Genomic DNA, 112,403 nt, shown 5'->3' on the forward strand with positions numbered 1-112,403 from the left:
CAGTCCGGTCGTCAAACGGCCCGTCCGGCCCGTACTGCTCGAACTTGTGCTTGCGCCCGCTCATGCCGTGGCCTCCATGGCGACGCGCAGCGCCGCGATGCCCCGGGAGCCGTACGCCTTCACCGAGCCCAGCGATATGCCGAGCGTCTCGGCGACCTGCGCCTCGGTCATGTCGGCGAAGTACCGCAGCACCAGCACCTCGCGCTGGCGCCGCTGGAGCCCGCGCATGGCCTTGATCAGCGCGTCCCGCTCCAGCTGGTCGTACGCCCCCTCCTCGGCGCTCGCCATGTCGGGCATCGGCTTGGAGAGCAGCTTCAGCCCGAGGATGCGGCGGCGCAGCGCGGAGCGGGAGAGGTTGACCACGGTCTGGCGCAGATAGGCCAGGGTCTTCTCGGGGTCCCGGACGCGGTTGCGGGCGGAGTGGACGCGGATGAACGCCTCTTGGACCACGTCCTCGCAGGAGGCCGTGTCGTCCAGGAGCAGCGCGGCGAGACCCAGCAGCGACCGGTAGTGGGCGCGGTAGGTCTCGGTGAGGTGATCGACGGTCGTGCCGGCGGCCATGGCGTCGTCAGCGCCCTCGCGGGACGACGGGATGCGGGTGGTGCGGGCTGCGGGCATGGGCGCGATCACCGGCATGCCGCCGGCCGGGCGGGGTCTGCGGAGCGGACGCACTGTCGCGCCGCGAACCGGGAGCACCCCTGTGATGTCGAGAACCTCTGCCACGCCTGTTGGACACGCTTCCCCCCGTCAGGGTTGTACGCGCACGCCACCGTTTTTGACGGCGATCTGTATGCCCTCATGCGTACTCGCTCTTCCCCTGCCCCATTTTCGCGACGCCGCGCAGGCTGACCGCAAAGACGCTTCCCGCCCAACCACCGGTTGCAGAAAGGGGGAAAGCGAATAGTCGAACATGCTGACAGCCCAGTTCAAGTGGTCCGGACCAACGACTTGATCACACGGCCTTCACAGATCCTATAAAGGCCGCGGGCCGCGCCGCCCCGCGTTTCGCGGACCTGGACAGTCCAGACCTGGACAGTCCGGCCCTTCACGCACAGGAGCCCATGCCGCATGCCGGGCCGGGCCCGGCCGCCGTCACGCCGCGAGCTCGGCGGCGATCGCCTCGGCGAGCTGCGCGGAGTTCAGGGCGGCGCCCTTGCGGAGGTTGTCGCCGCAGACGAACAGCTCCAGCGCGCAGGGGTCGTCCGGGGCCCGTCGCACCCGCCCCACCCACACCGGGTCGGTCCCCACCATGTCGGCCGGCGTCGGGAAGTCGCCCGCCTCCGGCTTGTCGTAGAGGACGACTCCCGGCGAGGTCGCGAGGATCTCGTGCGCCCGCCGGACCGCGACCTCGCTCTCGAAGCGCGCGTGCACCGAGAGGGAGTGGGCCGTGACGACCGGTACGCGGACGAACGTCGCCGCCACCCGCAGCCCCGGCAGACCCAGGATCTTGCGCGTCTCGTCCCGCAGCCCCAGCTCCTCCGAGGACCAGCCGTCCTCGCGCAGCGCCCCGGACCACGGCACCACGTTGAGGGCCAGCGGCGCCGCGAAGGGGCCCAGGTCGTCGCCCACGGCACGGCGTACGTCTCCGGGTCCCGCTCCCAGCTCCGTGCCCGCGACCAGCGACAGCTGGGCGCGCAGCGCGGCGACGGCGTCCCGGCCCGCGCCGCTTGCCGCCAGGCACGCGGAGACGACCAGCTCGCGCAGGCCGAACTCGGCGTGCAGCGGGCCGACCACGGGGGCCAGGGCGAGCGTGGTGTCGTGGGGGCTGGCGACGATGCCGCGCGGGCGGACCCGCAGGGCGTGCGGATTGACCTCGGGGACGACCAGCGGGACGTCCGGGTCGAGGCGGAAGGCCGCCGAGTCGTCCACGACGGTCGCGCCCTGGGCGACGGCGATGGGCGCCCACCGCGCGGACACGTCGTCCGGCGTCAGGAAGAGCGCCACGTCCACGCCGCCGAGGGCTTCCTCGCTCAGCGCGACGACTTCGCACTCCTCGCCGCGCAGGGCCAGCTTGCGGCCGGCCGAGCGCGGCGAGGCGAGCAGACGGATGTCGCCCCAGACGTCGGCGTGCTGCGACAGGATCTGGAGCATCACCGTGCCGACGGCTCCGGTCGCTCCGACGACCGCGAGCGTCGGCTTGCGGGTCATCGCCCGGTGCCTCCGTAGACGACTGCCTCGTCGGAGTCGGAGTCGAGGCCGAAGGCGGTGTGCACGGCGCGCACGGCCTCGTTCACGTCGTCGGCGCGGGTGACCACCGAGATGCGGATCTCCGAGGTGGAGATCAGCTCGATGTTCACGCCCGCGTCGGAGAGCGCCTCGAAGAAGGAGGCGGTGACGCCCGGGTTGGTCTTCATGCCGGCGCCGACCAGGGAGATCTTGCCGATCTGGTCGTCGTAGCGGAGCGACTCGAAGCCGATCGCGTTCTTCGCCTTCTCCAGGGCGTCGATGGCCTTGCGGCCCTCGCTCTTGGGGAGGGTGAAGGAGATGTCCGTCAGCGCGGTGGTGGCCGCGGAGACGTTCTGCACGATCATGTCGATGTTGATCTCGGCTGCCGCGATGGCGCGGAAGATCGCGGCTGCCTCGCCCGGCTTGTCCGGGACCCCGACGACCGTGACCTTCGCCTCGGAGACGTCGTGGGCGACCCCGGAGATGATTGCCTGCTCCACCTGCTGGTCCCCTTGCGGCTCGTTGCTGACCCAGGTGCCGCGCAGTCCGGAGAAGGACGAGCGGACGTGGATCGGGATGTTGTATCGGCGTGCGTACTCGACGCAGCGGTGCAGCAGCACCTTGGAGCCGGAGGCGGCGAGCTCCAGCATGTCCTCGAACGAGATCCAGTCGATCTTGCGGGCCTTCGGCACGACCCGGGGGTCGGCGGTGAAGACGCCGTCGACGTCGGTGTAGATCTCGCAGACCTCGGCGTCCAGCGCGGCGGCGAGGGCGACGGCGGTGGTGTCGGACCCGCCGCGGCCGAGGGTGGTGATGTCCTTCTTGTCCTGGGACACACCCTGGAAGCCGGCGACGATGGCGATGTTGCCCTCGTCGAGCGCCGTACGGATCCGGCCCGGCGTCACATCGATGATGCGCGCTTTGTTGTGGACCGAGTCGGTGATGACGCCTGCCTGGCTGCCGGTGAACGACTGGGCCTCGTGGCCCAGGTTCTTGATCGCCATGGCCAGCAGGGCCATGGAGATCCGCTCTCCTGCGGTCAGCAGCATGTCGAATTCGCGTCCGGCAGGGATCGGGGATACCTGCTCGGCGAGATCGATCAGCTCGTCCGTCGTGTCGCCCATCGCTGATACCACGACGACCACCTGGTGGCCGTTCTTCTTGGCATCGACGATTCGCTTGGCGACGCGCTTGATGCCTTCGGCATCGGCAACGGAGGAGCCTCCGTACTTCTGCACGACAAGGCCCACGTGCGCTCCTCGCTCGGTTCATGGCGGCAGTCGTTACCGCGGTCGGCTCAGTCTAACGAGCGGGCCGGCTCCTCCCCGCTGGTATCACATCGTGAGATGTCCCGCTCACTCCGTGATCATGGGGAGGACCGTGCCCGCTCCAGAGCTGCACCTGCCCGCGCAGCCGAGGGGCACACGGAGGTGTGGGGCGCCTCACACGCCTCACACGCGCCCACACGCTCCACACGCGGTCCTCACAGGCGTCGGGACGCCCCTTCCGCCGCGGTCCAGGCCGTCAGGTGGCCGTGCGCAGACCCAGCGGGCCCGCGATCTCCTCCGCCATCACCTTGCCGGCCTCCTCCGCCAGGGCCTCCTCCGCCAGGTCCTCGTCCGTGTCCAGGCCGTCCAGCTCCTGGAGCGGCTGGTCGAGGCGGACGTGGGCGACCAGGGACTGCAGGGCGCGCAGCGTCGCGGAGGCGGTCGGCCCCCAGTTGGAGAAGTACGAGAACTGCCACCACCACAGCGCCTCGGAGACGCGGCCCGCGCGGTAGTGGGCCAGGCCGTGGCGCAGGTCGGTGACGATGTCGGCGAGGTTGTCGGAGATCCGGCAGGCGACCGGGGCCTTGCGCGGCTCGTACGGGTCGAAGACCTCGGAGAAGATGTCGATCGGGTCGAGGAGGGCCGCGAAGCGCTCGCGCAGGTCGTCCACGTCCAGGTCGGGGCCCGCGTCGGGTTCGTACCGCTCGTCGGGGACGATGTCCTCGTGCGCGCCCAGCCGGCCGCCTGTCAGCAGGAGTTGGGACACCTCCAGCAGCAGGAAGGGCACCGCGCTGTCGGGCTCGTCGCCCTTCGCGACTTCCGTGGTCGCGACGATGAAGGACTCGATCGAGTCGGCGATCTGGACCGCGAAGCTGTCGGGGTCCTGATCGGTGGCGTGGAGCATGGCGTCAGACATCGAGAAGTCGTCTCCCCTCGAAGGCACGCCCCAGCGTGACCTCGTCGGCGTATTCCAAGTCTCCCCCCACAGGCAGACCGCTGGCCAGCCGCGTGACCCTCAGACCCATCGGCTTGATCATGCGGGCCAGGTACGTGGCGGTGGCCTCGCCCTCCAGATTCGGGTCCGTGGCCAGGATCAGCTCGGTGATCGCGCCGTCCGCGAGGCGGCTCAGCAGCTCACGGATCCGCAGGTCGTCGGGGCCGACGCCCTCGATGGGGCTGATGGCCCCGCCGAGCACGTGGTACCGGCCCCGGAACTCCCGGGTCCGCTCGATGGCCACGACGTCCTTGGGCTCCTCCACCACGCAGATGACCGCCTGGTCCCTGCGGGGGTCACGGCAGATGTTGCACTGCTCCTGCTGGGCCACGTTGCCGCAGACCGCGCAGAAGCGGACCTTGTCCTTCACCTCGAGCAGCGCGTGCGCGAGGCGGCGGACGTCGGTCGGCTCGGCCTGGAGGATGTGGAAGGCGATCCGCTGCGCGCTCTTGGGACCGACGCCGGGCAGCCTGCCCAGTTCGTCGATGAGGTCCTGAACCACGCCTTCGTACAACGGAACGGCCTTTCCTGTGGCTGGTTTTGCTTGGTACGTACGGTAGTTGGTCGGGCTCCGGCTTAGAAGCCCAGGCCCGGCATCCCGCCCAGCCCCTGCGCGAGCGGGCCGAGCTTCTGCTGCTGAAGCTGCTGCGCGTTCTCGTTCGCCGCCTGGACTGCGGCGACGACCAGGTCGGCGAGGGTCTCGGTGTCGGCGGGGTCGACGGCCTTGGGGTCGATGACCAGGCTGCGGAGCTCTCCGGAGCCGGTCACGGTGGCCTTCACCAGGCCGCCGCCCGCCTGGCCCTCGACCGGGGTCTGCGCCAGCTCCTCCTGGGCCTGTGCGAGGTCCTGCTGCATCTTCTGGGCCTGCTGGAGGAGCTGCTGCATATTGGGCTGGCCACCACCGGGAATCACGGTCACTCCTGGCATTTCGACGACGAATGTTCGGTAAGCCGAGCCTACGTGGTCACCGCGTGCCCCGCCCCACCCTGCGCCGACCAACTCTTTCGAGTGAGAGGGCCGGGACTTCACTTACCTGATCAAGGCCCTCTTACGGGCGGAAATACCGGGATTTCGGGACCACAGCCCACCATTCGGCGGTAGGAAGGGCACGCGCACCAGGACGCACGCGCGCACCGTACGTCACGCATTGTCACGTCATGCAGCGGCTGTCCACGCAGCAGCTGTGTCGAGCGGCTGTACGACAGCCGCAATGCCAGCAAGCGCAGAGGAGTGCACCGGTGAGCCAGCCGGAGAGGCAGCCCGGGGGGCCGGCCCGGGAAGAGGGCGGCGAGGCGCGGCTCGGAGACTTGACCGACTTGACCGGGAGGCCGTTTCCGCTGGGCGACTGGGGGGAGCCGGCGGAGCGGCTGGACGAGCTGTACCGGTGGGTGGAGGCGGGTGCGCTGCGCACGACCGACTGGTACCTGGCCGACCGCGTCGCCAAGCGCCGCTGGGCGCGGATGCTGCGGGCGGGCACGGCGTCGGGTGTGCTGGCGGGCGCGGCGCTGCCCGTCCTCGATCTGGCGGGGGCGGTGGACGGGGCCGCGGGCTGGGGCTATCTGTCGCTGCTGGTGGGCGCGGCGTGCGTGGCCTGCGACCGGTACTTCGGGCTGACGTCGGGCTGGATGCGGAGCGTCGCGACGGCGCAGGCGGTGCAGCGGCGGCTGCAGGCGCTGCAGTTCGACTGGGCGTCGGAGAGCGTGCGCGAGGTGCTGGGCCCGACGGAGGGCACGGCGAGCGAGGCGGCGGAGCGGTGCCTGGGGGTGCTGCGGCGGTTCTCGGAGGACGTGTCGGAGCTGGTGCGGACGGAGACGGCGGACTGGATGGTCTCCTTCCGCACCGGCCCCTCCCCGCTGACGACGCAGCCCTTGGGCCCCGGCCCGCCCCGCGAGGGCGGCCCGGCGTCGCGGACGCTGCCCCCGGGGAGCCTGCCGCCGGGAGCGAGGCCGAACATGCCGCGCCAGCGCCCGCCGGAGACGCCGAGGTGACGCTGTCCCCCGTCACGGCCTTCGGCCGTGTCCTCGACCTCCCGGCGGGCGCGCGGGCCTAGATCTCCCGGCGGGCGCCCGGGCCTAGCCGCGGCGCGTCGAGGAGGTGAGCGCCCTCGTCAGGATCGGGGGGAGCAGGTCCTTCGCCAGCCGGCGGGCGCGGGACGGGCGGGGGCGGGGCGAGGGCGCGGCAGGAGCGGGCGCGGGCTCGGGGGCCGGCTCGAACACCGGCTCCGGCTCAGGATCGTGCCGGGAGGCGGGATGCGCGGGCGTGCCCGTGCCCTTCCCCGCCTTGATCCGGATCAGCGGGCGCCCCGCCACCTCCTCCACCCCGTGCCACAGATCCGTCCGCGCCTCCAGCCACGGCAGCAGCGCCTCCCGCACCTCGGTCGGGTCGCCCCACGTCCCGTACAGCTTGGTGCCGGTGATGCAGATCGGCTTCAGGCCGCTCGTCGCCACCGCGCCCCACACCGCCGCCGAGACCCCCGGGCAGTGCTCCGCGCGGAAGTCGTCGAAGGCCACGACGCCCTGCGGGAGCAGCACTTCCTTCGCCGCCTCGATGTCGCCGTGCACGTGCTCGTACAGATGCGAGGCGTCGACGTGCACGAAACGGCAGCTCCGCGCGCCCACCCGGGAGGTGATCACGGAGGTCGGGGCCTGCACGAGCGTGGGCAGTTCGTCGTGGAACGACAGGTAGTTCGCCTCGAACGCCCGTCGGGTCAGCGTCGCGTAGGAGCGGCCCATCTCCGCGCTGTTGGGGTCGTCCGGCGCCGGCGAGTCCCACAGGTCGCAGACCGTGAACTCCTCGCCCTCGCGCAGGTACTGCCCTGTGAAGATCGCGCTCTTGCCCAGATACGCGCCGAGTTCGAGCAGGTCCCCCTTCAGGTCCGTCTCCTGCTGGCGGGTCAGAAACCAGTCGAAGAGCAGCTGATCGGCCGGCCAGAACCAGCCTTTGACGTCCGCGAAGCTCGTCGGCCGCGGGAGCCGGTCCCCCGCGTCGGTCGCCGCGGGGGACTGTGCCGAGGTACTCGTCTGTGACATGCACCGGTCCTACAGCGCCGAGATGGCGCGCAGGCATGCCGTAGGTGAGCGGCAGATGTGCGGCGGATGAGCGGCAGGCATGGGCGAGCTGTACGGCGGCTGTTCACTGCCCAGGAGACGGCTGCGACCTGGGCGTATGCGACCGCGGGCGGCCGCCGCTCAGCTGAAGATGATCATCGAGCCCTGTCCCAGGCTCCTCGTCGCCGCCGCGTGCAGCCCCAGCCACACATGCCTCTCCCGCGCGAACGGGCTCTCGTCGTACGGAATCGGCCCCGCGGGCTCCTCCAGGGACGTCGGCCGCTCCGGCGGCTGCGGCGCCGCCGGCGGGTTGGCCGGGTCGATGCCGATCGACGGCGCCACGAACTCCAGCTCCCGCAGCAGCCCCTGCGTCGAGCCCAGGGGCCCGCCGCCCGACAGCAGCTCGTCGTTGGACAGCGGCGAGGCGAAGTCCACGGGGACGTACGCGCCGGCGTGGTCGTAGTGCCACACCAGGTGCGACTGCTGCGCCGTCGTCTCGAACATCTCCAGCAGCTGCTCGTAGTCGCCGCCCAGTTCGTCCACCGGCGTGACCGCGAGTCCGCACAGCTGCAGCAGATACGCCCGCCGCAGGAAGTGCAGCGCGTCGTAGTCGAAGCCGGCGACTGGGGCGACGTCGCCCGACAGGCCCGGCATGTAGGCGAAGACGGGGACCGTGGGCAGCCCGGCGTCCGTCAACGCCTTGTCGTAGGACGCGATCTCTTCGGCGAAGGGGTTGTCGGGGCTGTGACACAGCACGTCGACGAGGGGGACCAGCCACAGGTCACAGGCCAAGGGAAGGCTCGCTCTCCAACGGGTGAGTACCACGCGTATCGGGGTTCGATTGCGGTCGTGCGATGGTCGGGACAGCGTAGTGCCACGAGTACGTTCGGCGAAGGGCACCGGTCAGCCCTGTGTGCGCGGGGCTCCCACATCCCATACCCACACACCGCCCACTCGCTCCCCCGGCTCGCCCAGGAGGTCCTCCACCGTCTCCCGCAGCGCCGCGTCGTTGTACTGCGGCGGCAGCACCACCACGCCCGCGTTCCAGGCCGCGAGGTCCGCCTTGGCCTGGGCCTGCCAGCCGTCGCCGAGCACCGGGGCGCGGCCGCTGCCGCGGACGTCGTTGAGGAGGTTGGAGGTGTGGCGGGGGGTGGGGCCGTAGATGCCCATCCGCTCCGGGCCCCACGGGCCGTTGAAGTATCCGCCGGCGATGGAGAAGCCGAGGCCGGTGGCCGACTGCCAGTACAGGGCGTCCGCGCCGGCCGGGCTCGGCAGCGGGACCACGACCATCGACTCGCCCTCGGCGAGGTAGGAGCGGTACATGCCCTCAGTGACGAACTCCGGTATCTCCGCCCGCTCGCGCACCGGGTACGGCGTCGGCAGGACCGGCACGAGCGCCGCGGCCACCGCCGCGAGGCCGACGGCCTGCGTCGCCCGCTCCCGGGTGAGCGCGAGCCGGTCGACGGCGAGCGCGACCAGGACGCCCAGCGCCGGGGCGCAGACCATCGCCACGCGCGACTCGATGACCGACTCGAACAGCGGCTGGTGCGCCAGCGCCCGCCACGGGCCCGGCAGCACGACGTCGGTGAACGGGATGCGGAACCTCGGCCCCAGCGACAGCAGCGCCGCCCCGACCGCCGTGAACGCCAGCGCCTTGACCAGCGGCCGCCGCCACAGCCAGACGACGATCGCCACGGCCAGGGCGATCAGCGGCCAGCCGTAGAAGGCGTTCTGCTCGGTGCGGTTCATCGCGAGCGGGTCGGCGCTCTCGTCGGCGCCCAGCAGCGAGCGGCCCGCGAACTCGAGGAAGGCGAGCGGGCTGTTGCCCGCGTTGTCGCCGTGCAGCACGCTCGCATAGCTCTGCGGGCCGAAGAACTGCCAGCCCAGCGGGAAGGCGACCAGCGGCAGACAGACCGCGGCCGCGACGGCGAGCCCCTTCAGCAGCGGCCGCCAGGCCGCCCGCGCCGCCTCGCGGTCGGCGAGCGCGTAGGAGAGGGCGAACAGCAGCATCCCCACCGCGGCGAGCAGCAGCGGCTCCTCGCCGAGGAAGATCTGGTACGTCGCGAACAGGCCGAGCAGCAGCCCGTCGCGTACGACGTTGCGGCCTTCGCACAGCCGCAGCGCCCGGTCCACGATCACCGGAATCATGAACAGGACGAGGAAGTTGGGGTGCGCGTTGCCGTGCGAGATCATCGGCGGCGCGAAGGCGGCGAGCGCGCCGCCGAGGGCGGCGGCCCATCGGCCGGCGGTCAGCCGCCGGGCGATCAGCCAGTACCAGGCGGTCGCGGTCGCGGCGAGGCCGAGCGTGAGCACGAGCGCCCAGGTGACGGTCGGGCCGAGGAGCAGCGTGATGGGCGTGAGCGGGACGGAGAGCCCGAGCATGACGGTGTTCGCCATCAGGTTCACGCCCTCGGGATTGTTCTGGAGGGTCGTGAACAGCGGGTTGCGCAGGTGCGTCACATTGTCGGCGGTGACGGCGAAGAACCACTCCCACTGGTTCTGGTCCGAGCCGGCGTCGGCGAGATAGCCGCGGTCGAGGTCGGCCCAGAGCCCTTTGTAGAGCAGTACGGACGCGAGCAGGAACAGCCCCATGACGGCGAGGTCGACGCGGCGCACGGCGCGCGCCCGCAGCCGGACGAGCTCCAGCAGCACCCGGCCGTAGTCCAGCGGTCTGACCTTGGAGCCGTCCTGGTGCGACCAGCGCACCGGGACCTCCGTCACCGGCCAGCCCGAGCGGCGGAAGAAGCGCAGGATCTCGACGTCTATGCCCCAGCCGTCGAGCCGGGAGTCGGCGAAGGCGGCGCGCGCCTTGTCGCCGTCGAGGAGTTTGAAGCCGCACTGCGTGTCGTGGATCCCGGGCACGGCGACGGCGCGTATGAGCCGGTTGCCCATCCGGCCGAGCCACTCGCGCGAGCGGTGCTGGTGGATCTCGATCCGGGAGTCGGGGTGGGCGCGCGAGCCGATCGCGGCCGCGCTGTCCTCGGCGGCGAGCTGCTTGTCGAGGAGGTCAAGCTCCTCTATGGGGGTGGCGAGGTCCGCGTCGGTGATCAGGACGCGGCGGCCGTACGAGGCGAGGACGCCCATCCGCAGGGCGCTGCCCTTGCCGCGGTTGCCGTCGCCGGAGACGAGGTGGATGCGCGGCTCGTCGGCCGCGGCCTGCTGGGCGATCTTGGCGGTGGCGTCGGTGGAGCCGTCGTCGACGACTATCAGCTCCCAGACGCCCCAGCGGCCCGGCTCGGCCCGCAGATGCGCGCACACGGCGTCGAGGGTGGGCCGCAGCCGCGCCTCCTCGTTGTACGCCGGTATGACCACGCTCAGGTCCACGCCCGTCCCCATGCCCATGCCCCCGCCCCCGTTCACGCTCGCCCTCTCCGTCGCCGTCACGGCTCCAGCCGATCCGCCCACGCGAGCGCATGGTCGTTGTACCCGCGGATCACTCGGCCGACGGCCTCCGCGTCCCCCTGGGAGACGGCGCTCACCAGCTCCTGGTGTCCGCTCCACAGCCAGTGCGCCGGGTCCGCGTCGTCGCGCAGATACGGGACGGCGAACGCCCAGGCCTGTACGCGCAGCCGGTGCAGGAAGTCGGAGATGTAGCCGTTGGCGAGCAGGGAGCTGAGCTCGCGCCAGAAGCGCAGGTCGTAGCCGATGAGGATGTCCAGGTCGCCGCCGCGGGCGGCGCGGGCGGCCTCCTCGGCGCGGCGGCGCACGGACACCAGGGCCTGGCCCGTCACCCCGAGGGGGCCGCGCTCGGCGACATGGCGGAAGACGCCCTCCGTGATGAGCGAGCGCGCCTCGACCATGCCTCGGTAGTCCTCGACGGAGAACTGGTGGACCTTGAAGCCCCGGTGCTGGTCGGAGTCGAGCAGCCCCTGGGCGGAGAGGTCGACGAGGGCCTCCCTGACCGGGGTCGCGGAGACGCCGTACTGCTCGGCGATCTGCTTCACGGTGAATTCCTGCCCAGGCTGGAGCCGCCCGGCGAGCACCTCGTCGCGCAGCGCGTCGGCGATCTGCTGCCGCAGGGTGTTGCGGGTGACAGCAGTGCCGCTGCCGGTGCCGCGCATCGTGGCCTTCTCCTTCGCCGGGGTCCCGGACACGATAGGCCAGGGGGTTCTTCCTTGATGCGCCCGTATGCCCCGGAAGCGGGGGCCGGGGCACGCGCGCGGACCCTAGAGGGGCCGAACCGGGGCCGCGGCCGTTCGCCGCTGTGGGATCCGTCACGCTGCCAGGAGCGTACGGTGACGGATCTGCGGAGGGAGCGGCATGGGGGACGTGTTCGAGGCCGCCACGGGCGACGGGCCGCCGCCCGAGGATCCGGCGGCGCGGGCCGCTCAGGTGCGGTCGGCGTACGCGGGGATGCTCCAGATCCGCCGGGTGACGGGCGAGGCGCCGGCGGCCTGGGAGCTGAACCAGATGGTCAGGGCGGTCGCGCTCGCCCTGGAGGCGGCGGGCGTCCCGCCGTCCGCCGTGGACTCGTCGGGCACGAGGACGGCGACGGGCTACCGCGTCCAGGAGTCGGAGACCGCCCGCATGGTCCGCGTCGAGTGGGCGGGCCCGCACGGCAGCGGGGCGGCCCAGGAGGAGGAGACACGCCTGGCGCGGTGCGCGTCGACGCTGGCGGCGGCGGGTTGGGAGGCACTGCTCTACCGGGGCCCGCGCCGACGCCGCTTTTTGGAGGTCGAGCCGGCGCGGGGGTGAGGGGGGACTTGGGGGGGCGGGCTTGGGGGGCGCGGCGGGGTCATCGGATGCCAGCGGTCACTCGCTGCGGGGGACTTGAGGGCGGCGGGGGCTCGTCTCGGAGGCCAGCGGCCGCGGCTCGCTGTGGGGTGGTCGGGCGCTAGCGGGCGCTCGCCGCGGGGGGTGTCGGACGCTGGAGGCCGCTCGCCGCGGGGGGTGTCGGGCGCTAGCGGGCGCTCTCCGTGGGCTCCTGGGCGCGGAACGTCTGGCGGTACGCCGACGCGGGGGCACCCCGCTTGCCGCAGGCCCGCCGGACGCTAACGGCCGCTCGGCGCAGGCCCGTCGGACGCCAGCGGCCACTCGCCGCAGGCCCGTCGGACGCTAACGGCCGCCCGCCGCAATCTCGTCGGACGCCAGAGGCCGCCCGCCGTGGGGTGGTCGGGCGCTAGCGGGCGCTCGCCGCAGGGGGTGTCGGGCGCTAGCGGGCGCTCGCCGTGGGCTCTTGGGCGCGGAACGTCTGGCGGTATGCCGAGGGGGACACCCCGATCGTCGCCGCCATGTGCTGCCGCAGCGAGGCCGCCGTGCCGAAGCCCGCCTCCCCCGCGACCCGGTCCACCGGCCAGTCCGTCGTCTCCAGCAGCCTGCGGGCGTGCTCCACGCGCTGCTGGGTCAGCCACTGGACCGGCGTCAGCCCGACCTCGTCGCGAAAACGCCGGGAGAACGTCCGCACGCTCATCCGCGCGTGCGCGGCCAGCTCGGCGAGCGTGATCGGCCGGCCGAGCCTGCCGAGCGCCCAGGCGCGGGTCGCCGAGGTGGCGGCGGCCGTCGGCTCGGGGACGGGCCGCTCGATGAACTGCGCCTGGCCGCCGTCCCGCCACGGCGGGACCACGCACAGCCGGGCCACCCGGTTGGCGACCTCGCTGCCGTGGTCGCGCCGGACCAGATGCAGACAGAGGTCGACGCCGGCGGCGACTCCCGCCGCGGTGAGCACGTCGCCGTCGTCGACGAAGAGCACGCCCGGGTCGACCTTCACCTCGGGGAAGCTCCGCTGGAAGTGGGCGGCCTCGTTCCAGTGCGTGGTGGCGGGCCGGCCGTCGAGCAGCCCGGCGGAGGCGAGGACGTACGACGCGGTGCAGATCGACACGGTACGGACGCCCGGCCGCAGCGACGCGAACGCCTCGGCCAGCGGCCGCGGCAGCCACTCCCGCTCCTTGTCGGGGCCAGGGCCGCAGGAGAACGGCGGGATCACCAGGGTGTCTGCGGTGGCCAGCGCCTCGGCCCCGTGCTCGACGGTGACGGAGAAGTCGGCGCTGGTGCGGACGGCGCCGCTGCGGAGGCCGGCGGTGACCACCTCGTACAGCGGCTCGCCGGCCGGCCCCTCGGCCGTCGCGAAGATCCTTACGGGGATGCTCAGTTCGAAGGGATAGACGCCTTCGAGGGCGAGGACGACGACGCGATGCATGGCCAGATCCTTCCACACTGTGGCCATCTGGCCACTCGTGAGGCGTGATCAGCTCCGGCAGGGTGATGCGCAGACCACGAAACCGCAGCTCAACTGCATGGAGGACCGCATGCGCGCCATCGGCCAGGACGCCCTCGGGGGCCCGGAAGTTCTGAAGATCGTCGAGATCGACCGGCCCCAGCCGGGACCGTCAGAGGTCCTCGTGCGGGTCCACGCGGCCGGCGTCAACCCCACGGACTGGTGGCACCGTTCGACCGGCGGTCTGTTCGCCGAGATCGCGCCGCTCGGCTGGGACGTCTCCGGCGTGGTGGAGGAGGTCGGTCTCGGCGTGACCGTGTACCGCCCGGGGGACGAGGTCTACGGCATGCCCCGACTGCCCCAGCCGGCGGGCGCGTACGCGGAGTTCATGACCGCGCCGGCCCGCCACCTCGCCCGCAAGCCGGCGTCCCTGTCGCATGTGGAGGCGGCGGCGCTGCCGGTCGCCGCGCTGACGGCGTGGCAGACCCTGGTCGACACCGCGGACGTACGCCCCGGCCAGCGGGTGCTCGTCCACGCGGCGGGGGGCGGCGTGGGCCACCTCGCGGTCCAGATCGCCAAGGCGCGCGGCGCGTACGTCATCGGCACGGCGTCCGCGGCGAAGCACGATTTCGTCCGCGGGCTGGGGGCGGACGAGGTGATCGACTACCGAGAGGCCGACTTCGTCGCTCATGCACGTGACATCGACGTCGTCCTCGACACGATCGGCGGCGAGTACGGCCCCCGGTCCCTCAAGACCCTGCGCCCCGGCGGCCTCCTCGTCTCGATCGCCTCCCCCGAGGAGACGTACCTCGCGGAACTCGCCGAACAGCAGGGCCTGCGCGCCTGCTTCACCATCGTCGAGCCCGACAACGGCGGCCTGAAGGAGATCGCATCCCTGATCGAGTCGGGCAGCCTCCGCGTGGAGATCGACACGGTGCTGAAACTGGAGGAGGCGTCGAAGGCGCACGAACTGGGGGAGTTGGGGCGGACGAGGGGGAAGATTGTGCTGACGGTGGGGTAGGGGTGTGCGGGCCCTGTACGCCCTCCGGGCGTGTCCTCAAACGCCGGACGGGCTGAGTTTCCCCGGCGTTTGAGGCGCGGGGGCAGGGCCCCCAAATCAGCCTCGCCGGCGATTGAGGCGCGGGGTCCGGGGCAGCGCCCCGCGGGCCGCCCGCACAGGGCATCTCACCGTTGCCCCAGGGGGCTACGCCCCCATACGGCCTTCGGCCGTGTCCTCAATCGCCGGACGGGCTGGGTTTCCCGGGCTCGACCCGCACATCCAGTCGCGCCAGCGAAGCTGGGTTTCCCCGGCGTTTGAGGCGCGGGGTCCGGGGCAGCGCCCCGTTGGCCGCCCCCGGGCGTCAGGACGTGTGGTCGTCGGCGATCGAGAGCGCCGCGTCCAGCGCCGCCAGACCCTCCTTCGCCTCCGCCTCGGTGACATTGCACGGCGGCACCGCATGCGTGCGGTTCATGTTCACGAAGGGCCACAGGCCGTTCTTCTTGCAGGCCGCGGCGAAGGCGGCCATCGGGGCCGCCGCCTCGCCGGACGCGTTGTACGGCACCAGCGGCTCGCGCGTCTCGCGGTCCTTGACCAGGTCCAGCGCCCAGAACACGCCCGTGCCGCGCACCTCGCCGACGCTCGGGTGACGTTCGGCGAGCTCGCGCAGGCCGGGGCCGAGGACGGTCGCGCCGATGTGGGCCGCCTGCTCGACGACCTTCTCCTCGGCCATGACCTGGATCGTGGCGACGGCCGCCGCGCAGGCGAGCGGATGGCCCGAGTAGGTGAGCCCGCCGGGGTAGGGGCGAGTCTTAAAGGTCTCCGCGATGGCGCCGGAGATCGCCACGCCGCCCAGCGGCACATAACCGGAGTTGACGCCCTTGGCGAAGGTCAGCAGGTCGGGCACGACACCGTAGTGGTCGGCGGCGAACCACTCGCCGGTACGCCCGAAGCCGGCCATGACCTCGTCGAGGACCATGACGATGCCGTGCCGGTCGCAGATCTCGCGCACGCCCGCGAGGTAGCCCGGCGGCGGCGTCATGATCCCCGCGGTGCCGGGGATGGTCTCCAGAACGATCGCCGCGACGGTCCCAGGCCCCTCGAAGGCGATGGTGTCCTCGAGGTGCTGGAGCGCGCGGGCGCACTCCTGCTCCTCGGTCTCCGCGTAGAACGGCGAGCGGTAGAGGAACGGTCCCCAGAAGTGGACGACGCCCGCGCTGGCGCTGTCGGAGGCCCAGCGGCGGGGGTCGCCGGTGAGGTTGATCGCGGTCGCGGTGCCCCCGTGGTACGAGCGGTACGCGGAGAGGATCTTCGGGCGGCCCGTGTGCAGGCGGGCCATCCGCACGGCGTTCTCGACGGCCTCCGCGCCGCCGTTGGTGAAGAAGATCTTGTCGAGGTCGCCCGGGGTGCGCTCGGCTATGAGGCGTGCGGCCTCGGAGCGCGCCTCGACGGCGAAGGCGGGGGCGAAGGTGGCGAGCTTGCCGGCCTGCTCCTGGATCGCGGCGACGACCGTGGGGTGCTGGTACCCGATGTTGGTGTAGACGAGGCCGCTGGTGAAGTCGAGGTAGCGGTTCCCGTCGTAGTCCCAGAAGTACGAGCCCTCGGCGCCGGCGACGGCGAGCGGGTCGATCAGGCCCTGGGCGGACCAGGAGTGGAACACGTGCGCGCGGTCTGCGGCCTTCACGGCCGCGCCGGCCTGGGGATCGGCATGAGGGGTCATGGCCGACAGCCTAGGCAGGCCCGGACCGGGGCTGACATGGCCACCTTGTATGCCCTCGCCCGGTTCTCTGGGCATGTTGTCGGGTCCCTGGGGCCCGTTCCGAGGCCCCGCTCGCCCGCCCCGCTCGCCCTCGCCCCGCCTGACACCCGAGATCCCGCCCGGCATCCCCCGCACATGACCGTCATTGACAGCATGCTGTCCAAATGACAGACTACTGTCATCTTCAGTTGATGCGCCGAGGAGGCTGCCATGACCAGCAGGACCGTTCATCTCGCCGTGTACGACACCTTCGCCGACTGGGAGACCGGGCACACCACCGCTCACCTCACCCAGAACGGCTTCACCGTCAAGACCGTCGCGCTCACCGCCGACCCCGTGACCACCATGGGCGGCGTACGCGTCCAGCCCGATCTCGTACTCGCCGACCTGCGGCCCGAGGACAGCGAGCTGCTCGTCCTCACCGGCGCGAGCCTCTGGGACACCGGCGACGATCTCGCGCCCTTCGCCCACACGGCGCGCGCGTTCCTCGACGCCGGCGTGCCCGTCGCCGCGATCTGCGGCGCCACCGCCGGGCTCGCCCGCGAGGGCCTGCTCGACGACCGGGCGCACACGAGCGCCATCTCCTTCTACCTCGACGCCACCGAGTACAAGGGCGGCGAGCACTACCGCGAGGCCGACGCCGTCACCGACGGCGACCTGATCACCGCCGGGCCCACCGAGCCCGTCGCCTTCGCCCGGGAGGTCTTCGCCAGGCTCGGGGTGTACGAGGGCGAGAAGCTCGACGCCTGGTACCGGCTGTTCCACGACTCCGACCCCTCGGCGTACGAGATCCTCAGCGCATGAGGCCCGAGAACCACCCCCAGGAACTGCTCACCCGAACCGCCCTCGGCGTCTTCCGGCTGAACGGCCAGTTCCTCGCCGTCTCCGACGAGCTGGCGAGGGAGGCCGGGCTGACGGCGGCGCGGTGGCAGGTGCTCGGCGCGGTGGCGCGCGCGCCGCAGACCGTCGCCGGGATCGCCCGCGCCATGGGCATCACGCGCCAGAGCGTGCAGCGCATCGCCGACATCATGGTGGAGCAGGGGCTCGCGTCGTACGGCCCCAACCCCGCCCACCGCCGCGCCAAGCTGCTGCACGCGACCGAGGCCGGCCGCGCCGCCATCGCGAAGATCGACCCCGGTCACGCGTGGCTGGCGGGCCGTCTCGAATCGGTCCTCGGCCCCGAGCAGTTCGCCGAGACGGCGCGGATCCTGGAGCAGCTCTCCCGGGCCGTCGAGGAGATCAGCGAGTCCCCGGAGAGAAGTCCGCGCTCGTGACGTAGTCCATGGCCGCGGTGAAGACGGGGTCCCCCAGGCGCCTGACCGTCTCCTCCTCGCTCACGTCCTCGATGTGGGTCTGGATCCACCACAGGTTGCCGAAGGGGTCCCGCACCCGGCCCACCAGATCGCCGAAGAAGAGGTGCGTCACCTCGGTGACCGACTGGCCGCCGCACTCCACCGCCCGCCGGTGGACGGCCTCGGCGTCCTCGACGTACAGCCGCAGGAACGCGGGCGTCGGCGGCCAGTCGGCGCTCGGCGCGTCGAAGAGCATGACGACCGCGTCCCCGATCCGCACCTCCGCGTGCCCGATGCGCCCGTCCTCGCCGGTCATCCGGCCCAGCTCCACCGCCCCGAACGCGGCCTTCAGAAAGTCGATGACGCCGGCCGTGTCCTGCGAGATGATCCACGGCGTGACGGCGGTGTAGCCCTCGGGAACCGGCTTGACGGCCATGACAGTCTCCTCGCGTACGGGGTTCGTGTGCGTGAGTGCGACAGTAGGCGCCGTCTAGGCCAGATCCTGACCTAGAGGGCCGTGCGCTCATCACCTATAAGGCCGTGCGCTCGTCGCACTATCCTGCCTCCGTCGAAGAGACAGACACACGTGTCGGGTACGGGGGAGGACTCGTGGCGATGGAGCCGCTGGCGCCAGGGGATCCACAGCACATCGGCGAGTACCGGCTGCTCGCGCGGCTCGGCGCGGGAGGCATGGGGCAGGTCTTCCTCGCCCGCTCCGACCGCGGCCGCACCGTCGCCGTCAAGCTCGTCCGCGGCGAGCTCGCCGAGCAGGAGGAGTTCCGCGGCCGCTTCCGCCAGGAGGTCCGCGCGGCGCTGCGGGTCGGCGGCGAGTGGACCGCGCCCGTGCTCGACGCGGACACCGAGGCGCCCGTCCCCTGGGTCGCCACCGGCTATGTCGCCGGGCCCTCGCTCCACTCGGTCGTCTCCGGCGGCCACGGCCCGCTCCCCGAGCGCAGCGTCCGCGCCCTCGCCTGCGGCCTCGCGCACGCGCTGCGCAACATCCACGCGGCCGAGCTGATCCACCGCGACCTCAAGCCGTCGAACGTCCTGGTCACCATCGACGGCCCGCGCGTCATCGACTTCGGCATAGCCCGCGCGCTGGAGACGGTCGCCGACGGCGGGCTCACCCGCACCGGCGCGCTCATCGGCTCGCCCGGCTTCATGGCGCCCGAGCAGGTGCGCGGCGACCGTGTGACGCCCGCCTGCGACGTGTTCTGCCTCGGCGCGGTCCTCGCGTACGCGGCGACCGGCCGCTTCCCGTTCGGCTCGGCCGACAGCGGGGTGCACGCGCTGATGTTCCGCATCGCGCAGGAGGAGCCGGACCTCGAGGGGCTCCCGGAGGGGCTGCTCGGCCTCGTACGGGACTGTCTGGCCAAGGACGCCGGGGCCCGGCCGTCGCTGGAGCAGATTCTGGAGCGCGCGGCGTGGGACGCGGACGGCGAGCCGTGGCTGCCCGGGGCGCTGATCGCCCAACTCGGCCGCCAGGCGGTGCAGTTGCTGGAGGTCGAGCAGCCGGAGCAGCCGCCGGCGCCTGAGCCCGCGCCGCAGCCGCCCGTGCCCGGCCCGGTCCAGGGCGAGCACGCGCTCCCCACACTGATCGCCGCGCCCGCGCCCCCGATGGCGGCGCCGGGCCCCGCGTACGGCTACCCCCACGGGCACCCGCCCGCGCACCACCAGCCGTACCAGCACCAGCACTTCCCGCTCCCGGCCCCGGCCCCCGAGCCCGCGCGGCGCGGCTCGGGCGGCAGCACCATCGCCCTCGTCGCGGTGGCCCTGGTCGTCGCGGGCGTCGCGGGCGGCTCCGTCTACGCCTTCATGAACAAGGACGGCGACGCGAAGGCGGACGGCAAGCAGCAGCCGTCCGCGTCCGCGCCCGGCACGCCCGGCACGGACGACCCGACGGCGCCGACCACCCCGAACGTCTCGGGCCCCTCCGGAACGCCGTCGAGCACCCCCGCGACCGGCGGCGTTCCGGCGGAGTACGTCGGCACCTGGCGCGGCTCGTTCGAGACCGCGGACGGCACCAACACCCGTGTCATGACCATCACTCAGGGCGGGACCGGCGAGCAGGTCATGACGCTCGTCGGCGCCGGCCCGAACTACGACTGCCGCTGGTCGGCGACCCTGCGCGCGTCGGGCCCGCCCCTGGAGCTCGGGCCCACCCAGGTCACCCTCGGCGACCCGCAGTCCTGCTCGCCGGGCCAGTGGAGCCGGCTGACGATGCCGGACGGCGCCACCGTGGTGCGCGAGCTGGTCGGCTCGACGGGCGAGCCCATCACGTACACCAAGTCGAGCTGAGACACGCACACCCAAGACGAGCCGATACACGTACACCGCGACGAGTCGAGACGCGTACGACGAGACTCGCCGAGCCCGAGCCCGAGCCCGAAGCCGAGCCCAAGGACGAGCCCGATCCCGATCCCGAGCCCGCGCACCGCGACGAGCCGAGCGTAGAAGGGATCCGGACGCGCCGTCCCCGCTCGCCGCGTCCGGGACATGTCCCGGACAGCCTGCGCGCCACGGGCCCGAGGCGGCGGCGGACCGGGTGCGAGGACCCGGGGCGGCTCGCGTGCGGGGTCTGGCATGCTCTGTTCACGTGGACCCTTTGACTGGCTCAGACCCCGCCCACATCGGACCGTTCCGGATGATCGGCAGGCTCGGCGCCGGCGGAATGGGCCGGGTGTACCTGGCCCGTTCGGCGGGCGGGCGCACCGTCGCGGTGAAGCTGGTGCACGCGGAGCTCGCCGCCCAGGACGAGTTCCGGCGGCGGTTCGCCCGGGAGGTCGCCGCGCTGGAGCGGGTCGGCGGGACCGGGACGGCGCCCGTGCTGGGCGCCGACACCGAGGCCGAGGCGCCCTGGGTGGCCATCGCGTACGTCGCGGGCCCCTCCCTGCGCGATGTGATCGGCGGTCAGAGCGCGGGCGAGTACGGGCCGCTGCCCGCGTCGTCCGTCCTGTCCCTGGCCGCCGGGCTCGCCCGCGCGCTGGAGCACATCCACGCCTCCGGGCTCGTCCACCGCGACCTCAAGCCGGCCAACGTCCTCCTCACCGTCGACGGGCCCCGCATCATCGACTTCGGGATCGCGCGGGCCGTCGACACCGTCACGGACGGCGGGCTGACCAGCACCGGCGCGGTCGTCGGCTCGCCCGGGTTCATGTCGCCCGAGCAGGTGCGCGGCGAGCGGGTGACCGCCGCGTCCGACCTGTTCTGCCTGGGCTCGGTCCTCGCGTACGCGGCGACCGGCCGCTCCCCCTTCGGCGCGGGGGACAGCGGCGTCCACGCGATGCTGTTCCGCATCGCGCACGACGAGCCGGACCTGGAGGGGCTGCCGGCCGAGCTCGACGCCCTCGTACGGGCGTGCCTCGACAAGGACCCCGCGGCCCGCCCGGCGGCCGCCGCCCTCGCGGCCGCCTTGACGCAGGCCGACCCCTGGCTGCCCGCCGAGGTGCTGGCCCGGCTGGGCCGGCACGCGGCCGTGCTGCTGGACGCGGACGGCGACGACGCCCGGCTGCCGAACACCGCCTGGACCACTGCCTCGACCAACGCCCCGACCGGCGACCCGATCGCGAGCGCCGCGAGCGCGAGCACCCCGCCGCCGAAGCCGCGCCGCCGGGGGCGCGTCCTGATCGCCGCCGCGTGCACGCTGGCCGTCCTGGGGGCGGGCGGGGCGGCGGTCGCTCTCTTCCTGCCCGAGGACGGCAAGGGCGGCCGGCAGGTCGCCGACAAGGACGGCCAAGGCGAGCGCCCGCTGCCCGGCGTCGTCCCCGCGGCCTTCCTCGGCGCGTGGGAGGGCGTGCTCAAGGGCGCCGAGGACGCGCCCTACGAGACCGGCCGCATCGAGATCGCCCAGGGCCGCCCCGGCGAGAAGACCGGTGTGTACGTCCAGGTCAGCGGCGAGCGCCTGTGCATGGGGCGCTCCACGCTCGTCTCCGCGAACGCCGACGAGATCGTGTTCGGCGAGAGCGACGTGACCAAGAGCGTGCCCGCCAAGCGCTGCCAGCCCGCGCCGCACCAGAAGCTCACCGTGCGCTCCCCCGACGTCCTGCAGTGGACGTCGGGCACGCTCACCTCGACGTTCCGGCGGGCGGGGAGCGGGCCGAAGGCGCTGCCGAAGGAGATGGTGGGCACGTGGAAGAACATCCCGGACACCCAGATCCCGGCGGACCAGCGGGACCTGTGGAGCTACCGGGTGACGGTCGTGCAGGGGCCGGTCGGCGCGCCGCTCGTGCGCTTCGAGCAGAGCACCCCGCGTCGGAACGAGACGACGGGCGAGCCGACGTCCGGCTCGGTCAACTGCACGGAGACGTCGGTGGTCGGCGGCGTGGGCACGCTGGTGATCCTCGGCCCCGCCGAGCCCGAGCAGGGCTCGGACCCCGACTGCTTCCCCGACGGCTCCTCCCGGAACCTGCGAATCGACCGCTTCGAGGGCAAGGACCGCCTGCTGGTGTACGGGATGTCGGCGGACGGCGAGCCCGGCGAGTACGTCCGCGGGTTCTAGGCGGGGGGGCTGTGCGGGGCCGGGCGGGGCTAGACCATGCCGCGCCGGGCCGCGCCGGGTCATGTCGGGCCGGCCGGGCCGTGCCGGGCAGAGCCGAGCTGAGCCGGGCAAGGCCCTGCCGCGCCAGGCGGTGCCGGTGCCGGGCCGTGCCATGCAGTGCCGTACCGGTGCCGGGCCTGCCGGGCCTGCCGGGCCAGCCCGGGCCGCGCCGCGCCGGGCCGCCCCGGGCCAAGACGCCCACGGCCCCCACGACCCGCCGCCTCATGCGAGAGGGACGTCCCGGAGAGTCTCCGGGACGTCCCTGTGCACGCCCTGCGTCCGTCTGCGACGGCTCCGTCCTACGCGAGGAAGGAGTTGATCTCGATCGTCTCGGTGCGGCCGGGGCCGACGCCGATCGCGGAGATCGGCGCGCCCGACATCTCCTCCAGCGCCTTCACATACGCCTGCGCGTTCTTCGGCAGGTCGGAGAAGGTCTTGGCCTTGGTGATGTCCTCGGACCAGCCCGGCAGGTACTCGTACACCGGCTTCGCGTGGTGGAAGTCGGTCTGGGAGTACGGCAGCTCCTCGACGCGCTTGCCGTCGATCTCGTACGCGACGCAGACCGGGATCTGCTCCCAGCCGGTCAGCACGTCCAGCTTGGTGAGGAAGAAGTCGGTCAGGCCGTTCACGCGGGTCGCGTAGCGGGCGATGACCGCGTCGAACCAGCCGCAGCGCCGGTCGCGGCCGGTGGTGACGCCCCGCTCGCCGCCGATGCGGCGCAGCGCCTCGCCGTCCTCGTCGAACAGCTCCGTCGGGAACGGTCCCGCGCCGACGCGCGTGGTGTACGCCTTCAGGATGCCGATGACCCGGCTGATCTTCGTCGGGCCCACGCCGGCGCCGGTGCAGGCGCCGCCCGCGGTCGGGTTCGAGGAGGTGACGAAGGGATACGTGCCGTGGTCGACGTCGAGCAGCGTGCCCTGACCGCCCTCGAAGAGGACGACCTTGCCCTCGTCGATGGCGTTGTTCAGGATCAGCGTGGTGTCGGCGACGTACGGCCGGATCTGCTCCGCGTACTGGAGCATCTCCTCGACGATCCTCGGCGCCTCGATCGCGCGGCGGTTGAAGACCTTGGCGAGGAGCTGGTTCTTCTGCTCCAGGGCCGCCTCGACCTTCTGCTCCAGGATCGACTCGTCGTAGAGGTCCTGGACGCGGATGCCGACGCGGTTGATCTTGTCAGCGTAGGTCGGGCCGATGCCGCGGCCGGTGGTGCCGATCTTCCGCTTGCCGAGGAAGCGTTCCGTCACCTTGTCGAGCGTGACGTTGTACGGCGTGATCAGGTGAGCGTTTCCGCTGATCAGCAGCTTGGACGTGTCGACGCCGCGGTCGTTCAGCCCGCTCAGCTCGGAGAGCAGGACGGCCGGGTCGACGACGACTCCGTTGCCGATGACCGGCGTACATCCCGGCGAGAGGATTCCGGAAGGGAGAAGGTGCAGCGCGTACTTCTGGTCGCCTACGACGACCGTGTGACCGGCGTTGTTGCCGCCCTGGTAGCGCACCACATAATCCACGGATCCACCGAGCAGGTCGGTGGCCTTTCCCTTGCCTTCGTCACCCCACTGAGCACCGAGCAGCACAAGTGCGGGCACAGGCGTACACCCCTTCCGGGCGGGGCAAGACCAAGGTCAGGGGGCCTGAGCCGTGCCTGAGTCTTCGGACCGGTTGCCCCGGAATAGACGAAGCCCCTGGCGCAATAGCGCAAGGGGCTCTTGCACAAAGATGCTACCCGAGGAAGGACCGAGGTGTCGGCTCACGACCAGCTGCTGGTGGTCATCGACCCGGTCGCCCGCCGAAGTGACGGCGAGTCCGTGCGAATCGCGAAGGATGTGCTGTGTGGCGGGTCGGAGGCGAAAATCTGCCTCCCCGAGGGACCTGAGGAGTTCGCGCGGGCGCTCGCCCGCAGGGGCAACAGGCGGGCCGTGGTGGTGGGCGACGACCGTACGCTGCTGCGCACGGTGAGCCTGCTGCACCGGGACCGCCGGCTGGGCGACGGCGCGCTGGCGCTGGTCCCGGTGGGCGCGAAAGTGGAGCTGGCGCACTCGCTGGGCGTCCCGAAGGGGACGGTGGCGGCGGCGCGGGCGGTGCTGGAGGGCGCGGTGCGCCGGCTCGATCTGCTGGTCGACGAGAGCGACGGCGTGGTGCTGGGCGGTCTGACGATCCCGGCCGCCTCCTCCCGCACCACGGCGGTGAACGGCGTCTCGGTGTGGAGCACGTGCCGCTCGCTGGTGCGGACGCTGGTGCGGCCCGAGCCGCCCTCGGCGTCGGTGGGCACGCACCGGCTGCGGGTGGAGGCGGACGGGGTGGTGCTGACGGACCTCGACGTCCCGGTGGAGGGTGTGACGGTCCGCGCGGGCGACGGCCGCGCGGAGGTGACGATCGCCCCGGGCGGGCTGACGACGAGGGCGCTGTCGGTGACGGTGTCGGGCCCCGACTTCCGCTACCGCGCGGACTCGCTGATCACGGGCCCGGTGAGGTCGCGGACATGGACGCTGGCGCCGGGGGCGTGGGGTCTGACACTGCCGTCGCTGCCCGCGTCGTAGCGGCGGGGGGGGCACCCCGAACGGCCGGGCGCGGTCCGCCGGCCCGGTCCTCACTCACCGAACCGGGGCGCGTACGGGGGCTCGCTCGGGGCCTCGTCCTGGGCTGCACCGCCGCCCACGCGGCCGGGCGCGGACCGCCGGGCCCGCCCTCACTCGCCGAACGGAACCTCGTTCGGGACCTCGTACGCGGCCTCGTCCAGGGCCTGGTTCCGGGCCTCGCTCGAGACCTCTCTCCGGGCCTCGCCCTGGGCTGCACCGCCGCCCACGCGGCCGTGCGCCGACCGCCGGCCCCGCCCCCACTCGCCGAACCAGGCCTCGTCCAGGGCATGCCCTGGGCCTCGCCCTAGCCCTCGTCCGCCGTACCGTCACGCGTCCTGCCCCGCGCGCGGTGCTCGCGCCAGCGGTCCATCATCCCCAGCAGCTCCTGCTGCAGGAACTCGAAGAACTCCGCCGTCTCCGCCGCCCGCGCGCCCGCCGCCGTGTCCGGGCCGAGTGTCTGGGCGCCGTCCCGCAGGACCTTCTCCCAGCGGGTCAGCACCTGGTCGCGGCGGGTGAAGGTCTCGTACCAGAGCTCGTTGTGCAGGACGTACCGGTCCCGGCGCGAGCCCGGGTCGCGTTCGCGGCTGACCATGTTGACCTGCGCGAGGTAGCGGACCGCGCCGGAGATCGCGGCCGGGCTGATCTGGAGCCGCTCGGCGAGCTCCGCCGAGGTCAGCGACCCGGTCTCGGACGCGAGCAGCGCCGCGAAGACCCGGGCAGCCATGCGCTGCATGCCGGCCTCGGTCAGCTCGGACGCGAACCGCTCCACGAAGCGGGACACCGCCTCTTCGTCAGCCATGTCGCTCATCGTCTCCCTCGCTCGCCGTACGCAACGCGCTCTCGCCGTACGCAACGCGACTTTATACGATTCCTTAACTTCACAAGTTTGTGAAACTACTGTACGTTCGGAATCATGACGAAGGCAATCACGGTCGCCGGACTGCACAAGTCGTTCGGGCGGACGCACGCGCTGGACGGCCTCGACCTCGCGGTCGAGACCGGCGAGGTCCACGGCTTCCTCGGGCCCAACGGCGCCGGGAAGTCGACCACGATCCGGGTCCTGCTCGGACTGCTGCGCGCCGGCTCCGGCGCGGCCCAGCTCCTCGGCAAGGACCCCTGGCACGACGCGGTCGAGCTGCACCGCCGCATCGCGTACGTCCCCGGCGACGTCACCCTGTGGCGCAACCTCTCCGGCGGCGAGGTCATCGACCTCTACGGCCGGCTCCGCGGCGGCCTCGACGCCGCCCGGCGCGCCGAGCTGATCGAGCGGTTCGAGCTCGACCCCGCCAAGAAGGGGCGCACGTACTCCAAGGGCAACCGCCAGAAGGTCGCCCTCGTCGCCGCCTTCGCCTCCGACGTGGACCTGCTGATCCTGGACGAGCCCACCTCCGGACTCGACCCGCTCATGGAGGAGGTCTTCCAGCAGTGCGTCGCCGAGGAGCGCGACCGCGGCCGGACGATCCTCCTGTCGAGCCACATCCTCAGCGAGGTGGAGAGCCTCTGCGACCGGGTCAGCATCATCCGCCGGGGACAGACCGTCGAGACCGGCTCCCTGGCCGACCTGCGGCATCTGACCCGTACCAGCGTCGCCGCCGAGCTCGCCGCCGCGCCGAACGGCCTCGCCGCCCTCCCCGGCGTCCACGACCTGGACGTCCAGGGCCGGCGCGTCAGGCTCCAGGTCGACACCGACAAGCTGGACGCCGTCCTGCGCTCGCTCACCGAGTCCGGCGTGCGCTCGCTGACCAGCACCCCGCCCACGCTGGAGGAGCTCTTCCTCCGCCACTACGCACCCGAAGAGGCGATGTCGCGATGACCGCCGCCCTGGCCGACGCCGACCCCGCGTACGCCTCGCGAACCGGCGGACGCCGTCAACTCGCCGGAACGGGCGCGCTGTTGAGGCTCGCCCTGCGTCGCGACCGCGTCATGGCCCCGGTCTGGGTGCTGATCGTCGTCATGCTGGTCGTGTCGATGCCGGGCGCCCTGGAGGGCGTGTACGGCACCGCGGCCGAACGGGCCGACGCGATGCAGAAGATGAACGACAACTCCTCGATGCGCGCCCTGTACGGCCCGGCCTTCGGGGACTCCCTCGGCGCGCTCACCGCCTGGCGCATGGGCTGCTACGGAGCGGTCCTCGCCGCCGTGATGAGCCTGATCATCGTCGTGCGCCACACTCGCGAGGAGGAGGAGACGGGCCGTCAGGAGCTGCTCTCCGCCGCCATGGTCGGGCGGCGTGCGCCGCTCACCGCAGCGCTGCTGGCCGCCTTCGTCGCCGACGCGGCCGTCGGCCTGCTCGTCGCCGCCGGACTCGCCGGGCAGGGCACGGCCGGAGCGCTCGCCCTCGGGCTCGGGATCGCCGGGGTCGGCATGCTCTTCGCCACGGCGGCGGCGATCGTCGCGCAGCTCACCGAGAGCGCACGGCTCGCCAAGGGCGCGACGGCCGCGCTGCTCGGGGCGGCCTTCGTGCTGCGGGCGGCCGGCGACTCGGGGACCGCGGACGGATCGTCCGCGCTGACCTGGGTCTCGCCGCTGGGCTGGCAGGAGAACCTGCGCCCCTTCGCCGGCGAACGGTGGTGGACGCTGGTGCTGATCGCCGCGGCGATCGTGCTCCAAGGGGCCCTCGCGTACGCCCTGGCCGGCCGCCGGGACGTCGGCATGAGCTTCCTGCCGACCCGGCCGGGGCCGGCGCGGGGACGGATCGCCACGGCCGGCGGGCTGGCCTGGCGGCTCCAGCGCGGCGCGGTGCTCGGCTGGGCGGCGGGCTTCCTGCTCGCCGGGGCCGTCTTCGGAGGAATGGCCGACGGCGCGGCGGACCTGGTCGGCGACAACGACCGGAGCCGCGAGATCATCGAGCGGATGGGCGGCCAGTCGGGTCTGACGGACGCGTTCCTGGCGACGATGGCCGGGCTGCTCGGCATGGTCGCGGCGCTGTACATCGTGGCCTCCGTGCTGCGGCTGCACGGCGAGGAGACCTCGCAGCGCGCCGAGCCGATCCTGGCGAACGCGGTCGGCCGCCTCCAGTGGGCGGGCGGACATCTGCTCATCGCCTTCGGCGGCGCGGCGCTGCTGATGACCCTGGGCGGCCTGGGCCTGGCCGTCGGCCACGGACAGGACTTCCTGCCGATCCTGGGCGCGTGCCTGGTGCAGCTCCCGGCGATCTGGGTGCTGGGCGCGGTGGCGGTCCTGCTGACGGGCGCGTACCCGAAGGCGGCGACGGCGTCCTGGGCGGCGGCGGGGATCTGCCTGGCCATCGGCTGGGTCGGCCCTGCGCTGGACCTGCCGCAGCCGGTGATGAGCCTCTCGCCCTTCGGCCACCTGCCGAAGCTGCCGGGCTCGGCGATGACCTGGACGCCGGTGCTGGTGCTGACGGCGCTGGCGGTGGGTCTGGTCGCGGCGGGGCTCGCGGGACTGCGGCGCCGGGATCTGCACAGCTGAGCGCGACCCCGCGTCGTACGTCTCCGGTCTCAGACCTGAGGTCCCCGATCTCAGACCTGAGGTCCCCGGTCTCAGGTCTGAGCCCTCCGGTCTCGCGCCTCCGGTCTCACCCTCACGTCTCGACGAGGAGCTCCTCGAGGCCCCGGATGACGAACCCGGGCTTGCGGCGCGGCTCGGCGGCCAGCCGCAGGTTCGGGGCGCCGTCGAGCAACGCCTCCAGGGACGCGGCGAGTTCGACGCGGGCGAGCGGGGCGCCGATGCAGTAGTGGATGCCGGCGCTGAAGGAGATGTGCGGGTTCTCGGGGCGGGCGACGTCGAAGTCGTCGGGGCGGTCGAAGACCTGCGGGTCCCGGTTGGCCGAGCCGAAGAGCAGCGCGACCTCGGCGCCGCGCGGGATCACGGTCCCGTCGATCTCGATGTCGTCGAGGACCCACCGCTCGAAGAGCTGGAGCGGGGTGTCGTACCGCAGGATCTCCTCCACAGCTGTGGACGACAGCGAGCGGTCGGCCCGCAGGGCGGCGAGCTGCTCGGGGTGGCGGAAGAGGGCCAGCCAGCCGTTGACGGTGGAGTTGACGGTCGCCTCGTGGCCCGCGTTGAGCAGCAGCACACAGGTGGAGATCATCTCCTGCTCGCTGAGCCGGTCGCCCTCGTCGTGCGCGGCGATCAGCGCGGAGATCAGATCGGCGCCGGGGCTCTTGCGCCGCTCGGCGATCAACTCCCGCAGATACGCGCTGAACTCCACGGACGCGGCCACCGCCCGGGCGGCCGTCTCCTCGGAGGGCTTCAGCTCGTACATCCCGCAGATGTCCGCCGACCACGGCCGCAGCGGCGCACGGTCGGCCTCGGGTATCCCCAGCATCTCGGCGATGACGGCGACGGGCAGCGGCTCGGCGACGTCGGCGAGCAGATCGCCGCCGCCTCGCTCGACGAGCCCGGAGACGAGATCCCGCGCCAGCTTCCGCACGTACGGCTGAAGCCCGCTGACCGTACGCGGTGTGAACGCCTTCGACACCAGCCGCCGGATCCGGGTGTGGTCGGGCGGCTCCAGATCCAGCATCCCGTGATCGTTGAGCGTATGGAACGGCTCATGCGCGGCGGGCGGCGCGGTCCGCCCGAACTCCTCATGGCTGAACCGCTGCGTATACGCCCGCCCCAGCCGCCGATCGCGCAACAGAGCGGACACATCGGCGTGCTGCGGCACGAGCCACTGCCCCGAGGGGGCGTAGTAGTGGACGCGGCCTTGGGAGCGGAGAGCGGCGTAGGCGGGATAGGGGTCCCGAAGGAAGTCAGGCGACCAGGGGTCGAACTCGTCCATGTCCCGACGCTACCGGGGGCGGGGGGTCTTCCCCACCCCGCCCCTTCCCGTGACTGGAGGCTCCGCCCCCAGACCCCCGGTACGGCCTCCGGCCGTGTCCTCAATCGCCGGACGGGCTGAGGACCGCAGCTGGGACGAGAGGCGGGTTCAACCGCGGAGGAGTTCGGCGACGTGGGCGTAGGAGTCGTCCGCGTAACCGGCCGCCATGCCCCGGCGCGCGATCTCATGGGCGGCGGAGATCACCGTGCTGTCGACGCCCCGGCTGCGCGAGGCCTCGAGGACATGGGACATGATCGCCGCCGCCGAGCGGAGGTTGGAGCCCCCGGCGGGGTAGCTGCCGGTGTCGACCTGCTCGGCGAACGCGTCGATCACGTCGGGCAGGAGCGCGGCGACGCCCTTGGCGTAGGGGGCCAGGTCGGATGCGGTGACGCCCTCGGACCCGGCGAGGGCGAAGGCGTGGACGACGCCGGTCAGCGCCGTCCAGAAGATGTCGAGCAGCGCGACGTCGTGCGCCCCCGCACGGCCCGGGTCCGTGCCCAGGTGCACACAGGCGCCGCCGATGGCGCCGAGGGTGTCCCGGTGGCGTTCGTACAGGTCGGCCGGACCGCTGTGGAGGACCAGGGTGGACGGGCCGCCGACGAGGTACGTCGGAACCATGATCGCGCCGTCGAGATAGCCGATACCGTGCGCGTCGGCCCACTCGGCAGTTGCGCGGGCGTCGTCGGGGGTTCCGGCGGTGAGGTTGACCAGGGTCCGGCCCTTGAGCGCGGCGGCGTGCGGGGCGACGACGGCACGGACGGCTTCGTAGTCCAGCACGCAGATCACCACGAGGTCGCTCGCCGCGATCGCCTCCGCGGCGGTCCCGGCCTCGACGGCGCCGTTCTCCACCAGGCCGTCCGCCCGGCCCGGAGTACGGTTCCAGACGGTTGCGGAATGGCCCGCGGCCAGGAACGCGGAGACCAGGGCTTGGCCCATCGGGCCCAGGCCGAGAACGGTGACGGGGGAAGCAGACATGGGGAACTCCGAGGTCGTGACGGCGACCGATCCGCACACATGCGGGATGGGTGTGGCCGTCGGGGTGTTCGAGGGCAAGTGGAAGTCGTTCGTCATGTGGGCGCTCTCCGAGCGTCCGCGCCGCTTCGGGGAGACCAGGCGGCTGGTCACCGGCATCAGCGAGAAGGTGCTGACCCAGCAGCTCCGGGAGCTCCAGGCCGACGGGATCGTGCACCGGGAGGACTACGACGAGGTGCCGCCCCGGGTCGAGTACTCGCTGACCGAACGGGGCCGTCGGCTCTACGAACTGCTGGAACTGCTCTCCGCCTGGGGTCGGGACCACCTGGCCGTGAGGACAGGGGCGGTATCGGACGACGGGCTTGGCGCGCCTCGACAAGACTTCCCGGTCGCCGGCCCTTGATCAAGTACGTACCTTCAGGTACGTACGCACGTCGGCCGGCCGGCTTGGCGTCCGCGGCCCCGGCTCAGTACGCCGACGGCTGGCGACGGGTCGACCGGCCGCTCGCCAGGTGCGAGATCCGGTGGGACAGCGGGCAGCAACGAGCACTAGACGACCAGCACACTCGGTTCGCCTGCCCGCCAGCGCCCCGCGGCGATGAGGTGCTCGACCACCCGGCGGACTTGGACCGCGGTGACCTCGGCAACGTCGTCCTCGGGCCCCAGCCTCACGGCGTCGAGCAGTTGGCTCCAGGAGGTGCGGCCCGATTCGAGTGCGGCGACGAACGAGTACGGCCAGCCCGGGATCATCAGGTGGTGGCCGCGGCCGAAGGTACGGCAGAACAGCCGGTCCGCGCTGCACTCGGCGTCGGGCCGCAGCCAGTTGCTCGCATCCACCGCCAGGACCAGCCGGCCACCGGCCGCCCTCGGCTGGAACAGTGCGGCCAGCGTCCGCCGCAGCTGCCCGACGTGGATCCGGCCCCGGTTGAGAGCGTCGTAGAGCACCGCCGTGGCCACGGCGGTGCTCGGCCACTAGTGACAGCTCCACCGGCGACTTCACCGGCCCGTCCGCACACGGCAACGCGTCCGCGAGCTCGAACAGCTCAAGCGTCGACCGGTCAGGCAGGCGTAGAAGTCCTCCCGGAGCGTGACGCCTCCGCGAACGCCTCCCTGCGGGCATCCTGGCGCGGCAGAGTCATCTTCACGACCTTCGTGCTGGTCCGGTGTGTCCTTGGTCAGGTTCGGCGAATACCCAACCCGGTGACCATGGTCGAGCTGACCTTCGAGGCCACGACAGAAACCACAAGGTCACGCGATGGCGAAGGTCCACTGGCGGTAGGTGCTGGTGTCCGCGGGGCCGATCTTGAGCGGGGAGCCGGAGCTGGCCCTGCCGCCGCCGTCGAGGAGCAGGCCGGTGGCTCGGTTGGCGATCGTGCAGATGCCGTGGCCGTGGTCTGTGATCAGCCATTGCTGGCCGTGTGCGCCGCTCCAGGCCTGTTGCTTGGGTTTGCCGCCGCTGGTGGTCCCGGTGGCGTCGACGACCAGGCCGTTGGTGCGGTTGACGAGCCGGTAGCAGCCGTTGCCGAGGTCGCGGGCGTGCCACTGGAGGTTGGTACTGGCTCCCGGGTTGTAGACCTTGAGGGTGGAGCCGGCCGGGACGGCGCCTCCGCCGTCCATCACCAGTGCGTTCTTGACGTTCTGGACCTGGAACCAGGTGTCGGTGTCGAGGATGACCCTGAGCGAGGCGATCTTGTCGTTGGCGCCGATCGCGCGAAGGTCGGCCGTGTCGGCGGTGAAGGTCCAGGAGGTGCCGGTGAAGTCGTCGCCGCTGTAGCCGACGGCCCGGTACCCGGGCGGGACCTGGAGCGAGGAGATGCTCCGGGCCGGGAGTCCGGCGCTCTGGAGCCGGGCCGGGGTGTAGCTCCCGAGGGGCAGTTCGGCGAAGGCCCCGCGGTGGTCGACGTCCTTGAAGGCGGTGACCCGGGTGGTCGGCGTGAGCCGCGGGATGCTTCCGGAGAAGGTGAGCTTGAGGGTGTAGGCGGCAGCCGCGAACGGGGGGTCCGCAGGAAGCGGGACGTGCAGGCCGCCGGTGTCCTGGGCCCAGCCGGTGAGGGGGGTGGTCTGGCCGGCGCCCGGGCCGAGGAGCTGGACGGAGGCGAGGGTGGCGAGGTCGATGCGGCGGGAGGTGAGGGTGGTGCTGGTGAATTCGTCGGCCGGCCAGCCGAGGGCGGTGGCGTACAGGACGGTTCCGGCCTTGTCCCGGGTGAACCGGATGTCCTGGGGGGTACCGAGGACCGGTTCGAAGAACGATCCGCCGCCCATCCTGGTGGGGCCCTCACCGAAGTCGCTCCAGGCACGGGTGTCGTACACGGCTGCGCCGAACCGGCCGAGATGGTCGCCGATGGCGAGCAGGACGTCGCGCTGCGCCTGGGGGATGGCGCCGTCGGCCATGGGGGCGATGTTGAGCAGCATGGTGCCGCCCTTGCTGATCCGGTCGACGAGGGCGTGGATCAGCTGGGCGGTGCTGTAGTAGCCGATGCCGGTGGTGTAGCACCAGCTGGAGCTGCTGACGGAGTCGTCGGTCAGCCAGTACGGTTCGCGCAGGTCGATGGGCCCGCCGCGTTCGTAGTCGTAGACCGCGCCGCCGCCGTCTAAGCCGTCCTTGTAGGTGGCCACGACCTCCTTCCCCCAGCTCGCGGCCTGGTTGTAGTAGTAGGCGAGGAAGTTCAGCCGCTGCTGTTCGTCGATCATGGCGAGTTTGAAGTCCTGGTAGATGATGTCCGGCTGGGACCGGTCGATCACCTCCTTGAGCTTGTCGTACCAGAGCTGGTTGGACGCGGTCGTCCCCAACTGGCCGTACAGCTTCTTCAAGCTCGGGTCGGACTGGACCGGCACGTCCGCGAAATAGCCGTTGGCGTGGTAGGCGTGGTGCATGGAGACCAGGAGCCTCATGCCCTGGTCGCGGATCGCGTCGGTGAAGAGCCGCAGCAGGTCGAGCTTGGGGCCGCGGGCGGCGGAGTTCCACTCGTTGACCTGGCTGTCCCACATCGAGTAGCCGTCGTGGTGCTCGGCGACGGGCCCCGCGAAGCGGGCGCCGGCGGCTCTGAAGAGGCGCGCCCAGTCTGCGGGGTCGAAGCTGCCGCCCTGCGAGGCGAGCCTGGGAGCGAACTGGTGACGGTTGCCGGTCCGGTCCGTGCCGCCGTCGATGAAGAAGTGGTACGGCCACGCGGCCGGTTCGCCGAAGGTCGCGATGTGGTGCTTGTTGACGGGGGTGCCGGCCCGGTACATGTTGCGCGGATACCACTCGCTGCCGAAGGCGGGGACGCTGAAGGCGCCCCAGTGGAAGTAGATGCCGAACTTGGCGTCCTGGAACCACTCGGGAGCCGGGTTGTGCCGTTTCACCGACGGCCAAGTCGCCCGGTAGGGCCCGGACGCCGCGTGCGCCGGGGCGGCGTCGAGGAAGCGGCTGAGGCCGGCGGTGGCGGCGACGGCTGCGCCGGTGAGGACGCTGCGGCGGGAGAGGGGCATCGGTCTGCTCCTTCAGAGGGTGTCCGGACCTGGGCATCGCGGGAGGGGGCCGCCCGCGGGGGCCGGAGCGGATGGAGCCCGGCGTCGGTGGGCGCCCCCTGAGGGGGTCGCGTCAGCGTGCGGATGGTGCCGTCGTCACAGCAGTCGTGGCCGGTGCCGCTGCGGGTGTGGCACCAGATCGATCTCGGCGGTGGTGGATCCGCGGGCGTACTGCTCAGTGCGGAGGGATCGTTCTGGCGCCGTTCGCGGAGGCCGGTGGTGGGCGGCGGAGCGGCGGGGCCGTCTCCGTGGACGGGAAGCGGACGGTTGCGGTCGCGGCCGGGGCTGAGCCTGGACCGCACCGTAGGACCGTTTGCGGACCGAGTCAACGCAAATGACCAAATATGGATCACTTGATCATATCTTGGTTGACTCGGTCGGATTGAACTGGGCCGACCGCGCTTCGGGCCTGTGGCTCCACGCGGGCCCCGAGGTCCTCCCACTCGCCGCCGACCCCCTTTCGAGCGGCCTGCACGCCGCCCGGGCGCCGCCCCGGCCCCACCGGACGCCCTCCCGCCTGCGGCGGGTTCGGGCGCCCGCTCGCGTTCACCCCGGAGGTCGAGCACAGGCTTCCGTGCGCCCGCCCTGCTCCGCGCCGGCCGGAAGTGCTGCGGTGATCCCGCCCCACCGGAGACCACCACCACACCCTGACTGGCTACGCTCGCCTCCCTGCGGCGGCGACCCGGTCGGTGGCCGTGTACCGCGAAGGCAATGCCTACGCGTTCTGCCGGGAGGGCACTGCGGACAGGTATCGAACCGCGGCTGGCCCGGCCGCTCGCCGAGGACGCGCGCCGGCCCTGGGAACGCCCAGCCCAGCCGAACAGGCCTACCCCAGCCCCGGTCAGGCGGGGGTTCAGGAACATCCGCCCGACCTTGCCCTGCCCGGCCCGTGTCCCCAAACCCACCCGGGGCAGGGCGCGTCAGCCCCGCCTCGTACGCAAAGCCCCGCCCATCCGCCACGGGGGAACGGCAGACGGACGGGGCGGTCTGTGAGCTAGACGGTTGTCCTGTACCGCGCCCAGCGATGTGAGGCGTCCATCATTCGCGCCGTCCAGTCGTTCGGGGCGGCGCCCCCGATTTCGTCCCAGACGTTCGCGTTGGCCAGAGCGAAAGCCGTGACCCCCGCGATGGGGGCGCTCTGCCACGCGGGAACTCGTGCCGCCCACTGTTCAGCGGAAGCCGGATCGTGCCCGCCGGCGGCGATCAACCAGATGACCCAGTATCCCGCGTCCAGCCATGCTGCTCCACGGGTCGCCCATGCCCAGTCAACGAGATGCGCTGTCACGTCCACGAGCACGTTGGCATTGTTCAGGTCCGTGTGAAGAAGCGAGTCCCCGGTGAAGTAGTCGAGATCTCCCGGGCTTGCCGCGTACTGCTCAAGCCGTTGTTCGGCGTGACGAAGCTCAATGTCCGGACAAGCCACTTCTCCCAAACGAACAAGCGCGTCGGCCACCTTCGGAAGATCAGCAGAACCAGCCGAGTAGTCGGCGTGGTGACCGTCCAGAGCCTCGAAGGCCAGTAGGTCCCACCCTTCCCGTTCCTCACGCCACAGCAACGCGGGAGCGATACCGCGGACGAAGGGGTTCACTTCGGCTTCACGGCGCTGTGTCCAGACGCGCCGGTGATCCTTTCGGAGCCCCTTCACATAGCAACCGCCCAATTCGGAGAACACGCGTACGGCAATCTCGCTGTTGAATCCTTCCGCCACAGATTCGATCTTCTGTACCGGACCAGTGTGTTCAGAAATGACGGCCAGCACGGTTGCCGGCAGATCTTCGAGAGCCATACGCGTCGTGGCCACGAGTCCTCACACTTCTATCGGTCACCGGGGCGGACCCCACGACGTGTGAACGCCGTAGGGCCCGCGCTGGGTGCGGTCACTGGTACGGGTTGTCTTCTCCACACCCGGAGGCGGAGCCGGACGCGAGGGCTTCCACGTCACTGACAATGATGACGCCTTCCGGCTCCGGACTTGCCGACCGGACGGGTGCCGGTCCGGTGCTCAGCGTCTCCGGTCGGGGCGTGATCTCGACTGCTACAGCGGTCATTCTGCTGACTCCTTGTCTCCGTGCTGACAGTAGGTGTCCAGTGGTGCCTCCGCGGTCTGGTAAGCCTTTGCCATCGGTCGGCATACGCGGCAGGTACCCGACAGTGCGCAACCGGTACAGCCACCAGTGCGAAGCATTTGGGCGTCTGCGACAGCGGGCAGACGCGTGAGACCGGCAAGACCCTCGACCATCAAATTGATGGGTCTCTCTCGGCCGATCTTGCACATGGTTGCGAAGCCGTGGGGGTCCACGTGAAAGAAGGTGTGTCCCGCCGGGCAGCCCGCGAAGACTGCGGACTTGTCCAGATAACCCGGCGCCTGCGCGGACAGGGGGTCCGGGTCACCCGTGTAGGTGGGCGAGATGCTCCCGAACTCTTTCCATGCCACGGCGAACTCGTCCGCCATGGTCCGCATGGCCTCAACCTCATGGACATTGTGCTTCGTGACGATCAGGGTGAGGTCAACGGCAACGCCGGCTTCCTTCGCCGCCACGAGCCCGTTCTTGACCCTCTTGAAGGCGCCCTTCGTCCGGGTCAGAGAATCGAAGGTGTCAGGGGACGCGCCGTAGAGCGAGACCGTCACCTTGTGCGGGGGCATGGCCATGAAGAGTTCGAGCATGTCCGGACGGTGCAGCCGTGACCCGTTGGTGAGCACTTCGATCAACGTGCCCATGCTGTACGCGTGCTCGTAGACGGCGCGGAAGTCCGGGTCAATCATGGGCTCACCCCCGGTGAACTGGAGCCACAGGACTCCCGCGTCACGGAGGATGGTCAGGAGCCGGTGTTTCTCCTCAAGGGGCAGACCCTGAAACTTCCGTTCCGGCAGGTAGCACATTTCGCAACTGAAGTTGCACCCCTTGTTCAGCTCCCACGTGGCACGGCTGTAGCCAGAGCCCGTGATCGGTCGCACGAGCACGGCACGGTCGCTCCGCTGTCCGCCGAGATCCACGCCCCATGCCTTACGTGCTTGCTCCACGAGCCACGCGGGAACCGGCCACTTGCCCGCCACCGCTTCGGACAGCTCTTGGTACATGACGCCGGGAATCTGCATACCCGCCCGTGCACCCGGTCGCGCCACGACGAACTTCTCTTCCTGGGGACTTGCGATGACTTCGTGCATGGGTCCTCCGGGTTCCAAGGGGTCCGTCCAGGACGAGGGCTTATGGGGGCTACGCATGGGCGAGCACACCGGGGAACGGGGTGGGTGCAGGAACGGCCAAAGGGCGAGCGGTGAGCCCGTACCAACCGGTCTCGTCGCGCGCAACGAACTGGAAGGCGAGACCCTCCGCGAGCTGGCGCAACGCGTCGTCCTGGTGGCTGTTGTCGTCGGCCCATGCGCGAAGCTCGGCGGGTGCGTCCCGTTCGGCGTGCGTCACCGGTTGAAGCGCGAGGGGCGGAATCCAAGCGGCGTACGGGTCCGGGTCAAGCGCTCCCGCGCATCGGAGAGCTTGCCCGCGTAGCCATCGGAGCGCGAGCCGACGGGACGGAGCGACGACCCCGCCGAGATAGACCGTCGTCGCGGCATCGCCTGCGTACACCTCGGCGACGTACTCGACGTCGGTCATAGAGCACGCTCGCCGTTGCCGGGCTGGACGAGGCTCCGAAGCCGGTCGGCTGCCGCTGCCATCTCTTCCAGCTCGGTTGCGCGTCCTGCGTGCCGCTCGGCAATCGCAGCGTCCAGCCCCGCGAGGAACACCGCGCGGTACGCGGGGTCCGATTCGATGCGTTGCAGCTCGGCGAGCGGCTGGTCACGCTCGGGCGGGTGCGGGGTGAGTGCCCACATGAGCCGGGGGAAGCGCCGCCGTAAGTGGACTTCCGCGGCGCCTGCGGCCAGGACGAGTCGGACCGGTAAGAGCGTCATGCCACTTCCCCCCGGCTTCTTGCGTTCTCTCGCGCGGTCTTGGCGCTGAGGCGCTCGGCGGGGGTGGCAAGGCGGACATGCTCGGGCTCGGCTTCCCACTCGGGGCCACCCTCTATCGGGCGGAGCATCCAGTACGGGCCGGCGAGCCCCCGGAACTCTCCGGTGCGGCTGTCGTGCCCGGTGTCCACCAGCACGGTTCCGACTTCTGGGGCAGTCATGGGCGGGGCTCCACAGCATCCCGCGATGCCGGAACCGGCGCGGTCGCCAGGGCTTTGAGAGAACTCGTCTCCAGCCAGATTCCGGCTGCGGCGTCGTACAGGGCACGTCGGCGCGTGACATGTGCGGGGCTTCGGTTCATGGCCTGGTCTCCCGTGCGTTCCCGTGGGGGCGGAGACTCGACCGTAATTCCATGACAGCCCGTCAGACCACGTGCCGTTCGTGATAGTTCGCTCTAAGTGACGGAAGAACTACCATGCTCCGTGGTGGTTACTCGTAGACCCCCAGATAGGAAGCCATGTCGCGCATCTCGGTCGTGAGTGTCCGTTTGCGTGACTTGAGCACGTCACCCATGACGTAGCGCGCCAGCGGCTGATGACGGAGCCATGCGGCCGATGTGCTCCGGAGCCCCACCAGCTCGGCCATGGCGTCTCCGTGCGAGCCGAGCCGGACATGGGCTTGCGCCACGTCTAGGCGGTGCCTACCCCAGTTCGGGGCTGTCGGCCTGCCAAGGTTCTTGAGCGCCTTGCTTCCCAGCACTCCTTCGTCTGCGCGCCGAAGCACCCCACGAGAGTCTCCGACCAGCGCCAGGTCTTCCGTCGCCTTCATCTCAGCCGTGACCGGGCCGAACCCGCCCCAGTGGTTCGGGAAGCTGTTGTGTTCCCGCGCGAGTCCGCTTGCCGCCGTTCCAGCCATACGGCGCGCTTCCGCGGCCACGTCGGGCCGGTTGTTCCGTACTGCGCTGGACGCGACACGGAGCCATAGTTCACCCCACACGGCGAGCTGTCCGACGGTGGCGGTAGACAGACGCGGTTCCATGGCTTCGGCTGTCTGAGTGGCGAGCGCTTCGCTTTCGTCGAAGCGGTTCTGCCGTAGCAAGAGCCAGCACATGCCGACGATTCCGGTTCCGGCGGTCAGAGGCTGGTTCGTCTCGCGACCAAGCCGGATGGCTTCGGCGAGCGAGTGATAGGCCAAGTCGTATTGCCGTACCTGTGTCAGGTACTTGCCGGCCAACAGCAACGAGTGCGTTCGGGCGACCAGCGCGGACCGCTTGTCCTCTTCGCCTTCCGCACTGGCGGCGGTCACCTCGGACTCACGCAGGAGGGCGGGCAGCTTACGCGCAACCGAGTCGTACCGGTCGGCCCAGTACAGGGTGTGGCACTCCCCGATGCGTCGGTGAAGCTCGTCAAGGTCTGTGGGCTGCCCCGAGACGACAATGGGGGCATCAAGTCCAACCGGAGGCATAAGCGCCTTCCGAAGCTCCACCAGGGACCGCCGGGTCCCCTCGTCGCCCACTACGGGTTCGGGTACGTCGGTCACGAACAAGGCACTCGTATGCACCCCGAGAGTACGAGCGAGCGTGTGCAGCGTGTCCGTGCGCACGTCCCCGCCTTGCTCGATCTTCCGAACGGTACCGATGGACACCCCAGCGTCATCGGCCAGCTGTTCTTGGCTGAGTCCTGCCGCCCGCCGGTACCTGCGGAGGTTCTGCGCGAGAGCGGTTGCCATCGTGTCCCCTTCCCTCACTTCCAAGGTACGCCGAACGGGGCTGCAACAAGTAAGTACCCGCGCCATCTTGACAGAACCCAGAAGCCACCGTTATGACGATGCCGGACCGCTCGCTGATGTCCTACGTCGCCATGATCGAACAGCTTCGAAGGGGCGCCCCGTGACGACCGAAGACCCGCAATGGTTCACCTCCTCCTACAGCGGCAACGGCGGCCAGTGCATCCAGGTCGCCACAAACCTCGTCGCCTCGCGCGGCGTGGTCCCCGTCCGTGACTCCAAGAACCCGAGCGGTCCGGTCCTGGACCTCCCCGCCGGATCGTTCGCGACCTTCGTCGCAGCGGTGCGGACCGGAGAGTTCGGCGCTGTCTGACCACTCGACCAACCCGCACCAGTCCACGGCAGCCCCATCGTGCTACGTCACGGTGGGGCTTCGCTGTGCCCACAACACGCCAGCGCGAACTTCGACAGGGCGGAAGGTTCAACTGACCTGCGGTGATTGACAGTTTGAGCCACCCCGCGGGTAAAGCATGGGTAAAGCGTGGCTGAAGCTGCGGGATCCCCTGCCCGCCTCCCTGTCCTCCTCCGTAGAAACCGCCGAGAACGCGCGGGCAGGGCGAGGGCGCTGGGGATCCTGCGTCCCTCTCCTCCGCACCGCGTGCGAACTACGAGGAGCCCCCACAGATGAAGCTCACCAAGTTGGCGCTCGCCACAGCTCTGGGCGTTGGTCTGGTCGCATCCGGCCTGTCCATCGCATCCGCGTCCCAGGACACGTCGGGCGCCGGATCCGGGCAGTCGGCGGCGACCGACCTCTACACCGTGGGCGGGGACGACAAGGCCAACACCGACGCGTTCATCCAGGCCGTGCTGAAGTCAGCCCTGGCGAAGAAGGAGAACGCGGGGAACGCGACGAAGAGCGCGAACGCCACCGTCACCGTGACCTACAGCACCAAGGAAGCCCCGACCTTCCGCAAGCAGATCAAGCGCAGCGCCGCCATATGGAACGCGGCCCTGGACAACGTGGAGCTGAAGGAGGGCAACAATCCTGACTTCACCTACCGCGAGGGCAATGACTCCCAGGGGTCGTACGCGAAGGTCGAAGGCAACGGCAAGGGCTTCATCTTCCTGGACTTCACGCAGAACAAGGAGTACAACTCCACCCGGGTCACCTCGCACGAGACCGGTCACATCCTTGGTCTGCCGGACAACCGCACGGGCGAGTGCTCGGATCTGATGTCCGGCGGCTCCGCGCCGGCCGATTGCGACAACGCGAAGCCCAGCGAGGCGGAGGCCGACGAGGTCGACCGGCAGTGGGCTGAGGGCGGCCAGAGCCAAGACCCGTGGGACCAGTGGCTCCCCCGCGGCTGACCGCTGATCCACGGAATCCGGCGCTACTGACCACCGAGGACCGCACCAGTTCACAGCCGGGGGGAGGGCACATATTCAGCCCGTGGGGGTCCCCCCGGACGAAGTCTGGGGGATCTTGAGGCGCGGGGTCCGGGGCAGCGCCCCGGCGGGCAGGGCGCTCAGCCCGGTGTCACCAACCTCGCCTCGTACGCGAACACCGCCGCCTGCGTCCTGTCCCGCAGCCCCAGCTTCACCAGCACCCGGCTCACATGCGTCTTGATCGTCGACTCCGCCACCACCAGATGCGACGCGATCTCCGCGTTCGACAGGCCCTGGGCGATCAGGACCAGGACCTCCGTCTCGCGTTCCGTCAGGTCGCCGACCTGGGCCAGGGCCGGGGGGCGGGGGGTCTGGGAGAGCTTGGAGAACTCGGTGATCAGGCGGCGCGTCACCGTCGGGGCCAGCAGTGCCTCGCCCGCCGCCACCACCCGTACGCCGTCCGCCAGCTGGCGCGCCGACGCGTCCTTGAGCAGGAAGCCGGAGGCTCCTGCGCGCAGCGCCTGGTAGACGTACTCGTCGAGGTCGAACGTCGTCAGCACCAGCACCTTGGACTCCGCGTGCGACGCCGCGATCTCGCGCGTCGCCTCGATGCCGTTGAGCTCCGGCATGCGGATGTCCATCAAAACGACGTCGGGGCTCAGTTCGGCGACCTTGGCGACCGCCTCGCGGCCGTTGACCGCCTCGCCGACCACCTCGATGTCCGGCATCGCGTTCAGCAGGACCGAGAAGCCCTCGCGGACCATCATCTGGTCGTCCACGATGAGTACGCGGATGGTCATGCGGTCTCCTCGGCTTCGACGACGGGTATGAACGCGGTCACTTCGTACCCGCCCTCCTCCGTCGGCTCGGCGGTCATCACGCCGTTCAGCATGGTCACACGCTCCCGCATGCCGGTTATCCCGTGCCCGGCCCCCGGCGACGCCTTGACCAGGCCCCGCGCCGGGGTGTTCACGATACGCAGACCGAGGCCGCCCAGCACATAGCCGATCTCGACCTTCGCCGACGAGCCCGGCGCGTGGCGCAGCGCGTTGCTCAGCGCCTCCTGCACGATCCGGTACGCCGACAGCTCCACGCCCTGCGGCAGTTCGCGGACCGCGCCAGTGATCGTCTTCTCCACCTCCAGGCCCGCCTCGCGGACGTTGGAGAGGAGGTTGTCTATGTCGGCGAGGACCGGCTGGGGCGCGTCGGGGGCCTGGTAGCCCTCCGCCCTGACGACTCCCAACACCCGGCGCAGCTCGGTCAGCGCTGCCACCGCGTTCTCCCGGATCGTGGCGAAGGCCTGCTCCAGCTCGGGCGGCGGGTTCTCCACGCGGTAGGGCGCGGCCTCCGCCTGGATCGCGACGACCGACATGTGGTGGGCGACCACGTCGTGCAGCTCGCGGGCGATGGTGGTGCGCTCCTCCAGCAGCGTGCGCTTGTCGCGCTCGACGGCCGTGACGGTCTGCTGCGCGGCGACCTCCTGCTCCTTCTCCCGGCGGACGTGCACCACCGTGACGGCCAGCAGGGAGAGCGCGGAGAGGAAGAGCATGGGCGGGGCGTTGGTGACGTAGTCGCGGCTGAGGAAGGCCTCCGAGAACATCGCGTACACCGCGGTGAGCAGCCACATCCACACCGCGGTGCGCGGCCGCGTGCGCAGCGCGACCACCGTGATCACCACGAGGTGCGCGCCGAAGGAGCTGGCCGACCACGGCCAGCCGTCCCAGTAGTTGGCGAACCCCGCCACCACGGGCGTGGACAGCAGCGAGAGCCAGAACGCGGCGACCGGCCTGACCAGCGTCAGCAGCACCGCGGCGGCCGGCACGAGGCCGGTGACGACGAACGTCAGGTCGCCCGCGCCGGAGAAGTAGCCCATGAGCAGCACGATCAGCGCGCATCCGGCCACCAGAGCGTGCGGAGTCCGCCCGGCCGCCTCGCGCATGCGGCGGGGCAGGCGGCGGGTGATCGGGCCGTCGGTCTTCATCCGGGGCAGCAGCCGGTATTCCAGCGGGTCATGGAGCAGTTCACGGCGCAGGCCGCTGACGGCGTCCATGGCCAGGCGGAACTCGGGGCTGCGGCTCTTGCCCTCGTGCGGGGTCGGCGTCTGGTTCACGCTGTCCAAGGTAGGCGGCGGAGCGAGCGCGGTCGTCATCAGCGGTACGGATCCTGCCGCGTCCGCCTTGAGTACTATTCGTCCCGCTCCGCCCCGCCGCCCCACGGTGTTCCTCCAGGTCAGGGCCGGAACGCCGCCGCGTTCTCGCGGGCCCACTGGGCGAACGTCCGGGCCGGGCGCCCGGTGACCCGCTCCACGGTGTCCACCACGTTCTTCCCCTCCGGCGGGGTGTCCCGGTAGACGTCGATCAGGAACTCGATCACGTCCTGCGGATGGCCCGCGGCCGCCCACCCCTCGCGGGCCTGCTCCTCGCTGAGCTCCACCAAGCCGATCTCCCGGCCGCGGGCCGCCGCCAGAGCGTCCACCTTGTCCTTGAGGCTCAGCGACTGCGGGCCGGTGATCAGGTACTCCTGGCCGCCGTGGCCCTCCTCGGTGAGCGCCACCGCCGTGACCGCGCCGATGTCCCCCTCGTGCACCATCGCGCTGAGCCGGTCCACGAACGGCTCGCGCACCTCGTCGTCGGCGCGGATCGCCTCGGCCCACTCCAGCGCGTTCGACATGAACTCCACCGGCATGACCACCGTCCAGTCCATCTCGCCGGCGCGCACCGCGTCCTCCAGCGGCGACGGGCCGCCGCCGTGCAGGACCGTGATCCGCCGCACCCCCGCCTTGTGCGCCAGCTCGACGATCTCCGGGCCGGTGGTCAGCTGGGCGAAGGTCGCGCCGCCGAAGGTGATCAGATGCGCCGCGGACACGCCCTCCAGCGCGGGCGCCACGCTCGCCGGGTCGGTGAGGTCGCCGCGCACGACCTCGACGCCCTCGGGGAGGCCGGCCTTCTCGGGGGTGCGGGTGAGCGCGCGGACGGCGTGGCCGCGGGCGAGCAGCTCGGCGACGATCTGCCGGCCGACGCTGCCGGTGGCGCCGGTGACGAGGACCTTCTGGGGGCGGTGGGTGTTCTCCGTGTGAGTCATGAGTCCACCGTAGGAAGCCTTGAGGTCAGCGACTGTCCTCAACTCCCGGCCGACCGCCCGCTGTCGGGGAGGATGGCCAGCGGTCGGGGAGCGATCGTCCGCCCCGGCTCAGTACCCGCTCAGCAGACGGGTCCCGCCCCGCTCAGTACCCGCTCGGCCTCACAAGTCCCGTCTCGTACGCGAAGACCGCCGCCTGCGTCCTGTCCCGCAGCCCCAGCTTCACCAGGATCCGGCTCACATGCGTCTTCACCGTCTGCTCCGCCAGCACCAGCCGCGTCGCGATCTCCGCGTTCGACAGGCCCTGGGCGATCAGCGAGAGCACCTCCGTCTCACGCTCGGTCAGGTCGCCGACGCGCGCCTTCAGCGGCGCCTTCGGCGCGCCCGCCGTGGCGCGCGAGAACTCGCCGATCAGCCGCTTGGTGATGTTCGGCGAGAGCAGCGCGTCGCCCGCCGCCACCACCCGTACCGCCTCGGCCAGCTGGCTCGCCGACGCGTCCTTCAGCAGAAAGCCGGACGCGCCCGCGCGCAGCGCCTCGTAGACGTACTCGTCCAGGTCGAACGTCGTCAGCACCAGCACCCTGACGTCCGGGAGGTCCGCGGTGATGCGGCGGGTCGCCTCGATGCCGCCGAGCTCCGGCATGCGGATGTCCATCAGCACGACGTCCGGGCCCAGTTCGGCGACCTTGGCGACGGCGTCCAGCCCGTGCACCGCCTGTCCGACGACCTCGATGCCGTCCTCGGCGTTGAGCAGCACCGTGAAGCCCTGCCGCACCATCATCTGGTCGTCGGCGATCAGGACCCGGATCGTCATGTCTGGTTCTCTCCGTTCACGGGAAGGAAGGCGGTCACTTCGTAGCCTCCGTCGGGGGTGGGGCCGGTGGCCAGATCGCCCCCCAGCATGGCGGCCCGCTCCCGCATCCCCAGCAGCCCGTGCCCGGCGCCCGGCGACGGCTGGGCGGCCCCGCGGCGCGCGGTGTTGGCGACGCGGACGCGCAGCCCCGGCAGGGTGTGGACGAGCTCTATCCGCACGGTCGATCCCGGCGCGTGCCGGATCGCGTTGCTCAGCGCCTCCTGCACGATCCGGTACGCCGACAGCTCCACGCCCGGCGTCAGCGCGCGGCGCTCGCCGTCGCTCTCGCAGCGGACGGTCAGCCCGGCGGCGCGGGCGTTGTCGACGAGGGCGTCGAGGCGGTCGAGGGTGGGCAGCGGCGCGTGCGGGGCCGCCTCGGCGGCCTCCGGGTTCTCCGAGCGCAGGACGCCCAGGACGCGGCGGAGCTCGGTCAGGGCGTCCACGGCGTTCTGCCGGATGCCCTCCAGGTTCTCCTTGAGCTCGGCCGAGGGGGCCTCGACCAGGTGCGGGGCGACCTGGGCCTGGATGGAGATCACCGACATATGGTGGGCGACGACGTCGTGCAGCTCGCGCGCGATACGGCTGCGCTCCTCCAGGACGGTGCGGCGGGTGCGCTCCTCCGCGGTGAGCACCTCCTGCGCGACGAGCCGGCTGCTGGCGACGCGCCGGCCGCGCACGGACGCGCCGACGACGACCGCGACGGTGAAGACCACCGCCCCGAGCGGCACGGACGTGACGTGCGGGTGGTCGCCCGTGATCAGCTCCATGAGCACGCCGACGAACACGCTGAGCACCAGCGCCTCGACCGCGACCCGGACCGGCGCCCGCAGGGCGAGCAGCAGCAGCACCACGGCGTGCCCGAGCACCCCCATGAACGTGTACGGCCAGGGTTCGCTCCCCATCCACAACAGCTCGCCCTTGAAGTCGGCGTACGACCTCGTGGCCAGGGCGGCGACGGCCACCACCGCCAGCGACATCCACACGGCGGGGACCGGACGGAACATCGCGACGAGGATCGCGGCCCCCTGGACGAGGGCGAGCACCAGCGCGAACTCGGCGGCCAGGAAGAGCGAGAGCTGCTCGGTCTGCGCGAGGGTGATCGGTATCGTGATCCAGGCCACCAGGACGTGCGGCAGCCACCGCAGCCAGCGCGGTCGGCTCAGCGGCAGCAGCGGATCGCGCGCGGTCGACCCCAGATCGGAGCGGAGCGCACGCCACACGTCGCGCGGCAGGCTCTTCGCGTCGAACGGGGTCTTCACGCCGTCAACCCTAGGCATGGGTCGCATGCTTCCTCTCACGGGCCCGCACAAGACGGCTTGCGCCTCGGGTCTTGCGCCGTCCCCCCTGTTCGTACGTGTGGAACGCCGCCCAGCACACGGCCAGCGCCAGCGCGAACACCGGCAGCCAGGCGAGCCGCGCGAGCACCCAGCCCAGCCCGTCGGGCACGGTGTGCAGTCCGGGCAGCGCCGTGCCCGCCAGCAGGCCGGTCGCCGTGACCGCCATCAACGCGGTCTGGTGCCACAGGAAGACCGTCATCGCGGAGAGGTTGACGAGCGCGACGGCCGCCCAGGCGGCGGGCCTGCGCATCGCCCGGCCGAGCGGGCCGCGCAGCAGCAGCGCCAGCCCGCACTGGGCGAGCCCGAACGCGACCGCCGCGAGGGTGGGCGGGTTGAGGTTGGAGATCCGCTCGCCGGGCACGCCGACCATCGACGCCGGGTAGCCGCACCACAGCACGAGCGCGACGGCCGCCGCGGCGCCGAGCGCGAGGAGCACCCAACCGGTGTGCCGGCCCGGCTTGTTGCGGACCCAGAGCGCGCCGAGGGTGTACGGGACGAGCCACCCGGCCGCCACGTTGATCCAGCCGAGCCACTGCGGGCCGCCGAACCCGAAGCGGACGAGGTCCACATGGAGCACGACGGCGAGCGGCCACAGCGGGCTGATCCGCGCGACGAGCGGGGTGGCCGCGGTCAGCACGGCGAAGACCAGCAGGAACCACAGCGGGGACACGGCCAGTTTGACCAGGGCCCGCGCGGTCTCCAGCTCCGCGCCCGACGCGAGCATCGCGGCCGCGGCGACCGTCCACAGAGCGAGGACGGCCGCGACCGGCTTGAACAGCCGGCAGAGCCGGGCGCCCAGCCACTTCCCGTACCCGTCGCCGCGGGCGCGGGCCGCGGCGTGGCTCTCCGCCCCGACCATCCCGCCGACCAGGAAGAACACGGCCAGCGTCTGGAACGTCCAGGAGACGGGGGCGAGGTGGGGCATGTGCTGGAGCGGGCTCGAGCCGCGCAGGGAGCCGCTGTCGAGGACGAGGGCGGTGACCAGCCAGTGCCCGAGGACGACGCCGAGGATCGCGAACGCGCGCAGGGCGTCGAGGGACCGGTCGCGGTGGGGCGGGGTGGCGGCCTCGATGCGCCGGACCAGCTCACGCATGCGCCTGCCCCCTCACGATGCGGGCGATGCCGGCGAGGGACTCGCTCCCGGGCCTGAGGTAGTCGCTGTGGCCGCCGTCCCCGGCGTCGAAGGACCGGGCGCCGAAGGCGGGGGAGACCGGGTCCGTCCCGAACCCCACCTCCGCGCCGAACAGCTCGACGCTGGTGTGCGGGACGTCCGCGATCCAGTCGTCGCCGCCCCGCCCGGCCCAGACCCGGGCGCCCGTGCCGAGCTCGGCGACGCTGTCGAAGCCGGTGCCGGGGCTGCCGTACAGAACGAGGTCGTCGACGTCGAGCCCGCGCGCGGCGTGCGCGCAGACGACCGAGCCGTACGAGTGGCAGAGCGCGGAGACCTCGGCGCGCGGGCTGTGCCGGCGCAGCTCCCGTACGAAGTCCCGCAGCGCGGGCGCCGCTCCCTCGGCCCGCTCCGGGGTCAGCGCGTCGGAGCTGATCGTGCCGGGGGTCTCGTAGCCGAGCCAGGCGACGACGGCGACGGACGGTCCGAGCCGGTCGTGGAGGGCTGTGGCGCCGGCGCGGAGGCGGCCGTAGGTGTCGATCGAGGTGTCGGCGCCGGGCACGAGGACCGCGATCCGCTCGGCCCTGCCCAGATCGCCGAGCACCTCGACGGTCCGTCCGCTGCCGCGCCCGTCGAAGGCGAGCAGCTGCCGGTCGGGGGCGGCGAGGGCGCGCAGACGGGATGCGCGCTTGCGGTCGCCGTGGTCCTCGGCCATCCGCGCGGCCTCGGCGGCGTTCTCCCGGTTGGCGGCGTACCGGCCCTCGGGGGTCGCCGACGCGCCGAACGCCACGGGCTGGGGCGCGGGCGTCTCGGGCCGGGCCGCCGCCGAGACGGGCACGGCCACGGCGGCGATGACGAGCGCGGCGAGCAGTCCACGGCGGAAGCGGTTGGTCTTCATGGCGTCGACGCTATGAACGACGGCGCCTAGTCGGCGTCCCGCCCGAGAGCCCACCTGCCGGGTAGCTCTCAAGTACTACAGGTATCCCCCGAAGTGACGGGCACTCATCTGCCGGGGGCGGCAACACTCGCCCTCACCAGGCGAGTTGTGCGATCTCCTCGAGTACTACGGCGCAGGCGTCGGCCGCCGGGTCGATCAGCGGGAAGTGGCCCACCTCCTCCAGGAGGGTCAGCCCCACCGTCTCCCCCGCGTCCGCGGCCGCGTCGACGTACGACTCGGCCACCGTATGCGGCACGACGATGTCCGTGCGCCCCTGCACCACCGTCGTCGCGATGCCCGTGGGCAGCAGCGCGGCCGGATCGACGTAGGCGCTGCGCTCCTTGAACTCGCTCTCGCCGCCGAGCAGTTGCACCACGGCCCCGTCGCACACGCCCAGCTCGACCGCCCGCGCGAAGTCCGCGATCGGCGCGAGCGCCACGACCCCGCGCAGCGCGGGCGGCGCGCCGAGGCGCCACGGGGAGCCGACGGGCAGGACGTGCCGGGCCGCGGCCCACAGCGCGAGCTGTCCCCCGGCGGAGTGGCCGGTGACCACGGTCCGCCGCGCATCCGCCTGCGGCAGCGCCTCGGCGACCAGCGCGGGCAGCGCGTCCATCGCGGCGGCGACGTCGTCGAACGTCTCCGGCCACCGCCCGGCGACCGGCCCGGTCCCGCCCTGCCGCGGGATCTCGCTCCCGCGCCGGTACTCGACGCTGGCCACGGCGAGCCCGCGCCTGGCGAGGAAGTCGGCGAACGGGGTCACATGCCCCCGGTCGTACGGCGCCCGCCACGCCCCGCCGTGCAGCAGGACGACGAGCGGGGCGCCGGCCTGTCCGCCGCGCGGCGCGTAGAAGTCGACGACCTGGTCGGGATGGTCGCCGTAGGCGAGGGTGGCGTCGGGCGCGACAGCGGGATGCGAGAAGACCGACTCGGCCTCGGCGGCGTCACGGGAGACGGGGTCCGGCATGCTGGTCCAACCTTCCCACTGGGTGGCGGAATCGACATGATCAGCGGGACGGTATCAGTACCGAGGGCCCCCGCCGGCCGCAGCCGGCGGGGGCCCGTGCACGTCAGTCCGCCGGCGTCTGCTCCGGCGCCTGCTCCGGCGTCTTGGCAGCGGGCGTCTCCGCCAGCACCTCGGCCAGGACCGCCGCCGCCCGCTCCACGTCCGCGAAGCCGACGTAGAGCGGGGTGAACCCGAACCGCAGCACGTCGGGCCGGCGCAGATCGCCGACCACTCCGCGGGCGATCAGCCGCTCCATCACCGCCTTGGCGTCTTCGCACCGCAGCGCGATCTGGCTGCCGCGCGCGGCGTGCTCGACCGGCGTCAGGGACGTGACCCGCCCCTTGGGCGCGTACGCCTCGACGCACTCCAGGAAGAAGTCCGTCAGCGCCAGGCTCTTGGCCCGCACCGACTCGACCGCCACCCCGTCCCACACCTCCAGCGCCGCCTCCAGCGCCAGCATCGACAGGATGTCGGGCGTCCCGACCCGCCCCCGCCTCGCGCCCTGGGCCGCCTCGAAGCCGGGGGTCATCGCGAACGGGTCCGCATGCGAGTTCCAGCCGGGAAGCGGGGAGTCGAAGGCGTCCTGGTGGCGTTCGGCGACGTACAGATACGCCGGCGAACCCGGTCCGCCGTTCAGATACTTGTAGGTGCAGCCCACCGCCAGGTCCACCCCATGGGCGTCCAGGCCGACCGGCAGCGCGCCGGCGCTGTGGCACAGGTCCCAGACCGCCAGCGCGCCCGCCGCGTGGACCGCCGCCGTCAGCGACGGCAGGTCGTGCAGCCGTCCGGTGCGGTAGTCGACGTGGTTGACCAGCGCGACCGCGGTGGACGGGCCGAGCGCGGCGGGCAGGTCGGCCGGGTCGACGGGGACGATCCGCTTGCCCGTCATCCGGGCCGCCGACTGCGCGATGTACCCGTCCGTCGGGAACGTCGTCGCGTCGACGAGGACGTCCGTGCGCGCCGGGTCGGCGTTCAGCCGGACAGCGGCCACCACCGCCTTGAAGACGTTGACGCTGGTGGAGTCGCCGACCACGATCTGCCCCGGCGCGGCGCCGACGAGCGGCGCTATCCGGTCGCCGATCCGCTCGGGCGCGGACCACCAGCCGCTCTCGTCCCACGAGCGGATGCGCAGCTCGCCCCACTGCCGCCGCACGACGTCGGCGACCCGGTCCGGCACATGGCTGGGCAGCGCGCCCAGCGAGTTGCCGTCCAGATAGACCGCCTCGTCGAGGGCGAACAGCTTGCGGAGCCCCGCCAGTTCGTCTGCGGCGTCCAGCGCCGCGGCCTTGTCGGCCAGCGCCTCAGACATGGCTGCGCGCCGTCCACAGCTCGGGGAAGACGTTCTTGCGGGCCCGCTTCTCCAGCCAGGCCACGCCCGCCGAGCCGCCGGTGCCCACCTTGGAGCCCATCGCCCGGCGGGTGGCGACCAGGTGGTCGTTGCGCCAGCGCCACACCAGCTCGCCGACGTCGGTGAGCGCCTCGCCGAGCCGGACCAGGTCGGTGTCCTGGTCCGCGCCGCCGTACACCGCGGCCCAGACCTTCTCGACCTGCGGGGAGGGCTCGTACCGCTGGGACAGATCCCGCTCGAGCACGGCGGACGGCACCGCCAGACCGCGCCGCGCGAGCAGCCGCAGCACCTCGTCGTACAGGCTCGGCTCCTGCAGCGCCTTCTCCAGCTCGGCGTGCACGCGGGGCGCGCCCCGGTGCGGCACCAGCATCGACGCGGACTTGTCGCCGAGCAGGAACTCCATCCGGCGGTACATGGCCGACTGGAAGCCGGAGCCCTCGCCCAGTGCGCTGCGGTACGAGTTGAACTGCGCCGGCGTCAGATGGGCCAGCGGCTTCCAGGAGGCGTTGAGCGACTCCAGCTCGTAGGTGCTGCGCTGCAGGGCGGCCAGCGCGACCGGCAGGTCGTCCTGCCGCAGGGCCTCGGCCGCCGTCTCCCACTCGTGGACGATGACGGTGAACCACAGCTCCATCACCTGGGTGGTGACCAGGAAGACCATCTCGCCCGGGTCGTCCGAGAGCGGATGCTGGAGGTGGGTCAGGACGTCCGCCTGGACGTAGTCCTCGTACGGAGTGGTGCCCGCGAAGTCCAGATTAGGGGCGGGGTCGTGTGACATCGCTGTCTCCTCGACGTGTCCGGGTAGCGGTCCGCCCCTTCCTGTCCGGTGTGGGAGCCCCGGTCCCCACCAGCATCATAAGCATGAGGTCCGGCGATCATCACAGGGTCGGGCCGGTGATGTACGTCCCGTCCTCGTCGTACGGCCAGGCATTGGAGACGCAGCCGTTCAGGCCCTTGATCTGCTGCATCATCACCGGCGCGAGCTTTCCCGCGCCGCCGCAGCCCAGATGGGCGCGGAGGCCGATCTCATGGCCGACCTCGTGGTTGATGATCAGATGCCGGTACTCGGCGGGCGCTCCCGCGAACGTCGGGGAGCCCAGCATCCAGCGGCGCAGGTTCACCACGACCCCGTCCACGGTCTCGCAGTTCAGCTCGCCGCCGGTGTCGAGGCCCTGCTTGCGGCAGAGCGCGTCGGCGGTGTCCGGGGTGGCGATCCTGATGACGAAGTCGGCCTTCTGGGACGCGGAGGCCAGCTGGAAGGAGCCCCTGCCGTGGGCGGCCCAGCCGCGCGGGTGGGCGAGGATCTGCTGGATCTCGGCGGCCGCGTCCTTCGCGGAGAGGTCGATGCCGTCCTCGACCTGGACGCGGTAGCGGCGCAGCGTGCCCTTGCCGGTCACGGCGCCGGAGGCGTCCGCGGTGACGAACGTGCCCTTCCCGGATTGGGGCACGTCGGGGGCGTTCCGGCGCTTGGACGGGGAGGGCTCCGGCTTGGGCTCGACCTCCGGCTCCTGCTCCGGCTCCGGCTCGGGATCGGGCGTCACGATCGCTCGCCCCTGGGAGGTCGGCGACGGGGTCGGCCGCGTCTTGTGCCGGGCCGCGTCGGTGGAGGACTCGACGCCCTGCCAGAAGGCGAGGGCGGCGCCTCCGGAGAGCGCCAGCACGGCGAGGGCCAGGCCGATCAGGAGCAGTCGGGTGGGCGGGCGGCGGCGGGAGGGGCCGCCGGTGCGTCTGCGGCGACCGGCGGCGCGTTGGGTCGAGGCGCGCTTCCCCAAGACTGATCACTCCTTCTTGGGCCCTTCACACCGGCCGCTCAGGTTCGATCGACAGTTCCGGTGGGGGTACGGACCAAAGGCCCGTACCCCCTCAAGGAGAGAGGAGATACGGGCCCTGGGTTCCACACCGGAGCGTCAGGTACCGGAATGCTGGCTACCGGTTAGCGCGGCGGGGAGTGCGGCGGGGAGGGTGCGCGGGGTTCAGCCCAGCGTGTCCGCGGCCGTCTGGGAGGAGTCGCGCAGGAACGACGTGCAGCGCTCGTACTCCTCCTTCTCGCCGATCGCCTGCGCGGCGCGGGCCAGCGCGTGCAGGGCGCGCAGGAAGCCGCGGTTCGGCTCGTGCTCCCAGGGCACCGGGCCGTGGCCCTTCCAGCCGCTGCGGCGCAGCGAGTCGAGGCCGCGGTGGTAGCCGGTGCGGGCGTAGGCGTACGACTCGACGACCCGGCCGTTCTCGAAGGCGTCGTCGGCGAGCTGCGCCCAGGCCAGCGAGGACGTCGGGTACTTCGCGGCGACGTCCGAGGGAGCCGTCCCGCTCGCGAGGAGGTCGCGCGGCTCGGGGTCGTCGGGCAGATGTGTCGGGGCGGGACCCCCGAGCAGATTCTCATGGATGGACATGGACTCCAGTGTCACACCAGCTCAGTCCCGGTCCCTACCGGCCCGCTCCGGACACGCCTGTTCGAGCGGCGGCGCCGACACCCCGCAGTTCACCCTGCACTCCACGTGGCTGTGCTCGGCCTCGTCGGCCCCTGCGGCGGCCGGGGTCCGCAGCGTCCACCAGGCGATCAGCGATCCGACGGCCAGCAGGCCCGCGCACATCGGCATCGCCCGCTGGAAGGTCGCGCCGAACTCGTCCGCCGACAGATACGCGTCCGGGCTCATCCCCGCCAGCAGCGGCAGCGCGGCCACCGCGAGCAGGCCGGCCGCGCGGGCGGCCGCGTTGTTGATGCCGCTGGCCAGCCCCGCCCGCCCGGTCTCCACCGACGCCAGCACGGTCGAGGTCAGCGGGGCGACCAGGGTCACCATGCCCAGGCCCATCACCAGCACGGCGGGCAGCACGTCGGCGACGTACGAGGCGTTCTCGCCCACGCGCAGCATCAGCAGCATCCCGGCCGCGCAGAGCAGCGGGCCGACGGTCAGCGGGATGCGCGGGCCGATCCGCTCGCCCAGCTCGCCCGACTTCGCCGAGAGCAGCAGCATCAAAAGGGTCGTGGGCAGCAGCGCGGCGCCCGCGCCGAGCGCCGAGTAGCCGGACACCACCTGGAGTTGCAGGGCGGCCAGGAAGAAGAACCCGCCGAAGGCGGCGTACACGCACACCGTCACCAGGTTCACCGCGGTGAACAGGCGGTTCGCGAAGATCGACGGCGGCAGCATCGGATCCGGCCGCCGCCGCTCGACGGCCACGAACACCGCGCCCACCACCACGCCCGCCACGCCCGCCCAGACGGAGGCCCCGATCAGCGCGTACGTCACCAGCGCCAGCGCCGCGGCGCCCAGCACCGCCCCGAGCACGTCGAACCGGCCGCGGGCGCGGGGGTCGCGGGACTCCGGCACATGCTTGAGGGCCACCGGCACGCACAGCGCGGCAAGCGGCACGTTGAGCAGGAACACCCAGCGCCAGCCGGGACCGTCGACCAGCCAGCCGCCGACGAACGGGCCCACCGCCGCGCCGACGCCGCCGAGCCCCGACCACAGCCCCACCGCGCGGGCCCGGTCGTCGGGGTGGAAGCTGGCCTGGATCAGGGCGAGGGAGCCCGGGGTGAGCAGCGCCCCGCCGACGCCCTGGAGGGCGCGGGCGGCGACGAGGACGATGTCGTTGGGCGCGATACCGCACAGCAGCGACCCGACGGCGAACCAGACCACCCCGATCACGAAGATCTTGCGCCGGCCATAGCGGTCGCCGAGTGCCCCGCCGAGGAGGATCAGCCCGGCGAGGGTGAGCATGTAGGCGTTGACGGTCCACTGCAGAACGGCGAGGTCGGCGTCGAGATCGGCCCCGATGCGGGGCAGGGCGACGTTGACGACGGTGGAGTCGAGCAGCGCCATGGTGGACCCGAGAACGGTGGTCAGCACGACCCACCGCCCGGTGGCGGTGGAAAGCCTGATAACCCCGGCGCCGCCGCTGCCAGGGCCGCGTCCGGCCTCGGGCTGGGTGGGGGTGGGGGCGGGGCCCGACTCGACGGCGGGGCTGTCGTGCGGGCGGGGTGCGGGTCCGGGCCCGGGTCCGGTTCCGCCCGGGCGGGAGCCAGGTCCAGGCCCGGTTTCGCCCGGGGCGGCGCCTGGGCTGCCGTGCGGGCCGGGTGCAGGCACCGGTCCGGGTCCGGGCCCGCCCGGGCGGGAGCCAGGCCCAGGCCCGGACTCGCCCGGTTCGGGCCCGCGTCCGGCCTCGGGCTGGCCGGGGCCACCCGAGGCGGAGCCTGGGCTGCCGTCCGGGCCGGGCGCGGGTCCGGGTCCAGGTCCAGACTCGCCGGGGCTGCCCGAGGCGGCGCTCGCCTCGACGCCTGGGCTGTCATGCGATCCGGGTGCAGGCACCGGTCCGGGTCCGGGCCCGCCCGGGCGGGAGCCAGGCCCAGGTCCAGACTCGCCACGACCGCGTCCAGGCCCAGGTCCCGCGCCGCCCGCGCCCGCTCCCCGACCCGTGGCGCCCCGCCCTCTCACCTCGCCCGGATCGTTCTCGCCCGGCCTGTTGTCCATACCGGGATCATCCCCGCGCCCGCCTCATCGGGCCAGCCGGTGGAGCGCGCGGATCAGGGCGTCCACGTGTCGAAGTCGTACCCCACGATGCCCTCCCGAGTCCGGAGAAACGCGTCGGGCCCGGCACCCCCAGAGGGTGCCGGGCCCGACCTGCGTCAAATGCTTACTTGAGCTTGGTGCCGGTGGAGCGCAGGGCGACGCAGGCCTCGGCCACGCGCTTGGCCATGCCCGCCTCGGCCGCCTTGCCCCAGGTGCGCGGGTCGTAGGTCTTCTTGGAGCCGACCTCGCCGTCGACCTTCAGCACACCGTCGTAGTTCTTGAACATGTGGTCCGCGACGGGGCGGGTGAAGGCGTACTGGGTGTCGGTGTCGAGGTTCATCTTCACGACGCCGTTCTCCAGCGCGGTGGCGATCTCCTCGGCCGTGGAGCCGGAGCCGCCGTGGAAGACGAAGTCGAACGGGTCGGCCTTGCCGTACTTGGCGGCGACGCCGGCCTGGAGGTCCTTGAGGAGCTCGGGGCGGAGCACGACGTTGCCCGGCTTGTAGACGCCGTGGACGTTGCCGAAGGAGGCGGCCAGCAGGTAGCGGCCCTTCTCGCCCAGGCCGAGCGCCTCGGCGGTGCGCAGCGCGTCGTCCACCGTGGTGTAGAGCTCGTCGTTGATCTCGTGGGTGACGCCGTCCTCCTCGCCGCCGGTCGGGGTGATCTCGACCTCGAGGATGATCTTGGCGGCGGCGGCCTGCGCCAGCAGCTCCTGGCCGATGGCCAGGTTGTCGGCGAGGGTCTCGGCGGAGCCGTCCCACATGTGCGACTGGAACAGCGGGTCCTGGCCCTTGGCGACGCGCTCGGCGGAGACGGCGAGCAGCGGACGTACGTAGCCGTCCAGCTTGTCCTTGGGGCAGTGGTCGGTGTGCAGCGCGACGGTGATGTCGTACTTGGCGGCGACGATGTGCGCGAACTCGGCGAGGGCGACCGCGCCCGTGACCATGTCCTTGCTGTACTGGCCGCCCAGGAACTCGGCGCCACCGGTCGAGATCTGGATGATGCCGTCGCTCTCGGCCTCCGCGAAGCCGCGCAGCGCAGCGTGCAGGGTCTGGGACGAGGTCACATTGATGGCCGGGTAGGCGAACTTGCCTGCCTTCGCCCGGTCGAGCATCTCGTTGTAGACCTCGGGAGTCGCGATGGGCATATGTCCGCTCCTTGTGATGTGCGGGTATGTGGTGCTTCGGCCCTGACCTGTGGGCGACGTCATCGTCGCGGCCTATCTTTCCAGACTCCCGGCTGGGCTCCACCCGTCGTGCGCCCTGTGTATGCACGAGGGGCGGAGTGTTTCACGTGAAACACTCCGCCCCTCATCGTCACCGCAGGTCAGACCCTGTCTCAGGCGCTAGGTCACGACTTGCTCGCGGCTCGGTCTCGACCGTGAACACCCTCGCCCGCACCTGAAATCGGACCCGACATCCGACCCGAAATCGGACTGACATCGGACCGGCCGGCGGGAGCCTCAGGCTCACACCGCGCCCGCACCGGCGCCCCCGCCCGCCGTCCTGCTCAGGCGAGGCCCAGCTCGTCCAGCGAGTACGCGTAGAGGTACGGGACGCCCGCCGTGCCGCTGATCTTCTCGCCCGCGCCCGTGGCCCGGTCGACGATCGTCGCCACCGCGACGACCTCGCCGCCCGCCTCGCGCACGGCCTCGACGGCCGTCAGCGGCGAGCCGCCGGTGGTGGAGGTGTCCTCGACCACCAGGCAGCGGCGGCCCTTGATGTCCGGGCCCTCCACGCGGCGCTGCATGCCGTGCGCCTTGGCCGCCTTCCGTACGACGAAGGCGTCGACCCGCTTACCGCGCGCGGCGGACGCGTGCAGGATCGACGTCGCGACCGGGTCGGCCCCCAGGGTCAGCCCGCCCACGCAGTCGAAGTCCAGGTCCTCGGTCAGGTCGGTCATCACCTGGCCGACCAGCGGCGCGGCGGCGCCGTCCAGCGTGATCCGGCGCAGGTCCACGTAGTAGTCGGCCTCAAGACCCGAGGAGAGGGTCACCTTGCCGTGCACCACGGCCTTGTCCTTGATCTGCTGGAGCAGCTCAGCGCGTACGTCAGTCATGCCCGCCAGCTTAAGCGCGCCGCCTCACAGCCGACGCCGCCCGGGCGACCCTCGCCGCCTCACAGCCGACGCCGCCCGGGCGACCCCCGCCGCCTCACAGCCGGCGCCAGCTCCAGGTCGACGTCAGCTCCAGCGGCTCGATCGGGGTGACCAGCCGTGGGTGGGTGTTGAGCCCGTTCGGCGGGCCCGACTGCGGCTCGACGCACACGGCCTCCGCCTGCTCGTCGTAGATCACGACCCACTCGGCCGGGCTCGCGACCTTGAGCTCCAGCTGCTCCGGCCAGGTGAGGGCGACCTCGACGCCGTCGGGCATCCCGAAGCAGTCGTCCCAGGGGCCGGGGCCCGGGGCGACGCGCTCCCCGGTCGGCAGATGGTCCTCGCCGCGCTGCTCCTGCCACGCGGCGGCGAAGTCGAGCCGCGCGTCCTCGCCGGCGCCGAGGTTGCGCAGGAACCAGGGGTGCCAGCCCACCTGCGCCGGGAACGAGGTGTCGTACGTCTCCACGCCCATGGTGAGCTTCAGCGAGTCCTCGGCCAGCTCCAGGATCTGCGTGACGCGCCCGGTGTACGGCCAGGGCTCTGCCAGGTCGTACGTGAACACCGCCTCGCTCTTGCCCGCGCGGGCCGTGCGCCAGACCGCGTCGCGGCCGGTGCCGTGGAGGGCGTGCGGCGGGGCGTCGACGGGCAGTTGGTGCTGTACGGCGCCGTTGCGGAACACCCCGTTCTCGACGCGCCCGCACCAGGGGACCATCGGGAAGCAGCCGTGCCGATCGCCCTGGCGCAGCACTTCGGTCCCGCCGATGCGAAGGCTTCCGATGCGGCAGCCGTTCTGCGGCTGCACGGTCAACTCGACGTCTCCGGCGGCCAGCCGGATGCTCTCTTCGCTGCTACTCACACCACGACAGTACTGGCCGTGCCGGCCGTGCTGGCCGCCCATCGGCTACCTGCGGCGGCGGAGCACCCGTCCGACGACGACGGCCGACGCGAGCGCGAGGGCCGCGGCGGGCGCGATCCAGCGCAGGGTGGCGCTGGCGCCGCTCGTGTCGGGCGCGGGCACGGGGGCGTAACGGCCGCGCGGCGGCGCGTGGTCGACCTCCTCGGCGCTCCGGCCGATCATCGTGCGGCGGGCGTGGGCGGCCTCGGCGGGGGGCTCGTCGGGCACGGTCACCTCCTGGAAATCGCGTGGCCCGGACTGTTCGCCGGACACGTCGTCGGCCTCGTCCTCGGCCGCCAGGTCCTGCCCCTCGAACTCGGCCTCGGCGACCGGGTCGAGCGAGGGCGGCGGCACGGGCGCGTCGAAGACGGACGGCTTGGCGTCCGCGGAGTCCTCGTCCGGGGCGGCCGCCTCCACGGCGGAGGCGTCCTCGGCGGCGGGCGTGTCCTCGGCGGCGGAAGGCTCCGCCTCTCCCGTGCCCTCCGCCGCGAGCCCGGCGGCGAAACGGTCCAGCAGGCGCTGCGCGGCGGAGACCGCCGAGGCGCCCTCCAGCTCGGCCAGCCGGCCCTCGGCGCTCGAGGTCCCCGTGAAGGAGAGCGTCGTGCCGCCGTCGCCGGGCGCCGGGCGAATCGCCAGGGTCACCTTGGCGGAGCCCGTGCCGCGCACCTCCGCGCCCTCGCCCTCGACGGCGAAGACGTCGCCCTGCTCCACGATGCGCAGGGTGCCGCGGTAGGTGATGGTGTGCCCGCCGACCCGGACCTTCAGCCGCCCGGAGAGCGGGCCCGCCGCCTCGTGGGCGTCCTGCTGGAGCCCCGGCACGCAGCGAGCGACCCGGGCGGGGTCCCTCAGCACCTGTCGAAGGGTCTCTGCCGGAACCGGAACGAACACCTCATGCTCCATGGGAGTCGAGCCTACTCAGACCGGCCCGCCACGTCAGCGTTTCCGCCGCCGTACGGCCGGTGCACATGACGTACGACAGGTGTGCGCGGCGTACGCGGCAGGTGTGCGCGCCGTACAGCCGCCGCAGACGAGGCGCCGCCCGTCAGTCGGCGTAGCGGGGGTGGACGAGCGTCGACGGCGGCAGGCCCGCCACTCTGGCCAGCTCCGCGCTCTGCGCCCCCGCCGCGAGGACCGCGGGAGTCAGCGTCCGCAGGGACGGCGTCCGCCGGTCCAGGCCCAGCGGCGGGGTCCGGTCGGCGGCGGCCAGCAGAAACCCGTTGTCCCGTGTCGCGGGCGAGGCAGCCCTCGGGCGGTCCGGCCCCATGGCGAGGCCCATGGGCCCCTCGCTCGGCGCCCGGACGGAGGGGACCCGGCCGCCCGACGCGTCGTACGCGGCGGCGCCGAACCCGGCCGCCCGCAGCGTCGCGTCGACCGTCCAGAACATATGCGGCCGGGAGGCGAGCGGCCCCGCGTGCACGACGAGGCGTCCGTCGTCGGCGAGGATCCGCGAGGCCAGTGCGTAGAACTCCTGGGAGTAGAGCTTGGCGCTCGCGGTGATCCCCGGGTCGGGCAGGTCCGAGATGACCACGTCGTACGTCTCGCGGGGCGCGCGCAGCCAGGAGAACGCGTCGGCGGTGACGACCCGCAGACGTGGATCGCGGTAGGCGTGGCCGTTGAGCGAGGAGAGCGCCGGGTCGGTGCGCGCCAGCTGGACGACGACCGGGTCGAGCTCGACGACGGTGACGCGGTCCACGTCGGCGTAACGCAGCACTTCGCGGGCGGCGAGGCCGTCGCCGCCGCCGAGGACGAGCACGCGCGCGTGCGGTCCGCGCATCGCGGGGTGGACCAGCGCCTCGTGGTAGCGGTGCTCGTCGCGTCCGCTGACCCGCAGCCGGCCGTTGAGGAAGAGGTCGGGCGGGCCGTTCCGGTCGCCGGTGAGGACGACCTCCTGCACATCGGTGTGGACGGCGACGCGCACCTGGTCGCCGTAGACCGCGCGGCGCGCGGCCCGTTCGAAGTCGTCGACGAGGACGGCCGCGGTGGCCAGCACGGCGAGGACGGTGAGGTTGGCGACGAGCAGCCAGCCGCGCGCACGCGCCGTCAGGTCCCGGCGGAACAGCCACAGGACGAGGCCCCCGCCCGCCGCCGCGTTGACGGCGCCCGTCAGCAGCCCGCCCGTCAGCTGGCCGAGCCACGGCAGCAGCAGAAACGGGAAGGCGAGCCCGCCGACGAGGGCGCCCACGTAGTCGGCGGCGAACAGGTCGGCCACGGTGCCCTCGGCGTCGCGCCGGGAGATCCGCTGGATGAGGGACATCAGCAGCGGGATCTCCGCGCCGATCAGCACGCCGATGGCCAGGGAGAAGCCCACCAGGGCGTAGCGGGACTCGCCGATCCAGGCGAAGCAGGCGAACAGCACCATCGCCGAGCAGCCGCCGATCAGGGCGAGCGCGGCCTCCAGCAGGCCGAAGCCGACCGCCGCGTAGCACCGCAGGCGCTTGGCGAGGAGCGAGCCGAGGCCCATCGCGAAGACCATCACGGACAGGACGACCGAGGCCTGGGTGACGGAGTCGCCGGTCAGATAGGAGGCGAGGGCGACCAGTTCCAGTTCGTACACGAGACCGCAGGCGGCGCAGACGAAGACCGCCGCCAGGACCAGAAACCGGCCGGCGTCGGGGCGCACTGGCAGCGGCACCGCGCTCTGAGGCGGCGACGGAGTCGGGTGCCGGTCGATCATGTTCGTAACGCTACGTCACTTACAGCACACACCATGTCACCCACACGGGTGTAACTAGAGGGGGACGGGCATGCGGACGCCGACCCGCGTACGAGTGGCGACGAGGCTTCCCTCCTGCGGATACGCGTGCCACGTGCGCCACCGCACCTGGCCCTCGATCCGCTGCGCCAGCATGGCCGTGAACGCGTGCGGAGAGCCGGGAAAGGTGCCCGCGAGGCCCTGCGGGTGGTCGGCCACGAGCGCCAGCAGCTCCTGGGCGCGTCCGGCGAACGACCCCTGGGAGAGCGTCTCGACACGGGCCGCGAACTCGTACTCCCAGTCGCCGAGCCGCTCGGCGACGCCGAGCGGGAGCGGGGTGCTGTTGCCGGACATGCAGGCGACCGTCTCGGAGCAGGCGCCCTGCCTCTCCTCCAGCAGCACCTGATGGGACGCGCCCAGCAGCCTCAACTGGAGCTTCGCTCCCGACAGTTCGAGGTCGAGCACGGCGAGGGCGGGGAGCGGCTCCCGGCCCAGCGCCCAGGCGAGGTCGTCGGCGCGGGTATCGGTGTAGGCGGTCTTGAGGGTCGTGAGCATGGGTCGGCTCCGCAAACACACTTCGGCGATGGACACGTGGACCGGGGGCGCCCCGGAAGGGGGAATTCAGGATGACTGGGGAACGCCTGCTCGGGTCCGCTTGAGGGTCCGAGGGCTGGATGGTTCCAACAGGTTCCAACAGCGAGGGAATCATGAACTACGCGACGCCCACAGCGATTTTACCCAACTTGATTGGGTTTCCATCCCCCCGGGGGCCTGACGGTTCAACTGTTCAACGAAAAACGAGCCGTGAGGTCAACAAACCCGCCGGGGCAATCAACAGGAAGGCGCCGGGCGGAAGTTCCCGCCGACGCCTTCCTTCTCTTCTTCACCATTCATCTGTCGCGGACCAGCTGCCCCGTGTCAGCTGCCTCCGCCACATCCGCCCCCGCCGCCACCGCACGACGAAGAGCCGCCGCAGGACGAGCCGCCGCCGCAGGACGAGCCGGAATCGCCGCCGTACCAGCTGCTGCTGCCGCTGCTGCCCCCGCCGCCGACGCGACGGCTGCCCCTGCGCTTGCCCGGGCCCTTCCCGCCGCGCAGCAGTGCGCCGATCGCGAAGACGAAGACGAACAGGACGACGACGAAGATCAGGGCCGCCACGAAATCTGCCATTGCTCTCACCCTCTTCCATTCCCCCGAAGCGAGACCCCCGCGCCATTGCGTGACCGCTTCTTGCGTGGTGCCAGTGCATGGTGCGTGTGCATGGTGCTTCTTGCATGTGCTTCTTGCGTGTGACTGGGATGCCCCCGGCCGCACAGACGCAAAGCTGACTTGAGCAACTCCAGAGGTTCGGCCCAGGATGGCGACCATGACGCGACGCGAAGAGGGACCACGACCGCTGCTCAACCGCCGGCTGGCGGAATTCGGAACCACGATCTTCGCGGAGATGTCGGCGCTCGCCGCGCGCACCGAGTCGATCAATCTCGGGCAGGGCTTCCCCGACACGGACGGCCCCGCGGAGATCATGGAGGCGGCGGTGCGGGCGCTGCGCGACGGGCGGGGCAACCAGTACCCGCCGGGACCGGGGGTGCCCGAGCTGCGCACGGCGATCGCCGACCACCAGGCGCTGCGCTACACCCTGTCGTACGACCCCGACACCGAGGTCCTGGTCACGGCGGGCGCCACGGAGGCCATCGCCGCGTCGCTGCTGGCGCTGGTGGAGCCGGGCGACGAGGTCGTCGCGCTGGAGCCGTACTACGACTCGTACGCCGCCTGCATCGCGATGGCGGGCGGCGCGCGCGTCCCGGTCACCCTGCGCCCGCACGAGGGCGCCTACCGCCTGGACCTGGACGAGCTGCGGGACGCGGTCACCGACCGGACCCGGCTGATCCTGCTGAACACGCCGCACAACCCCACGGGCACGGTCCTGGCCCGCGAGGAGCTCGCGGCGATCGCCGAACTGGCGGTGGAGCGCGATCTGCTGGTCGTCACGGACGAGGTGTACGAGCATCTGGTGCTGGACGGCGAGCATGTGCCGATCGCGACGTTCCCGGGGATGCGGGAGCGGACGGTGACGATCTCCTCGGCCGGCAAGACCTTCTCGTTCACGGGCTGGAAGGTGGGCTGGCTGACGGGGTCGGCGGAGCTGGTGGCGGCGGTCCGCTCGGCGAAGCAGTTCCTGACGTACGTCTCCTCGGGCCCGTTCCAGTACGCGATCGCCGAGGCGCTGCGGCTGCCGCAGACGTACTTCGACGGGCTGCGGGAGGATCTGCGCTCCAAGCGCGATCTGCTGAGCTCGGGTCTGGCGGCGGCGGGCTTCGAGGTCTACCGCCCGGCGGGGACGTACTTCGTGACGACGGACATCCGCCCGCTGGGCGAGTCGGACGGCTTCGCCTTCTGCCGGTCGCTCCCCGAGCGGTGCCAGGTGGTGGCGATCCCGAACGCGGTCTTCTACGACCACCGCGAGGAGGGGGCGCCGTTCGTCCGCTTCGCCTTCTGCAAGCGCGAGTCGGTCCTCCAGGAGGCGGTCTCCCGCCTCAAGACGCTCGCCGGCTGACCCCTGAAGCGCGGGCGGGCGCACAGACGAGAGCCCGGCGCGGGCGGCGGCCATGGTGGCCGTCGCCCCCGCCGGGCTCTGCGCGCCGAGCTGTGGACGCGTCCGCCGTCGGCGCGGCCCGTGCCGCTATAGCGGCACGGTCAGGCCCCGGCGGCACGGATCAGGCGTCGTCCGCGGGCTTCTCGTCGTCCGCCGGCTTCTCCGCCGGCTCCAGGCCGAGCTGCTCCACGAGCCACTTGTCGAACTCGATCGCGGCCCGTACCCAGCTGACCGTCGAGGAGACGTAGTGCTCCAGGCTGACGCCGGTGCCGATCAGCATCTGCGCCTCGCCGATGAGGCGGAGCGTGGTGGGGCCCTCCTCCTCGTCATGGGTGTGCGTGTAGACCTTCGGCCACAGCGTGCGGCGGTTCCAGTCGTCGATCGCGTCGAGGATCTTGGCCTTGTCCTCGAGCGGGTGCGGCCGGTCGTAGAACGTCCGGACCGAGAAGACCTGCTGGTCGCCCTCGCCGCGGAACATGAAGTACGTGCGGAATTCCTCCCACGGCGCCGCGAGGTCGCCCTCGTCGTCGACGACGTACTTCAGCTCCATCTGGTCGAGGAGCTGCTTGACCAGGTCCTGGTCGGGAACGACGGGGCCCGCCGGTCCTGCGGCCTGAGGCTGGGGCTGGCCCCCGAAATTCGGAATCGAGGACGGATCGATGGTCACCGTGGATTTCCCTTCGTACGGTTCCCGCCATCCTCTCCCATGCCGGGCGGGGCGTGGCAACCCCGCCCGGCAAGAAACCGCGCTGTCGCTCTATAGCGGCCTCGGAAAGAGCCCTTTATAGCGACTTTCCGCTGTCGCGCCCCACGATCAGACCGTCCTGGAAACGGTCCACCCGTACGGTGTCCCCCTCGGTGACCTCTCCCGCGAGGATCTCCTTCGCGAGCTGGTCGCCGATCGCGGTCTGCACCAGGCGGCGCAGCGGCCGGGCGCCGTACGCGGGGTCGTTGCCCTCCTCGGCCAGCCACTCCAGCGCCGCCGGGGTGACGTCGAGGGTGAGCCGCCGGTCGGCGAGGCGCTTGGCCAGCCGCTCGATCTGCAGTCCCGCGATATGCGTCAGCTCGTCCTTGGACAGCGCGGAGAAGACCACCAGGTCGTCGAGCCGGTTGAGGAATTCCGGCTTGAAAGAGGCGCGCACGACCTCCAGAACCCGTTGCTTCTTCTCCTCCTCGCCCGTCTGCGGATCCACCAGATACTGACTGCCGAGGTTCGACGTCAGGATCAGGATGGCGTTGCGGAAATCCACCGTCCGGCCCTGCCCGTCGGTGAGCCGGCCGTCGTCGAGGACCTGGAGCAGGATGTCGAAGACCTCGGGGTGGGCCTTCTCCACCTCGTCGAGCAGGACGACGGAGTACGGCCGCCGGCGCACCGCCTCGGTGAGCTGGCCGCCCTCCTCGTAGCCGACGTAGCCGGGGGGCGCGCCGACCAGCCGGGCCACCGAGTGCTTCTCGCCGTACTCCGACATGTCGATGCGGACCATGGCCCGCTCGTCGTCGAAGAGGAAGTCCGCGAGAGCCTTGGCCAGCTCGGTCTTGCCGACGCCCGTCGGGCCGAGGAAGAGGAACGAGCCGGTGGGCCGGTCGGGGTCCGCGATGCCGGCGCGCGTGCGGCGCACGGCGTCGGACACGGCCCGCACCGCCTCCGTCTGGCCGATCAGCCGGCGGCCCAGCTCGGCCTCCATCCGCAGCAGTTTCTGCGTCTCGCCCTCCAGCAGGCGTCCGGCCGGGATGCCGGTCCAGGCGCCGACCACGTCCGCGATGTCGTCCGGGCCTACCTCGTCCTTGACCATGGTGTCCTTGGCCGCCTCCTGCTCGGCCTCGGCCGCCGCGGCCTCCTCCAGCTCCCGCTCCAGGCCCGGGATCTCCCCGTACAGCAGCTTGGAGGCGGTGTCGAAGTCGCCGTCGCGCTGGGCGCGCTCGGCCCGGCCGCGCAGCTCGTCGAGCTTCTCCTTCAGCGCGCCGACCCGGTTGAGGGACTGCTTCTCCTTCTCCCAGCGGGCGGTCAGCCCGCGCAGCTCCTCCTCCCGGTCGGCGAGGTCGCGGCGGAGCTTGTCCAGGCGCTGCCTGCTCGCCGCGTCCGTCTCCTTGGCCATGGCCAGCTCCTCCATCCGGAGCCGGTCGACGATCCGCTGGAGCTCGTCGATCTCGACGGGCGAGGAGTCGATCTCCATCCGGAGCCGGGACGCCGCCTCGTCGACGAGGTCGATGGCCTTGTCGGGCAGGAAGCGGGAGGTGATGTACCGGTCGGAGAGGGTGGCCGCGGCCACCAGCGCGCTGTCCGCGATCTGGACCTTGTGGTGGGCCTCGTAGCGCCCCTTCAGCCCGCGCAGGATCGCGATGGTGTCCTCGACGGTCGGCTCGGCGACCAGCACCTGCTGGAAGCGCCGCTCCAGCGCGGGGTCCTTCTCGATCCGCTCGCGGTACTCGTCCAGCGTGGTCGCGCCGACCATGCGCAGCTCGCCGCGGGCCAGCATCGGCTTGAGCATGTTGCCCGCGTCCATGGCCGAGTCGCCGCCGGCGCCCGCGCCGACGACCGTGTGCAGCTCGTCGATGAAGGTGATGATCTGGCCGTCGCTCGCCTTGATCTCGGAGAGGACGGTCTTGAGCCGCTCCTCGAACTCGCCGCGGTACTTCGCGCCCGCGACCATCGCGCCCAGGTCGAGCGCGACCAGCCGCTTGTTCTTCAGCGACTCCGGCACATCGCCCTTGACGATGCGCTGCGCGAGCCCCTCGACGACGGCGGTCTTGCCGACGCCGGGCTCGCCGATGAGCACCGGGTTGTTCTTGGTGCGCCGGGACAGCACCTGGACGACCCGGCGGATCTCGTGGTCCCGGCCGATGACCGGGTCGAGCTTGCCCTCGCGGGCCGCCGCGGTGAAGTCGGCGCCGAACTTCTCCAGGGCCTTGTACTGGCCCTCGGGGTCGGGGGTCGTCACCCGCCGTCCTCCTCGTACTGTCTCGAAAGCGTCCAGCAGCTTCTTCGCGGACGCGCCTTGCTGGTCCAGCACCTCGCCGGCCTGGCCGCCCTTGGCGGCGACGCCGATCAGCAGGTGCTCGGTGGAGAGGTACTCGTCGCCGAGCTCCTTGGCCCGCCGGTCGGCGTCGGCGATGACGGCGAGCAGCTCGCGGTTGGGCTGGGGCGGGGCGACGGTGGAGCCGGTGACGCTGGGCAGGGCGCCCAGGACTCGCTCGGCGCCGGCCCGCACGGCCGCCTGGTCGGCCTCGACGGCGGCCAGCAGGTCGACGATGTTCTCGTTCGCGTCGCCCTCGAGCAGCGCGAGCAGCAGGTGCGCGGGGGTCAGGTCGGGATGACCGTCGGACACCGCCCGGCTGGTGGCGGCGTTGATCGCATCCCTGCTCTTGTTGGTCAGCTCGGCGTCCACGTGCGGCGTCTCCTCCTTGCGTGCGGGGCGTGCGGGCTCATACGACGCATCGTCGCATTGACTCATTGAACCTGCACAAAGTTGAGTCTATTCCACTCAAGCATGGTTTGGCCGCTGCAACTAGGCTTCCGAGCCATGGCCATCGATGTACGCAACCCGAGCCCCGAGTACCTCGCGTTCTGGCGCGAATACCATCTGTGCACGCTCAGCACCCCGCGCGCGGACGGCAGCCCGCACCTGGTCGCGGTGGGCGCGACGTACGACCCCGAGGGCGGGTACGCGCGTGTGATCACGAACAAGCGCAGCCGGAAGGTCGCCAACGTGCTGGCGGCGGGGGCGGACGGCGCCCGGGTCGCGGTGTGCCAGGTGGACAAGGGGCGCTGGGCGACGCTGGAGGGGGTCGCGACGATCCGCACGGAGCCCGAGGTCGTCGCGGACGCGGTGCGGCGCTATGCGGAGCGCTATGGACGCACGCCGGCGCCGAACCCGGACCGCGTGGTCATCGAGATCGCGCTGACCCGGGGCATGGGCCGCGCCTGAGGGTGCGAGGCGGCCGGGGGGGGTGAGCCGCGCCCGAGGCCATGACGCGCCTGAGCCGCCCGAGGCGCCCGGGGGATGGGCCGCGCCCGAGGCCATGACGCGCCTGAGCGGCCCGAGGCACCCGAGGCGCCTGAGGCGTCAGACGCCTGGAGGGGCCGGCCGGGATCCGCACCCGGACAGCACAGCGGCGCCATCGTGTTTCAGGTCCACGATGGCGCCGCTGTGTGGGGGAAGCGCCCGAGCGATTTACAACGACGGGGGAATCGCTCAGGCACTGCGGGGGGTGGCGGTGGTGTCTGGCTCGACCAGTTGGTGGTCGCGCTGGTCGAGATTGACGAAAATCATGCCGTACCTGATGGCACAGCGGACGGGCTGCGGAGCTCCTCGGGGGCGGCGCAGGCAACGGTAGGCGCGAACGTCTTCGTCCTCCTCGCGCGCCACGACCACCGGCTCTCCGAACAAGGTGACCATCAACGAGTCGCCACGGTGGGGGATTGCCGTGACGAGGTCGATGAAATGCCACCCCGATCGATAGGCCGTAGCCATTTCACGCCGGAAGACCCGGTCGTCCGGGGGAACGGTCATGCTTCCGCGCCCGCCGGAGCGACACCCCAGGAGGGCTCGCCAGGAGTTGCCGCCGTGCCGGCCGGAGCGGCGCCCCAGGAGGGCTCACCCGGCTTCCCCGCCACAGCACCCGCGAAGCCCCACGAAGGCTCGCCCGGAGCGGCCTGCACCGCGTTCGCGGGAGAACTGCCCCACGAGGGCTCGCCGGAGGCCACCGCACCTAGCGCGGCCGCCGCTATGGCAAGAGCACAAAGAGCACGTAGCGTCCTAGACATGGGTGATCTCCACCTCTTTTGATCAATCCTCCTCCCCCGCGCATAAGACGATGTCTCACTCCGAACGCTTGCACCAGCGAGGGCAGGCATCATGTTCCTGTAATGCAGGAGCCTGAGGGGGTGCAAATGCCATCTAAGGAGGGCGAAACGGGACACCCTCACGCAGACGGCGAGCTGTGTGAGGCGGGTAAGAGTCTTTACATCACCGCTCTTCGCACGGGGCGAATAGCCCGGTCAGAGGCGGAGCCCACACCCTGTCTCTTCGATCTCGCACTGTTGCACCCGGACCCAGACGACGCTCAGTGGCTACGCCCGGTTCCACCGACCACCGCGCTGACACAGCTGATACACCCCATCGAGCGGGAGATCCAAGAGCGACGGCGCCGAACTGTGGCTCTGACCGATGCACTTGAGCCATTCATGGCCTTCAGCGCGCAGAACTCCACCGTCCCTCAGGGAATTACCGTCCTCGAGGGCCTCAACCGCATCAACACGACCCTCGACCAGGTCACCGCAGACTGCACGGAGGAGCTTCTCACGGTCCAGCCCGGCAGCGGGCGACAGCCGCACATCCTGGAGAAGGCGCTGCGCAGAGTGGAGCCGCTGATCAACAGGGGCGTGCGGATGCGGACGCTCTACCAGCACACGGCCCGTCACCACCCGGCCACGCTGGCCTATATGGAGCAGGTCGGACCGTCCGGGGTGGAGGTCCGCACGCTCGAGGAGATCATCGACCGACTGATCATCGTCGACCGGAAAGTAGCGTTCATCCCGGCGAGCAGCGACCGCCTGTCGGCGCTGGAGCTACGGCACAAGGGCATAGTCGAGTATCTGGTGGGCGTCTTCGAGCAGTTCTGGCTGCACGGCATCGCCTGGGAGGAGCAGATCTCCTACGGGCCGCAGCTGGACGGCGTCACCGGGGTCCAGCGCTCGATCGCCAAACTCCTCGTCGAGGGGCACGTCGACGAGGCCATCGCCCGCCGGCTGGGGATGAACGTCCGCACCTGCCGGGCCCATATCGCCAAGCTCGGCTCGGCGCTCGGCAGCGGCAGCCGGACCCAACTGGGCTATCTCATCGCCCAGTCGGGGATCTTGGAGCACGAAGGCTGAAACACAGCACGGCGTCCCGTGGCTCCGCCGAGCCACGGGACGCCGCCTCGTACCGCCGCGATCACACGTCGCGGCGGACGAAGAGCAGCCGGGCCGGCGGCAGCACCCCTTAGGGGGCGCCGAAGGCGTCCGGGAAGCTCAGCCGGTCCCCCACACCGCGAACTGCGCGCCGTCCGGCAGGAAGCGCTCTATGGACGGGAGCCGGCCGAGCACCGTCAGCCGGCCACCCGGCCCGGCCGCGGCGCGAAGGACACGTCGGTCAGCGCCTGCCGCGCTCCATAGCGCTTGCCGACGCCCGAGCAGCGCACGGTCATCGGACGGCCTCCCGGCGGCACGCGTCCCTCATCGGACGGCCTCCCGGCGGCACGCGTCGATGATCTCCTCCAGGTCGGCGACGGCCGCGGGCACGCCTTCGGTGAGCAGCACCCCGGCCGGGTTGAGCATCACCTCGTCGACTCCGCTGCGCCGGTACGCGGCGAGGGCGGCGGCGATCTCCTCGGGCGTGCCGGCGACCACGACCCGTGCGCGCAGCAGCGCGTCGGCGGTCGCGACCGGGTCGTGCGGATCCACGGCGACGCCCGCCCTGGCGAGCATCGCCGCGTAGTGCGGGGCCTTCAGATGCTCTGCGGCGGCGGCGAGCGCGATCCGGCGCGGATCGCGGCCGGGCCGGGCGACGGCGACGTGGACGGCGGTCGCGATCCGCGGCGGACCGCTCCGCCCCGCCTTCGCCGCGCCCTCGGCGAGCGCGGGCCGCAGCACGTCCTCGACGTACGCCGGCGGGGTCATCCAGGTGATCGCGACATCGGCGACCTCCCCGGCCGTGCGCGCCATAGCGGGCCGCAGCACTCCCGCGCCAACCTCGACCCGCGCGTGGTCCAGCGGCATGAGCCCGCCGTGGAGCCGGTGGTAGGGGCCGTCGTGGTCGACCGTCTCGCCGTCCAGGAGCGCCCGCACGGAGGCGAGGTAGTCGCGGACCGCGGTGCGGGGGCTGGCGTACGGGCTCCCATGGAGGCCCGAGACGAATCCGGGGTTCCCGATGCCGAAGCCCGCGACCACGGGCTCGCCGCTGATCAGCGACAGCGAACGGGCCTGGAGCGCCGCCTCGTACGGATGCCGCAGCGGCAGCAGCGTCACGCTCGTGCCGACGGGCACGGTGTGGCCCATGCCCGCGAGGTGCGCGAGGACCTGGTGGGTCTCGGCCTTGAAGGACTGGCACAGCCATAGCCTGCGGGCGCGGGTGCGCCGCGCGAGGGCGGCGAAGGGGGCGACCAGTTCGGGGTGGTCGGGCTGGAGGGGGTAGAGGACCGCGGGATCCTGCGGGTCCGGGCTCACCGGGTCTCCTCGTCGTCGTGCGTCGCGTCGTCGTGCGTCGCGTCGTCGTGCGTCGCGTCGTCGTGCGTCGCGTCGTCGTGCGTCGCGATCACGGTCTTGTCGGGGTCGAAGAAGTACGCGGCTGCCTCGGCCACGTGCCGGTGCGTCACCTCGGCGAGCTCGGCGCGGTAGGCGTCCAGCCAGTCCAGCGGCAGCCCGGCCGCGGCGAACCCGGCGAGCGCGCTGGCCTCCTCGGTCCTGGTGGCCAGGGCGAAGCGGGTGAACCCGGCCGCGTAGGCGCGCGCCCGCTCCACTTCGCGCGCCGTCGGCCCGTCGTCGGCCAGCTCGCGCAGACAGGCCGTGATCTCCTCGGCGATCCGGCCGGCCGTGCCGGGCGCCCCGGCGCACTCGATCTCCAGCCAGCTGCCCGCGCGGTTCTCGCGCAGGTCGGCGCAGACGGCGTACGCGAGCCCGTGCCGGTCTCTGACCCTGCGGGCCAGCCGGGACGAGGCGAGGCCGCCGAGCGTCAACTGGGCCAGGTGCAGGGGCGCGTGGCCGGGGTCGGCGACGGGCACGGCGGGTCCCGCCGTGAGCACCATGGCCTGGCCCGCGGGCGACTGCGAGACGAGGTCGATCCGGCCGGGGCGCGGCTCGCGGCGGGCGAAGGGCGGGAGCGTCAGCCCCGAGGGGCCGCCCGTCCAGGCGTCCAGCCGCTCGCGCACGAGCCGCAGCGCGTCGTCGGGCTCGGCGCCGGTCGTCATCAGCAGCAGGGCGCCGTCGGGGACGACCACGCGCGCGTGCAGCGCGTCCAGGTCGGCGCTTGCCGGCGCGGACACGTCCCGGGGCCCTGCGGGGTCGGTGAGCGGGTGAGCGCCGAAGCCGTGGCGCAGGGCGGCCCGGCGCAGCCGCTGGCGCGGGCCCGGCCTACGCGGGGAGGCCGCGGCCCGCCGCTGGGCGAGGGCGAGTTCGTCCTCGCTGTAGCGCGGGCGCAGCAGCAGATCGGCGAGGAGGTCCATGGCGCCGGGCAGCTGCGCGGAGAGCACGCTGGTCGCCAGGATCAGCGACTCGGCGGTGACGACGGTGCTCAGCTCCGCGCCGAGGTCGGCCGCCCGGTCGGCGACGTCCTGCCGGGTACGGGCCGGGGCGCGGGTCCCGGTGCCCAGCAGAGCCGCCAGAAGCTCCTGAGCGGCCGCGCAGGACGGCTCGGTGCTCGCGTACGGCAGGACCAGCCGCAGCTCGGCCAGCGGCGCTCCAGGGGCCAGGACGGCCACGACGCGCAGTCCGTTGCCGAGGGTGGTGTCGGCGGTCTTGCGGTTCACCGCGGCTCTCCCTGGAGTTCGATCACGCTTCGGGGTCCGTCGAGCAGTGCGCGGGCGGCGGCGGACACCTCGTCGGGGGTGACGCGGGCCAGCTCGCCGGGGAGCGCGTCCGCGCCGCCGGCGCCGCCGAAGAGCAGTTCCGTGCGTCCATGGCCGACGGCGCGCGCGGTCAGCGAGTCGGCCTGGCGGTGGCAGGCCACCAGCAGGGAGTTGAGGGCCCTGCGGTGCTCGGTCTCGGACACGGGGTGCGCGGCGGCCTCCCGCAGTACGTCCAGCCAGCTCTCGACCGCCGCCGCCACCGGGACGCCCGGCGCCCGGCCCAGCAGCACGAGCGCCAGGTCGGGGGCGGCCGAGCCGAGCCACTGGCCGTAGTAGCCGCAGGTCACGCTCGCCGAGGTGAGCCGCCGGTCGCCGCGGGTCAGCAGGGGCAGTCGGGAGCGGCCGAGCACCTGGGCGAGCACGACGTGGGCGAGGTAGGCGGCCCGCTCGGCCACGGGGTCGGGCAGCGGGTGGCCCAGCGCGGCCCCGGGGACGGCTGAGGGCAGCCGCGAGAGGGGGGCCGCCGGGCCCTGCACGGGGGACGTGGCAGGACCCGGCGGAGCTATAGGGGCGGAGAGGGCAGAGGGGGCGGAGGAGGCTTCGGGCGTGCAGGGGGCGGACGGCGTGGCGGGGGCGGCGGGCGTGCTGGGCGCGGGGGCGACCTCGGCGAAGAGCCCGCGCGCCTGCTCGGCGACCCGCTCCGGCTCGACGTCGCCGACGACGGACAGCACCATCCGATCGGCGGTGTAGTGCCACCGGAAGAAGGCCGCGACCTCGTCGGCGCGTGCGCCGGCCAGCGCCGACGCCGTGCCGAAACTGTCCCTGCTGCCGGGCAGCAGGGCCGCCAGGGCCGTGTCCCAGACGCGGCCGCCGCTCGCGGCGCCCCGGATCTCCTCGGCGATCACCCCGGTCTCGGTGCGGATCACCTCGTCGGCCGGAGCGAAGTCGAGCAGCCGCCGCGCCTCCCACTCCAGGACGTCGCCGAGCATGTCGGCGGGCACGGAGGTGTGGAAGACGGTGTGGTCGCGGTGGGTCTCGGCGTTGCAGACCCCGCCCGCGCCCTCGATCCGCGCGACGTGCCCGGTGTCCTGCGCGTCGTCCATAGCGCGCGGGAACATCAGGTGCTCCACGAGATGGGCCATACCGTGGCGCCCCGCCGGGTCGTCGTCGCCGCCGGCGCCCACCGTCAGCGCGACGGCGGCCAGCCCGCGCGCGTACTGCGGCACGGACTCGACGCGCAGGCGCAGCCCGTTGTCGAGGGCGTCGGCGAACACGCTCATGCCAGCGGCCGGAAGACGGACACGCACATCTTGCGGCTGTCGCCGCCGTCGAAGGGCTGCTCGCGCCAGCCCGCGTACCGCGCGGTCAGCTCCAGGCCGGCGATCGCGCCCAGCAGGTCCAGCTCGCTCGGCCAGAGGTAGCGCATCACGGTGGTCGCGGACTTGGGGGCGTCCCCGTCCAGGAAGAGGGTGTTCTGGAGCATCATGTTCTGCGAGGCGGGCAGCACGCCGACCGACTCGATCATCGCGCCGCGCGCGCCGATCGGGTACGTCGTGACCTCGTTCTTCTTCTGCACGTGGTAGTCGCTGGGGTCGAAGGTCTCGATCACCACATGGCCGTCGGACGCGGTGTGCCGGGCTATGGCGTGCATCAGCGCGATCTGCTCGTCCACGGCCATCGCGCAGCACAGGACGTTGAAGGGCGCGAGGACGACGTCGAACCTCCGCCCGAGGTCCATCCCCGCGAAGTCGCCCCGCACCGGGGTGATCCGGCCCTGCGGGTCCTTCGCGGCGAGGCGGGCGAGCATGCCCTCGGATGACTCCACGCCGTGCACATGGAAGCCCTGGTCGGCGAGCGGCAGGGCCACCCGGCCGGTGCCCACGCCCAGTTCGAGGACGTCCGCGCCCGGGCGGGCGAGGGTGAGCAGGAACTCCCCGACGTCGGCGAGGTCGGGCGTGCTGGGGTACACCTCGTCGTACACCTCGGCCAGGGCGTCGCTGTACGCGGCGGTGATGGCGGCCCCGAAGCCGCCGGCCCCGACCGCTCCGTCCGCGCCGCCGTCGGCCATGGCGTCCGCGCCGCCGTCGGCCAGGGTGCTGTCCGCCATGGCGTCGTCGACGGTCTCGACCCCGATGGTCTCGGTCATCTCAAGCCCCTTCGTTCGCAGTGATGTTGTTCTCGGGGTGGAGCGGGTCGATGCCCGCCTCGCGGAACGCCCGTACGATCCGGTCCTCGACCGTCCCCTCGTCCGCCATCGCGTGGTCGACGAGCGCGGTGGCCAGCGCGAAGCTCCGGTGCTGGCCGAAGCTCATCCCGCTCTGCCCCGGCCGAGGGTCGTGCGGATCCCAGGCGGCGGCGACGCCCGGCGCGAGCTGCTCGGTGAACAGCGAGCCGTCCGAGCCCGTGCCGGGCAGCCCCCGCACGGCCTGCACGACGGCGCGTTCGCCGGGCTCGTGGTCGCCATGGAGGTAGACCACGATCCCGTCCCGGCGCGGGAAGTCGTCCGGGTCCGAGAGGGCCTTGGCGTGGTAGAGCGCCTCCGCCTTCTCGAGCGCGGCCAGCGCAGCGCCCCATAGCCGCACCGCGGCGTCGACGTCCATAGCGTGCAGAAACAGCCGGCGGATCGGTCCGGGCGGGCTGGGCAGGGCGCGCGAGCCCATCACGTAGAAGAATCCGGGCGACAGCGCGGGCCGGCTCGCCTCCAGGGCCAGCTCCACGATCTGCCCAGGCTCGAGCTCGCCCTCGGTCAGCAGCCGGTCGGCGGGCACCCGGGCGGTGATCTCCGGGAGCCGTACGACCAGTTGGTCGCCGTCGGGTCGGCGCAGCACCTCGATCAGCCGGCCGCGGGTCGGCGTCCTGCTGTGCGGCACGCCGGCGGCGAGCCGCGCCTCGAGGTCCGCGTCGCGCAGACTGCGGCGGGGCGGGGCGTCGCCCTCCTGGCGGTGTGCGCCGTTTCCGGCGTGGAACTCCTCGTACAGCGCGTTGGTGAGACGTCCGCGCAGGTCGCGCGGGCTGTCCGCGCTCAGCCGCCGCCCGGCCACGGTGGCCTCGAGGCCGTCCTCGCGCACCCAGACGAGGTCCAGGGCCGCGGTCAGTCGCGGGTTGATCGCGGTGAGAATCATCGAGGGCTCCCGAGCCGGAGGGTCGCGACCGCGCCGGCCGGATTGAGCAGCAGCGTGCGGCCGATGCCGGCGGCGGCCCGGGCGACGGGGTTGAGGACGGCGTGCGCCTGGGCGGTGGCGATGAGCCGGTCGTACATGTGCCAGCCGGCGAAGGCGACGGCCCGCTCGGCGAGTTCGGGGTCCGGCGTGCGGCACTCCAGATAGCCGCGCCAGAAGGCGGCGACGCGGGGCAGGTGCCGGCGCAGCCCGGCCGAGCCGCGCTCCACGATCTCCTCGTGCGAGAGGTCGAAGCCGAGGGCGGGCGCGTCCTTGTCGCCGGTGGGGGCGAAGACGGAGTACGTGGCCTGGAAGAGCCACTCCCCGACGAACGCGCCGACGTCGCGGGCCGGGTCGGCGATCCGGAACTCCTCCCAGTCGCACAGGTAGAGCATGCCCTCGTGCACGATGAACTGGTCGAAGCGCAGGTCGCAGTGGGCCGGGGTGTGCGGGGCGGCGCGCTCGCGCTCCCGCAGCCGGGCCAGCGCGGCGACGGCCTCGGCGTCGTCCTGGACGAGCTTCCAGGCGGCGATCTGGGCCATGCTCCGGTCCTGCGCCGCGCTCCAGGGGAACGCCTCCAGCCACCGCAGCGGCGGCAGCGGCGCCTCCCCCGCGTCGACCTCGGCGCCGCCCGGGTCCAGGCTGTGCAGCGTGGCGACGGCCCGTCCGGCGGCGGCGCACAGCTCGTCGTCGAAGTCGCCGTCCAGCGCGACCTCGGAGCCCGAGCGGGCGCCGGGCAGCAGCCGGTAGGCGCTGACCGCTGCGGCGCGGTCGGTGCCGAGGTGCTCGGGGACGCGGAGCGGGGCGGCGGCCGGGAGCTGCGCGGCGAGGGTCTCGAAGGACAGGGCGCGGTCGAGCTCGGGGCTGGTGCCGTCGGGCTCGCGGGCGACGGTCTTGACGAAGACCTGGTCGCCGCTGCGCGTCGAGCCGGCCCAGTTGTCGTTGCGGCCGCCGAAGGCGGTGAGGCCGTCGGCGGCGAACCCGCCCAGGCCCAGGCTCTCCAGCAGCGCGTTCACCTCGGGTGCGGCGTCCAGCCCGGTGGGCTGGTAGCGCAGCAGCGCCGGCTGCTCCTTCGTGGTGGTCATGACACTCCCTGGGGGACCGCCCTGCGGCCCTCCTCGTCGATCAGCTCAGCGGTGAAGTCGATGTAGTCGTGCAGTTCGTCGCTCCACTCGCAGAAGGAGGCGAAGTCCTGCATATGCGTGGCGACCCGGAGCACCGCGGCCCGGCCCACGAGCACCGGATCGGGCGGGGGGCGGTACGCGTCGGGGCGGCACGAGTCGCGGCCGTACGTGTCGTTGTCTGACGCATCGCGGCCGTACGTGTCGGGATTGGCCGAGTCGGAGCCGTACGCGCCGGAGCGGGCCGCGTCGTTGCCGTACGCCTCGCTGCCGTACGCGTCGAGGAATCCCTCCGCCAGCCCGTCGTAGTCGAAGTACGGCGCGGACCAGGCGATCTCCGCGAGGTCGCCGAGCGTCCAGCCCAGGTCGAGCTCCGGACGGCCCACGGCCAGGTCCTCCCCGGTCAGCAGCGCTGCTCTGCCCCGGCTCAGGGGAGGTATCAGCGCGCCGACCGAGGCCCAGCCGTGGACCAGCGTCCCGTCCGCGGGGTCGGCCGCCTGGGCGGCCCAGTCGAGCAGCAGCGTCAGCCGCTCCTCGCCCCAGGCCCTCGCCGCGGCCTCCCGCAGCCGCAGCGCCCCGGCGGGCAGGCCCTCGCCGCCCCGCGCCCACTCGCCGAGCCGCCGCAGCCCCGGGGGAATGCGGAGCTCCGTGTCGGCGGGCACGCGGACGCGGTGGAGCTCGCGCAGCGCGCGGGCCCCTGCGACGAGGGAGTGGGCCGCCAGCCGGCGTGCCTGCGGGCGGGGGTCCCGCAGCCAGGCGGCTACGGACGCCGAGCCGGCGGCCCTGTGGAGCAGCCCGTCGCCGAGGGGCTCGGGGACCGCCAGTTCGGCGGCCCCGCTCGCGGCGGGCGGTTCGGGGACGAGATGGGCGGCGGGGGCGGTCAGCGGGCCCGTGCGCTGCGGGCCCGGCAGATGCCACCAGAGGAAGGCGCCGTCGGGATCGCGCAGGACACGGGTGAGCTGGAGACCGGTCCCGTACTCCGCGACGGGTGCGGCAGCGGTCACGGCCCGGCCCTCCGCTGAGCCGCGCAGCACAGGTCGTACAGCTCGTTGAGCGGTGCGGAGCCGCCGTCCTCCACCTCTCCGGTGCTCGCGCTCTCGGCCTCGACGGTCGGCGCGAGGACGACGCCGGGACGCGACCGCAGCGTCTCCAAGTGGCCTTGGACGACAGGGTTCTTGAGCGCGCCGGGCGGCAGCGAGGGCGCGACGCCCACCAGGGCGCCGGTGGACTGGAGGGCGACCGTCAAAGGCGTGTCGGCGATCCCGAGCGCGAACCTGCTCACAAAGCTCAGGGTCGCTGGATGCACCAGGATCAGATCCGCCCATCGGGCCAGTTCGACGTGCGGGACGTCGACTCCGGAGAATTCATTCCAGTCGTCGATGAAGACTTCTCTGCCGGAGAGCACGGAGACGGCGTCCGCCGATACGAATCGGCGGGCCGATCGGGTCAGCGCGTACCTTTTCTCCGTCTGCGGCAGTGAATTGTTGAGCCAGTTGATCCAGAAGGGCAGGAACGCCACTCCGAGCGCCCCGGTCCCCACCACGAGCACACGTCTGAAACCTGCATCCGGAAGATCCATGACGCCTCCCCTCGTCGGGTGCGGGGCCGGGGTCCGGCCGGCGACGCGAACGCGCCGGCCGGACCCCGAGGCTCACCTCACGCAGTGTCTGACCTGGTACTTGGTCAGCACTTCTTCTCGACGGTCTTCGCGGCGAGCGAGCCGAGGGCGGCGGCGCACTGCTGCGAGGAGCGAGCGGTGATGATCGTGGCGCGGATCGCCCACGGGATGGTGGGGCTGAACGCCGGGGCGGCCTCCTTGCCGTCGTGCAGGCCCAGCTCCTCCGCGGAGGTGTAGGCGGTGTAGCCGTCGAACAGGTCCTTCTCGGAGACGTTCTGCATGAGGAGATCCTCCATAGGGAAATGACTGGATCGGCAGACGATCGTCGGCCGACCGGATCGACAAGTGGTGTTTGCCGACCGTCCGTTGCGGACAGATCGATATTCACCCACCCGGCCCGGGTCGCACTATTGGCTCTTGCGGCATGGCCTCTCCCGGCATTGCCCGACACGGCAATACCAGACCGGCATTGCCTGACACGGCATGACCCGCCCGGCATCGCCCCTCCCGGCATTGCCGCAAACGCCAATTCCCCTCGCCTATATAGAGAGACTAGAAATACCTGGGTGAACACAACTGACGCAGAACAGCCTCCGGCCGAGCGGCCCGCGCTGCGCGCGCTGCTCTCTTATGCGCGACCGCACCGCGGAGTCCTCCTGGTGGTGCTGCTGCTGACCCTGCTGGGCAGCGCCGCCGGCCTCGCGCAGCCCATGGTCATCCAGTCGGTCCTGACGAAGCTCATGATCGGCAGCAGCCTGCGCGACGAGATCCTCCTGCTCGTGGGGCTGCTCGCGCTGTCCATCGGCCTGATGTGGACGCAGGCGTGGCTCAGCGAGCGCACCGCCGAGCGCGTGGTCCTCCAGGTCCGGCGCGGCCTGATCTCCCGCCTGATCCGCCTGCGCACCAGCGAGTTGGACCGTACCGAGCCGGGCGGTCTGACCACCCGGGTGACCTCGGACAGCACCCTCGTACAGCACGCGGCGACGGGCGGGCTCATCCAGCTCGTCGACGGATCGATCCATCTGCTGGCCACCATCGTCCTGATGGGCATCACCAGCCTGCCGCTGCTCGGCATCACCTCGGGCGTCCTGCTGGTCATCGGCGTCGCCATGGGCGTCGTCATGCCCCGCATCCGACGGGTCACCACCGAGGCGCAGAGCTCGGTCGGCGACATCGGCGCCGCACTGGACCGCTCGCTCGGCGCCGCCCGCACGGTCAAGGCCAACGGCGGCGAGGCGATCGAGACCGCGCGCGCCTCCGACGCGGCCGAGAGCGCCTACCGCGCGGGCCTGACCGGCGCCCGCTACCACGCCCTGATCGCCGTGCTCTCCGGGCTGATCGTCCAGGCGTCCTTCCTCGCCGTCATAGGCTTCGGCGGCGCGCTCGTCGCCATGGGGTCGCTCGACCTCGCGGCCCTGATCGGCTTCCTGCTCTACCTCTTCAACATCGGCGGCCCCGTCCTGTCCCTGGTCGGCGGCACCACCGCGCTCCAGCAGGGCCTCGGCGCCCTCGCCCGGATCGAGGAGGTCAAGCACATGGAGGCCGAGGACGACGTCGACGAGAAGACGACGACGCCGTCCGGCCCGCCGCCCCAGGTCACGGTCAAGGACCTGACCTTCGCCTACCAGGGCCGTACGCCCACCCTGGTCGGCACCACCTTCACCGCGCCCGCCGGCGGAGTCACCGCCATCGTCGGCCCGTCCGGATCCGGCAAGACCACCGTCTTCTCGCTGATCCAGCGGTTCTACGACATGGACGGCGGCAGCATCCACCTCGACGGCGCCGACATCCGCTCGCTCAGCCGGGCCGAGCTGCGCCGCCGTATCGCCTACGTCGAGCAGGACTCGCCGATGCTGGCCGGAACGCTCCGGGAGAACCTGCTCTACTCCGCGCCCGACGCGAGCGACGACGACATCGCCGACGTACTGCGCAAGACGCTCCTGGAAGACTTCGTGGCCCGGCTGCCCGAGGGCCTGGACACGCCCGTCGGCACCCGGGGCCTGGCCCTGTCCGGCGGCGAGCGCCAACGCCTCGCCATCGCACGGGCGTTGCTGCGCCGGCCGCAGGTGCTCCTCCTGGACGAGGTCACCGCGCATCTGGACGGGCTGAGCGAGACGGCCCTGCGCAAGACCGTCGAGCAGGCCGCGAAGGACTGCACCGTCCTGCTGATCGCGCACCGGCTCTCCACCGTGACCTCCGCCGACCAGCTGGTCCTCTTCGAGGGCGGTCAAGTGCGCGACCACGGGCTGCATGCCGAGCTGCTGGCGAGGAATGATCTCTACCGGGACCTGACCGCGACCCAGCTCGCGGCGGTCCACTGAACCCGGCCCTGTTGAACGCGCCCCACTGGACGCGCCCGTTGAACCCGGCTCCACTGAACGCGGCCGGCGTCGGCCGCGTCTCACACTGAGCCAGGCGTACCACCGTCAGTTCTGACCACGCTGAAGGACGAAGGACCGAAGGACCCCTCATGAACGACACCGCCCACACGCCCATCTCCACCACGGACGACCGCTTCGGCGACGTCAGCGTCCATCTGGCGGGCCAGGAGTCCCTAGTGGTCGAGGGAGAGCAGATCCCCCGGGTCACCCTGGACCGTACGCCCGGCTCGGAGCGCGAGGACCACATCGCCATCGGCACCCGCGACCCCGAGCAGCTGACCATGACCATCGACGGGCGGCAGGTGAAGCTGGACCCGGCGAAGGGCAAGCTGAGCCGCCGCTCGTACCGCGTGGACGTGGAGCACGAGGGGACGGCCTACCGGCTGGTCCCGGACTCCATTCCGAGCAGCCGGCTGACCCGGGACGGGATACACGTCGGGGACTTCTCCTCCGACGGCGACGGGCGCGTGATCGCGGAGTGGCGCGAGGACGCCGAGGTCGAGCCGCTGGACGCGTCGGTCGGCTATGCGCTGGCGGCGGCGTTCGGCACGGGGGCGCAGCCGATGTGGATGATGGCGATCGACGCGGTGAGCACGGCGCTCCCCTAGTACCCAGGCGGCGGACAGACGAGAACTCCCCGCCGGACCTGCTCCGGCGGGGAGTTGCTCTGCGCGAGATATGCGTACGGACGCGACAGTCGGGATGACCCGTCAGACCTGCTGGCCCTTGATGTCGTCCGCGTAAAGATGCGACACGATCGCGGCCTCGAACCGCGACTTGAGCTGGAGCTTGCGCACGATGCTCGTGGTGTGCGCCCGGACCGTACGTTCCGCGATGCCCAGCCGGCGCGCCAGCCAGCGGTTCTGCTCGCCGCTCGCCAGCAGTTCCAGCACCTCCAGCTCGCGCTCGGTGAGCGCGGAGAAATCCAGTACGTGTCGATCGGTCACTGATCTCAAAGCAGCCTCCTTCATTGATCGTTCACCGTCCCCCGTCACTCGACCGGTCCGGTCTTCTGCAACACGCCACCACGGCGGGGCCCAGTGATCCATGTCACTTCGGGCCTCCGTCTCGGGCTCGCCTCTTTACCGTTGAATTACCCTCTCCCCCATCACTTCGACGGTTGCGCGGCATCTGACCCATGCCCGGCGAGCCGTCGGCTGGACGGCAAGCGGGGGGCAACAGTGAGCGGCGCGAGCCTGTCGATACTCGGACTCACAGCCACGGAAGAACGTGTCTACCGGCACTTTCTGCGGAATCCGGAGACGTCTGCCGAGGACATTCATCTGCTCCTCCACGCTCCGCGCGAAGAAGTCGAGAAGGCGCTGGCCCATCTCGCCGAGCTCAGCCTGCTGCGCACGGGCGAGCGGGGCACGACGGCCAGCGATCCCGAGGACGCGGTGGGCCGGCTCGCCGATCTGCGGCTGCGCGAACTCCACGAGCAGCTGCGGCTGGTGACCCAGTCCCGGCATCTGGTCACGGAGCTGCGCGCCGAGCAGGAGGCCCGGCCGCTGGCCGCGCAGGGCGTCGAGCGGATGGAGATCCTGGCCCAGATCCGGGACCGGATCGACGATCTGGCGTTCTTCGCGCGCGAGGAGATCCTCTCCGTCGAGCCGTACACCGCGCTCACCCCGGAGAACATCGCGCATGCGCGCCCGCTCGACATGCGCTGTCTGCGGCGCGGCATACGTATCCGCAGCGTCGTCCTCAAGGAAGCGCTGGAGCACCCGCCGACGGTGTCCTATCTGCGCGAACTGACCGCGCAGGGCGCGACGATCCGGGTCGCCGGAAGCCTCTCGGAGCGCATCCTGGTGTACGACCGGCAGACCGCGCTGGTCCCCGTCGACCCGGCCGACACCTCGCGCGGCGCGCTGGTCACCCAGCAGGCGGGTCTGGTCTCCAACATCCTGGCCCTCTTCGAGAAGATCTGGGACCACGCCACGGACCTCTCGGCGCTGATCGCACCGGCCGACGCCGACGCGCAGCCGCTGTCGGCGAACGGGCTCACCGCGATCGAGCAGCAGGTGCTCGAGGAGATGTGCCGGGTGGCGAAGGACGAGACCGGCGCACGCAACCTGGACATCTCGGTCCGTACGTACCGTCGTCATGTCGCGGACCTGCTGCGCGTCCTGGACGCCAGCAGCAGACCGCACGCGGCGCTGCTGGCGAGGGAGAAGGGCTGGATCTAAGACGCGGCCGCCGACCGGGGCGCGAGGGGTTTCGGGCGCCGCGCCCCCAGGAACCTGTCGGGCCTCACCGGCGCGTCCCGCCGCGTCGCCGCCATGGACCTCAGGCGCTCGCAGGACCTCACCGGCCCGGGCGCCCAGGGCCCGTAGCGCCTCAGCGCCCAAGACCTCAAGGTCTTCCAGGACTTGCGGGACTTCCAGGGCCGCAGACTCGGCGACCCGTCGCGGCTCAGCGACTCGTCGCGGCCCACCGGCCTGTCGCGGCTCAGCGACTCGTCGCGGCCCACCGGCCCGTCGCGCCTCACCAACCCGCCCCGCCGCGTCCCCGCCTACCGGCTCAGGCGCGCGACACCGGTCCGGGCGGGCCTGGGTCCTGGACCCGCCACCCCGGCAGCGAGCTGTCCCTGAGCGCCGCCGCCAGCCTCTCTCGTACGACATCGGTTCCGGCTCCCCCCGCCGAATGGACCCGCAGCCAGATTCGGTCCTCCTCCACCCGCTGTCCGCAGACCCAGTCGGCGGGCAGCATCCCGATGAGCCTGATGACGGCGGTCTCGCCCGGCGCGGCGTCCGCCCTGACGCGGACCGCCGTCACCTCTTCCTCCCACTCCGCTTCTCGTCCGTCGTGCGTGCCGTGCCCGTCGTGCTGTTCTTCCCGCTTCTCCGGCACCGGCTCTCACTGCCAGCCGTTGACGCACATCACCTGGCCCACGAAGGCGGACACCGGTTTGGGCAGGGGCATCCCGCAGATGCGCTCCATCACCCGGTCCGGCTTCGCCGTCGGCTGGGCGGCCGCCTGTCCCGGCGCCGCCAGGACCAGCAGGGCAAGGGCCGGCATCAGGACGGCGGTCGTCTTGGCATACAGGCTGACGCTCATCGTTCCTCCACGAATCCGTGCACCTCAGGGTGCGTCTGGACGGTTCTGCCAGCGAGAACCAGCCTGCCAGCGGCGTGGAGAGCCCTCCATAGAGATCACTGTCAGCTTGCTGCACTGGCAGGTCAGCTTTGTGCCAACCGCCTTTCTCACACGACTGCGGGGCCGGAGAGCAGAAAGCTCTCCGGCCCCGCAGGCCAGGCAGTGGAGGTGCTATTCGGAGCGCTTGGGCCGCCAGACCACGAGCGCGCTCGCCTGCTGCACATCCTGGTACGGCACGAGATCGCGCCGGTAGGAGGCGTGCACCTGGGCCTCGCGCTGCTGCAGGACGGCCGCCGCGCCCTCCACGGCGGACGACAGCTCGGCCACCCGCTGCTGCAACGCGGCGACCTGGTTCTCCAGTTCGATGATGCGCTTGATTCCGGCCAGGTTGATGCCCTCGTCCTGCGACAACTGCTGGACGGTGCGCAGCAGTTCGATGTCGCGGGCGGAGTAGCGCCGACCACGGCCGGGGGTCCGGTCCGGGGAGACCAGACCCAGCCGGTCGTACTGCCGCAGGGTCTGCGGGTGCAGCCCGGACAGCTGGGCCGCCACCGAGATGACGTACACCGGCGACTCGTCGGTCAGTTCGTACGGGTTGCGACTGCGACCCGACCGGCCATCCATGTCAAGCTCCCTTCGCCGCCTGGAACAGCTCGGCCCGCGGGTCCGCGTCCGCGGTGGCGTCGCGGTAGGCCTCCAGCGCTTCCTTCGCCTTCTCGCTGAGCTCGTCGGGAACGGCGACCTCGACGGTGACCAGCAGGTCCCCACGGGTGCCGTCCTTGCGGACCGCGCCCTTGCCGCGGGCGCGCATCGTACGGCCGTTGGGCGTGCCGGCCGGCAGCTTGAGGGTCACCGGGGGCCCGCCCAGGGTGGGCACCTTCACCTCGCCGCCGAGCGCCGCCTCCGGGTAGGAGACGGGCACGGTGACGGTGAGGTTGTCGCCCTTGCGGCCGAAGACCGGGTGCGCGTCGACGTGGACGACCACGTAGAGGTCGCCCGCCGGGCCGCCGCGCTCGCCCGGCGCGCCCTTGCCGCGCAGCCGGATCCGCTGCCCGTCGGAGACTCCCGCCGGGATGCGGACCTGCATGGTGCGCGAGGAGCGGGCGCGCCCGCTGCCCTTGCAGACGTCGCAGGGGTCCTGGGCGATCAGCCCGCGGCCCTTGCAGTCCACGCACGGGTCGGTCAGCGAGAAGGAGCCGCTGCCGCCGCGCGAGACCTGGCCGGTGCCGACGCAGGTCGGGCAGACGCGAGGCGTGCCGTTCTTGTCGCCGGTGCCCGAGCAGTCCTTGCAGGGAGCCTGGCTGGACATCCGCAGCGGGACCGTGGCCCCGTCGACCGCCTCGGTGAAGCTGAGCGTCACCTCGGACTCGATGTCCTGGCCGCGGCGCGGCTGGGTCCGGGGACCCGTGGGGCCGGCGCCCCGGTTGAACAGGCCGCCGAAGACGTCCCCGAGGCCGCCGCCGAAGCCGCCGGCCCCGCCGGCGCCGCTCTGAGCCCCGCCCTGGGCGCCTCCGAAGAGGTCGCCCAGGTCGAAGTTGAACGAGCCGCCCGCCCCGCCGGGTCCGGCGCGGAAGCCGCCGTTGCCGAACAGGGCGCGTGCCTCGTCGTACTCCTTGCGCCGCTTGGGGTCGCCGAGGATGTCGTTGGCCTCGGAGATCTCCTTGAAGCGCTCCTCGGCCTTGACGTCGCCCTTGTTGGCGTCCGGGTGGAACTCGCGGGCGAGCTTCCGGTACGCCTTCTTGATCTCGGCTTCGGTCGCGTCCTTGGGGACGCCGAGAACCTTGTAGTAGTCCTTCTCGACGAAGTCCTTCGTGCTCATCGACGTCCCTCCTCTCGGCCCGTCACTGCGTCAGCCCTCGTCCGGGCCACCGCTCTCCTCGTCGTCGCCGCTCTCGTCCTTCGCCGCGGGCGCCGCGCCCGGCTGGGGCTCGGCCACCGCGACCCGCGCGGGGCGGATGGTCCGCTCGCCGATGCGATACCCCGGCTGAAGGACCGCGACGCACGTCGTCTCGGTGACGTCCGGCGCGTACGAGTGCATCAGGGCCTCGTGGATCGTCGGGTCGAAGGGCTCGCCCTCCTTGCCGAACTGCTGCAGGCCCATCTTGGCCGCGGCCGTCTCGAGAGACTCCGCGACCGACTTGAACCCGCCCACCAGCTCCCCGTGCTCACGGGCGCGGCCGATGTCGTCGAGCACGGGCAGCAGCTCGGTCAGCAGAGTCGCCGTGGCGATCTCCTTGACCGTGACCCTGTCCCGCTCCACGCGGCGACGGTAGTTCTGGTACTCGGCCTGGAGCCGCTGGAGGTCGCCCGTGCGCTCGGCGTGCGCGGTGCGGACCTGGTCCAGCTGGGCCGTCAGGCCTGCGATCTTTGCTGCGTCCCCTGCCGGGGCCGCCGGGCCCTCCTTCTCGGAGGACTCGGCGGACTCGGCGGCGTCGTCAGAGGCTGCGCCGGAGGGGACGTCGGGCTTCTCCTCGAAGCCCGGGGTCTCCTCCGTCACGCGGCACCGCCCTTCGGCTTCTCGTCGTCGACGATCTCGGCGTCGACCACGTCGTCGGCGTTGTCCGCGGACTGGGCCTGCTCGCCGGCCGGGGCGTCGGCGCCGCCGGCGGCCTGCCCGGCCTGGGCGTCGGCGTACATCGCCTGGCCGAGCTTCTGGCTGACCGCGGCGACCTTCTCGGTGGCGGTGCGGATCTCGGCCGTGTCCTCGCCCTTGAGCTTCTCCTTCAGCTCGCCGAGCGCGGTCTCGACCTCGGTCTTCACATCGCCGGGGACCTTGTCCTCGTTGTCCTTGAGGAACTTCTCGGTCTGGTAGACGAGCTGCTCGCCCTGGTTGCGCGACTCGGCGGCCTCGCGGCGACGGTGGTCCTCGTCCGCGTACTGCTCGGCCTCCTGGCGCATCCGGTCGACCTCGTCCTTCGGCAGCGAGGAGCCGCCGGTGACGGTCATCTTCTGCTCCTTGCCCGTGCCCAGGTCCTTCGCGGTCACGTGCATGATGCCGTTGGCGTCGATGTCGAAGGCGACCTCGATCTGCGGGACCCCGCGCGGGGCCGGCGGCAGACCGGTCAGCTCGAACATCCCGAGCTTCTTGTTGTACGCCGCGATCTCGCGCTCGCCCTGGTAGACCTGGATCTGCACGGACGGCTGGTTGTCCTCGGCCGTGGTGAAGATCTCGGACCGCTTGGTCGGGATCGTGGTGTTGCGCTCGATGAGCTTGGTCATGATGCCGCCCTTGGTCTCGATGCCGAGGGACAGCGGGGTCACGTCGAGGAGCAGGACGTCCTTGACCTCGCCCTTGAGGACGCCGGCCTGGAGGGCTGCGCCGATGGCGACGACCTCGTCGGGGTTGACGCCCTTGTTGGCGTCCTGACCGCCGGTCAGCTCCTTGACGAGCTCGGCGACGGCGGGCATCCGGGTCGAGCCGCCGACCAGGACCACGTGGTCGATCTCGGACAGCTGGATGCCGGCGTCCTTGATGACGTTGTGGAACGGGGTCTTGCAGCGCTCGAGCAGGTCCGAGGTGAGCTGCTGGAACTGAGCGCGCGTGAGCTTCTCGTCCAGGTGCAGCGGGCCCTCGGCGGACGCCGTGATGTACGGCAGGTTGATCGTCGTCTCGGTCGAGGACGACAGCTCGATCTTCGCCTTCTCCGCGGCCTCGCGCAGACGCTGGAGAGCCATCTTGTCCTTGGACAGGTCGACGCCGTGGCCGTTGGCGAACTGCTTCACCAGGTAGTCGACGACGCGCTGGTCCCAGTCGTCGCCGCCGAGGTGGTTGTCGCCGTTGGTGGCCTTCACCTCGACGACGCCGTCGCCGATCTCCAGCAGCGAGACGTCGAAGGTGCCGCCGCCGAGGTCGAAGACGAGGATCGTCTGGTCGTCCTTGTCGAGGCCGTACGCCAGGGCGGCCGCGGTGGGCTCGTTGACGATGCGCAGGACGTTCAGACCCGCGATCTCACCGGCCTCCTTGGTGGCCTGACGCTCGGAGTCGTTGAAGTAGGCCGGGACGGTGATGACCGCGTCCGTGACCTTCTCGCCCAGGTAGGACTCGGCGTCGCGCTTCAGCTTCTGCAGGATGAAGGCGCTCATCTGCTGCGGGTTGAAGTTCTTCCCGTCGAGCTCGATCTTCCAGTCGGTGCCCATGTGGCGCTTGACCGACCGGATGGTCCTGTCGACGTTGGTCACTGCCTGACGCTTGGCGACCTCGCCGACCAGCACCTCACCGTTCTTCGCGAAGGCGACGACGGACGGCGTGGTCCTGGCGCCCTCGGCGTTGGTGATGACGGTGGGCTCGCCGCCCTCCAGAACGCTGACGACGGAGTTAGTCGTGCCCAGGTCGATGCCGACCGCACGTGCCATTTCAATTCCTCCAGCTGACTTGAGTGGATCTGGCTCAAGGATGCATGAACGGGCGGAACGAGTCAACAGACCTGAGTCGGGCCCACTCAACTTTTATCTCGCCCTAACGAGCACCCTTGCCCTTGAACGCGTGGCGCACCGGTCCTCGCCCTCTCGACCGTGCGAGAGTCGTAGCCGCGAAAAGCCGCGAAAAAGATCAATCCCGAACGACAGCGACAAAGTGCCGGCGACAGAGGGCGGCGACGAGAGACGACGCGCCAACGCGTCACCAACGTGACAGAAGAGCGCGAAAGAAGCGAAACGGCGGCCGAGAGCCCCCGAGGCATACGGAGGCATCCGGGCGGTCAGCCCCCAAGGCCCTACGGAAGGACGCGCGCCCATGCCGGCAAAGCGAGCCGTCGACCTGACGGTCGGCCTGTTCCTGCTGCTGCTCCTGTCCCCCGTGCTGATCGCCGCCGGCGCGGCCGTCGCCCTCACCTCGCCGGGGCCCGTGCTGCACCGCGAGACGCGCATCGGTCTGTGCGGACGCACGTTCGCGCGGTTCACCTTCCGTACCGCGCGGGCCGGCCCCGGGCCCGTACGCCAGCCGACCCCCGTGGGACGCCTGCTGCACCGCTGCCTCCTGGACGGGCTGCCCCAGCTGCTGAACGTGGTGCGCGGCGAGATGTCGCTGGTCGGCCCGGCGCCGCTGCCGCCGCGCCGGCACGGCAGGCCGGTCGGCGCGGACCGCGCGCGGCTCGGGGTGCGCCCCGGCGTCACCGGGCTCTGGCAGATCAGCGGGCGGTCGGAGCTCCCCTGGGAGGAAATGAGCGTCCTGGACCTGCATTATGTGGACCAGCACTGGCTCGGCCTGGATCTGGTCATCCTGGCCCGCACCGTCCCCGCGGCGGTCGCCGGCCGGCGGCCGCACGGCGCCGGACGCCGCTCGGCGAAGGCCGCGTGACGTTCGGCGCAGGCCGCCCGATGTTCGGCGCAGGCCGTCTGAGCAGGCCGGACCGGGCCCGCGCGAGCGGTCTGCTCAGCGCCGCCGAGCAGCCTGGTCAGGGTTGCCTGAGCGACACAGATCACCGCCTGCGCGGCTACAGTGCGGCGTCATAAGTGGGTACTCTCAGCACGGACTGAATAAGTTACCGCTTAGTAGAAGTCGCTGATTCCCACCCTCGCAGGCCCGAGGAGCCCCCAAATGCAACTCGCCGCGATCATCGTGTCGCTGGTCATCACGGTGGTGGCCGTGGCGCTGTTCGGCCGCGCCATCGCGCAGATCTACCGCTTCGTGAAGCTCGGCCAGCCCGTGCCCGCGGGCACGCGCACCGGCGACCCGACACAGCGCACCATCACGCTGGTCAAGGAGTTCCTCGGCCATACGCGCATGAACCGCTGGGGCGTCGTCGGCGTGGCGCACTGGTTCGTGGCGGTGGGCTTCTTCTCACTGCTGCTCACGATCGTGAACGCCTTCGGCCAGCTGTTCCAGGCCGACTGGCTGATCCCGATCATCGGCGACTGGCTGCCGTACGAGATCTTCACCGAGTTCCTCGGCCTGATGACCGTCCTCGGCATCCTCACCCTGATCGTCATCCGGCAGCTCAACCGGCCGGGCGGGGCGGGCCGCAAGTCCCGTTTCGCGGGCTCCAAGACGGGCCAGGCGTACTTCGTCGAGGCCGTCATCCTGATCGTCGGCGTCTGCATCATGACGCTGCGCGCCCTGGAGGGCGCCCAGCACCACGTCACCAGCTGGGAGCCGGGCTTCTTCGCCTCGTACCCGCTGATCGCGGTGCTCGACAACCTGAGCCTGAGCACGATCCAGCACCTCACCTACTTCTTCGCGGCGCTCAAGATCGTCACGTCCTTCACCTGGATGATCACGGTCTCGCTCAACACCAACATGGGTGTGGCCTGGCACCGCTTCCTCGGCTTCCCGAACATCTGGTTCAAGCGCGACGCCAAGGGCGGCACCGCACTGGGCGAGCTGCTGCCGATGACCTCGGGCGGCAAGGAGATCGACTGGGAGGACCCGGCCGAGGACGCCGTCTTCGGCGTCTCCCAGGTCGAGCAGTTCTCCTGGAAGGGCATCCTCGACTTCTCCACCTGCACCGAGTGCGGCCGCTGCCAGTCGCAGTGCCCCGCGTGGAACACCGGCAAGCCCCTCTCGCCGAAGCTCCTGATCATGTCGCTGCGCGACCACGCGCACGCCAAGGCCCCCTACCTGCTCGCCGGCGGCGGCAAGGACATGGAGGGCAACGAGAAGGCGACCGAGGAGCAGCTCAAGGACGTTCCCGCCGCCGCCCTCGCGGAGGCCGAGCGCCCCCTCATCGGCACCGCCGAGGAGAACGGCGTCATCGACCCGGACGTGCTGTGGTCCTGCACCACCTGCGGCGCCTGCGTCGAGCAGTGCCCGGTCGACATCGAGCACATCGACCACATCGTCGACATGCGCCGCTACCAGGTGATGATCGAGTCCGCGTTCCCGTCCGAGGCGGGCACGATGCTCAAGAACCTGGAGAAGAAGGGCAACCCCTGGGGTCTGGCCAAGAAGCAGCGCGTGGAGTGGACCAAGGAGGTCGACTTCGAGGTCCCGATCGTCGGCAAGGACCTGGAGGACCTCTCCGAGGTCGAGTACCTGTACTGGGTCGGCTGCGCGGGCGCGCTGGAGGACCGGGCCAAGAAGACCACCAAGGCCTTCGCTGAGCTCCTGCACATGGCGGGCGTCAAGTTCGCGATCATGGGCGGCGACGAGAAGTGCACCGGCGACTCCGCCCGCCGCCTGGGCAACGAGCCGCTGTTCCAGCAGCTCGGCGCGGAGAACGTGGCGATGCTGAACATGGCCTACGGCGAGGACGACGAGGACCCCTCGACGAAGAAGCCCAAGGCGTCGAAGAAGATCGTCGCGACCTGCCCGCACTGCTTCAACACGATCGCGAACGAGTACCCCCAGCTGGGCGGCGAGTTCGAGGTCATCCACCACACGCAGCTGCTCCAGCACCTCATCGACGAGGGCAAGCTCGTCCCCGTCACCCCGGTCGAGGGCCTGATCACCTACCACGACCCGTGCTACCTGGGCCGCCACAACAAGGTCTACACGCCGCCGCGCGAGATCATGTCGGCCGTCCCGGGCCTGCGCCAGCAGGAGATGCACCGCCACAAGGAGCGCGGCTTCTGCTGCGGCGCCGGCGGCGCCCGGATGTGGATGGAGGAGCGGATCGGCAAGCGCATCAACACCGAGCGCGTCGACGAGGCCCTCTCGCTCAACCCCGACATCGTGTCGACGGCGTGCCCGTTCTGCCTGGTCATGCTCACCGACTCGGTCAACGGCAAGAAGAACGACGGCAAGGCCAAGGAGTCCCTCCAGGTCGTCGACGTCGCCCAGCTCCTGCTGGACTCGGTCAAGACGGCCCCGGCCGACCCCGAGCCCGCCGAGGAGACGCAGGACGCGCCGGAGACAGAACCGGTGAAGTAGCGCCGGCGTCTTCACAGACGAGAGCGGCCGGACCTGCCTCGGGGGCAGGACCGGCCGCTTCCGCGTGTCGCGGCGCTTTCCGCGCGCCATAGCGCTCGCTCTCGCCCGCCGGACGACTCGCCGCCGAACGACCCGCCCGCCGGACATCTTCACCGTCGGCCATCTCACCGCCGGGCATCTCACCCGCCGGACATGCGGTGACCTGCGATGACCTGCGGCGACCTGCGGCCAGGTGCGCCGCTGATGCGTGATTGCGCCGTTTTCCCACCGCGCTGCATAACCTTTGGCCAGCGATTCGGCCCCTTCCATTGCCCTGGCGCCGCCGCCCGACGAGCATCGTGGGTCGGCAGGGCACACACGAGACGTACGAGAAGGGGTGGACGCAGTGCTGCGTGCGCGTACGGGGACGGCCATCGGCGCGGTCGGCACCGCGGTCTGCGCCGCCGCGGTCCTGCTGACGGGCTGCGACGCCGCCCCCTCCTCCTCCCGCCCCGAGGCCCGCCCCGCGGCCGCCAAGAACGGCGACACGGCCCCGCTGGCCGGCAAGGCCGCCGCGCCCCGCCTCGCCGTCCCGCACGGCGACGGCAGCCGCGTCGCCTCCGACTTCAACGGCGACGGCCACCGCGACCTCGTGCTGAACGACCTGGTGAAGGCCCCGGGCGACACCCACGGCGACGACGCGGGCATCGGCGTCGTCTACGGCACCGCTGCCGCACGCGGCCTCGACCCGGCCGTACGCCAGCTTCTGACGCCCTCCGCCAACGCCGCCGAGGTCAAGGGCACGCTCCCCGCCGCCTTCGACGCGGAGGCCGCCTGCGACCTCGACGAGGACGGCTTCGCGGACCTGGTCGTCGCCACCGACCCGCCGTACGACGGGATAGGCCGGCCGCCCGTGCCGATCCAGCTGCTCTTCGGCTCCCCGTCCGGACTGACCGGCAAGGCGGCCGTCCTGAAGATCCCCGGCGTGGCCCGCTACGGCAACGACTGGCCCGACCACCCCGTCTGCGGCGACTTCGACGGCGACGGCGCGAACGACCTGGCGGTCACCGCCTCCGCGGGCCAGGTCAGCTTCCTGCGCGGCCCCTTCACCCGCGCCGGCGCCCCGCGCGCCGCCGCGGCCCCCGTCCCGGCGGGCGGCACGGTCCTCGCCGCGCCGGAGAAGGCCGACGTCGACGGCGACGGCGCCGACGACCTGGTCGCCCTGTCCCGCGCGCACGCGCCCGGCACGGCCGCTCGGGGCACGCTGCTCCTCGGCGGCCCCGAGGGCCCGCGCCGCGCGGGCGGCGCCTACGCGTACGACGCCGTCCCCAAGCCGCCGGCCCCCGCGCTCGCCTCCGGCGAGACGAGGCCGACGACGGACGTGCTCGTGTACGCCGACTTCTCGGGCGACAGACGCCTGGACGTCGTCACGCGCACGCACCGGGGCGAGAGGGCGGACGTGGTGGCGCTGTACGCTGCGCCGACGCGCCCCGGGCCCGACCCGGCGATCACCTTCAGCACCCGGCTCTTCCTGCCCTGACCAGCGGGGAGACGTAGGGGGGGCCAGCCCCCCAGGGTTCCCCTAGGGGATGTCACAGGTCGGCCGCAAAGGCGCCCGCGTTCCCGCTCCTCCGCCACCCTGTGGACGCGGACCGGGTACGTTCGATTACGTGGCTGGATTCAGGATCGGACGCGGCCGGGACAACCGCGCGCAGCAGCAACCGCAGCAGGCCCCGCCGCCCTATAGGGGCGGCGGCCCCAGAGCCGGGGCCCCGGGCGGCTCAGGCGGCTATGCGGCGCCGCCGTACGCGCAACCCCAACACCCGCAGCAGCAGTGGCCGCAGCCGGCGGGCGGGCGCCAACAGCAGCACCCCCAGGGCCCGTACGGCGAGCCGGAGTACTTCGGCGACCCGTACGGCCAGCAGCCCCACGACCCGTACGCGGCCAACAACCCTGGCCACACACAGGCGTTCAGCATCAACGACGACCAGTACGGCGACGGCGCGACCTACCACGCCGGCGGACACCCTGCGGCCCCGACGGGCCCGCGGCTGCACTGGAAGCAGCTGCTGAGCGGCATCGTGCTGCGCCCGGGTCCGACGTTCTGGCAGATGCGCGACTACCCGGTGTGGGGCCCGGCCCTGGTCGTGACGTTCCTCTACGGCCTGCTGGCGATCTTCGGCTTCGACCAGGCGCGCGACGAGGCGATCAACGCGACGATCTCGTCGGCGATCCCGTACGCGCTGAGCACGGCGGTGGCGTTCGTCATCGGCGGCCTGATCCTGGGCGCGGTGACCCATACGCTGGCCCGCCAGCTGGGCGGCGACGGAGCCTGGCAGCCGACGATCGGCCTCTCCATGCTGATCATGTCCCTCACGGACGCCCCGCGCCTGCTGTTCGCCCTGTTCCTGGGCGGCGAGAACTCCCTGGTGCAGGTAGTGGGCTGGGTCACCTGGCTGGCGGCGGGCGCGCTGTTCACCTCGATGGTGAGCAAGTCGCACGACCTCCCGTGGCCGAAGGCGCTGGGCGCGTCGGCGATCCAGCTGGTGGCGCTGCTGTCGATCATCAAGCTGGGCACGATCTAGCTCTGACCGCCGGCGAGACACGTCAAAGGCCCCCGCGGCGATGCGGGGGCCTTTTCTACGCCCGCCCTGTCGTCTCAGGCGTCGAGAGCGCGGGCGGCCGGCCTGGGAAGGCCGTACCGCCCCCACGGCCTCCCCACCTCCCCGTCTCTCTCCCCCGGACGGAAGAAGCCCAGCTCAGAAAACATCTGAGCTGGGCTTCAGCGGAGCCGCCGCCCGCGAGACTCGCAGCAGCCCCGCCGGAGTCAGGCGGTCACTGCTTCGCTCCCTTTCCCAGGGTCTGGCCGCTTCCCAGGGTCTGGCCGCCCGAGGCCGGCTTGAGCTGGACCCAGCCGGCGGTGCTGGGGACGCCCTCCTCGTTCAGGAGGAAGAGCATGTAGTAGCCGGGAGGGGCCGCGTTCGCCGACGGCGGCGCCTGGAGTTCGAGGAAGCTGCCGCTGCGGCTCTTGATCCGCAGGTCGAGGTGGCGCTGGCTGGTGTTGATCGAGTGGGTCGCGGTGGTCGGCGCCAGCAGGACGGCACGGGTGACCTCGGAGGCGTTGTTGCTGCTCACCGTGATCTTCTCGTTGTACCCGACGGACGGGTTGAACACGATGCCGAGGTGGGGGCGGCTGCCCTGCTGGAGGTAGGCCGGCTCGTAGATCTCGATGCTGCCGTTCATGTCGTCGGTGATGTCGGGGTCGTTGGCGAGCTGCTGGAGCTCGTCGCCGGTGACCATCACCCGGCCGTCCGGGAGCACCACGGCGTTGGAGTGGTAGCCGCGCGGCAGCCGCTGGGCTGGGCCGAGCCTCCAGTTGCCGTTCTCGTCGCGCAGTTCGATCTGGCGGTACTTCAGCTCCGAGTTGGGGTTGTACGGGCCGTTGCCGTAGTCACGGATGTCGAAGGCGCCGTTGACGGTCATCAAGGTCGCGTCCGGCATGAGCAGGGTGTCGTCCTGGGTGCGGCCGAAGGCTCTCGCCTTCTCCTTGCTCCACTGGCCGCCGACCAGCTGATACGTGTTCGGGTCGTCCCGGTCTCCGCCGAGTACCAGCACCGAGTCCGGGCCCTTGAAGCCGGCGGGGAGCGGTACGGCCGAACCGTAGTTGCGCGGCATGCCCTCCTCGCGCGCCGTGCTGTCCGGTCGGGGCGGCAGGTCCGTCCGGGTCTCGGTGGCGAGGTCGAACTTCCACTGCTGGTCGCGGTTGCGGCCCAGGCCGTAGATCTTGCCGTCCCGCAGCGAGAAGAGGTGCGGGTAGTCATGCTTGAACGGGGCGTCGGCCTTGAACCGCTCCACCGCCCAGCCCTCCGGCTTGTCCGTCTTGGCCACGGGCACGGGCTTGCTCAGGGCGGGGAAGCGCTCGACCAGCGCGGTGGGGGTGCCCCAGCCGAGCTCCGACTGGCCGGACATGATCAGCTGCCGCCCGTCCGCTCCGGTCACCACCGACGGGTACCACCGGCCGACCGCCATGTCCTGGTTCTGGTACCACTTCTCCTCCCACGGGTCGAAGACGAGGGAGAGCTTGGCGCCCGTACCGCCGTTGCCGCCGAGGTTGCCGCCGAAGACGCCGAGCATCCCGTTGGGCAGGAAGGAGTGACCGGCGCAGAAGAACGGCGCGGGACGGGGCTGGTTGAGCCCGTCCGGCATGTTGATCACGGGCGGCGTGACCTTGGTGAACGAGGCCGCGCCGGTGCCCTTGGCCGGATCCCACAGGTAGGCGCGGCCCGCGTTCTCCTTGCCGATGGTGTCGGTCGGCGCGGGCTCCTTCTGTGGGTTGCTCTCGATGCGCTCGAAGGAGAACAGCAGCACCTTGCCGGTGGGCAGCATGGCGATATGGGCGGCGAAGTCCGGGGACTGGAAGTACTCCCGGAACCTGCCGGCGTCCAGCGCGTCGAAGTCCGCGTTGACCTTGGCCTGGGAGGCCGCCAGCGCCTTGAGCCGCTCGGTGCGGGTGGTCTGCGGGTACTCGCCGACGGCCTTGACGGCCCTCCTGGTCATGGCGTGTTCCTCGGCGTGCTCCTTGCCGATGACCGCCGCCTCGTCCGGGTCGGTCTGCGCCCGGTCGGCTGAGGGGGCGTCACCGCCGTGATCGTGGGCGGCGGCCGGGCCGGACGACAGCATGGTGAGCGTCAGCGCGGAGACGGCGCAGGCGGAGATCGCCGCGTACAGCATCCGTCTGGGCAGGTTCCTGGGGGACATGGGACTCCTTGCAAGTAAGAGGGCAGGGCGCGCAGCGGTCGGGTCGCGGCCGCGCCGTGTCACCGGTCCGATGGCGAGCACATGACGAACGCACATGACGACTGCACATGCCGTACGCACATGAATATGCGCACGGCACAAGCACATGCCGCAGGCACGCGACTACTCACAGTGTTCGCGTGCCCGACGGCCGCTGTCTTGCGATGCCGGGCAGGCGGGTGACCGCTCGACGGCCAAGCGGGTCAGAGCCCTTGCAGGACAGGGGTTCTGCACCACAGCGCAAGATCGCGACGCGGCCGAGCCGGAGCTGCCTCCCCTCTCCCGGCGATCACGTAGCGTAGCTTTCTGATTACTAAGCTAATACCCCTGGCATATGTGAACGTCAAGGAGCAAACGTGACGGAAGATCTCAAACTTCGTCAGAGCGACGACATTCAGGGCGATGTGCTCGCGGGCTTCAAGAAGGACCGCATGACCTTGCTCTTCCTCAAGTTCGAGGACCCCGCGCGGGCGCGCACCTGGGTGAAACGGCTCGCCTCCCAGATCTCCACCACCCGTCAGGTGGCCACCTTCAATGCGGCGTTCCGCAAGGCCAGACAGGCCACCGGCGGCGACGACCCGCAGACGATGAAGGCCACCTGGACGAACGTCAGCTTCACCTACGAGGGCCTGAAGATCCTCAACGGCGGCAAGGACCCACTGCCCTCGGTGCCGAAGGGCGGCACGCTGGAGGCGTTCAAGGAGGGGTCCCACAAGCGCTCGCTGGGCGACACCGGCGACAGCTCGCCCGAGAACTGGCTGTTCGGGGACGGCAAGGGCCAGACCGTGCACGCCGTGATCACCGTCGCCTCCGACACCGCCGAGGGGCTCCAGGACGCGTTGACCGCCCAGCGCGAGGCGGCCGCGCAGGCCAAGATCGTGATCGTCTTCCAGCAGAACGGCGCCACGCTGCCGGGCACCCGCCGCGGAAAGGAGCACTTCGGCTTCAAGGACGGGGTCAGCGAGCCGGGGGTCATCGGCTTCGACGAGCCCGACCCCAAGCGGCCGGAGTACGTCAAGGACCACCCGGGCACCCGGCTGATCCCGCCCGGCGAGTTCGTCGTCGGGCACGACCGGGTCGGCGGGATTACGTACGACGAGATGCCCGAGTGGGCCGGCAACGGCAGCTTCCAGGTGGTGCGCCGGCTCGGTCAGGACGTCCCGGGCTGGTGGGCCCAGGTCACCGCGCAGCTGAAGGTCCTGAGGAAGGCCAAAGCGGTGCCGGACGAGGCGACCACCGAATGGCTGGCCGCCCGCCTGGTGGGCCGCTGGCGCTCGGGCACGCCCGTCGCCAAGTGCCCGCACGCCGACATGCCGGACAACGCCCTCGCGAGCCAGGACAACGACTTCGGCTACCGCAACGACCCGGAGGGGTTCACCACCCCGCTCTTCTCCCATCTGCGCAAGACCAACCCCCGCGACGGCCTGCAGGAGAAGCCCGGCACGGACCCGTTCCCCGAGAACCCGGTCATGGACCGACGCCGGATCATCCGACGCGGCGCCCCCTACGGCGCGCCCTTCGACCCGGCCTCGGACGGCCCCGGCGGCCCCGACCACCCGCGCGGACTGCTCTTCGTCTGCTACCAGTCCGACCTCGTCCATCAGTTCGAGTTCATCCAGAAGATGTGGATCGACGACGTCGACTTCCCGCCGAACCGCCCTGCGAAGCCCGGCCCCGACCCGATGGTCGGCCCCACGGGCAAGGTCGCCTTCGAGAGCCCCAGCGCGACGACCGAGCTGAGCTTCCATCAGTTCGTCACCACCGAGGGCTCGGTCTACGCCTTCGTCCCCTCCCTCACCACCCTGCGGATGCTGGGCGACGGCCGCCTCACCGACAAGCTCCCGGACACGGTCCAGCCGACGGACGCCTTCCTGCCGATCCCCGATCGCCAACGGGACCAGGGAAAGAGCTGGTACTGGGCCTACGGGACCGGCGGCGACGGACCGGTCTGCCGCACCATCTCCATCGCCGACGGCAACGAGCACAAGGACGTCGTCGAGCGCCCCGACCGGCCCCTGTCCGCCTGGCCTTGCTACGACGGCGTGTCGAAGGTGGACGCGATCCTGCCGGTGCCGGACGAGCAGCGCGTGGGCGGCCGGAGCCGGTACTGGCTGTTCCACACCGTGGAAGGCCGCCAGGTCTACCGGCTGATCTCGGTCGCGGACGGAGCGGAGTCCGGGCTCGCCCCCGAGGCGGCAGCCGCCGTCGACCGGCCCGACCGGCCGATCTCGGCCTGGGCCTCGTTCAATGGAATCGCGCAGGTGGACGCGTTCCTGCCGGTGCCCGACATGCAGCGCCAGAACGGGAAGAGCCACTACTGGCTCTTCCACTCCTCCCTGGGACAGCAGGTCTACCGGCTGATCTCGATCGCCGACGGCTCCGCGCACAACGACGTCATCGAACGCGGCGACCGTTCGCTCAGCCTGTGGCAGTCACTGGCCGGCATCTCCCGCGTGGACGAGTTCCTCGCCGTGCCGGACATGCAGCGCATCAACGGGCTGAGCCTGTTCTGGGTGTTCCACCAGCAGAAATACCGGATCATCTCCATCGCCGACGGCCGCGGACACAACGACCAGATCGCGGTCGACGACCGCCCGATCACCCTGTGGAAGTCCCTGACCGCCTGAGGCACGGCTTGCGGTCGCAACCGCTGGACAAGGGATCCCGGCTCGGACGGTGTCTGGGCCGGGATTGCCTATAGCTCACCGGAGCCGACCGCCGACCGGTGCCTCAAGGGGCGCGTCAGGCGTCGAGGACCTGACCCGCCCTGCGGACGACGGGCTTCTCGACGCTCCAGGGGAAGTTGATCCACTCGTCGGTGCGCTTCCAGACGTACTCGCACTTCACGAGCGAGTGCGACTTCTCGTAGATGACGGCGCTGCGCACCTCGGCGACGTGGTCGACGCAGAAGTCGTGGACGAGCTTGAGCGTCTTCCCGGTGTCGGCGACGTCGTCGGCGATGAGGACCTTCTTGTCGGAGAAGTCGATCGCGTTCGGGACGGGCGCGAGCATGACGGGCATCTCGAGGGTGGTCCCCACGCCGGTGTAGAACTCGACGTTCACCAGGTGGATGTTCTTGCAGTCCAGCGCGTACGCGAGCCCTCCCGCGACGAAGACGCCGCCGCGGGCGATGGAGAGCACGACGTCGGGCTCGTAGCCGTCGTCGGCGATGGTCTGGGCGAGCTCGCGGACGGCGCCGCCGAACTTCTCGTACGTCAGGTTCTCGCGTATCTCACTCATCGCGTACTGGTCCTCACACCTGCGTCCGATGGAAGTTCATGAACGACCGCGAGGCCGTCGGCCCGCGCTGCCCCTGGTAGCGGGAGCCGTACTTCTCGGAGCCGTAGGGGTGCTCCGCCGGCGAGCTGAGCCGGAACATGCACAGCTGCCCGATCTTCATCCCCGGCCAGAGCTTGATCGGCAGGGTCGCCAGATTCGACAGCTCCAGGGTGACGTGCCCGGAGAACCCGGGGTCGATGAAGCCGGCCGTGGAGTGGGTCACCAGCCCGAGCCGCCCGAGGCTGGACTTGCCCTCCAGCCGGGAGGCGAGGTCGTCGGGCAGCGAGACGACCTCGTAGGTCGACGCGAGGACGAACTCGCCGGGGTGGAGGATGAACGCCTCGTCGCCCTCCGGCTCGACGAGCCGGGTGAGATCGGCCTGCTCGACGGCGGGGTCGATGTGGGGGTAACGGTGGTTCTCGAACACCCGGAAGTAGCGGTCGAGCCGCACATCGATGCTCGAGGGCTGCACCATGGAGTCGTCGTACGGATCGATGCGCACGCGTCCGGCGTCGATCTCGGCCCGGATGTCCTTGTCTGAGAGAAGCACGCCCTGAGGATACGCAGAGCGCACGGGCCCGCCCCAATCGGACGACCGCGTGCGCTCTGCCTCACCGCTGCGTCGCTACTGCTTGACCTGCTCCACGGGCACGACACTGCGAAGCCGCGCACAACGCGGACACCGCACGAGCCGCCCGGGCCCGATGCGTCCTGGGCCGAGCTGCTGCATCGGGAACGAAGCGGTAGTGAAGACGTGCCCCTCGGCACAGCGAACGACGGTGCGCTCCATCAAGTCCATCGGGTCCCTTCCCCAACGAATGCGGACGAACGACCACATTAGGGGATCAACGGGACACGCTATCGCGCGGCACTCCGGCGACCCACCGTACGCCTCAACTCCCTTGCCGCGCAGCCGCGTCCACGCGCTGGAGACGACGAAAGCCCCGCGGCGAAATACACCGTGGGGCCGGGGATGAGGTACAGTGTGCGACGATGCGGTTCCGGTGATCGGTCCGCTACGCGGGTGTAGTTTAATGGTAGAACATGAGCTTCCCAAGCTCAGAGCGCGGGTTCGATTCCCGTCACCCGCTCCACACGAAAGCCCCAGGCCAGCGGCCCGGGGCTTTGTTGTTGTCTAGTCCTCTCGGGGGCCGACCGCTTTCGCGGTGCGCCCTATCCCCGCAGAGGAAGACCCGGCGCGTGGCGACCGCGGTGTGATACCTCCAGAACCGCTTTTCCAGAGACCCGACGCCCGTGAAGCGCCTCGGCGGCCTCGTTGAAGCGTTCCCACGAGCCTTGCCAGCCGATTTCGACAGCCAGTGCCTCCTCCGCGGCCAGTTCGGCGAGGATGGCCAGGTCCGCACCGGCGTGACCCTCGATGACGAAGGAGGTCAGCGACTTGGCCGGGCCCACTGTCGCATAAGGCGGGAAGACAGCCGGTTCGCCGGAGGTCCAACCGACGCTCTGCACGCTTCCACCCGGGGCGAGCAGGTTCCATATCGCGACCAGCTGCGAGCCGCCGACGCTGTCGATCACCACGTCGACCTGCCGGCCGAGACCATCCAGGCCGACCAACACCTCATCGGCGCCGGCCTCGACCAACCCGTTCCCACGTGCCACCGAACCCACGGACGCGATCACGTGGGCTCCGGCCCGCGCCGCCAGTTGGACGGCGAACCGGCCGACTCCACCGGAGGCGCCGGTGACCAGCACCCTCTTGTCCTGTGCGAGTCCGGCCGCCCGCAGCGAGCGCAGGGCGGCAACTCCGGCCACCGGCAACGCGGCCGCCACCGCCAGGTCGACCGTCTTCGGGACCTCGGCGAGCGCAGCCACGTCGATCGCGACGCGTTCGGCGAACGCCCCCGAGGTCAGAGCCACCACCCGGGCACCCACCGTGGGACCCGTGCCGTCGGCCGCGGCCTGAACCACCACCCCGGCAGCATCCGAACCGAGCACCGCGCCCACCGGCACCCGTCCGGATCTGGCGTCGTTGAGGTCCCCGTAGTTCAGCGAGGCGTGGGATACGTCCACCAGGACCTGCCGCGGCGCGGCCACGGGGTCGGGGACCTCGGCGAGGCGGACGGCCGCGGGTGCCGACGGGTCGACGACAAGGGCGCGAACGGACATGTCTTCTCCTTCGGTGCACGTCTTGTTACAGCAGTCATCCTCGGTAACCTTGCAGCTCAGCGGAAGGAGGCACTTTCATGTCACACCGTCACACCGGTGTTCCCGAGGCCGTGATGAACGAGGCCTGCCCGGTCTCGGAAGTACTCGACCACGTGTCGGGCAAGTGGAGCATCGGGATCCTGATCGCCGCCGCCCACGGCCCCGTCCGCTTCACCGAACTCGAGCGCACCATCAACGGCATCAGCCGACGGATGCTCACCCTGAACCTGCGCAAGCTGGAGCGGGACGGCCTCCTCGTCCGCACCGTCTATCCGACTGTGCCGCCCAAGGTGGAGTACAGCCTCACGCCGATCGCCCGGGAGCTCCACGCCTCGCTGGCGGGACTGGTGGGTTGGGCCGAGCGTCATCGGTCCGCCATCGCCAAGTCCCGCGCCGCCTACGACACCGCGGCAGAGCAGGACGCCGCCTGAAGGATTGCACGCGCGACGTAGGCCCCGCCTCGAAGCCTCGGACCCTCGGCAATCCGCCTACCTATCGAAGGGGAAGCGTCTCAGCCCGCCAAGCCGACAGACGCGTGCCCTATCCGTGCCCTTCAGAGCGGTGAACAGCGGTCAATACAGGTACGGGCGAGCCCTCGCGACAGCGCGCTCGGTGGACTGTTTCCGCAGGTCAGATGCCTTGCAAATACCTCGCGCACCATAGATTCCCAAGCTCAGAGCGCGGGTTCGATTCCCGTCACCCGCTCCACAACAAAGCCCCAGGCCAAAGGCCCCGGGCTTCTTTACTGTCCGTTCGCCGAGCGACGTGTCAGCCGCGCTTCTGACGCAGGTGGCGAGAGGCCGCGAGGCAGGAGGACAGCCACGTCGCCTCAGCGCGATTGATGATCAGGTCGCCCACGGTGACCACCCCGTCCATCACGCTGCCGACCCGTATGGAATGGTCGCCGACGCGGAACAGCTGCCAGTCGGCATCGCTGTGCCAGAGCCGGCCGGTCTTCTCTCCCCGGCGCTGGGCGAAGACGAGTTCTTCCCCGTGCTCGTTGAGGAAGTAGCCGACGTAATCCTTGCCCGTGATCACGCCACCGCACAGGCGGGCCAGCAGCTGTTCGATCGCAGGACGCGCGTCTTCGGTCATGCCGTGGGCTCCTCGGTCTGGTGAGCAGGGTCCTGCTGCGCTGACGCGAGGGCTAGCATCCGGGCTGCTGAGTCCAGCAGGGTTCCGTACGTGATCACCTCAATGCGTGCCGCGTGCGTGTTGTAGGTGCGCAGTGTCTCCGCGATCTCCTGGGAGGTAACGCCCCCACTCACGAATTTCGGATGCCCGATCACAACCGTCGCCGAGGCCCTACGGGTATCGACGCCATGACGCGCGAGGATCCCCTTACGGTTCTCGTCCATGGTGCGGAGGTAGTTCTGCGCCTGCGACACCGCGTGGTGGGCCGCGGCACCCAACATGAGGTGGCCGCTGCGGCGAATCACCAGGTCCTTGATGTTGGCACGCTTGAGTTCCACCACATGAAGGGACCCGTCACCACGCAGAAGGGGGATGTCTAGAATCGTGTCCGAGGTGTACTGCCGACGTGCCAGCTCTGCCACATAGGCACCGCCGAAGATCCACTCCTGATTCTTCAGACGGGCGTGGAGTGCACTCTCGGAGCTCGTCTCGTCCTCCACCGCAACTCGGAGAGCGTCGAGACCTGCTCTCCGGGCCTTCAGCTCCAGCAACTGGGCGAGCAACCCCGCGTCGGCGTCCGCCAGGAAGTCGCCTACCATTCGCGCGGCCTCGGTTGATGTCGGTCGTGGCAGGTTCCTCAGAACCAGCTCCATGTGCCCGTACTGCTGGAGTCGCCTCCTCTCTCGAGTGGGCAGCCGGATCCCACCCTCCCCTGTACCAAGGCCCAAGTGGTCCACAGACAGGGCTATACCGCGAAAGAGGTCCCGCGCATCGGCCACCGTCGCCTCGGGGTTGTCCTTGGAGAGGGCGTCCAAAACGGCCACCGCTCTATCGGCGCCCATGGCCACCAGCCTGCGCATGCCCTCCTCGCTACGATGCCGAGCATCCTCGTCGTAGTAGTTCTCCAGGATTTCGAGGAACAGTTCGCCGCCGGCGTAGGCGGCGAAGCGCTGGAACCGCTGCGCAAGAGCGAAGTCTCCTAGCAGGAGTGATTCTTGGGCCACATCCTCCAAGGCGTTCACCAACGGCCTGCCCTTGCCGTACCCCGTCCCGCCGAAGGCAGGACCCATGATGCGCAGCACTGCATCGATGCGCTCCTGCACGCTCGGGTGCTCAGTGAGCTCCCGAGCTCCGCTGACCATCTGCCAGAGCGTGAAACCGGAACGAAAGGTCGTCATACGGCGACCTTAGAAGGAGGCACTGACAACGACCCGGGTTGAATGGATCGCGGCCGGACCGGCTCGATCAAACGAGTCTCCGCAGGGTGAGGCGGCCCTCCGCGCTCTGGGCCCCACCGTGACGCTGGGAGCGGTGCACAGCAGCCCCAGGTCCGAGACCTGAGGCCCCGTCGTTATCTCGATCTGACGTCTCGCCCCGGCAGGATGTGGTCTCCGACGCACTCGCGCGCCGCCCAAGGGGACGTGCCACTACGTGCCAGTAGAGGCGGTGAACAGCGGACGACAGGGGGCCGACCAAGATACTGAGGGGACGGGAACGAGTTGACATTTCTGCAGGTCAAAGACCATCTGAGTGCCCAAGTACCGGGTGATTCCCAAGCTCAGAGCGCGGGTTCGATTCCCGTCACCCGCTCCACACGAAAGCCCCAGGCCAGCGGCCCGGGGCTTTGCCGTTGTCCCGCCGAGCCCCCGAGCTCCGCGTACCAGTCGCGATGCCGACCCATTTTTGCGGCGAAGCCCATGCGCCGAAGCCGACGACGGGTCACGACTTCCAAGCTCCGTCGACCAGAAACGAGACCATCGTCCCGCCGAAGGGGCTCTGGCCGGCGCTCCAGGAGTCCGACAGCTCGTTTGACGAGAAGCGTCCATGTGGTCCCGGACGACACCCGGCCGGTGGCCCCCGCAGGCTCGACCCTTCCGCGGCTCGCCGGGGAGCTCCCGCAGACCTTCGCCCTGATCGATCCGCACCACGGCGCCAAGGGCATCACGCGGGCCGGCTCGAAGAACTCATCCAGCACCTTGAGCCCGAGTCCATCGATCTTCTCGACGTGGGCGGCGACGTCCTCGCGCCGGGCGACGCTCCTGTCTTCGCCCCGCGCCGCCCGGCCGCCGGACGCGCGCGGCGCGAGTAGACGCCGAGCCCCCAGCCGATCACGGCTGGGGGCCTTTGACATGCACTTTTGGCATCGACCGAGCTGGTCCCCCACGTCTGACGTCTGTCGTTCGCGCACTGGGCGTCGGTCGACCGGCTGAGGAACTTCGGGGTGTCGGGAGGCGTTGGGAGGAGGACGCGTGAATGCGCGCGGATGACCGGAATGACATGGGCAGAAGCCGAGGTGGCACGCGTGGCGATGTGGGATCGGATCAAGGACCAGGCCAAGAGTCTGCAGCAGCAGCAGTCGCAGGGGACGCGGGGCTCTGGTGGACACGGGCGACCGGGTGCGGGGCACGCCAGCGGGTCGCGGGCTCAGCTGGTGAACACGCTCAAGTCCCAGCTCACGTCCCTCAAGGCGGAGTTGAAGAGCGGTGCCTACCGGGACGCCAGCATGGCGATGTGTGCCCTGGTCGCGGCCGCCGACGGGCAGGTCGACCCGGCGGAGCGGCAGCATGTGGAATCGCTGATCCTGAACAACGACGTTCTGCAGAACTTCCCGTCCGACCAGTTGCGGCAGCGGTTCAACAAGCATGTCGACCAGCTGGCGTTCAACTTCCAGCAGGGCAAGGCTGAGGCCATGCAGGAGATCGCCAAGGCGGCGAAGAAGCCGACGGAGGCCAGGGCGGTCGTGCAGACCGGTTTCGTCGTCGCCGGTGCGGACGGTTTCGTCGCGCCGGCCGAGGAGCAGGTCCTGCGCGAGGCGTGCTCGGTGCTCGGCCTGTCCCCGCAGGAGTTCGGCATCTGACCCACTGCCCCACCGCGTGTCGCGGTGCTCCGTCGGAGTGACATCCACAGCTGACGTCAACGCCCCCGGACGGCAGCAGCTCCGGGCCGCCCGATCAGAGCCCGCGCTACCAGCTGAAGCCCACTGCCACGGCGCCGGGGGCGAACTTGCACAGCAGATGTGGGCGACCCCGGAGCGGGTCGCCCACTGGTTGGGAACGCCTAGCAGCGGGGCAGGGTGCCGGTCTGCTTGGTGAGTTTGGCGCTGTGGGCCCAGCCTTCGGTCTTCGTCCCCTCGATACGGGCGTAGATCCACTTGTTGCCGTGGGCGTTGGTGACGTAGCAGTGGTAGTAGATCTTCACACCGGTCTTGACCGTGGTCACGTACTGGCATTCCGCGTACGGCCCGGTGTAGAGGTGGGACGTCGAGGCCAGGTAGCCGTAGCCGTTGCCGCGGTTCTCGTGGGCCCAGCCGGTGCAGGCCGTCGACACCGGGGTGGGCTCCTTCACCGTCGGGCTGGGCTTGGTCTCCGGGGAGGCCGACGGGCTCTCGGTCGGCTTGGCGTCTATGGCGCCGGGCTTCTTCGTGGGGCCCAGATCCTCGTCCTCGTCACCGTCCGGCGCCTTGGAGGTCGACGGCTTCGAGGGCGTGCTGGGAGAGCCGGCGGACGACGGGGTGCTGCCCCCGGTCGGCCCCGGGCCGTCCGTGGGGGAGCCGGCGCCGGGCGGCGTCGCCTGTGTGCCGTTCGTGGTCGTGCCGCCCTGTTGGGACGTCAAGGCGTAGGTGATACCGGCGCCTGCGGCAAGCAGCACGACGGCGGCCGCTGCCGCGACGACGGTGCGGTTGCCGCGGCGCCCTGCGCGACGGGCTGCCGTCCGGCTCGTCTCGGGAGCGGGGAATCCGGCGTGGCCCGCGACCGGCGCGCCGTGCTGCGGCAGGTCGGGCTGCCCGTAGCCGGGGTGCGGAGGCTCTGGCTGCGGGGCGGGCTGGGGGAACAGCGGGGGACCGAACCCGGGGGCCGGTGCGGCGGCGGCCGCAGTGCCGGGACCCACCGTGGGAGGGGGTGTCGGCGTCGGAGCGGCGGTCGGGAGCTGGACCGTCCCGCCCGAGGCGACGCGCTCGAGCATGCCGCGCGCCTGTTCCGCGGTGGGCCGGTGCTCCGGCTCCTTCGCCATCAGCGCCCGCAGCACCGGCGTGAGCGGTCCCGCCCGGCGGGGCTCCGGCAGGGGCTCGGTGACGATCGCCGAAAGGGTGGACCACGCGGACGTGCGGCGGAACGGCGACGTGCCCTCCACGGCTGCGTAGAGCGTCATGCCGAGCGACCAGATGTCCGACGCGGGACCGGGCTCCCTGCCCTGCGCGCGCTCCGGCGGCAAATAGTCGAGGGAGCCGACGAGTTGACCGCTCTGGGTCAGCTTGGCCATGGCGTCGTCGCCGGAGGCCTCCATGCTGGCGATGCCGAAATCGGTGAGCACGACCCTGCCGCCGTGCTCGATCAGCACGTTTCCCGGCTTGACGTCCCGGTGGAGTACACCGGCCCGGTGCGCGGCGTCGAGGGCGTCCATCAACTTGGCGCCGATCGCGGCGGCTTCGTGGGGCTCCAGCGTGCCGCGCTCCGTCAGCACGTCGTCGAGCGAGGGCCCGTCGACGAGTTCCATGACGATGACCGGGAGGCCCTGCTCCTCGGTCACGTCGTGCACGGTGACCACGCCGCTGTGCCGGATACGGGCGGCGGCCTGCGCCTCCCGCTGCATCCGGGTTCGCACGTCGGCCAGTTCGGCCGCGGAGGTGTCGGTGAAAGCCCGCAGGACCTTGACGGCGACCTCGCGGTTCAGCAGCTCGTCCACCGCCCGGGCGACCACTCCCATGCCGCCGCGCCCGATCATGGAGGTCACCCGGTAACGCCCGCCGAGTACCTTGCCCGTCAGCTCTCCGCCATGCGCTTCCCCCGCAGTCACCGCACGCTCCGTTCCGTGGTTGTTGGTGAACCATCAATCCGAAGTCCTCAAGGGTAGATGCAGGGATGTGAGGGGAAGGCGGCGGCCGTGCGCAGGTATGTGGCTGCCCATCAGGGTCGTCGCCCGTGGGCGCGGCGGTCCCCGGCCGTGCGTCTCGGCTGGCGTCGGATGGCAGGACCGGGTGCTAAGCCGTCCAGCCGGGTGAACTGGCCGTGTCCGGCTCTTTCGAGTCAGGCGGTGGCGCGGGCTCGAGTCAGGCGATGGCGCGGGCTCGAGTCAGGCGATGGCGCGGGCTGCGGCGAGGTCGAGGGCGATGTCGGTGATCATGTCTTCCTGGCCGCCGATCAGCTTGCGGCGGCCGACCTCGACGAGGATCGCGCGGGCGTCGATGCCGTAGTGGCGGGCGGCTGTCTCGGCATGGCGCAGAAAGCTGGAGTACACACCGGCGTAGCCGAGCGTGAGGGTCTCGCGGTCCACCCGCACCTCGCGGTCCTGGAGGGGGCGTACGACGTCGTCGGCGGCGTCCATCAGGGGGAACAGGTCGCAGCCGTGCTCCCAGCCCGTCAGCTCGGCGACCGCGACGAACGCCTCCAGGGGGCAGTTGCCCGCTCCGGCTCCCTGGCCGGCGAGGGAGGCGTCGACGCGGGTGACGCCGTTCTCGACGGCGACGACCGAGTTGGCCACCCCCAGCCCGAGGTTGTGATGGGCGTGGATTCCCAGTTCGGTGGACGGGTCGAGGACGTCGCGGTAGGCGCGGACGCGGTCGCGTACGCCGTCCATGGTGAGGTGGCCGCCCGAGTCGGTGACGTAGACGCAGTTCGCGCCGTAGGACTCCATCAGTCGGGCCTGCTGGGCCAGTTCGGCGGGGTCGGCCAGGTGGGACATCATCAGGAAGCCGGACACGTCCATGCCCAGGTCGCGGGCGGCGGCGATGTGCTGGGCGGTGACGTCGGCCTCGGTGCAGTGAGCGGCGACGCGCACCGAGCGGATGCCGAGCGCGTGTGCTCGGCGCAGGTCGTGCAGGGTGCCGATGCCGGGCAGGAGCAGGGTGGTGGGCGCCGCGTGGGTCACGGCGTCGCAGACCGCCTCGATCCACTCCCAGTCCGTGTGGGCGCCGACGCCGTAGGTGATGCTGGAGCCGGACAGGCCGTCGCCGTGGGCGATCTCGATCGCGGCGACTCCGGCGGCGTCGAGTGCGGCGGCGATGGTACGGGCCTGTTCGACGGTGTAGCGGTGGCGAACGGCGTGCATCCCGTCCCTGAGGGTCACGTCCTGCAGGTACAGGGCGTTCCGCTGGGGCGCGGTCATGGGCGCGGTCATGGGGAGACTGCCTTCGTGGTGCGGTGGGCGGCCATGCGCTCGGCGGTGCGCAGGGCGGCCGAGGTCATGATGTCGAGGTTGCCTGCGTAGGCGGGCAGATAGTGGGCGGCGCCCTCCACTTCGAGGAACACCGACACCTTGGCGGCCTGGCCGGACCGGGAGGCGGCCGGCAGGAGGGAGCGCAGTGGGTCGTCGACGGCGACGCGTTCGAACTGCACCTTCTGCTTGAGGCGGTAGCCGGGGACGTACGTCTGGACGCGCGCGGCCATCTCCTCCACGGAGGCGGTCACGGCGGCGTCGTCGCAGTCGCCGACGAGGCAGTGCACGGTGTCCCGCATGATGAGCGGCGGTTCGGCGGGGTTGACGACCATGATGGCCTTGCCGCGGGCCGCGCCGCCGACCTGCTCGAGGGCCGACGAGGTGGTCTCGACGAACTCGTCGATGTTGGCCCGCGTGCCGGGGCCCGCCGAGCGGGAGGAGAGGGAGGCGACGATCTCCGCGTAGTGGACCGGGGTCACGGCGGCGACGGCGGCCACGACGGGGATGGTGGCCTGCCCGCCGCAGGTGACCATGTTGACGTTGGGCGCGTTCAGATGGGCGTCGCCGTTGACCGGCGGCACCACGTACGGCCCGAGCGCTGCGGGGGTCAGGTCGACGACCGTACGGCCCCGTGTGCGCAGGACCTCGTCGTGGCGCCGGTGCGCCCGGGCGGACGTAGCGTCGAAGACGAGGGACACGTCCGCGAACTCGTCCAGCTCGACCAGGCCGTCCACGCCCTCGTGAGTGGTCGCGACCTTCAGTCGTCGGGCGCGGGCCAGGCCGTCGGAGCCGGGGTCGATGCCGGCCATGGCGGCGATCTCCAAGGAGTCGGAGAGCCGCAGAATCTTGATCATGAGGTCGGTGCCGATGTTGCCCGAGCCGATGACGGCGACCTTCGTGGTCATGCTCCGGTTCCTTCCGTGGCGGAGGCGGCGAACGCGGTGGTGACCGTGCCGAGTCCCTCGATGTGCGCGGTGAACTCATCGCCTTCGGCGGCGACGGCCATCGGGCCGAGCGCGCCGGTCAGGACGATGTCGCCGGCCCGCAGCGGCTCGCCCAGGCCGGCGAGCGTGGAGGCGAGCCAGAGGGCGGCGGTGAGCGGGCTGCCCAGGCAGTCGGCGCCGGCGCCCCGTGAGACGGTCTCGCCGTTCCTGGTCAGGGTCATCCGTACGTCGCGCAGATCGACCCGGTCCAGCGGTACGGGCGCGCCGCCGAGGACGAACAGGCCGCAGGAGGCGTTGTCGGCGACCGTGTCGACGATGCCGATGTCCCAGTCGGCGATGCGGCTGTCGACGATCTCCAGCGCGGGCAGGGCGAACGCCGTGGCACGCAGCAGGTCGGCGACGGTCGGGTCCCGGTGCGGCAGGTCCGTGCCGAGCACCAGGGCGACCTCCGCCTCGATCTTCGGCTGCAGCAGCCGGCCGGGGGCGATCTTCTGCCCCTCGGGCACCGCCATGTCGGCGAACAGGGCGCCGAAGTCGGGCTGGTCGACGCCGAGCTGGCGCTGCACGGCCGGCGAGGTCAGACCGATCTTCCGGCCTGCCAGGCGCCGGCCGGCGGCGATGCCCCGCTCGACGTTCAGGCGCTGCACCGCGTACGCGGCCGCGATGTCCGCCTCGGGCAGCAGATGACGCACCGGGGGGCACGGGACGCCGGCGCGGGCGGCTTCGTCCAGGACGGCCGCTGCCTCGGCCACCGGACCGGCGGACTCGTGGGCGCTCACGCTTCACCCCTGTCGGGAGCGGCGGGAAGGGGCTGCGGGATGGGCATGCGGGTTACCTCCGGAGGAGAGCGGAGCTCCGGAAAGAGAGCGGAGCTGGTGAGGGGGGGTCGGTACGGGCGGGTTGCCGGCCATCGCTGTGACGCCTGCCAGGTATAGACGCGCATCGTGAGCAACGGCAAAATATGTTCCATGACACGGAACAGCGCGCAGGGAAACATGCTGGACAAGGCAGTGGCAGTCTTGGACTGTTTCCGGCCGGACGGCGGATCGTTCCGCCTCACAGAACTCTCCCGGCGTACGGGTCTGACCAAGACCACGGCGTTCCGGCTGTGCGGCGAACTGGTCCGGCTGGGTCTGCTCGAACGCGATGCGGAGAGCTACCGGCTCGGCGGCAAGCTCTTCGAACTCGGCTCGCTCGTGCCACGTCGGCAGGATCTGCGCGAGGCGGCCCTGCCCTTTCTGCAGGACCTGTTCGAGGCCACGCACGAGACCGTCCATCTGGGGGTGCGCGAAGGCCACGAGGTGGTCTACGTGGAGCGCATCCACGGTCATGGCGCCCTGCGGCTGCCCTCCCGGATCGGCGGTCGGCTTCCCCTGACCTGCACCGGCGTCGGCAAGGCGCTGTTGGCCTTCTCCGGCGCGGAGCTGGCGGAGGAGGTGCTGGACGCACCCCTCCCCAGCCTCACGCCGCACTCGGTCACCGATCCGGAGCGGCTGCGCACCGCCATCGAGCAGGCTCAGGTCGCGGGCCTGGCCTACGAGGAGGAAGAGGCCGCCCTGGGCGTCAGCTGCATCGCGGCGCCCGTCTTCGACGGGGCGGTGGCGGTGGCGGCGCTGTCGGTCGCCGTGCCCCGCAGCCGCTTCCGGCCCGCCCAGCTCGCTCCGGCGGTACGGACCGCCGCGTTGGGACTGTCGCGTGCGTTGCGCTCGGGCGTCTGAGAGTTGCGCTCGGGCCTCTGGAGAACGGTGTCAGTCGTCGGGAATGCCGGTGCCGCTCAGCGACGGAACCGTGCTCTCCGTACGGGTCAGGGAGCGGGCCCCGGCCCGGAACTGGGCGAGCTTGTCGACGATGGTCTGGCCGACCGGGAGGTGGCCCCAGATGCTGATGCCCTGGTGAGTGGTGGGCTCCCAGGTGGTCTCGTCGACGACGACGGGGTTCCAGCCGACCTCCCACTCGAAGCCCGACGGGGTGCGGGCGTAGTAGGAGAGTTCCTTGTCGTTGGTGTGCTGGCCGACGGACAGGGCCATGTCGAAGCCGAGTTCGTGCACGCGCTGGTAGCTCTGGGCCACGTCGTCGAGGGTGGCGGCCTGGATGTTGAGGTGCTGCACGCGGGTGCGGATCGGGTCGATCGACAGGCCGCCGCGGGTGGCGGCGACCGCGATGGAGTGGTGGCGTTCGTTGACGCGCAGAAAGCGGATCTTGAGTTTGACGCCGCTGATGGTCTCGTCGATGTAGTCGGTCAGGCGGGCGTCGAAGACGGTGTTGAAGTAACCCCGGGTCTGCGCAGGCCTGGTGGAGGTCAGCGCGATGTGGCCCATGCCGCCGTCGCCGGTGACGAAGCCCGAGGCGAGCATGCGCAGGGGCTCGGCCGACGTCACCGGGGTGGTGCAGATCTCCTGTGTGATGCCCTTGGGGCCGGGGAAGCGCAGCAGGCGCTCGACGCCGCGCAGGGCCGCCTCCTCGTCGGTGCCGACGGTGAAGGGGACGCCGTGGGCGCGGATGCGGGCCTCGATGCGTTCGAAGGCGGCGTGGTCGTCGATGTGCCAGCCGGTGGCGACGACGTCCTCGGCAGGGCCGCGCCGGATGAGGAAGCGGCATTCCTGGTCGTCGAGGCGGAAGCGCATCAGGTCGCGGGAGAGCGGGTCGTGGTGCATGCCGATGGCGTCGGCGCCGAAGCGGCGCCAGTCGGCGAAGCGGTTGGTCTCGATGACGATGTGTC

At 71.5% G+C, this 112,403-nt stretch carries 102 protein-coding genes, 1 tRNA gene and 3 pseudogenes (2 of these 106 only partly in view); 30 read left to right on the forward strand and 76 right to left on the reverse strand.

The genetic code is table 11. The features are described from left to right. The 7 genes from AB0M39_RS04000 to AB0M39_RS04030 form a co-directional block, all read right to left on the reverse strand. Positions 1 to 64, reverse strand: the 5' end (the start) of a protein-coding gene (locus tag AB0M39_RS04000) for a hypothetical protein (protein ID WP_365359871.1). Its footprint begins 1,064 nt before the window's first position; 64 of the gene's 1,128 nt are visible here — the first part of the coding sequence; its start codon is at positions 62 to 64; its stop codon lies beyond the left edge, outside the window. Next, positions 61 to 723, reverse strand: coding sequence for a SigE family RNA polymerase sigma factor (locus AB0M39_RS04005; RefSeq protein WP_365359873.1), 663 nt, complete (start codon positions 721 to 723; stop codon positions 61 to 63). Before AB0M39_RS04005 ends, AB0M39_RS04000 begins: the two co-directional genes overlap by 4 nt. A 369-nt stretch (positions 724 to 1,092) precedes the next feature. After that, the gene (locus AB0M39_RS04010; protein ID WP_365359876.1) at positions 1,093 to 2,148 is read right to left on the reverse strand and encodes an aspartate-semialdehyde dehydrogenase; all 1,056 of its coding nucleotides are present in this window, start codon (positions 2,146 to 2,148) and stop codon (positions 1,093 to 1,095) included. Next, a complete protein-coding gene (locus AB0M39_RS04015) occupies positions 2,145 to 3,416 on the reverse strand; it encodes an aspartate kinase (protein ID WP_365359878.1) in 1,272 nt (423 codons plus the stop codon). The genes AB0M39_RS04010 and AB0M39_RS04015 overlap by 4 nt, the downstream gene beginning before the upstream one ends. Positions 3,417 to 3,690: 274 nt before the next feature. Beyond that, positions 3,691 to 4,350, reverse strand: coding sequence for a DUF5063 domain-containing protein (locus tag AB0M39_RS04020; RefSeq protein WP_365359880.1), 660 nt, complete (start codon positions 4,348 to 4,350; stop codon positions 3,691 to 3,693). After that, the gene (gene recR / locus AB0M39_RS04025) at positions 4,343 to 4,942 is read right to left on the reverse strand and encodes a recombination mediator RecR (RefSeq protein WP_365359882.1); all 600 of its coding nucleotides are present in this window, start codon (positions 4,940 to 4,942) and stop codon (positions 4,343 to 4,345) included. The genes AB0M39_RS04020 and recR overlap by 8 nt, the downstream gene beginning before the upstream one ends. Before the next feature lie 62 nt (positions 4,943 to 5,004). Then, complete coding sequence (locus AB0M39_RS04030; protein ID WP_365359884.1) at positions 5,005 to 5,340, reverse strand: YbaB/EbfC family nucleoid-associated protein; 336 nt, start codon at positions 5,338 to 5,340, stop codon at positions 5,005 to 5,007. A gap of 326 nt (positions 5,341 to 5,666) precedes the next feature. Here AB0M39_RS04030 and AB0M39_RS04035 point away from each other — a divergent pair, with 326 nt between their 5' ends. Then, the gene (locus AB0M39_RS04035; protein WP_365359886.1) at positions 5,667 to 6,416 is read left to right on the forward strand and encodes an SLATT domain-containing protein; all 750 of its coding nucleotides are present in this window, start codon (positions 5,667 to 5,669) and stop codon (positions 6,414 to 6,416) included. An 84-nt stretch (positions 6,417 to 6,500) separates the two neighbouring features. Here the strand turns inward: AB0M39_RS04035 and AB0M39_RS04040 are convergent, their stop codons facing one another. The 4 genes from AB0M39_RS04040 to AB0M39_RS04055 form a co-directional block, all read right to left on the reverse strand. Next, positions 6,501 to 7,457 carry a class I SAM-dependent methyltransferase gene (locus AB0M39_RS04040; protein ID WP_365359888.1) on the reverse strand — a complete coding sequence of 319 codons (957 nt, stop codon included), beginning with the start codon at positions 7,455 to 7,457 and terminating at the stop codon, positions 6,501 to 6,503. A 159-nt stretch (positions 7,458 to 7,616) separates the two neighbouring features. Beyond that, on the reverse strand, positions 7,617 to 8,267 hold the full coding sequence (locus AB0M39_RS04045) for a hypothetical protein (protein ID WP_365359890.1): 651 nt from the start codon (positions 8,265 to 8,267) through the stop codon (positions 7,617 to 7,619). Positions 8,268 to 8,378: 111 nt separating this feature from the next. Beyond that, positions 8,379 to 10,817: a dolichyl-phosphate beta-glucosyltransferase gene (locus AB0M39_RS04050; RefSeq protein ID WP_365360191.1), complete on the reverse strand. Its 2,439-nt coding sequence runs from the start codon at positions 10,815 to 10,817 to the stop codon at positions 8,379 to 8,381. 38 nt (positions 10,818 to 10,855) lie between these two features. Further along, complete coding sequence (locus AB0M39_RS04055; RefSeq protein ID WP_365360193.1) at positions 10,856 to 11,536, reverse strand: GntR family transcriptional regulator; 681 nt, start codon at positions 11,534 to 11,536, stop codon at positions 10,856 to 10,858. Between the two features lie 199 nt (positions 11,537 to 11,735). On the opposite strand from AB0M39_RS04055, the gene AB0M39_RS04060 reads away from it, so the two are divergent. After that, complete coding sequence (locus tag AB0M39_RS04060; RefSeq protein WP_365359892.1) at positions 11,736 to 12,170, forward strand: hypothetical protein; 435 nt, start codon at positions 11,736 to 11,738, stop codon at positions 12,168 to 12,170. Between the two features lie 457 nt (positions 12,171 to 12,627). On the opposite strand, the gene AB0M39_RS04065 is transcribed toward AB0M39_RS04060, so the two are convergent. Next, on the reverse strand, positions 12,628 to 13,611 hold the full coding sequence (locus tag AB0M39_RS04065; protein WP_365360195.1) for a helix-turn-helix domain-containing protein: 984 nt from the start codon (positions 13,609 to 13,611) through the stop codon (positions 12,628 to 12,630). A 109-nt stretch (positions 13,612 to 13,720) separates the two neighbouring features. Between AB0M39_RS04065 and AB0M39_RS04070 the strand changes: the two genes are divergently transcribed. Beyond that, on the forward strand, positions 13,721 to 14,650 hold the full coding sequence (locus AB0M39_RS04070) for an NADP-dependent oxidoreductase (RefSeq protein WP_365359894.1): 930 nt from the start codon (positions 13,721 to 13,723) through the stop codon (positions 14,648 to 14,650). A 340-nt stretch (positions 14,651 to 14,990) separates the two neighbouring features. Here AB0M39_RS04070 and AB0M39_RS04075 read toward each other — a convergent pair whose 3' ends face one another. Further along, positions 14,991 to 16,346 (reverse strand): aspartate aminotransferase family protein, encoded by a 1,356-nt coding sequence (locus AB0M39_RS04075; protein ID WP_365359896.1) that lies wholly within the window; start codon positions 16,344 to 16,346, stop codon positions 14,991 to 14,993. A gap of 249 nt (positions 16,347 to 16,595) precedes the next feature. Here AB0M39_RS04075 and AB0M39_RS04080 point away from each other — a divergent pair, with 249 nt between their 5' ends. Together AB0M39_RS04080 and AB0M39_RS04085 are read left to right on the forward strand one after the other, a co-directional pair. Beyond that, the gene (locus AB0M39_RS04080) at positions 16,596 to 17,189 is read left to right on the forward strand and encodes a type 1 glutamine amidotransferase family protein (RefSeq protein WP_365359898.1); all 594 of its coding nucleotides are present in this window, start codon (positions 16,596 to 16,598) and stop codon (positions 17,187 to 17,189) included. After that, positions 17,186 to 17,659: a MarR family winged helix-turn-helix transcriptional regulator gene (locus AB0M39_RS04085; protein WP_365359900.1), complete on the forward strand. Its 474-nt coding sequence runs from the start codon at positions 17,186 to 17,188 to the stop codon at positions 17,657 to 17,659. The genes AB0M39_RS04080 and AB0M39_RS04085 overlap by 4 nt, the downstream gene beginning before the upstream one ends. On the opposite strand, the gene AB0M39_RS04090 is transcribed toward AB0M39_RS04085, so the two are convergent. After that, positions 17,625 to 18,113 carry a VOC family protein gene (locus AB0M39_RS04090; protein ID WP_365359902.1) on the reverse strand — a complete coding sequence of 163 codons (489 nt, stop codon included), beginning with the start codon at positions 18,111 to 18,113 and terminating at the stop codon, positions 17,625 to 17,627. The two genes, AB0M39_RS04085 and AB0M39_RS04090, sit on opposite strands and share 35 nt — an antisense overlap. A gap of 179 nt (positions 18,114 to 18,292) precedes the next feature. On the opposite strand from AB0M39_RS04090, the gene AB0M39_RS04095 reads away from it, so the two are divergent. Next, entirely contained in the window at positions 18,293 to 19,975 is a 1,683-nt protein-coding gene (locus tag AB0M39_RS04095; protein WP_365360197.1) for a serine/threonine-protein kinase, read from the forward strand. A gap of 298 nt (positions 19,976 to 20,273) precedes the next feature. Continuing rightward, complete coding sequence (locus AB0M39_RS04100) at positions 20,274 to 22,175, forward strand: serine/threonine-protein kinase (protein WP_365359904.1); 1,902 nt, start codon at positions 20,274 to 20,276, stop codon at positions 22,173 to 22,175. A 338-nt stretch (positions 22,176 to 22,513) separates the two neighbouring features. Here the strand turns inward: AB0M39_RS04100 and AB0M39_RS04105 are convergent, their stop codons facing one another. Further along, positions 22,514 to 23,800, reverse strand: coding sequence for an adenylosuccinate synthase (locus AB0M39_RS04105; protein ID WP_365359906.1), 1,287 nt, complete (start codon positions 23,798 to 23,800; stop codon positions 22,514 to 22,516). A 153-nt stretch (positions 23,801 to 23,953) separates the two neighbouring features. On the opposite strand from AB0M39_RS04105, the gene AB0M39_RS04110 reads away from it, so the two are divergent. Next, on the forward strand, positions 23,954 to 24,751 hold the full coding sequence (locus AB0M39_RS04110) for a diacylglycerol kinase family protein (RefSeq protein ID WP_365359908.1): 798 nt from the start codon (positions 23,954 to 23,956) through the stop codon (positions 24,749 to 24,751). A gap of 343 nt (positions 24,752 to 25,094) precedes the next feature. Here AB0M39_RS04110 and AB0M39_RS04115 read toward each other — a convergent pair whose 3' ends face one another. Beyond that, a complete protein-coding gene (locus AB0M39_RS04115) occupies positions 25,095 to 25,598 on the reverse strand; it encodes a MarR family transcriptional regulator (RefSeq protein WP_365359911.1) in 504 nt (167 codons plus the stop codon). Positions 25,599 to 25,703: 105 nt separating this feature from the next. Between AB0M39_RS04115 and AB0M39_RS04120 the strand changes: the two genes are divergently transcribed. Both AB0M39_RS04120 and AB0M39_RS04125 read left to right on the forward strand, forming a co-directional pair. After that, positions 25,704 to 26,603, forward strand: a complete 900-nt coding sequence (locus AB0M39_RS04120; RefSeq protein WP_365359913.1) for an ABC transporter ATP-binding protein — start codon at positions 25,704 to 25,706, stop codon at positions 26,601 to 26,603. Continuing rightward, positions 26,600 to 28,222, forward strand: a complete 1,623-nt coding sequence (locus AB0M39_RS04125) for an ABC transporter permease (RefSeq protein WP_365359915.1) — start codon at positions 26,600 to 26,602, stop codon at positions 28,220 to 28,222. Before AB0M39_RS04120 ends, AB0M39_RS04125 begins: the two co-directional genes overlap by 4 nt. Before the next feature lie 112 nt (positions 28,223 to 28,334). Here AB0M39_RS04125 and AB0M39_RS04130 read toward each other — a convergent pair whose 3' ends face one another. Both AB0M39_RS04130 and AB0M39_RS04135 read right to left on the reverse strand, forming a co-directional pair. Next, entirely contained in the window at positions 28,335 to 29,537 is a 1,203-nt protein-coding gene (locus AB0M39_RS04130; RefSeq protein ID WP_365359917.1) for a cytochrome P450, read from the reverse strand. Between the two features lie 147 nt (positions 29,538 to 29,684). Next, positions 29,685 to 30,551 carry an NAD(P)-binding domain-containing protein gene (locus AB0M39_RS04135; protein WP_365359919.1) on the reverse strand — a complete coding sequence of 289 codons (867 nt, stop codon included), beginning with the start codon at positions 30,549 to 30,551 and terminating at the stop codon, positions 29,685 to 29,687. Here AB0M39_RS04135 and AB0M39_RS04140 point away from each other — a divergent pair. Next, positions 30,550 to 30,951 (forward strand): helix-turn-helix domain-containing protein, encoded by a 402-nt coding sequence (locus AB0M39_RS04140; protein ID WP_365359921.1) that lies wholly within the window; start codon positions 30,550 to 30,552, stop codon positions 30,949 to 30,951. The genes AB0M39_RS04135 and AB0M39_RS04140 overlap by 2 nt on opposite strands. 149 nt (positions 30,952 to 31,100) lie before the next feature. On the opposite strand, the pseudogene AB0M39_RS04145 reads toward AB0M39_RS04140, so the two are convergent. Continuing rightward, positions 31,101 to 31,687: pseudogene (locus AB0M39_RS04145) on the reverse strand (transposase); the annotation flags it as partial. Between the two features lie 109 nt (positions 31,688 to 31,796). Next, on the reverse strand, positions 31,797 to 34,016 hold the full coding sequence (locus AB0M39_RS04150; RefSeq protein ID WP_365359923.1) for an alpha-L-fucosidase: 2,220 nt from the start codon (positions 34,014 to 34,016) through the stop codon (positions 31,797 to 31,799). A 792-nt stretch (positions 34,017 to 34,808) separates the two neighbouring features. Here AB0M39_RS04150 and AB0M39_RS04155 point away from each other — a divergent pair. After that, positions 34,809 to 34,958 (forward strand): annotated as a pseudogene (locus AB0M39_RS04155) (transposase); the annotation flags it as partial. A gap of 91 nt (positions 34,959 to 35,049) precedes the next feature. Here AB0M39_RS04155 and AB0M39_RS04160 read toward each other — a convergent pair. From AB0M39_RS04160 to AB0M39_RS04185, 6 genes are all read right to left on the reverse strand, one after another. Beyond that, complete coding sequence (locus tag AB0M39_RS04160) at positions 35,050 to 35,856, reverse strand: aminoglycoside phosphotransferase (protein ID WP_365359925.1); 807 nt, start codon at positions 35,854 to 35,856, stop codon at positions 35,050 to 35,052. Between the two features lie 243 nt (positions 35,857 to 36,099). Next, complete coding sequence (locus AB0M39_RS04165; protein ID WP_365359927.1) at positions 36,100 to 37,221, reverse strand: radical SAM protein; 1,122 nt, start codon at positions 37,219 to 37,221, stop codon at positions 36,100 to 36,102. Between the two features lie 49 nt (positions 37,222 to 37,270). Beyond that, positions 37,271 to 37,666 (reverse strand): hypothetical protein, encoded by a 396-nt coding sequence (locus tag AB0M39_RS04170; protein ID WP_365359929.1) that lies wholly within the window; start codon positions 37,664 to 37,666, stop codon positions 37,271 to 37,273. Then, complete coding sequence (locus AB0M39_RS04175) at positions 37,663 to 37,962, reverse strand: hypothetical protein (RefSeq protein ID WP_365359931.1); 300 nt, start codon at positions 37,960 to 37,962, stop codon at positions 37,663 to 37,665. The genes AB0M39_RS04170 and AB0M39_RS04175 overlap by 4 nt, the downstream gene beginning before the upstream one ends. Next, a complete protein-coding gene (locus AB0M39_RS04180) occupies positions 37,959 to 38,180 on the reverse strand; it encodes a hypothetical protein (RefSeq protein WP_365359933.1) in 222 nt (73 codons plus the stop codon). The genes AB0M39_RS04175 and AB0M39_RS04180 overlap by 4 nt, the downstream gene beginning before the upstream one ends. A gap of 268 nt (positions 38,181 to 38,448) precedes the next feature. After that, positions 38,449 to 39,687, reverse strand: a complete 1,239-nt coding sequence (locus AB0M39_RS04185; RefSeq protein WP_365359935.1) for a helix-turn-helix transcriptional regulator — start codon at positions 39,685 to 39,687, stop codon at positions 38,449 to 38,451. Positions 39,688 to 39,847: 160 nt separating this feature from the next. On the opposite strand from AB0M39_RS04185, the gene AB0M39_RS04190 reads away from it, so the two are divergent. Continuing rightward, on the forward strand, positions 39,848 to 40,057 hold the full coding sequence (locus AB0M39_RS04190; protein WP_365359937.1) for a DUF397 domain-containing protein: 210 nt from the start codon (positions 39,848 to 39,850) through the stop codon (positions 40,055 to 40,057). Between the two features lie 311 nt (positions 40,058 to 40,368). After that, positions 40,369 to 41,052 (forward strand): snapalysin family zinc-dependent metalloprotease, encoded by a 684-nt coding sequence (locus tag AB0M39_RS04195; RefSeq protein ID WP_365359939.1) that lies wholly within the window; start codon positions 40,369 to 40,371, stop codon positions 41,050 to 41,052. A 158-nt stretch (positions 41,053 to 41,210) separates the two neighbouring features. Here the strand turns inward: AB0M39_RS04195 and AB0M39_RS04200 are convergent, their stop codons facing one another. The 20 genes from AB0M39_RS04200 to AB0M39_RS04295 form a co-directional block, all read right to left on the reverse strand. After that, on the reverse strand, positions 41,211 to 41,870 hold the full coding sequence (locus AB0M39_RS04200) for a response regulator transcription factor (protein ID WP_365359941.1): 660 nt from the start codon (positions 41,868 to 41,870) through the stop codon (positions 41,211 to 41,213). After that, the gene (locus AB0M39_RS04205; protein WP_365360199.1) at positions 41,867 to 43,120 is read right to left on the reverse strand and encodes a histidine kinase; all 1,254 of its coding nucleotides are present in this window, start codon (positions 43,118 to 43,120) and stop codon (positions 41,867 to 41,869) included. Before AB0M39_RS04205 ends, AB0M39_RS04200 begins: the two co-directional genes overlap by 4 nt. 179 nt (positions 43,121 to 43,299) lie before the next feature. Then, a complete protein-coding gene (locus AB0M39_RS04210; RefSeq protein WP_365359943.1) occupies positions 43,300 to 44,151 on the reverse strand; it encodes an NAD(P)H-binding protein in 852 nt (283 codons plus the stop codon). 142 nt (positions 44,152 to 44,293) lie between these two features. Beyond that, positions 44,294 to 44,962 (reverse strand): response regulator transcription factor, encoded by a 669-nt coding sequence (locus AB0M39_RS04215; protein ID WP_365359944.1) that lies wholly within the window; start codon positions 44,960 to 44,962, stop codon positions 44,294 to 44,296. Next, positions 44,959 to 46,260, reverse strand: a complete 1,302-nt coding sequence (locus AB0M39_RS04220) for a sensor histidine kinase (protein ID WP_365359946.1) — start codon at positions 46,258 to 46,260, stop codon at positions 44,959 to 44,961. Before AB0M39_RS04220 ends, AB0M39_RS04215 begins: the two co-directional genes overlap by 4 nt. Positions 46,261 to 46,270: 10 nt before the next feature. Continuing rightward, positions 46,271 to 47,431: an acyltransferase gene (locus AB0M39_RS04225; RefSeq protein WP_365359948.1), complete on the reverse strand. Its 1,161-nt coding sequence runs from the start codon at positions 47,429 to 47,431 to the stop codon at positions 46,271 to 46,273. Beyond that, on the reverse strand, positions 47,424 to 48,344 hold the full coding sequence (locus tag AB0M39_RS04230; protein ID WP_365359950.1) for an alpha/beta hydrolase: 921 nt from the start codon (positions 48,342 to 48,344) through the stop codon (positions 47,424 to 47,426). The genes AB0M39_RS04225 and AB0M39_RS04230 overlap by 8 nt, the downstream gene beginning before the upstream one ends. Before the next feature lie 133 nt (positions 48,345 to 48,477). Next, entirely contained in the window at positions 48,478 to 49,347 is an 870-nt protein-coding gene (locus tag AB0M39_RS04235) for an alpha/beta hydrolase (RefSeq protein ID WP_365359952.1), read from the reverse strand. 103 nt (positions 49,348 to 49,450) lie between these two features. After that, positions 49,451 to 50,695 carry a kynureninase gene (gene kynU / locus AB0M39_RS04240; RefSeq protein WP_365359954.1) on the reverse strand — a complete coding sequence of 415 codons (1,245 nt, stop codon included), beginning with the start codon at positions 50,693 to 50,695 and terminating at the stop codon, positions 49,451 to 49,453. Beyond that, positions 50,688 to 51,509 carry a tryptophan 2,3-dioxygenase family protein gene (locus AB0M39_RS04245; protein ID WP_365359956.1) on the reverse strand — a complete coding sequence of 274 codons (822 nt, stop codon included), beginning with the start codon at positions 51,507 to 51,509 and terminating at the stop codon, positions 50,688 to 50,690. The genes kynU and AB0M39_RS04245 overlap by 8 nt, the downstream gene beginning before the upstream one ends. Positions 51,510 to 51,609: 100 nt before the next feature. Beyond that, positions 51,610 to 52,503, reverse strand: coding sequence for a DUF3152 domain-containing protein (locus tag AB0M39_RS04250; RefSeq protein ID WP_365359958.1), 894 nt, complete (start codon positions 52,501 to 52,503; stop codon positions 51,610 to 51,612). Positions 52,504 to 52,704: 201 nt separating this feature from the next. Next, positions 52,705 to 53,118 (reverse strand): DUF3151 domain-containing protein, encoded by a 414-nt coding sequence (locus AB0M39_RS04255; RefSeq protein WP_365359960.1) that lies wholly within the window; start codon positions 53,116 to 53,118, stop codon positions 52,705 to 52,707. A 21-nt stretch (positions 53,119 to 53,139) separates the two neighbouring features. Further along, positions 53,140 to 54,606, reverse strand: a complete 1,467-nt coding sequence (locus AB0M39_RS04260; protein ID WP_365360201.1) for an MFS transporter — start codon at positions 54,604 to 54,606, stop codon at positions 53,140 to 53,142. 751 nt (positions 54,607 to 55,357) lie between these two features. Beyond that, complete coding sequence (fbaA, locus tag AB0M39_RS04265) at positions 55,358 to 56,380, reverse strand: class II fructose-bisphosphate aldolase (protein ID WP_365359962.1); 1,023 nt, start codon at positions 56,378 to 56,380, stop codon at positions 55,358 to 55,360. A gap of 362 nt (positions 56,381 to 56,742) precedes the next feature. Next, a complete protein-coding gene (pyrE, locus tag AB0M39_RS04270; protein WP_365359964.1) occupies positions 56,743 to 57,291 on the reverse strand; it encodes an orotate phosphoribosyltransferase in 549 nt (182 codons plus the stop codon). Between the two features lie 94 nt (positions 57,292 to 57,385). Beyond that, on the reverse strand, positions 57,386 to 58,183 hold the full coding sequence (locus AB0M39_RS04275; RefSeq protein WP_365359966.1) for an aldose 1-epimerase: 798 nt from the start codon (positions 58,181 to 58,183) through the stop codon (positions 57,386 to 57,388). A 45-nt stretch (positions 58,184 to 58,228) separates the two neighbouring features. Beyond that, positions 58,229 to 59,122: an SRPBCC domain-containing protein gene (locus AB0M39_RS04280; protein WP_365359968.1), complete on the reverse strand. Its 894-nt coding sequence runs from the start codon at positions 59,120 to 59,122 to the stop codon at positions 58,229 to 58,231. A 142-nt stretch (positions 59,123 to 59,264) separates the two neighbouring features. Beyond that, complete coding sequence (locus tag AB0M39_RS04285; protein ID WP_365359970.1) at positions 59,265 to 60,896, reverse strand: polyamine aminopropyltransferase; 1,632 nt, start codon at positions 60,894 to 60,896, stop codon at positions 59,265 to 59,267. Positions 60,897 to 60,950: 54 nt separating this feature from the next. Continuing rightward, positions 60,951 to 61,469, reverse strand: a complete 519-nt coding sequence (locus AB0M39_RS04290; RefSeq protein ID WP_365359972.1) for a DUF2617 family protein — start codon at positions 61,467 to 61,469, stop codon at positions 60,951 to 60,953. A gap of 363 nt (positions 61,470 to 61,832) precedes the next feature. After that, positions 61,833 to 62,084, reverse strand: coding sequence for a hypothetical protein (locus AB0M39_RS04295; RefSeq protein ID WP_365359974.1), 252 nt, complete (start codon positions 62,082 to 62,084; stop codon positions 61,833 to 61,835). Positions 62,085 to 62,280: 196 nt separating this feature from the next. On the opposite strand from AB0M39_RS04295, the gene AB0M39_RS04300 reads away from it, so the two are divergent. After that, positions 62,281 to 63,468, forward strand: coding sequence for a pyridoxal phosphate-dependent aminotransferase (locus AB0M39_RS04300; protein WP_365359976.1), 1,188 nt, complete (start codon positions 62,281 to 62,283; stop codon positions 63,466 to 63,468). Between the two features lie 160 nt (positions 63,469 to 63,628). Here the strand turns inward: AB0M39_RS04300 and AB0M39_RS04305 are convergent, their stop codons facing one another. Continuing rightward, the gene (locus tag AB0M39_RS04305; RefSeq protein ID WP_365359978.1) at positions 63,629 to 64,174 is read right to left on the reverse strand and encodes a YbjN domain-containing protein; all 546 of its coding nucleotides are present in this window, start codon (positions 64,172 to 64,174) and stop codon (positions 63,629 to 63,631) included. A gap of 115 nt (positions 64,175 to 64,289) precedes the next feature. After that, a complete protein-coding gene (gene clpB / locus AB0M39_RS04310) occupies positions 64,290 to 66,893 on the reverse strand; it encodes an ATP-dependent chaperone ClpB (protein WP_365359980.1) in 2,604 nt (867 codons plus the stop codon). Positions 66,894 to 67,028: 135 nt separating this feature from the next. On the opposite strand from clpB, the gene AB0M39_RS04315 reads away from it, so the two are divergent. Next, positions 67,029 to 67,433: a TIGR03618 family F420-dependent PPOX class oxidoreductase gene (locus AB0M39_RS04315; RefSeq protein ID WP_365359982.1), complete on the forward strand. Its 405-nt coding sequence runs from the start codon at positions 67,029 to 67,031 to the stop codon at positions 67,431 to 67,433. A 267-nt stretch (positions 67,434 to 67,700) separates the two neighbouring features. On the opposite strand, the gene AB0M39_RS04320 is transcribed toward AB0M39_RS04315, so the two are convergent. Beyond that, entirely contained in the window at positions 67,701 to 68,018 is a 318-nt protein-coding gene (locus tag AB0M39_RS04320) for a (2Fe-2S)-binding protein (protein WP_365359984.1), read from the reverse strand. A 380-nt stretch (positions 68,019 to 68,398) separates the two neighbouring features. Between AB0M39_RS04320 and AB0M39_RS04325 the strand changes: the two genes are divergently transcribed. Next, a complete protein-coding gene (locus tag AB0M39_RS04325; protein WP_365359986.1) occupies positions 68,399 to 69,382 on the forward strand; it encodes a helix-turn-helix transcriptional regulator in 984 nt (327 codons plus the stop codon). A 342-nt stretch (positions 69,383 to 69,724) separates the two neighbouring features. Here AB0M39_RS04325 and lxmJ read toward each other — a convergent pair whose 3' ends face one another. The 9 genes from lxmJ to lxmA form a co-directional block, all read right to left on the reverse strand. Beyond that, positions 69,725 to 70,714: a F420-dependent peptide dehydroalanine reductase LxmJ gene (gene lxmJ / locus AB0M39_RS04330; RefSeq protein WP_365359988.1), complete on the reverse strand. Its 990-nt coding sequence runs from the start codon at positions 70,712 to 70,714 to the stop codon at positions 69,725 to 69,727. Further along, positions 70,711 to 72,012 carry an insulinase family protein gene (locus tag AB0M39_RS04335; protein WP_365359990.1) on the reverse strand — a complete coding sequence of 434 codons (1,302 nt, stop codon included), beginning with the start codon at positions 72,010 to 72,012 and terminating at the stop codon, positions 70,711 to 70,713. Before AB0M39_RS04335 ends, lxmJ begins: the two co-directional genes overlap by 4 nt. Further along, positions 72,009 to 73,331, reverse strand: a complete 1,323-nt coding sequence (locus tag AB0M39_RS04340; protein ID WP_365359992.1) for a pitrilysin family protein — start codon at positions 73,329 to 73,331, stop codon at positions 72,009 to 72,011. The genes AB0M39_RS04335 and AB0M39_RS04340 overlap by 4 nt, the downstream gene beginning before the upstream one ends. Then, positions 73,328 to 74,197 carry a class I SAM-dependent methyltransferase gene (locus tag AB0M39_RS04345; protein ID WP_365359994.1) on the reverse strand — a complete coding sequence of 290 codons (870 nt, stop codon included), beginning with the start codon at positions 74,195 to 74,197 and terminating at the stop codon, positions 73,328 to 73,330. The genes AB0M39_RS04340 and AB0M39_RS04345 overlap by 4 nt, the downstream gene beginning before the upstream one ends. A 1-nt stretch (position 74,198) precedes the next feature. After that, a complete protein-coding gene (locus AB0M39_RS04350; RefSeq protein WP_365359996.1) occupies positions 74,199 to 75,173 on the reverse strand; it encodes a T3SS effector HopA1 family protein in 975 nt (324 codons plus the stop codon). Continuing rightward, positions 75,170 to 76,294, reverse strand: a complete 1,125-nt coding sequence (gene lxmK / locus AB0M39_RS04355) for a class V lanthionine synthetase subunit LxmK (RefSeq protein WP_365359998.1) — start codon at positions 76,292 to 76,294, stop codon at positions 75,170 to 75,172. The genes AB0M39_RS04350 and lxmK overlap by 4 nt, the downstream gene beginning before the upstream one ends. Beyond that, positions 76,291 to 77,334, reverse strand: a complete 1,044-nt coding sequence (locus AB0M39_RS04360) for a hypothetical protein (RefSeq protein ID WP_365360000.1) — start codon at positions 77,332 to 77,334, stop codon at positions 76,291 to 76,293. Before AB0M39_RS04360 ends, lxmK begins: the two co-directional genes overlap by 4 nt. After that, positions 77,331 to 77,909, reverse strand: a complete 579-nt coding sequence (lxmD, locus tag AB0M39_RS04365) for a peptide terminal cysteine decarboxylase LxmD (RefSeq protein ID WP_365360002.1) — start codon at positions 77,907 to 77,909, stop codon at positions 77,331 to 77,333. Before lxmD ends, AB0M39_RS04360 begins: the two co-directional genes overlap by 4 nt. A 104-nt stretch (positions 77,910 to 78,013) precedes the next feature. Further along, positions 78,014 to 78,229, reverse strand: coding sequence for a lexapeptide family class V lantibiotic (lxmA, locus tag AB0M39_RS04370; RefSeq protein WP_313945110.1), 216 nt, complete (start codon positions 78,227 to 78,229; stop codon positions 78,014 to 78,016). Positions 78,230 to 78,514: 285 nt separating this feature from the next. Between lxmA and AB0M39_RS04375 the strand changes: the two genes are divergently transcribed. Together AB0M39_RS04375 and AB0M39_RS04380 are read left to right on the forward strand one after the other, a co-directional pair. Beyond that, positions 78,515 to 80,269 (forward strand): ABC transporter ATP-binding protein, encoded by a 1,755-nt coding sequence (locus tag AB0M39_RS04375; RefSeq protein WP_365360005.1) that lies wholly within the window; start codon positions 78,515 to 78,517, stop codon positions 80,267 to 80,269. A gap of 149 nt (positions 80,270 to 80,418) precedes the next feature. Beyond that, the gene (locus AB0M39_RS04380; protein ID WP_365360006.1) at positions 80,419 to 80,937 is read left to right on the forward strand and encodes a hypothetical protein; all 519 of its coding nucleotides are present in this window, start codon (positions 80,419 to 80,421) and stop codon (positions 80,935 to 80,937) included. Positions 80,938 to 81,039: 102 nt separating this feature from the next. Here the strand turns inward: AB0M39_RS04380 and AB0M39_RS04385 are convergent, their stop codons facing one another. Further along, a complete protein-coding gene (locus AB0M39_RS04385; RefSeq protein WP_365360008.1) occupies positions 81,040 to 81,276 on the reverse strand; it encodes a LuxR C-terminal-related transcriptional regulator in 237 nt (78 codons plus the stop codon). A gap of 234 nt (positions 81,277 to 81,510) precedes the next feature. Here AB0M39_RS04385 and AB0M39_RS04390 point away from each other — a divergent pair, with 234 nt between their 5' ends. Further along, entirely contained in the window at positions 81,511 to 82,515 is a 1,005-nt protein-coding gene (locus AB0M39_RS04390; protein WP_365360010.1) for a helix-turn-helix transcriptional regulator, read from the forward strand. A gap of 334 nt (positions 82,516 to 82,849) precedes the next feature. Here AB0M39_RS04390 and AB0M39_RS04395 read toward each other — a convergent pair whose 3' ends face one another. From AB0M39_RS04395 to dnaK, 6 genes are all read right to left on the reverse strand, one after another. Beyond that, on the reverse strand, positions 82,850 to 83,179 hold the full coding sequence (locus tag AB0M39_RS04395) for a hypothetical protein (protein WP_365360012.1): 330 nt from the start codon (positions 83,177 to 83,179) through the stop codon (positions 82,850 to 82,852). 6 nt (positions 83,180 to 83,185) lie between these two features. Beyond that, positions 83,186 to 83,386 (reverse strand): hypothetical protein, encoded by a 201-nt coding sequence (locus AB0M39_RS04400; protein ID WP_365360014.1) that lies wholly within the window; start codon positions 83,384 to 83,386, stop codon positions 83,186 to 83,188. A 210-nt stretch (positions 83,387 to 83,596) separates the two neighbouring features. Beyond that, on the reverse strand, positions 83,597 to 84,049 hold the full coding sequence (locus tag AB0M39_RS04405; RefSeq protein ID WP_365360016.1) for a helix-turn-helix domain-containing protein: 453 nt from the start codon (positions 84,047 to 84,049) through the stop codon (positions 83,597 to 83,599). A gap of 1 nt (position 84,050) precedes the next feature. Next, the gene (gene dnaJ / locus AB0M39_RS04410) at positions 84,051 to 85,244 is read right to left on the reverse strand and encodes a molecular chaperone DnaJ (protein WP_365360018.1); all 1,194 of its coding nucleotides are present in this window, start codon (positions 85,242 to 85,244) and stop codon (positions 84,051 to 84,053) included. Positions 85,245 to 85,274: 30 nt separating this feature from the next. After that, positions 85,275 to 85,922: a nucleotide exchange factor GrpE gene (gene grpE, locus AB0M39_RS04415; protein ID WP_365360020.1), complete on the reverse strand. Its 648-nt coding sequence runs from the start codon at positions 85,920 to 85,922 to the stop codon at positions 85,275 to 85,277. Further along, positions 85,919 to 87,778: a molecular chaperone DnaK gene (gene dnaK / locus AB0M39_RS04420; protein WP_365360022.1), complete on the reverse strand. Its 1,860-nt coding sequence runs from the start codon at positions 87,776 to 87,778 to the stop codon at positions 85,919 to 85,921. The genes grpE and dnaK overlap by 4 nt, the downstream gene beginning before the upstream one ends. A gap of 379 nt (positions 87,779 to 88,157) precedes the next feature. Here dnaK and AB0M39_RS04425 point away from each other — a divergent pair, with 379 nt between their 5' ends. The 4 genes from AB0M39_RS04425 to AB0M39_RS04440 all read left to right on the forward strand — a co-directional run bounded on the left by AB0M39_RS04425 (position 88,158) and on the right by AB0M39_RS04440 (position 93,796). Further along, positions 88,158 to 88,721: a sugar transferase gene (locus AB0M39_RS04425; RefSeq protein WP_365360024.1), complete on the forward strand. Its 564-nt coding sequence runs from the start codon at positions 88,158 to 88,160 to the stop codon at positions 88,719 to 88,721. A 240-nt stretch (positions 88,722 to 88,961) separates the two neighbouring features. After that, entirely contained in the window at positions 88,962 to 91,232 is a 2,271-nt protein-coding gene (locus AB0M39_RS04430; RefSeq protein ID WP_365360026.1) for a (Fe-S)-binding protein, read from the forward strand. 376 nt (positions 91,233 to 91,608) lie between these two features. Continuing rightward, a complete protein-coding gene (locus AB0M39_RS04435; protein ID WP_365360028.1) occupies positions 91,609 to 92,751 on the forward strand; it encodes a VCBS repeat-containing protein in 1,143 nt (380 codons plus the stop codon). Between the two features lie 130 nt (positions 92,752 to 92,881). Further along, positions 92,882 to 93,796: a Yip1 family protein gene (locus AB0M39_RS04440; RefSeq protein WP_365360030.1), complete on the forward strand. Its 915-nt coding sequence runs from the start codon at positions 92,882 to 92,884 to the stop codon at positions 93,794 to 93,796. Between the two features lie 250 nt (positions 93,797 to 94,046). Here the strand turns inward: AB0M39_RS04440 and AB0M39_RS04445 are convergent, their stop codons facing one another. Beyond that, on the reverse strand, positions 94,047 to 95,969 hold the full coding sequence (locus AB0M39_RS04445; protein WP_365360032.1) for a galactose oxidase early set domain-containing protein: 1,923 nt from the start codon (positions 95,967 to 95,969) through the stop codon (positions 94,047 to 94,049). 395 nt (positions 95,970 to 96,364) lie between these two features. Here AB0M39_RS04445 and AB0M39_RS04450 point away from each other — a divergent pair, with 395 nt between their 5' ends. Then, positions 96,365 to 98,635, forward strand: coding sequence for a Dyp-type peroxidase (locus tag AB0M39_RS04450; RefSeq protein WP_365360034.1), 2,271 nt, complete (start codon positions 96,365 to 96,367; stop codon positions 98,633 to 98,635). A gap of 115 nt (positions 98,636 to 98,750) precedes the next feature. On the opposite strand, the gene AB0M39_RS04455 is transcribed toward AB0M39_RS04450, so the two are convergent. Continuing rightward, positions 98,751 to 99,248: a phosphoribosyltransferase gene (locus AB0M39_RS04455; RefSeq protein ID WP_365360036.1), complete on the reverse strand. Its 498-nt coding sequence runs from the start codon at positions 99,246 to 99,248 to the stop codon at positions 98,751 to 98,753. A gap of 13 nt (positions 99,249 to 99,261) precedes the next feature. Beyond that, the gene (dcd, locus tag AB0M39_RS04460) at positions 99,262 to 99,837 is read right to left on the reverse strand and encodes a dCTP deaminase (protein WP_365360038.1); all 576 of its coding nucleotides are present in this window, start codon (positions 99,835 to 99,837) and stop codon (positions 99,262 to 99,264) included. A 470-nt stretch (positions 99,838 to 100,307) separates the two neighbouring features. Here dcd and AB0M39_RS04465 point away from each other — a divergent pair. Then, positions 100,308 to 100,381, forward strand: a tRNA-Gly gene (locus tag AB0M39_RS04465). Between the two features lie 79 nt (positions 100,382 to 100,460). On the opposite strand, the gene AB0M39_RS04470 is transcribed toward AB0M39_RS04465, so the two are convergent. Then, positions 100,461 to 101,414: a zinc-binding dehydrogenase gene (locus tag AB0M39_RS04470; protein ID WP_365360040.1), complete on the reverse strand. Its 954-nt coding sequence runs from the start codon at positions 101,412 to 101,414 to the stop codon at positions 100,461 to 100,463. 77 nt (positions 101,415 to 101,491) lie between these two features. Here AB0M39_RS04470 and AB0M39_RS04475 point away from each other — a divergent pair, with 77 nt between their 5' ends. Further along, on the forward strand, positions 101,492 to 101,884 hold the full coding sequence (locus AB0M39_RS04475; protein ID WP_365360042.1) for a helix-turn-helix domain-containing protein: 393 nt from the start codon (positions 101,492 to 101,494) through the stop codon (positions 101,882 to 101,884). 337 nt (positions 101,885 to 102,221) lie between these two features. Here the strand turns inward: AB0M39_RS04475 and AB0M39_RS04480 are convergent, their stop codons facing one another. Both AB0M39_RS04480 and AB0M39_RS04485 read right to left on the reverse strand, forming a co-directional pair. After that, positions 102,222 to 102,548 carry a hypothetical protein gene (locus AB0M39_RS04480; RefSeq protein ID WP_365360044.1) on the reverse strand — a complete coding sequence of 109 codons (327 nt, stop codon included), beginning with the start codon at positions 102,546 to 102,548 and terminating at the stop codon, positions 102,222 to 102,224. Continuing rightward, on the reverse strand, positions 102,545 to 103,765 hold the full coding sequence (locus AB0M39_RS04485) for a Shedu anti-phage system protein SduA domain-containing protein (protein ID WP_365360046.1): 1,221 nt from the start codon (positions 103,763 to 103,765) through the stop codon (positions 102,545 to 102,547). Before AB0M39_RS04485 ends, AB0M39_RS04480 begins: the two co-directional genes overlap by 4 nt. A gap of 630 nt (positions 103,766 to 104,395) precedes the next feature. Between AB0M39_RS04485 and AB0M39_RS04490 the strand changes: the two are divergent. Both AB0M39_RS04490 and AB0M39_RS04495 read left to right on the forward strand, forming a co-directional pair. Continuing rightward, positions 104,396 to 104,628 (forward strand): annotated as a pseudogene (locus AB0M39_RS04490) (DUF1152 domain-containing protein); the annotation flags it as partial. A gap of 261 nt (positions 104,629 to 104,889) precedes the next feature. After that, positions 104,890 to 105,444 (forward strand): TerB family tellurite resistance protein, encoded by a 555-nt coding sequence (locus AB0M39_RS04495; protein WP_365360203.1) that lies wholly within the window; start codon positions 104,890 to 104,892, stop codon positions 105,442 to 105,444. Positions 105,445 to 105,644: 200 nt separating this feature from the next. Here AB0M39_RS04495 and AB0M39_RS04500 read toward each other — a convergent pair whose 3' ends face one another. The 4 genes from AB0M39_RS04500 to mhpD all read right to left on the reverse strand — a co-directional run bounded on the left by AB0M39_RS04500 (position 105,645) and on the right by mhpD (position 110,463). After that, entirely contained in the window at positions 105,645 to 107,381 is a 1,737-nt protein-coding gene (locus tag AB0M39_RS04500) for a protein kinase (RefSeq protein ID WP_365360048.1), read from the reverse strand. Positions 107,382 to 107,657: 276 nt separating this feature from the next. After that, positions 107,658 to 108,701, reverse strand: coding sequence for a 4-hydroxy-2-oxovalerate aldolase (dmpG, locus tag AB0M39_RS04505; RefSeq protein ID WP_365360050.1), 1,044 nt, complete (start codon positions 108,699 to 108,701; stop codon positions 107,658 to 107,660). Next, positions 108,698 to 109,645, reverse strand: coding sequence for an acetaldehyde dehydrogenase (acetylating) (locus AB0M39_RS04510; protein WP_365360052.1), 948 nt, complete (start codon positions 109,643 to 109,645; stop codon positions 108,698 to 108,700). Before AB0M39_RS04510 ends, dmpG begins: the two co-directional genes overlap by 4 nt. Next, positions 109,642 to 110,463, reverse strand: coding sequence for a 2-keto-4-pentenoate hydratase (mhpD, locus tag AB0M39_RS04515; protein ID WP_365360054.1), 822 nt, complete (start codon positions 110,461 to 110,463; stop codon positions 109,642 to 109,644). Before mhpD ends, AB0M39_RS04510 begins: the two co-directional genes overlap by 4 nt. 216 nt (positions 110,464 to 110,679) lie before the next feature. On the opposite strand from mhpD, the gene AB0M39_RS04520 reads away from it, so the two are divergent. Continuing rightward, positions 110,680 to 111,402: an IclR family transcriptional regulator gene (locus tag AB0M39_RS04520; protein ID WP_365360205.1), complete on the forward strand. Its 723-nt coding sequence runs from the start codon at positions 110,680 to 110,682 to the stop codon at positions 111,400 to 111,402. Positions 111,403 to 111,432: 30 nt separating this feature from the next. On the opposite strand, the gene AB0M39_RS04525 is transcribed toward AB0M39_RS04520, so the two are convergent. Further along, on the reverse strand, positions 111,433 to 112,403 hold the 3' portion of the coding sequence (locus AB0M39_RS04525) for a VOC family protein (protein WP_365360207.1). The gene runs 40 nt beyond the window's last position; 971 of the gene's 1,011 nt are visible here — the last part of the coding sequence; its start codon lies off the right edge, out of view — the gene reads right to left on this strand; its stop codon occupies positions 111,433 to 111,435.

The sequence above is a fragment of the Streptomyces sp. NPDC051907 genome (genome assembly GCF_040681075.1).
In the GTDB taxonomy this organism is placed as follows: domain Bacteria; phylum Actinomycetota; class Actinomycetes; order Streptomycetales; family Streptomycetaceae; genus Streptomyces.

Excerpts from the sequence above, each read along its gene's own strand:
- AB0M39_RS04010 (WP_365359876.1), bottom strand. The coding sequence starts at position 2,148 with ATGACCCGCAAGCCGACGCTCGCGGTCGTCGGAGCGACCGGAGCCGTC.
- AB0M39_RS04020 (WP_365359880.1), bottom strand. The coding sequence starts at position 4,350 with ATGTCTGACGCCATGCTCCACGCCACCGATCAGGACCCCGACAGCTTC.
- AB0M39_RS04040 (WP_365359888.1), bottom strand. The coding sequence starts at position 7,457 with ATGTCACAGACGAGTACCTCGGCACAGTCCCCCGCGGCGACCGACGCG.
- AB0M39_RS04050 (WP_365360191.1), bottom strand. The coding sequence starts at position 10,817 with ATGGGCATGGGGACGGGCGTGGACCTGAGCGTGGTCATACCGGCGTAC.
- AB0M39_RS04055 (WP_365360193.1), bottom strand. The coding sequence starts at position 11,536 with ATGCGCGGCACCGGCAGCGGCACTGCTGTCACCCGCAACACCCTGCGG.
- AB0M39_RS04060 (WP_365359892.1), top strand. The coding sequence starts at position 11,736 with ATGGGGGACGTGTTCGAGGCCGCCACGGGCGACGGGCCGCCGCCCGAG.
- AB0M39_RS04065 (WP_365360195.1), bottom strand. The coding sequence starts at position 13,611 with ATGCATCGCGTCGTCGTCCTCGCCCTCGAAGGCGTCTATCCCTTCGAA.
- AB0M39_RS04070 (WP_365359894.1), top strand. The coding sequence starts at position 13,721 with ATGCGCGCCATCGGCCAGGACGCCCTCGGGGGCCCGGAAGTTCTGAAG.
- AB0M39_RS04075 (WP_365359896.1), bottom strand. The coding sequence starts at position 16,346 with ATGACCCCTCATGCCGATCCCCAGGCCGGCGCGGCCGTGAAGGCCGCA.
- AB0M39_RS04080 (WP_365359898.1), top strand. The coding sequence starts at position 16,596 with ATGACCAGCAGGACCGTTCATCTCGCCGTGTACGACACCTTCGCCGAC.
- AB0M39_RS04085 (WP_365359900.1), top strand. The coding sequence starts at position 17,186 with ATGAGGCCCGAGAACCACCCCCAGGAACTGCTCACCCGAACCGCCCTC.
- AB0M39_RS04090 (WP_365359902.1), bottom strand. The coding sequence starts at position 18,113 with ATGGCCGTCAAGCCGGTTCCCGAGGGCTACACCGCCGTCACGCCGTGG.
- AB0M39_RS04095 (WP_365360197.1), top strand. The coding sequence starts at position 18,293 with ATGGAGCCGCTGGCGCCAGGGGATCCACAGCACATCGGCGAGTACCGG.
- AB0M39_RS04115 (WP_365359911.1), bottom strand. The coding sequence starts at position 25,598 with ATGAGCGACATGGCTGACGAAGAGGCGGTGTCCCGCTTCGTGGAGCGG.
- AB0M39_RS04120 (WP_365359913.1), top strand. The coding sequence starts at position 25,704 with ATGACGAAGGCAATCACGGTCGCCGGACTGCACAAGTCGTTCGGGCGG.
- AB0M39_RS04125 (WP_365359915.1), top strand. The coding sequence starts at position 26,600 with ATGACCGCCGCCCTGGCCGACGCCGACCCCGCGTACGCCTCGCGAACC.
- AB0M39_RS04130 (WP_365359917.1), bottom strand. The coding sequence starts at position 29,537 with ATGGACGAGTTCGACCCCTGGTCGCCTGACTTCCTTCGGGACCCCTAT.
- AB0M39_RS04140 (WP_365359921.1), top strand. The coding sequence starts at position 30,550 with ATGGGGAACTCCGAGGTCGTGACGGCGACCGATCCGCACACATGCGGG.
- AB0M39_RS04135 (WP_365359919.1), bottom strand. The coding sequence starts at position 30,551 with ATGTCTGCTTCCCCCGTCACCGTTCTCGGCCTGGGCCCGATGGGCCAA.
- AB0M39_RS04150 (WP_365359923.1), bottom strand. The coding sequence starts at position 34,016 with ATGCCCCTCTCCCGCCGCAGCGTCCTCACCGGCGCAGCCGTCGCCGCC.
- AB0M39_RS04165 (WP_365359927.1), bottom strand. The coding sequence starts at position 37,221 with ATGCACGAAGTCATCGCAAGTCCCCAGGAAGAGAAGTTCGTCGTGGCG.
- AB0M39_RS04170 (WP_365359929.1), bottom strand. The coding sequence starts at position 37,666 with ATGACCGACGTCGAGTACGTCGCCGAGGTGTACGCAGGCGATGCCGCG.
- AB0M39_RS04175 (WP_365359931.1), bottom strand. The coding sequence starts at position 37,962 with ATGACGCTCTTACCGGTCCGACTCGTCCTGGCCGCAGGCGCCGCGGAA.
- AB0M39_RS04180 (WP_365359933.1), bottom strand. The coding sequence starts at position 38,180 with ATGACTGCCCCAGAAGTCGGAACCGTGCTGGTGGACACCGGGCACGAC.
- AB0M39_RS04185 (WP_365359935.1), bottom strand. The coding sequence starts at position 39,687 with ATGGCAACCGCTCTCGCGCAGAACCTCCGCAGGTACCGGCGGGCGGCA.
- AB0M39_RS04195 (WP_365359939.1), top strand. The coding sequence starts at position 40,369 with ATGAAGCTCACCAAGTTGGCGCTCGCCACAGCTCTGGGCGTTGGTCTG.
- AB0M39_RS04200 (WP_365359941.1), bottom strand. The coding sequence starts at position 41,870 with ATGACCATCCGCGTACTCATCGTGGACGACCAGATGATGGTCCGCGAG.
- AB0M39_RS04205 (WP_365360199.1), bottom strand. The coding sequence starts at position 43,120 with ATGGACGCCGTCAGCGGCCTGCGCCGTGAACTGCTCCATGACCCGCTG.
- AB0M39_RS04210 (WP_365359943.1), bottom strand. The coding sequence starts at position 44,151 with ATGACTCACACGGAGAACACCCACCGCCCCCAGAAGGTCCTCGTCACC.
- AB0M39_RS04215 (WP_365359944.1), bottom strand. The coding sequence starts at position 44,962 with ATGACGATCCGGGTCCTGATCGCCGACGACCAGATGATGGTGCGGCAG.
- AB0M39_RS04225 (WP_365359948.1), bottom strand. The coding sequence starts at position 47,431 with ATGCGTGAGCTGGTCCGGCGCATCGAGGCCGCCACCCCGCCCCACCGC.
- AB0M39_RS04230 (WP_365359950.1), bottom strand. The coding sequence starts at position 48,344 with ATGAAGACCAACCGCTTCCGCCGTGGACTGCTCGCCGCGCTCGTCATC.
- AB0M39_RS04235 (WP_365359952.1), bottom strand. The coding sequence starts at position 49,347 with ATGCCGGACCCCGTCTCCCGTGACGCCGCCGAGGCCGAGTCGGTCTTC.
- kynU (WP_365359954.1), bottom strand. The coding sequence starts at position 50,695 with ATGTCTGAGGCGCTGGCCGACAAGGCCGCGGCGCTGGACGCCGCAGAC.
- AB0M39_RS04245 (WP_365359956.1), bottom strand. The coding sequence starts at position 51,509 with ATGTCACACGACCCCGCCCCTAATCTGGACTTCGCGGGCACCACTCCG.
- AB0M39_RS04255 (WP_365359960.1), bottom strand. The coding sequence starts at position 53,118 with ATGTCCATCCATGAGAATCTGCTCGGGGGTCCCGCCCCGACACATCTG.
- fbaA (WP_365359962.1), bottom strand. The coding sequence starts at position 56,380 with ATGCCCATCGCGACTCCCGAGGTCTACAACGAGATGCTCGACCGGGCG.
- pyrE (WP_365359964.1), bottom strand. The coding sequence starts at position 57,291 with ATGACTGACGTACGCGCTGAGCTGCTCCAGCAGATCAAGGACAAGGCC.
- AB0M39_RS04280 (WP_365359968.1), bottom strand. The coding sequence starts at position 59,122 with ATGGAGCATGAGGTGTTCGTTCCGGTTCCGGCAGAGACCCTTCGACAG.
- AB0M39_RS04285 (WP_365359970.1), bottom strand. The coding sequence starts at position 60,896 with ATGATCGACCGGCACCCGACTCCGTCGCCGCCTCAGAGCGCGGTGCCG.
- AB0M39_RS04290 (WP_365359972.1), bottom strand. The coding sequence starts at position 61,469 with ATGCTCACGACCCTCAAGACCGCCTACACCGATACCCGCGCCGACGAC.
- AB0M39_RS04295 (WP_365359974.1), bottom strand. The coding sequence starts at position 62,084 with ATGGCAGATTTCGTGGCGGCCCTGATCTTCGTCGTCGTCCTGTTCGTC.
- AB0M39_RS04300 (WP_365359976.1), top strand. The coding sequence starts at position 62,281 with ATGACGCGACGCGAAGAGGGACCACGACCGCTGCTCAACCGCCGGCTG.
- AB0M39_RS04315 (WP_365359982.1), top strand. The coding sequence starts at position 67,029 with ATGGCCATCGATGTACGCAACCCGAGCCCCGAGTACCTCGCGTTCTGG.
- AB0M39_RS04320 (WP_365359984.1), bottom strand. The coding sequence starts at position 68,018 with ATGACCGTTCCCCCGGACGACCGGGTCTTCCGGCGTGAAATGGCTACG.
- AB0M39_RS04325 (WP_365359986.1), top strand. The coding sequence starts at position 68,399 with ATGCCATCTAAGGAGGGCGAAACGGGACACCCTCACGCAGACGGCGAG.
- AB0M39_RS04340 (WP_365359992.1), bottom strand. The coding sequence starts at position 73,331 with ATGAGCGTGTTCGCCGACGCCCTCGACAACGGGCTGCGCCTGCGCGTC.
- AB0M39_RS04345 (WP_365359994.1), bottom strand. The coding sequence starts at position 74,197 with ATGACCGAGACCATCGGGGTCGAGACCGTCGACGACGCCATGGCGGAC.
- AB0M39_RS04350 (WP_365359996.1), bottom strand. The coding sequence starts at position 75,173 with ATGATTCTCACCGCGATCAACCCGCGACTGACCGCGGCCCTGGACCTC.
- lxmK (WP_365359998.1), bottom strand. The coding sequence starts at position 76,294 with ATGACCACCACGAAGGAGCAGCCGGCGCTGCTGCGCTACCAGCCCACC.
- lxmD (WP_365360002.1), bottom strand. The coding sequence starts at position 77,909 with ATGGATCTTCCGGATGCAGGTTTCAGACGTGTGCTCGTGGTGGGGACC.
- lxmA (WP_313945110.1), bottom strand. The coding sequence starts at position 78,229 with ATGCAGAACGTCTCCGAGAAGGACCTGTTCGACGGCTACACCGCCTAC.
- AB0M39_RS04380 (WP_365360006.1), top strand. The coding sequence starts at position 80,419 with ATGAACGACACCGCCCACACGCCCATCTCCACCACGGACGACCGCTTC.
- AB0M39_RS04400 (WP_365360014.1), bottom strand. The coding sequence starts at position 83,386 with ATGAGCGTCAGCCTGTATGCCAAGACGACCGCCGTCCTGATGCCGGCC.
- AB0M39_RS04405 (WP_365360016.1), bottom strand. The coding sequence starts at position 84,049 with ATGGATGGCCGGTCGGGTCGCAGTCGCAACCCGTACGAACTGACCGAC.
- dnaJ (WP_365360018.1), bottom strand. The coding sequence starts at position 85,244 with ATGAGCACGAAGGACTTCGTCGAGAAGGACTACTACAAGGTTCTCGGC.
- dnaK (WP_365360022.1), bottom strand. The coding sequence starts at position 87,778 with ATGGCACGTGCGGTCGGCATCGACCTGGGCACGACTAACTCCGTCGTC.
- AB0M39_RS04425 (WP_365360024.1), top strand. The coding sequence starts at position 88,158 with ATGCCGGCAAAGCGAGCCGTCGACCTGACGGTCGGCCTGTTCCTGCTG.
- AB0M39_RS04430 (WP_365360026.1), top strand. The coding sequence starts at position 88,962 with ATGCAACTCGCCGCGATCATCGTGTCGCTGGTCATCACGGTGGTGGCC.
- AB0M39_RS04445 (WP_365360032.1), bottom strand. The coding sequence starts at position 95,969 with ATGTCCCCCAGGAACCTGCCCAGACGGATGCTGTACGCGGCGATCTCC.
- AB0M39_RS04455 (WP_365360036.1), bottom strand. The coding sequence starts at position 99,248 with ATGAGTGAGATACGCGAGAACCTGACGTACGAGAAGTTCGGCGGCGCC.
- AB0M39_RS04470 (WP_365360040.1), bottom strand. The coding sequence starts at position 101,414 with ATGTCCGTTCGCGCCCTTGTCGTCGACCCGTCGGCACCCGCGGCCGTC.
- AB0M39_RS04475 (WP_365360042.1), top strand. The coding sequence starts at position 101,492 with ATGTCACACCGTCACACCGGTGTTCCCGAGGCCGTGATGAACGAGGCC.
- AB0M39_RS04480 (WP_365360044.1), bottom strand. The coding sequence starts at position 102,548 with ATGACCGAAGACGCGCGTCCTGCGATCGAACAGCTGCTGGCCCGCCTG.
- AB0M39_RS04485 (WP_365360046.1), bottom strand. The coding sequence starts at position 103,765 with ATGACGACCTTTCGTTCCGGTTTCACGCTCTGGCAGATGGTCAGCGGA.
- dmpG (WP_365360050.1), bottom strand. The coding sequence starts at position 108,701 with ATGACCGCGCCCATGACCGCGCCCCAGCGGAACGCCCTGTACCTGCAG.
- AB0M39_RS04510 (WP_365360052.1), bottom strand. The coding sequence starts at position 109,645 with ATGACCACGAAGGTCGCCGTCATCGGCTCGGGCAACATCGGCACCGAC.
- AB0M39_RS04520 (WP_365360205.1), top strand. The coding sequence starts at position 110,680 with ATGCTGGACAAGGCAGTGGCAGTCTTGGACTGTTTCCGGCCGGACGGC.